Genomic DNA, 112,558 nt, shown 5'->3' with positions numbered 1-112,558 from the left:
CGCCGACCGCACCGGAGGTGGCTGCCGCCAGTTTGTGCCAGCGGGTCGACGCTCCCTTGCCGGGCGAGTTGTCCATGCTCCACAGGGCTGCCTGCGCCGACTTGGACAGTGCCGCCTGCACCGCACCGTGGATGCGGTTGGAGACCGAGCTGGGCAGCGCCTTCACCGCGAATTCCAGCGGCGTGCCGACCAGGTTGGCCATGCGCGCGGTCAGGGTCGGCGCTTCCAGCAGGGCCACCGCGCGCTGCAGGTCGGACCAGTCGCGGGCGTCATGGGCGATGTCGCGGGGGAGCAGGATGGGCTCGTTCATGGCGCCGATCTTAGCGCCCGGAAGTTGAACGGTTCGTCGCGGGTCACGACAGAGAGAGGGCGAATCCGGCGCCTTGCCGGCCAGCGGCCGGCACTACCGATCAAGGCGTCGAAAGCCCCGACAGCGCGCCCATGAACTGGCGGTAGTGGCGCAGCTCGGCGATCGAATCGTGCACGTCGCTCAGCGCGGTGTGGTTGCTGTTCTTGCCGACGCCGGCGGCCACGCTCGGCGCCCAGCGCTTGGCCAGTTCCTTCACCGTGGACACGTCCAGGTTGCGGTAGTGGAAGTACTTCTCCAGCCGCGGCATCTGGCGGTGCAGGAAGCGGCGATCCTGGCAGATCGAGTTGCCGCACATCGGCGAAAGGCCGGCCGGGATCCACTGCGCCAGGAAGTTCACCGTCTGCGCTTCGGCCTGGCCCAGGGTGGTGGTGCTGTCCACCACGCGCTGCCACAGGCCCGAACGACGGTGCTGGTTACGGTTCCACTCATCCATCGCTTCCAGCGTTTGCAGCGGATGGTGGATGGCAAACTCGGGGCCTTCAGCCAGCACATTGAGCTGGGCATCAGTGACCACGGTGGCGATCTCGATGATCGAATCGTTGTCGGTATCCAACCCGGTCATTTCCAGGTCGATCCAGATCAGCCGCTCGTTGGCCGCGCCGTTGTCCGCCATGTGTCGCCTCGTTGCTGGGCAGGCGCGCGGCCCACCGGTGAAGGAAAGGGGCGCCCATCATACCCTTTCGCCCCTCAGCCCTCGCCGGCGTGGTCTTCCAGCAGCAACGGCGGCTTGCCGCGCTTGGCGCGGAAATAATTGGTCAGGCGCATGCTGGCCTCCTTGGCCAGCACCCCACCGTGGATCTCGACCCGGTGGTTGTGGCGGGCATCGCCGAGCAGATCGAACACGCTGCCGCAGGCGCCGGTCTTGGGGTCGCTGGCGCCGTAGACCAAGCGGGCGACGCGTGCATGCACAATCGCCATCGCGCACATCGCGCACGGTTCCAGGGTCACGTACAGGGTGCTGCCGAGCAGCCGATGATTGGCCAGCCGCGTGCCGCCGGCGCGCATGGCCACGATCTCGGCATGCGCACTGGGATCGTGCGAGGCGATGTTGAGGTTCCAACCCTCACCCAGCAGCTGGCCATCGGCGCCCACCAGTACCGCACCGACCGGAATCTCGTCGAACTCGCGCTGCGCACGCTCGGCCAGCGCCAGTGCATGGCGCATCCAGTGTTCATCGGCGTCGTGCACCGGGATACCCAGGGCATGGGTCATGGCGGTTCTCGCGTGTCTGCAGGGCCAGGATGGCCGCCGGGGCCGCATTGTACGCCTGCAGCCGTACAGGCGGCGCGGGTATCGGCGGTGCCACTGCGCGCGACCGGCGGTTCAAGCAGCGAGTGCGCTGAAGCCAGGCTGCAGGCCTCATACTGGGCCTTTCCGCAAGCACCTTGGTGAACCCATGACCACCCTTCGCCCCTCGCGTGCCGACGACGGCGCCGCCCTCATCGATGTCTGGCGCCGCGCCGTCGACGCCACCCATGACTTTCTCAGCGCCGAAGACCGGCAGGCCATCGATGCCGAAGTCGCCAGCTTCCTGCCGCAGTCGCCGATGACCGTTGCTGTCGATGCACAGGATCGGCCAGTGGGCTTCATGCTGATCGACGGCACGCACATGGAAGCGCTGTTCATCGATCCGGACGTGCGCGGCACCGGTATCGGCCGGCAGCTGTTACAACACGCGTTGGCCCTGCATCCGCAGCTGAGTACCGATGTCAACGAACAGAACGCGCAGGCGGTTGGCTTCTACCTGCGCATGGGCTTCGTCGAAACCGGCCGCTCACCGCTCGATTCGCAAGGCCGTCCGTATCCCCTGATCCATCTCCGGTACAACGGCTGACATTCGACGGATGTTCGAGGCCCGCCCCGATCATCAGGCCGTGGCTTCGAATGCCGGTGAGTACTGCACCTCTCCCTGCGCCATCGACGGCCTCAGGTGCAGCGCCTGGAAGTACTCTGGTGGAACCCCCGGCAGCACCAGGCCCGGCTCGGCGCGGAATCCGAATCGACCGTAATACGCCGGTTCTCCCAGCAATACGCAGCCCTGTGCCCCCTGCTCACGCAATGCATCAAGCGCCGCGTGCATCAGTGCCGCGCCGATGCCCTGCCCCTGCCATTCGGGCAGCACCGAGATTGGCCCCAGGCCAAACCAGCCGGTGCTGCCATCGCTGATCGTCACCGGCGACAAGGCAACATGCCCGACGACCTGCCCGTCCTTCTCGGCGACCAGCGAAAGACTCAGCTCTCCACGCGAACGCAGTGCATCCACAATGAACTGCTCGGTGTGGCTGCTGTGCGGGGCTTCGCGGAAGGCTGCCTCGGTGAGTGCGTGGATGACAGCGCGGTCTTCGCGGCTTTCAGGGCGGATCATGCAGTTCAAGGAGAGCGCCTTCAATGAAGTGATGGACATGTGAATGATTGATTTCGGTCACGGATTCAGCTGCGAACCAGCGCCCGGCGGCAGAGCCAACGCGACGATCGAATGCCCTGTGCGGCAAGCGATCCGCCTCGGCAATGCGTCCCGGAGGCGTCAAAAATCCGTCTCCTAGGGTGGCACAGCGCTCCCGGCACGTTCCATAATCGAGAAACCTGCCACCCAGGAAGGATAGATGGACATGGACGCACGATGCAGGATCGCGACATGGGTGTAGCTCGCCCCGAACTCAGGGGACGGCCGCTGCTCGCATTGCTCGCCCTCGTCCCGCTGGCGGCATGCTCGCCCTACGCCGATGCCGAGCGTGACGTCGCCGCGGGTGGACGCGGCTTGGCCAAACTCAACCCGGCGCCGAAGCAGGCCTACGAACTGGTGCTGACACTGAAGGACGCGCCTGGGCCTTTCGCGGTCGCCGAAGGTGTGGCCCAGTATGACGTCAGCAACTACGAAGACTGCGGACGGGTACTGCCTGCCACAGGCACTGCAGGCCGCATCACCAGCCAGGAGCCCGTCACCCTGCACAAGGTCAGCGAGAACGAGTACCGCGGTACGTTCTACCCGGACCGCATGCAGGACCAGGACTATTACGATCGCGGTACCTGCCACTGGACGCTGACCGGTGTTGGCGCGATGTTGCGTGCGACCAACGGCGAAGGCGATACGCGATTCCTGACCTACGTCAATAAAGAGCGCATGGATGCAGGATCGCCGCTGACTCTCTACTACCCGAAGATTGCCTATCCCCGTGCCGAGCTTGCTGCCAACTTCCCTGCCAGCGGTAAAGAAGATCCGTCGGCCTACAAGGAGGAACTACGCAACGCGCTGTTCTCATCCACCACCACTGTGCAGAAGCTTGTGCCATGAGCCGCCAGTGCCACATTCACCCTTACACACCAGGAGGCCGACATTGCGCCACAAGATGATTCCGTGCCTTGCTCTGCTTCTGTTGACCGCCTGCCATCCGGAGACCGCCATGAACCAGGATCGTGCCGCTGCTGAAGCCGATGTCGCCCAGGGTGGGCGCGGCCTCGCCAAGCTCAACCCCAGCCCGCGCAAGGCCTATGAACTGGTGCTGCGCCTGAAGGACGCCCCCGGCGATTTCGCGCTGGTCAAGGGCGTGGCCCAGTACGACGTCACCAACGAAGATCAATGCGGCTATATCGAGCCGGCCACCGGCACGGCTGCACGGATTACCAGCCAGGAGCCGGTGGAACTGCGCAAGGTCGCTGATGGCGAGTACCGGGGCACGCTGTATGTGGACCGCATGCTGGATGAAGACTACTACGGTCGTGGCGTGTGCAGGTGGGAGTTTACCGGCGCCGGGGCAATGCTGAAGGCAACGGGTGCTGATGAAGAGACTCGCTTCCTCACCTTCGTCGACGCCAAGCCGCTGACCGAAGGTGGCGCACATACGCTCTACTATCCGGATCTGGTCTATCCGAAGGCAGATCGCGTTCCCAATTTTCCCGCCAGTGGCGAGCCCAATCGCAGCAATTACGCCCCTGATCTTCAGGACAAGCTGTTTACGATCACCCTCTCCGCAAGCGAGGTGGCGCCGTGACCATCACCTCCCAGGATTACGCCGCGTTATCTGATGACGCCTACAAGGATCGGGCCGTCGGCCGACGTGAACCCGGCCAAGAGGAAAAAGTCACGTTAAACGGCCATGAGTACAAGATACTTGAGCACGTCAATAATCGCCTCAACGGCTATCAAGGCACCGTCTATCAGCGAGTAGACACCAAAGAGATCGTCATTGCGCATCGCGGCACCGAGCAGATCGCTCGCGATGCGATTCTGACCGACGGCGGCATGGTGGTTGCACGCACGAACGTGCAGGCTCCTGACGCGATTGCCTTGACACAGAGGACGCTTGAAGGCGTCGCGCTTCAGTCTCGCTTGAACGGCGTACCTGCTCCCCAGGTCACCGTCACCGGCCACTCCCTCGGCGGCGCTCTGGCCCAGATCACCTCGCACCATTTCAATGTCAAGGGCGAGACCTTCAACGCCTATGGCGCGGTCAGCCTCAGCTACCGCATCCCGGAAGGCGGCAACACCATGATCAACCATGTCATGGCCTCCGATCCGGTCAGCGCGGCGTCGCCGCACTTCGGCCAGGTGCGCATCTACGCCAGGCCGAATGAAATCAGCACGCTCGCCGCGAACGGCTTCAGCAATCACTCGTTGCGCGCCCTTATCCCCGACCGGCCGATCATCGCCGCAGGCAGCTCGTTCGGCGCGCACAAGCTGGGCAACTTCCTCGGCGACGGCTCGGTGCTGCAGCACCCGGAAACGCAGCAGCTGGCAAAAGACAACGCCCGGATGATCGAGGAGTACCGCGATGACGTCGAGTCACTGCGTCGCGGCGTCACCCGCGCGGCACGCGGCATCCCGGGCGGCGCCATCGATCTGTACGACCACATCCGCGGCCCGCTGCAGCCCGGTGAGCCGGCACGCCGCGAAGCGGAGAAGAACGGCCATCACACCAGCATGTTGCGCATGGACGATGCCAACCATGTGGGTAACCCACTGTTCAACGACGCGATCCGTGGCGTGCACGCGCAGGATGTCCGCGTCGGCCGGGTACCGGACGTAATGAGCACGCAACTGGCAGGCAGCCTGGCCGCCGAAATGCACGCAGCAGGCGGCAAGCGCATCGACGAAGTGGTCATGAATGCTGATGCCTCGCGCAGCTTCGCCGTGCAGGGCCAGGGCGGCGACCCGGCCCACCTTCGCGTGTCGGTGGATACGGCAGTGGCGATGAACACCCCGCTGGAACAGAGCAGCCAGCGCATCGACCAGCAGGCCGCAGGCCAGCGCGTTGCGCTGGAGCGCGACCAGCGGCTGGAGCAGCAACAGAACCAGACCCGCAGCCTGCAGGCCTGATGCAGCGCGGGAGCCGGTCAGCCCGGCTCCCGCATCACTTCGAAACTCCGGCTCAGGGGCTGGACGCTGCCATTGGCACGGATGCTCCGGCCGTCACGAACAGATCCGGCCCGGAATCCGGGAATCCGCCACAGGCGCGATCGCCGGGTGCCACCGGGTCACAGGGCCACTGCGCGCGCGCGACCTTCTCGCGCAGCTCGAAGCGATCACCGGTCCAGACCACGAACGCGATGTGCTCACGGTTCCAGTCACTGTAGGCGCGCGGACCGCCCTTCTGCGCCGACTCCGGATACTGCACGAACCAGCGCATGGCCGGGCCGTACTGCAACTTGCTATGGTCCAGGCTGATCCGTCCCTCACGCGACAGCTGGCGCGCACGGTCGGCGTCCGTCACCGGGGGCATGGCCGGCATGGCATCGGCGGTCACATCCCTCGGCGCGGCGTCCCCGCGGACCTGGTACACACGCTGGCCCACGTAGGCCTCGCGGCAATCACCCGCTGGCACGCGGACCGGCTCCGCGCCGTACTCATCCCGGTTGGCGACCTGGTCGCTGCAGGTGAACGGCGCCGACACCAGATAGAACGTGCTGTCGGCGTCGCGCCCTTCCAGCGAGCGCACCCAGATGTCGCCCATCCGCACGATGAAGTCCGGGCGCTGGCCGTAGCCCGGCACCGCCTTGAACCAGGCCTTCTGCCGCACCTCACGCTCGCGCCAGCTGCGCGGCAGGTGGATGTCCTGCACGGGCAGCGCGACCAGCAACGCGGCCAGATGCGCCGGCATGGTGCCCTGGCAGGCGCCAATCAGCAGGTCGCCCTGGGTCGCCAGACGCCCGGCCAGATCCACCGGGCAGCGGGCACCGAGCGCCCGCTCGGTCGCCTGCTCGGGCGGCAACGACACGATGGCCAATGCGGGCGGAGCGGGTGCTACCGCGGGAACGGTTGGCTCGACGGCGGCAGGCGGTGCAGCCACAGGCGCCGCCGCTGCGGGCGCAACGGGCGCCGGCGCCGGGTCCGCAGCCGGCGCCGGCTGCGTGTCCACCACCGGTGTCGCAGGGGGTGTCACGGCAACCGGCACTTCGGGAGTCGGTGCCGCGACAACAGCCTCGGCCGCCATGGGTGCTGCAACGGGCTCAGACGTTGCAGGCGCGTCAACGGTTGCCTCCGCAGCGGGGCGCGTCTCCACGGCGGGTGCCGCTGTCTCCTGAGCCTGTGCCAACGCTGCGGCAAGTCCAAGTGACAGCAGCCAGAGCGGCGGCAGGCGGCGCACGGATGCATTGCAGCGGGCAGCGGCGTGCCGGGCATTCGGGGGAACGATTCGCATGTGGTGTCCTTACGGGTGGGTTTCCATGTCGGCGCCACAGGGCGCCACGCGTCGTACGTAAAACGCCCGCGGGCACCCTGCCCGCCGGCATCAGGTGCTACAGGGATCGAGAGCGCTGCTCCTGCTCACGGGCGAGCGCGGCCGCGGGGTCCTGCTGGGCGACGTTGGCGGCCAACTGCTGGCTGCTCTGTGCCAGCGGCTGCTGTGCCGCCTGTTCGCGCTCGACCGAAGCCCGCAGCATGGCCGGGTCACCCAGCGCGCCCTGCACGGCAAACAACGTGCGGCCGTCGTTGCCAGCCAGGAGATGATCGATGCGCGACATCCCCGCCCTCTGCGCGCTCAGCGCCAGTGCGCCGGCGGCATTGTCCAGTTCCTGCACGCTGCGCAGACCGCTTTGCGGTCCCATCTGCTGCAGATGGTGGCGGGCGCCCTGGAACAGGGCATGCCCCGGCGCGCCAGGCTGCGACATGTCGCGCACGGTGGCCTGCTGGGCCGGCGCCCCGACTTCGCCCCGCTCCAGCCGTGCCATCACATCAGGCGTCAGCTTCTGCTGCCACGCCTCGAATCGCTGCTGGCGGGCCTCGATGCCGTTCAGGCCACCATTGATCGCGCGCGTCGCTTCGCGCACGTCCTCGCGCGCCGCTTCCGGCACCCGCGTCTGCCACTGCCACACGGCAATGCGGCCTGCGTGCTCGGGCTGCGCCGCCAGTTCCGGGTGATTTACCAGGTCCAGATCCAGCGCCTTGCCGGCGCGCTCGTAATTTTCCTTGCCGACCAGAGGCAGATAGCCACGGCCGTGATACTTCAGCGCATCGCCAGGCGCGTCATTGCCCATGCGCCCGCCATACATCAGTTCGGCCAGGTTCTCCGGCCGCCCACGCAGCGCCTCCTGGCGCGCGCTCTCAAGCGCACCATTGCCATTGCGCCACGCCGCTTCCACCGGGATCTGCGAGATACCCCGGGTGAAGTTGAAACTCTCATTGAGCCGGCTCAGGCCACGGGACTCGTGCCCAGCCTGCGCCATGAAGTTGGCCAGTTCCCGGGACGAGGTCATGCCGGCCTCCGTGGCCTGCCGCAACAGCTGCGACTCCCTATCCTGCGACACGGTGAAACTCCTGCTCGATCATCGTTGGGTACTCCCGCCTCCTCACCGGCATGGCACTCAGGGCAAGCTGACGTCGGCGACGACGGACGGATCGAAATCCTCGAACCGCACCCGGCCAAGTTCGGCGGCCGAGAAGTCACGCGTATGGGTGGCTTCGGTCTCGGTGTCGACCACCCTGCGCTGCACGCCATGCACCCAGCACGCCTGCTCGGCAGGTGCATACCGGAACGTGTAGACGCTGCTCCAGCGTTCGCGACTGCCGCCGTTGGTGATCACACTGAACGCACCATCCTCGATGGTCACGTAGGCGAAGGGATCGCCGGCAATGCCTCCCCGGGTGGAACACGGCACCAGCTTGTCGTTGCGCGCCGCCAACTGCCATCGGCCCGTGGCGTCGCCCAGCAGCAACAACAGCACCCGGTTGGGCCCGTGCTCGCCGGGCAGCAAGCCCTCCGGAGGAGGTTGGTCGATCACCAGGAGCTGGTCCTGGAAACCATTGCCAGTCAGATCACCGCGCACGGCTTCCAGCAGGTTCGCGCCGGACGGAACGAACGCCAAGGCATTGTCCATATGTACGCCACTCCCCTTCTCCATCCCCTGCAACTCCTTCAATCCCGTCTTGCCAGTTCCCGAGCGGAGGCCGGAAACGGGGCGGTGCCCCGCACGTGCCCGGCGGCCGCCATGGCGGATGATAGCCCCGAGCCCACGGCAACCGCGATGGTGGCAAGCGTCACCCGCACCGCGGGGGGACACAGTCCTCATGGACGGAAAAGCTCCTGCGTTCGATGGCACCGGCGCGTCGGGATTTTGACGCGCACGCAGCTTACTTCGAGGAGGCAGCGCTCGTCGAAGGGGGCTTGGGATGAAAAGCGCACTTGATCACAGAAAAGGCGCGGCTAACGTGAATGAATGCCCACTCAGCAAAATGGGTCAACGTAGGTGTCCTGCAGAGATTGCAGATCGGAGAATGCTCTCGTGCCGTATAGCAGAAGTATGCTCTGAAATTCGGCTGCCGCGAGATATGTCCTGCGGTCTCTAGCGATAAAGGAACATCGGACTCAAGCGCGCCCTGCTAGACAAGACGAAATGACCTCTGACTGCTACGTAGCATCAATAGGCACGAAATTCCGGCAAGCTGCAGGCTGAGTACACAACTTCGCAAGCTTGATTGCGATCCCCGCGACATTCACGCAGCGCATTACGTTCGGCCAAATCTACTGTTTCTGCACGCCACGAAACAGTGATCGCTCCAGGATTCAGCGCCCCGACCGGATCAGCCATCGCGACGCATTGGTTGTAGTACGAGATAGTAATTCGACAACTGCCACCTCCAGCTTTCCTGCACGCGTCCAACGCGACAGACTGAGCCAGACTCTCGGTTCTCTGGGAAACCGCTGTGCCCGTTGGCTTGCTCCCTCCCTGTGAGGAAACCGCGCCCTCGGCTATAGCTCCCCACCGCTTCTCCCACTCACCTTTAGGCGCCTGCCTTGGGGCTTGTGAGGGAGGGACTGACGCCGCAGTCCCGGGAATCGGTGCACAACCTTGAACACCCTGTCCTCCAATTGGGTAGAAGCCAGGCGGGCAGTTCCCCTCAGCGAATGCTGCTGCGGGGAAGACAATTAGCCCCAGAAGGAGTGTCCAATTACGCATGCAGAGCCTCAAAATAAACAAGTGTGCCTAGCCTCATCGGAATCATTTCGAAGGCGCGTTCCCGTATCCGCGTCAATGCAATCATCCCGAGCACGGCCATTTCAGTACTTCCTGAACAAGGGCTCGGTACAATTTGCATACACGGGAGCACAGGCTCCCGGCTGGTCATTCTTGCAGACTCCCTGAGCAGCCCGCTCGGCATCACCCGGAGTCGGACCGGTGCCAATTCCTGACAGGCCATTTCCGGTCCTTCCGCTCGGGATGACCCAGGAAACGCACTGATTGAAACAGGTCATGCTGACCCTGCAATCGCTTGATCCGCTGGCAGCACATTCTGAGACGGCTTTGCGTTCCGCCTCCTTCTTTGACCGGTGCCCCGTAGAAACCGTCACGCGCGCCACCATTTCCGTGTCAATGCCGGTCATCGCAGCCAACACCGCCATTGAGAGCACGGTGCCGATGCCATAGAACAACCAGCGCTGGAAGATAGACGTTGTCTGCTCAAACAGCAGGCAGAGGATGAACAGCGGACCTAAACCAACGAGCAATGACATTGCGATCTGGTACAGCAACAGCATGCGCCTGCTGTATCGGCCGGTCCACCGTTACCAAGCCGATGATCTGTCCGCGACACGCGCTGACCTGGTCTGAGTACATCTACAATAACTTCCGCTGGCTCACCGAAGTGATTGCGAACTCAACATAGTAGAGGCTCAGCCATCAAATCATCCGCACACAAACCTGTCTCCTCCCCGAAGCGCGAGATCTGACGCTTCATATGTAGAGTCCCGAGGTCCTCAGAACAGATTCAATTCTACTGTTTCAGTAAGTCCTGAATATGGGCTTTGTGCAGTCAGTGTAAAAGACCTTGCAGGCCCCAGCTTCGTCATTTGTGCAGCCCTTCTGCGCCTCCTGCTCCGCCAGCTCAAGTGTTGGCCCTCTTCCTATGCCAGAACCTCCCCGCCCCGTCTGTCCACTTGGCACCACCCACGCGGCACATTGATTGAAGTAGGCAAGCACCACTTGACAATCCTTTGCACCCGCCGAGGAACATTTGCCAAGCGCCTCTTTTTCCGCGCCACTTTTCTTTCGCTGACCAGTGGATACACCAGCATCGGAAGTGCGCTTGGAGGTGGCAATCGCTCCCCAAGTGGTGATCCACTCACCGGAAGGTTGAGGCGGTGAAACAGGGGCGGTTGTACCACCGCCACTTGCCCCGGGAATCGGCGCACAACCCTGCACCCCTTGGCCACCTATAGGATAGAAGCCAGGCGGACAATTCCCCTCCGCCAAGGCGGAATCAATGCTCCAAGCAGTTCCAACCATCAGGACCATCAATGCAGGCAACACGGATTTCATGAGGACGGGATTCCATTGACGACAATTTTGATCAATCAAGTGTTGCCGGAGGGAGCATTGCCCCGCAAACCTGGGCCTGAAGTAGATTGCACTTCGCCCTGACCTTGGAGCCTAGGTGTCGCACTCTGGTTGGCTAACACACCGGTACTTGAGTTCGAAGCTGGCGCCGGAGGCGTAAACATACCACCCGACCCACTAGAACCCGGCGGCTGCCCATTCGGACCCGGCGAGGTCGGCACGGCGCTACCACCTATCTGCGAATATGCCATGAAGGTACCCAGGGTGCCCTGGAAGAACATCGCAGCCATTGGGGGCGCAGTCAGGATCAGCGTCGTCAGGATCAGTCCCATGCCGCCCTGCTGCAGCGCCATGCTGCTCATGCCCTCGGTCAGGTTCGACCCCAGCAGTGCACCCAGCGCAGACGCGCCCCAGAACGAAGCCGCCACGCGCGCCACCATTTCCATGGCAATGCCGGTCATCGCAGCCAATACCGCCATCGAGAACATGGTGCCGATGCCATAGAACAACCATCGTTGGAACAGGGACTTTGTCTGCTCAAACAGCAGGCAGAGGATGAACAGCGGACCAAAACCAATGAACAATGACATTGCGATCTGGTACAGCAATAGCATGGCGCCCGCCGTAACGGCCGGTCCGCCGGTGCCCAGCCCAATGAACCACATCGCACGGGTCTTTGCGCTATCCAGCGTTACGTCGCCGGCAACATCCAGCACACTCACCGACGTGAGCGCCAACTGCATATAACCCAGGTTCTTATCAATCAATTCCTCGGCGGTCGACTTCTTTCCGGTCACGATATAGGTGATCTGGTCCTGCACATCGCCAGTCAGGAAGTTCTGCAGCTTGGTCCCAAACATGGCCATCGACGTAGCGACCGTAACGATCAGTGCCGCCCGTGCCATGTTCGTCATCAACGCAGCCATCGAGTCACGGCTTCGCCCAGTCACGATGCGGAAGCCCTGGATGAGCACCCATAACGTCATCAGCACCAGCGCCATCGTGCCGACCCAGGTCATCATCCGGCTCAGGATACCGTTGCCGAAATTGGTGATCTCTTCGCGCAGATATTCCAGGATCAGCCGAAAGAAGACGAAGTCGCCCACCGAGGCGAACAACGTGCCGTGCAACAGATCATTGAACACCATACCGTGCATCATTCCCTGACTCATCACATCACCCGCCCCGCGTCGGGGCCCTGCTGGAGTGCGTTGCGCACGTGATTCACTTGGTGGAGAGCGCGGCCTTCAGCGCGCCGGCCTTGATGACACTTCCAATCGGGTTGCGCTCGCCACGCAACGCACGCTCGGCCAGATTCTTCTGCCGTCCCTGCAAGGCAGCGATCTGCTGGTCGTAGACCTTGATGGTGGTCTCCCACTTCTTGAAGGCCTTCTCAAGCTCGACCGAGGTTGCCGTATTGTTGGAGATATCCTCCTGCAGTGCGCCTTCATTCTTGAACGCGTTGCGGATCCGGCGCAGCTGCTGAAGCATCTGCTCCATCGCCGGCATGGACATCTGCACGACCTCGACAGTCTCGTTGTACTTCTTGTTCTCAAGCACCTGGATGTAAGAGCAGATCGCACGCTGCTGCGCGCCGATGTCTCCGCCCGGGCTCATGTTCAGCACTGCCATCAGACCATTCATGCTGATCATGGAATCGCCGCCGCACTTCTCGGCCACGTTCCAGTTCTCGGGAATCTTCGTCAGCGCGGGAGTCGGCGGCATCAGGGGGGAAGCAATGATCTGGGTCCAGTTCTGGAGCTTGGACATCCAGTTGTCGATGGTCTTGGAGTACTGCTGAGCCGTTTCACTCCAACGCTGCGCAGTCTGAAGATATTCCTGACCGGCCTTCATTTCCTGCATGAAATTCATGATCCAGTTGAACGGGTCATAGACCGTCATCGCCTGCGCGGGACTGGTGCCTGTACTGATGGTCATGCCCAGGGTCAACACTGCGGCCATCATCGGCGCGAAGCGCCTGCGTCGCACCGGAGTGCGGCGGAGTTCAGTTGTCATGGGGGTTTCCTTGTTCGTCTGAGCGAGCGTCTTCATGCCGTCTCCTCCTGCTCGGCCCGCTTCCCGGACCCTTTTCGATGTTTGTAGAAGTCTTCCAACCACTGCTCCGGCGTGAGCTCGTCCACGGTGATCCGGTTGCGGACTGCAGCGGTCTGCAACACGCGATGCATGATGTCGATGTTGTCGGTCGAGGCCGAGATCACCGACAGGATGTCGTCCATGCCACGCAGGTTGAGCTGGCAGACGCTGGACGCATGGCCCTGCTTGACCAGGAAGCAGCGCGAGCGCTCGTCGAGCGCGGTAACCACCTTGAACTCGGCCTCGGTCAGCTTCAGGCCATCCATGTAATCGCTCTTGCTGGCATTCGGGTTCGGCAGCAGGATCAGGGTGGCGGTCTGTTCGATCAGCGCGGCGGAGATATCGCTCTTCAGCGCGTCCTCCGGGCTCTGCGTCGCGAAGATGCCCAGACCGTTCTGCTTACGGATGGTCTTCTGCTTGTTCTTCGCGAATTCCTTCAGGCCACCCTCGCCGTCCAGGATCTTCCAGAACTCATCCATCACGTAGATCAGCGGACGGCCATCGATCAGCGACTCCAGGCGGTGCAGCAGGTAATTGATGACCGGCACGCGCACTTCGGGATTGTCGATGATGTCGGTGTAATCGAAGCCGATGATGTTGGCCCTGCTCAGGTCAACAGTGTCGACGGGATTGTCGAAGACCCAGCCCAGCGAATTGCCCGAGGTCCAGCGGCGCATGCGCGCGTAGAGCCCATCGTCGCCCATGTTGGGCAGGCTCTTCTGGAAGTTGGTCATGCTGCGCAGGTGCATCGGCGTATCGAGCATGCTCTCTACAGCGCGATAGATATCCTCTTCCTCGCGGGCGCTGTACTCACGCTTGCCGGCCAGCACCTTGATCAGGTCGGCCAGGAACTGCACGTTCGCTTCGTTGTTGTCGCACTGGAACGGGTTGAACCCGGTCGGCGCGCCGTTCTCCAGGGCCAGATAGTTGCCACCGCAGGCACGGACGAAGATCTCCGCACCACGATCCTTGTCGAAGAAGAAGATGGTCGGCGACGGCTCGTACTTCTGCACCTGGCTGAGCAGGAAGTTGATCAGCGCGGTCTTACCGGTACCCGACTTACCAATCACCATGGTGTTGGCAATCGCCTTCTCGCCTAGCGAATTCTCCGACGGATGGGTCGCATGGAAATTGAAGTAGTACGGCTGGCCGTTGGTGGTTTGCAGCGTGGTGACGCAGTCGCCCCACGGGTTGTTGTGCTGCTTACCGGTCGCGAAGTTGTGCAGCGGCGACAGGCCCAGGAAGTTCAGCGAGCTGACATTGGCCAGGCGGGTGCGATAGCGCCAGTTGGCCGGTAGCTGCGAATAGAAGGACGAGGTGACCGCCAGGTCTTCCTTGGTCGACACGAAACCCGCATTGGACAACTCGGCGCGCGTCGTGGCCACGTTCTGCGACAGCTTGGCCTGGCTGTCGCCGTAGACCGCCATGATGAAGTGGTACTCGCCCAGTACGAAATTTCCCGACGACAGCTGGTCCATCGCCTGGTCCAGCTCGACGATCTGGCTGACTGCCTTGTCGCCTGAGGAGATCATCATGCCCTTTGTGCGGTCGAGCACCTTGAGCGCATCCTGACGCCCCATCGGGCTGAACGAATGGGTGATGACGTACTCGTAGTCCAGGTACTTCAGGCCGTTGAGAATGCCCGGGTAAGTCCCCTCGGCATACTCCTTGATGTTCAGAATGGCGCCGAAGTGGTTGGCACCGTTGGGGGTATTGATGACGAAGTCACCGGTCTTGGCCGAGAACATATGCCGGCTGACCGGCAGGTAATCTTTGATTGGCGCCGACAGCACCGGCACCGGTTCGTCGATGCGATTGATCAGGTAACCGAACAGCTCCAGCGTTTCCGAGAACACCACGCCGTTCTTGGCCTCGTACATGCCCAGGCGGTACGGCGCATAGTCGCGGATCACGGCCTCGACGTTGCCGGCCAGTTCCATCAGCTTCTCGATGGCCTGCTCCTGCTCGGCCTGCAGGCGCTCGACATTCGCCGACTTTTCCACGAAGCGCTTCCCGGCTACGACCGGGCGGTAGATCATGGTGAGGTACAGCTCGTTCTGCATGATGCGCTGCGAGGACAGCATGCCCATGTACTGGTCGGACACGTCCTGGTTGAAGCGCTGCTTGTAGTGGCTCTTGCCTTTCAACGTACGGCGACGGCGAATGTCGTGCACCCAGAAGGCGACATTGACGAAATCCGGCGCCCTCAGCGTCTGCAGCAGGCGGTTGAACGTATTGTGCCGGTGCTCCAGCTCCCATTCCTCGCGACCAACGAACGGCAGCCCTTCCAGGTACCAGGTCAACAGGTAGTCGCCACCCGTGGTCTTTACCACGTTCGGGGCGACATGCGTCGACAGGGGAATGAACTCACTGATGGAGGTGTCAGGGCTGAACATACGACTGCTTCCAAAGAGGTACTGCCAAGAAGTTTCAACAGACCCGACGGACGCTTGCGCCCGCGGGCCGGATCCGGACCTCAGTCCATTCGGGCCGGTTTGTCGCGGTAATGGTTGGGGTTGAACACCCACATGCCATCGTGTTCCTGCACGTTGCGGACTTTCAGCTTGAACAGCAGGCGCAGGCCCAACAGGCGGAAGATCATTTCGTCACGCTTGGCCATCTGCCGCATGATGAAGACCGCCACCGGAATGGTGAGCAGGAACCAGAAGTTCGTATACATGCTGAGCAGCAGCAACCCACCTGCCACCATGAAGAATGGCAGGTAGGGAACGCCCAGGAACATTGCCGGACGTGTGCAGCCGCGGAAGACGACGTTCTTATGCACTGTAATACTGGACAGCCTGCTGGATCAGCATGGCGGTCTTGCCTTCGCAGGTGCCATAGTCGTCACCCAGCAGCATACGTGCGATCTGGCCAGCGGCACCGATCAGCACGCCACCGATCAGAATCGGGGCCACATCACCAATGCGCTTGTGCGCGAAGGCGATCTGGTAGCCGGCGAAGATGACGGCAATGGTCACCACGGCGATCGAGGCCATGTTCAGCAGACCATTGATGCTGTCGAAGAAGCCACATACCTTCTTCTCGGTGCCACCATAATTGACGCCGCCCTGATTGGCGAAGACCTCCGGAGCGAACAGCGCACCAACAAAGAGGGTGGCCATCAGCAGGGTCTTCAGCGTGCGCTGGGCCTGGACGAGGTCGAGATTGGATCGCTTCATGGATTGATTTCCTTGTTGATGGACTAACACAACTGAATCGGCCAGCCGGGGGACTGGCCGCACCACGACTTCGTCAGAACACGAAGGCCGCATCCCCTGCGGGAATCTGCTGCACCGGCGCAGCCTGCACCGGCGCGTTGTACGAATTGTCGGCACCCGCCACAGGCTGGTTGCGCTCGCTCCAGGGCCGCAGCATCACCGGCCCCTCATTGCTGGCACCGGCAGCACCCGGCAACTGCTGCGGCATGGCCATGGCCTGCGCAGCACCCTGCTGAGGCAGCTGCTGAGGCATGCCACCGGACTGTTGCTGGGGATAGGCGGCCCCTTGGATGGGCTGCGCCTGGGGCTGCATCATCCTGTCCACTGAACCCAGCACCACTTTGGACAGCGCCTGGTCGGCGAGATTCAGCAGACTGCCCCGCGCCATCGCACCGGTGGACGGGTACACGACATAGGCGCGTGCGGGATCTTCCGACGGCACGTACACCGGGCCATTGGACTGCGCAACGATGCGCGCCTGCGCCGGCGAAGCGAGCTGCGGGTGATGCTCGACCTTCACCGCGCGGCGCTCACCCCGACTGACCACGTCGATCGGTGCGACACCATTGCTGGCGACCTGTTGGCCGCGGCGCATCGAGTCGTAGATCTTCTGCACGTAGCCGTGACGGAAGCCGGTCTCGAAATTGCCCGAGTAGTAGCAGCTGAACGACTTGCCCCAGTCACCGCCGGAGCGCTTGTAGCACTCGGCGAGGATGCGCGAACCGGCCTGCAGGTTCGGGCACTGCTGGAAGGCCTTCTCGTAGGAATCCAGGCCGTACTTGCCCAGGTTGTAGCGATTGACCTGGGCCAGCCCGATGGAGAAGTTGTAGCCCTTCTCTTCCAGCATGCGCACCGTCGCCAGCGCTTCATCCAGCGCCTTGGGCTGGCGCACCAGTGCACCGCCCACCACGCCGATGGCGTAGGGGTTGCGCGATGACTCGACGTTGATGACGTGCTGCATCACATCCATCGAGACGGCCATCTCCGGGCACGCCATCATTTCCAGTCCTGGCAGCATCCCTCAGCCCTCCTGCCCCTGGGCACGCCCAGGATTGAAGTCGATGCCGGTGATGTAGCGCGAACCGGCATGCGCCTTGATATGCACAACGATGTCGATGGTCATCATCAACAGCCGCTTGATCACGTTGAACTCCAGGCCCGAACCTTCGGCTGAAGCCTTCACCATCAGCGCCAGCTGGTCCCAGGTCTGCTCCGGGCTGCCCGCGTGGCAGCTGGTGATCGACCCCGGGTGGCCGGACGCGCAGTTGCGGATGAAGTAGAACGCCTCGTCACCGCGCAGCTCGGCGAGGATGATGCGTTCGGGCTTCATGCGCAGGCAGGCCTCCATGCAGCTCTTGGCCGTCACATTGCTGGTGCTCTGCCCGCCTTTGGAATACAACAGGTGCACGACGTTGGGCTGGGTCAGGAACAACTCGCGCGCGTCCTCGATGGTGACCAGGCGCTCGTTGTCCGGGATATGGTTGACCAGCGCCTTCATGAAGGTGGTCTTGCCGCTGCCGGTCGCGCCGGATACCACGATGTTCTTGCGGTACATCACCGCGCGCCGGAAGAACTCGGCGTACTCACGCGAATGGCGCAGCTCCAGCAGCTCGCGATCCTGCTCGCTGATGCTGCCATCGGTTTCCAGGATCTGATTGAAGAAGCCGTCTTCGTGATACTGCGTGAGCGACTTGGTGTGCTTGGACGGCAGACGGATGGTGATCGACACCTTGCCAGCGTCACACGCGGGCGGAATCACGAACTGCGCACGCTGGCCGGTGGGGAACGTGAGCGAAACTACCGGATCGGCATCGGTGATGCGCTGGCCGGTGTTGCTCTCGTTCACCACCGCCGTGCAGAACTGCCGGGCCCGCTCGAACGTCAGGCTCGGCACCTCCACCCGCTGCCACCCCGCCCGGGTTTCCAGGTACAGCTCGCCGGGACGGTTGATGCAGATTTCCGTCACTTCCGGAGAGGTCATGTACTCGGCGATGCCCAGCACTTCGTACTGATAGCGCAGGAAATCGCTGGAGACGAGGGCGAGGGGTGACACTTCGGCGTCCATGATCGTTCGTTGGGTTACCGGCGGGGGTGCAGCACGTTGGTGAAGTCGACGTCCTTGGCGACGTAGACGTTCACGATCGTGCCCTGGTTGATGGTCACGGTCGGCGGGCGGCGCTCGCTGAGCGCCTCGTTGGCAAGTCGCTCCATGGTGCGAGCGGTTGCACTCTCGTAGGGAGAACGCACCGCAAAGCCGTTGCTGGCGACCGTTGTCGACTCTGGACCGTGTTCGGCTGCGGCGTACTTGAAGGCGTCTGCGATCAGGCTGATCATCAGCGCCGAGGCGATACGGCTACCCCAGTGCGCACTGTACTGTCCGGGATGTCCTGCCCCGCCTAGGCCATCGGTGCCAGGGCTGGACATGGCCACGTCGATGCCATTCGGCGTGGTGATGCGATCCCAGATCACTTCCACGCGCTTGCCGATCGGGCCACCGCCGTAGGAGCCATAGATCTTGGAGCCCTTCGGCAGCAGCAGGTTACGACCGTTGATCGAGTACACCGGCTCGGTCAGCAGGCACGAGGTGTAGCCAGCCACGTCGGTGATGATCCGCGTTTCCAGCACGCATCGCAGGTACGTGCCACGAACCAGCAGCGCGTCAGGGCTACGGATATAGGCGGCACTGGAGACATTTTCCACGTCGGGGCCACGGCGGACCTTCTGCGGCTGGGGCTGAGGATTTGCTGCTGCCTGCATGGCAGCGATCATCGCCTGGTTGTAGTCAGAGTTCTGGCTGCCGGACGACGCGCCCGCGTCACCACCCCCTACCCCGGAACCGCTGCCCATGCGACGGTCCATCAACGTCGGCCCGCGATCTTCGTCTGGCTTGCTCGCCGACGGAAAACCGGGCATGGGCACTTCCTGCTGGGGCGCAGGCGGCAGCATCGGAATCGGATCGGCAACAGCCACCGGCGGCGCCGGATCAGCTGCGGTACCCACGCTCGGCAGTTGTGGTGTCGTCGCACGTGCCTCTTCCCGCGGCTTGTTCTGCTCGGTCGCATCATCCTGCCCCTTGCGGAACAGCAGGAAGCCCATTGCCATCAGCAACAGCACGATGCCGCCGAGGAACAGCAGCGCCTTGCGGTTCAACCGCTGCTCTTCGGCCGAGCGCAGCTGCGGTGCGGCCGCATCCAGATCCGGCGCGGGCTCGGCCTGAGTCGTGCCGAAGTAGGGATTCGACTGCGCGTCTGCGGCCCCCTGTGCGCCGTACGGGCTCTGGCTCTCGTCGCGTCCGTTGTTCGGGTCGTTTCCGGGAGTGTTCTGCTGGCTCATTTCTTCACGTTCCTTCGCAGGCCGACGACGAAGTCGCCGTGGCGGATGACCAGGTACGGGTACGTCCCGTGCACGATCAGCGTATTGCCTTCAACCGTGGTGTTGACCACGAAGTCTTCACCGTATTCCGTTTCACGACCAAACACCGCCGGGAAGATGCCGGTCTTGTACTCCGGCGAATTCGGCAGTTTCAGATAGGTGAAACGACCATCGTCATAGGCGTTGACCGGGATCAGCCACCCCATCTTCTTCGCCTTGCTGGTCGAATAGGAGTAGTTGAAGTTGTACTGCCGGTCCTTGGCCAGTTCCGAGCTCAACAACGGCTTGGCCTCTTCCTCGACCGCTTCCTGAGCGACGCCGAAAACCGTGTCATTGGGATAGACGAAGGCGATCTTGTACTGCACGCCCGCGCGACGAGCCTGTTCCAGCTGGCGCCAGTCGGTAGCCACAACCTTCAATTCGAAGATGTACGAATGGGTCTCGGTGCGCACCATCATGTTGGTGTCGACGTCGACGTTCTTCGGCTTGAGGTAGAACACGTTCTCGCGACGGGTCAGTTCCCAGCCGCTACTGAAGCCGGTGCTGTAGTCGAGGATCTTCTCGTTCGGGCTCAACTCGATCTGGGTGGTCAGGCCCAGGCCGGTTCGAACCGGATAGATGCGGTCCTTCTCGTACTCGTAGTGGTCAACCGCCTGCGCCATCGCCGCTGCTGAGAACAGCAACGACAACATCGACAGCAGCGCCAGCGCGCTTCCCCTGATATTTCGACTACTCATCGGTTGCTTGCTCCATCAGCAGTTCCGGTGGAATTGTTCTGCGCCGGCCTCATGGCCGGCTGTCCGGGCAGGGCCTGCCCCGGCATTGCTTGCCCCGGCATTGCTTGCCCCGGCATTGCTTGCCCCTGCACCGGCTGACCCGGCATGGGTTGACCCTGTACGGGCTGACCCGGCAACTGGCCGTTGGCCGGAGCCGCGACCGGTTGGCCGGTGGCCGGATCGATCATCGTGGCCGCGGCAGGATTATTGGGATCGTAGACACCCTGCGCCTGCTGCGCGGCCTGTGCGGCCTGCTGCGCCTGCGCCTGCATGGCACCGTCATCCGGCACCGGCACGCCACGCGAGTAGTCGTTGTCGACGCGGTACTCGGTGACCTGGAACGCCAGCGGGTTGAGGATGCGATCCTGCTCGGACAACGCCAGGTTCTGGTTGTACTCGAAGCGCATCGTCACCAGCTGATTATCAAGGTAGCTGGATGCTCCGGTCCGCTTGTCCAACAGGCTGCGCTGGATGCGCACCGACGCACCGCGGAAGCTGCCGTTCGGCTCAGCCCCCAGCGGCGTGATGCTCAGGATCTTGACCCGAATGGCCTTTTCGCGGCCATACATCACAAACGGGTTCTGAGGGTTGCTTCCCGCGTATCGCATACGCATGCTCTGAGCAACCGGGCTGCTGGACATCACGAACACCAGCTCCCAGTCACGCAGACCCATCACTGCCGAGTCGTACGATTCGCGCGCGAGCACGTACTGGGCGACGTTGCTGCGATTGATCGCTTCGTTGGTGGTGATCGTCTCGCCCTGGAACGTGCCACTCAGGCGCGCGACCGTTGCCGTACCCGTGTAGGCATCGGCCATCACCAGGAACGGCACCTTCTCCTTCAGCGGCAGCATGTAGTAGTAGCCGCCTGCCAGTGCGAGCGACATCAGCAACGAGCCTGTGGCGACCCACCATGCGCGCCGCTCGCTGCGGCGTGCCATGTCGGCCACGGTGATCTCGTAGCTGACCGCCTTGGCGACCGACTGCTCGACCTTGGGACTATTGCCGGGATCCTTCTTGCGGAACATGGATTCTTCCGTACTGCTGAAACATCAATGGGCGTGGCACCCCTGCGACAGGCGCGGGGAGCGGCACGTTCGATGATTTCGAGGTGGACTCAGGTGCCGCTGTTGGAATCAGCGCCCTGTGCCGACGCGGTCGGCGTCGAGCCAGCGCTCTGCACAACGATCTGGTTGCCAACGATGGAGACGGAGATGCCCTGCGCCGCATAGGCCGCCGTCAGATCGATCACGGCCTGCTGTGCGTTGGTGGTGTCGATGTTCGAGACCGCGCCATACAGGGTGAAATCCGAGCTGAGGCGGTAGTCCAGCGTGCGCCCGGAATCCTTGGCCCAACGCTCGAGCATGGCTTTGAGCGTGCCATCCATCGGCGAGGCCTGGTAGACGTAGCTGGAGTACAGCGGAATTTCGGTCGTCGTCGCAGCAAAGCGGTTGACCGGCTTCCAGCGGCCTCCGAAATCCGGAGCGGACTTGGTGGCGCAACCGGCCACCATCAGCGCCGCCACTGCGGCGATGGACATTTTCGCGATAAACGCCTGATTCATACGGGCTTCACTTTGACGTACGAAAAAGCAGTCCCGAGCATTGGTCCCCTGGTCGTCCGGCGCTGCATCGCGCACGCCGGAATCGGAGGGACACGCTGTGTGCAGCGCACCCACTCCGGCTCCCCTGCAGCCCAAAGGCTGCCAACCAGGTCGCGGGGCCATCGGCGCAGCCGACAACACATCCGCATACCTCACCAACGTCGAAACCATCCTTGTTTCCATGGCACAAACTCCTGGCCACCCTGCTGCTACATCTCCGACATCCAGCACACACTTCTGGACGACAGGCACAGGGTCGCACAACCACGCGTCAATTCCATGTCAGACAAGTCTGAAAATCCATGAACAAATGCCAAATTCTTGACCGAAATCACGAATTCACATATTTAACTACGAATCAAGTTCACAAATTAAGCGTCGTGAATTAGACGTTCAGCATCGGAACGTCCACCTTCGGCAGCAGCCTCGAAGTGAAATAGCGGTCCTTGTAGTAGCGGATCTTGTCGCACTTCACCGGATGCGGTATGCCCTCGTACAGGAACACCTCCATGTCCGGTCCCATCGCCTTCAGCTCCTGCGGCAGCATCAGCGCGCGCCGTTCCTCGGTGAAGTTGTGGGTCTTCTCGCGGGCATGGGTGACGTTCTTCCTGCGCACCGTGGTGTAGCCCAGCATGTCCGAATAGTCATTGGCATCCTGCTGCTCACGCGGCGCGTACAGGATCTGCAGGGCATGGTTGGTGATGATGGTGCGTGACACTTCCCGGCCGTAGGTGGCGTCGAGCTGGGACATGCTCTGGATGATCGGCAGCAGCCGGATGTTGTAGCCGGCCATGTAGGACACCGCCGAGGCGATGATCTCGACTTTGCCGATCGAGGTGAATTCGTCCATCAGCAGCAGGCACTGGTACTTCAGGTCCGGGTTGGACTTGGGCAGTTCCTTGGTGTTGAGGTTGATCAGCTGGCTGAAGAACAGGTTGATGATCAACCGGCTCTCGGCCAGCTTGTTCGGCTGGATGCCGATATAGATGGTCATCTTCTTCTTGCGGACATCGGTCAGCAGGAAGTCGTTGCAGCTGGTGGCCTTGTCCAGCACCGGATTGATCCAGGGATTGAGCGGTTCCTTGAAGGTGCCCAGGATCGAGGCGAAGGTCTCGTCAGCCTGGGACAACATGTTGGCGAATGCCGAACGCGCATTGGCGCTGAGGAACGGCCGCTCCGACAGGGTCTTGAGGTACTTCTTCAGGTCGGTGCCGTCGCCGGAGGACAGCCGGTACACCGCACCGAGCGTGGGCGTGCCGGCGCCGCCCGGGAAACCGCTGCTGCGCTCGTCGTCCCAGTTCTCGAACAGGTACAGGGTGAAGGCCATGAACGCGTTGCGCGCCTGGCTGACCCAGAATTTCTGGTCCTCGGCCCCGTCCGGATACAGCATCGCGGCGATGCTCATCAGGTCCGAGACGCGGAAGGCCGGATCATCGGAGACGTAGCTGAGCGGGTTCCAGCGGTGCGTGCGCCGATCTTCGGCGAAGGGATTGAACAGGTAGATCTCCTGGCCCTGGCTGGCGCGCCAACCGCTGGTCAGGTCGAAGTTCTCCTGCTTGATGTCCAGCACGACCAGTGATTCGCCGTACTCCAGCAGGTTCGGGATGACCACGCCCACGCCCTTGCCCGAGCGGGTCGGCGCGGCCAAGATCACGAACTGCTGGCCGTCCAGGCGCACCAGCTTGCCGCCATGGCTGCCGACCACGATGCTCTGGCCAGTCTTCTTGAACATGCCGTGCTTGGCCAGGTCGGCGCCGGTGGCGAAGCGTGCATCGCCGTGCAGCGAGCGCTTGTCCTTCTTCAGCAGCAGCACCAGGCCGGCGACCAGCAGCACCAGCAGGGGCAGGCCGAAGCCCACGTAGCCAGCCCATTTGATCTTGCCCACGAAGGGCGCGACCTGCGGTTGGCCGATGGCGTGGACGTACTGGTAGTAGGTGTTCCAGGTGAACAGCTGGGTGTCCAGCCCCAGGAACAGCAGGGTCAGATAGCCGGAAAACACGAAACCGAGCAGCAGGGTCGCCAGCGTGATGATGGCGATGAGCAGATACTTCTTACTGGGCAACACCCGAATCCTCCATGATGCGCACGCGGCGCGACGGCCTAGCGGTGGCGCCAGCGCGACGCCTTCTTCCGCAGGTGGTTCTCGTTTTCCAGCCCGGGCTCCTCGCCCTCTTCACGCACCAGTTGCAGCAAGCGTTGGCGCGCTTCGGCCAGTGATATCAGGTCGGTCAGACGATCCCCATCGTCGGCGACGACCGCATGGCCGACCACATCGCCGGGAGCGTACACCGGCTCGTAGGACACCGCTACCAGCTGATAGCGGCCACGGGTTTCCAGCACATGCCTGAATTCCTGCATCGCATTCCTCCTTGTCGGGGCAACACTGCGCCCCCTGCTCCGCCATCATGCCCGTGGCAGCGTCATGGGCGCATCCACAACCGCTGCGGCTTTTGCGCGAAACTGTGCGCGGACATCCAAGGAGACTGCAATGGACTGGGTAGCACTTGCCCGTACGCTGGCCACCGAGGCCCACGCGGGGCAGATCGACAAGGCCGGCCAGCCTTATATCGGCCATGTGGCGCGGGTGGCAGCCGCGGTGCGCGGCGACGATGACGCCGAAGTGGTGGCCTGGCTGCATGACGTGGCCGAGGACTGCCCGGCGTTTGCCGCACGGATCGAGGTATTTCCGGCGCCGCTGCGCGAGGCAGTGCAACTGCTCAACCGCGATGCAGCTCCTGACGCGGACAGCTACTACGCGCGCATTGCCGCCCACCCGCTGGCACTGAAAGTGAAGCGCGCCGATCTGGATGACAACGCCGATCCACAGCGACTGGCGATGCTGGACGGGACCACGGCAGGGCGCCTTCGCGACAAGTACGCTCATGCCCGGGCGGCGCTGGGCATCTGAGCCGGCCGCGAGGCGACGCGGAGGTTTGGCGTGTCACCGATCAAACGCTGATTTGCCCTGAGTACTGCTGCTCCTGTTGCAGTGCAGCAGTACAATGGACGGCTCCCCCCGCCCCATCGCGCCCTCCGCATGAGCCCCAACTCTTCCCTGGCTGCGCGGCTGACGCCCCGCCAGCGCACCCTGATCATCCTCGCCCTGTCGCTGGGTGGATTCGCCATCGGCACCAGCGAATTTGCCAGCATGGGGCTGATGCTGGAGATCAGCCGCGGCCTGTCGGTTTCCGAAACCCAGGTCGGGCACCTGATCAGCGCTTACGCCATCGGCGTGGTGGTCGGCGCCCCGATCCTCGCCTTCGTGGGTGCCAGCTTCCCGCGCCGCAAGCTGCTGCTGGCGCTGATGGGCTTCTACGCGGTCGGCAACCTGGCCAGCGCGCTGGCACCGAATTACGGCACGATGCTGGTGGCACGCTTCGTCGCCGGCCTGCCGCATGGCGCCTACTTCGGCGTTGCGATGCTGGTGGCCGCTGCGATCAGTCCTGCCGGCCAGCGCGGCCAGGCGATGTCGCGGGTGCTGCTGGGCCTGTCGATCGCGATCCTGGTCGGCAACCCGTTGACCACCTGGCTGGGCCAGCAGCTGAGCTGGCGCACCGCCTTTGCCCTGGTCAGCGTGCTGGCCATTGCCACGGTGGCGATGATCGCGCGCTTCCTGCTGCCGGACCCGGACGAAGTGCGTACCTCGCCGATGCGCGAACTGCGCGCCTTCAACACCTCCCAGGTCTGGCTGGCGCTGGCGATCGGTGCGGTCGGCTTCGCCGGCATGTTCTGCGTGTTCACCTACCTCGCCCCCACCCTCGTGCAGGTCACCGGCGTGGCCGAATCGTGGATGCCGCTGGCAGTGGGCGTGTTTGGCATCGGCGCGATCATCGGCAACATCGCCGGTGGCTGGCTGGTGGACAAGTTCCATTTCAGGGCCGCCGCCGTGGTGCTGCTGTGGTCGATCGTGATGCTGCTGCTGTATCCGCTGGCCGCACAGTCGGTGTGGACCATCGGCCCGATGATCATCACGGTCGGCACCATGGGCGCGCTGGCGGCGGTACTGCAGACGCGCCTGATGGACGTGGCCGGCGAAGCGCAGACGCTGGCGGCCGCCTCCAACCACGCCGCCTTCAATACCGCCAACGCACTCGGCCCGTGGCTGGGCGGCATGGCGATCAGCGCCGGCTTCAGCCCGGCCAGTACCGGCTATGTCGGTGCAGCCACCGCAATCGGCGGCCTGCTGCTGTGGTGCGCGGCGGTGGTGCTGGACAGGAAGCGCGAGACCGCCGTCGCCGGCAGCCACTGAACATTGCGCCCGATCCTCAGTCGCTGCCTCTGCGGCGACGGCGATCCGGTCGCAGCAACGCTGTATCGCCGGCCGCCAGGGTCGGCCTCGCCAGCTCACCGCGCTTCACGCGGTCCAGCACCCGCCGTGAATTGGCTGCACAGTCGATGCCGTCCGGCCGCGCCTGGATGTCCTCGATCAGGGCCAGCAGGTGCGCCCGGCTCTCTGCCAACCGCAGCTGCAACGCTTCGATGTCAGCCACCTTCTGCTGCAGCATCGTGATCAACGCCTCATGCTGCCACTGACCCATGTCCGGTGGCAGCAGGGCGCGGATCTCTTCCAGGCTGAAGCCTGCACGCTGCGCGCCCGTGATCAACTCCAGCAACAGCACCGCCTGTTCCGGATAGTCGCGGTAGCCATTGGCCTGGCGCTGCAGCACCAGCAGCCCCGCGTCTTCATAGAAACGAATGCGCGACGCCGCGAGGCCCGTGAGGCGGGCCAGCTCACCGATCTTCATCTGCCTGAATCCTCGCCATGGGACCTGTTGACCTTCAATAAAACTTGAAGGTTAGCGTAGCGCCATTCCCCTGTCGTGGAGCTGTCCGATGTCGCTGTTCTCGCCCCTGGCACTACCCTCCGGTGCCATCATCCGCAACCGCATTGCCAAGGCCGCGACGGAGGAAAACATGGCCGACGCCGACCACGCGCCGTGCGCTGCGCTGCTGCAGCTCTACCAGCGTTGGGCCGATGGCGGCGCAGGACTGATCATCACCGGCAACGTGATGGTCGATGGCCGCGCGATGACCGGCCCCGGCGGCGTGGTACTGGAAGATGATCGCCACCTTGACCGCTTCATCGCCTGGGCCGAAACGGCACGCTCACGGGGCGCGCAGATGTGGATGCAGATCAACCATCCCGGGCGGCAGATGCCGGCCGCACTCGGCCAACCGGCACTCGCGCCGTCAGCCGTCGCCCTGGAAATGGGCGCGCTGTCCAGGCAGTTCGCACCGCCGCGGGCGATGACCGAGGCGGACATCGAAGAGGTGATCGCCCGCTTCATCCGCAGCGCCGAGCTGGCCGAGCGCGCCGGGTTCAGTGGCGTGCAGATCCATGCCGCGCACGGTTACCTGCTCAGCCAGTTCCTGTCGCCGCTGTCCAACCGCCGCGACGACCGCTGGGGCGGCAGCCTGCACCACCGTGCGCGCCTGCTGCTGGAGATCGTGCAGGGGGTGCGCGCCACCGTGTCGCCCACGTTCGCGGTGGCCGTGAAGCTCAATTCCGCCGATTTCCAGCGCGGTGGCTTCTCGCCCGAGGATGCGCGCGCAGTGGTGGAAATGCTGGCGCCGCTCGGCGTGGACCTGGTCGAACTGTCCGGTGGCAGCTACGAAGCACCGGCCATGACCGGTGCCGCGCGCGACCAGCGCAGCCTGGCCCGCGAGGCCTACTTCCTCGAGTTCGCGCGTGAGATCGCCACGGTGGCAACGATGCCGCTGATGGTCACCGGTGGCATCCGCCGTCGCGCCGTGGCCGATCAGGTACTTGACAGCGGTGTGGCCATGGTCGGCATCGCCACCGCGCTGGCGATCGAGCCGGATCTGCCACACCGCTGGCAGCAGGGCCACGACCCGGTACCGACACTGCGCACCATCGACTGGCGCAGCAAACCATTGGCCGCCAGCGCACACATGGCCGCAGTGAAGTACCAGTTGACGCGGCTGAGCAGGCTCCGGCCCACGGCGCCGGGTGTTTCGCCCGTCTGGGCACTGCTGCTGGCACAGGCGGCCGCAAAGTGCCGAACCCGCCGCTACCGGCGCTGGATCGGTGCACGCGCAGGAGGATACTGAGCGGGCAGGCTTCTCATCACCGAATCGATGCTCCACCATCTGCACAATCGGCGGCAGCCCGTCGCCGGTCGCAACACGCAGAAGGAACCCTCGTGGCAGCAGGACCAACCAGGAACTACGAGAAGCTGCTTGATGACCTGCTCTCACTGGGCCGCAACTGGGCGCTGGCCATTGCCATCGCAGGTGCCGGGGCTGCGGTCCATTACAGCGAGTCGGTCTACGAAGCAGGCATCTGGCGCGACCTGCTGCCCACGCTCTGCTTCCTGGTCGCCATCGTCTGGATCGTGCTCAGCATCATCCGCTTCGACCTGACCATCCAGCAGCACTTCGAGCGGAAATTGTCACGCTGGCTCAGCCGTCTGCTGTATGTCGTGCTGCTTGGCACCGGCATCACTGCCGTGTTCTTCGTCACCGAACTGGCGGAGAACAATCACATCGCGCGGATGTGCGACTCGGTGGCCAATGAACCCGGCAGCCGCATCCACAGGTCGGCCGAGTGCCAGCGCCTGTACCAGCACCGCGCGGCGTACCGGCAGCGCCTGGAATCGGCCGAGGGTGAGTTCGACTGAACGGGCTTCATCGCGGTCTTCGCGCGCGATGAACACATTTCGTGGATGTGCATTTGGGCACAGTGCAGCCGACGCCGTTTTCTCGGCCTGCACCGGACCCGCAATGCACCACCCTCGCGCACCTGCCCGCCACGATGCCATCGCCTTGCAGGCCGGCATGCTGGGCAGCGTGTTGGGGGTGGCGTTGTCCAAGGCCATTGCCTTGTCTGCGTTGGCAGCCGATTCGATGATGGGGATCGGGCTGTGGGTGGTGGCCTGCGCACTGCTGGCTGCCTGGGCGCTCGCAGCCTATCTGGCCTGCCTGGCGCTGAGCCGTCGTGTGTTCGTGCTGATGGTGGCGCTGTGCATGGTGCTGATGATCTGCATCGCCTGACCCAGCAGGGGCCGGACCATCGCGCATTTGTTACAGAATAACAAGTGCAATGGGTCCGATTGTGCATGCCCGGCGTCTCGGATTTGAATTCCATGGCCATCCTGGCATTACCCGAGGCCACCCATGACCCTGCAGCCTTCATTCCGTGCCACCCTCACTGCCATCGCCCTGGCGTCGCTCAGCGCCTGCGCCACCTATGACGACAGCGCCATGCATCCGGCCTGCCAGGAGTCACCCCATCTGAAGGATCTGCCGCGAGAGGTCGCTGCCCGCGAGAGCCGTTGCAACAGGGGTCTGGAAGTGTGGTCGAGCGAGCGCGGCGACAGTGACAAGCCGCTGGACCTGAGCGGAAAGAAAAAGGATCCCTGAAAGGGAGCGCTGCCGGTTCCCGTGGCTGTCTTGACCATGCCCATGCACCTGGCTGACTGGCCCATCACAGCCGGCGCGCGACGATGAGGTCTCCCCACCCTGTCGAGATCCAGATGCCGGACACTGCCCTCCCTGTCATTCGCGCGTTCGAGGCCGTGTTCGATCTGTCAGGGGGCGTGCAGCGCATCACCGCGCTCACGGTCACCTGCCGGCATTGCACATCGACCAGCTCGGCCAGTGAGGACAATCTGGTGCACTTGCCAGGTGGCGCATTGTTCCGCTGCGGCGGGTGCGGCTGTCATCAACCGGTCAGCCATGCCCGGCTGTCGGAATGGCAACCGGCGTCGTTGCTGGGTATCTGAGGGCCGCGACGTGGGAATGACTGCGGAACAGCGGAAAATACTCCAGGCAATCGCCGCTGCGGAACCGGTGCGCGGCGATGCCGCAACGTGGGCGGTGACCGCCGGATGGGCGGTACAGGCAGAGGACGGGGATATCGATCTCACCGAGGCTGGCCGGGATGCGCTCGCCGCGCAGTCAGGTCGTGAGGGCTAGACCCGCCGGTCGGGCCAGCTTCGCCTCCCTTCGCGCTGCGTCGCGATAGCGCGAATCTGCGGGACAAAGGGTGCATCCTTGCCACGTCGACGACGAAGTGGCGGGGCCTTTCATGTCGGCGGTGTGCAGAGCGTCATGACATGCGCTCGGCTATGCTGCGCCACCTCCCTGCGCCAATGGCGGCCATGCATCCTTTTCCCCTGCCAGTCTCTGCACCTGATCAGCTCGCCTACCGACTGCTGCAGGACAGTGACTGGGCCCGCTCGGCCACTGCCGCAAGCGCACCCGCCGAACTTCGCATGTTGCTGGCGATGATCCTGGATTCGCCAGAACCCCTGTGGCTTGCCTGGGGCAAGGAAGACAAGGCGTTCTTCTTCAATGATGCCTACCTGCCGATGCTGGGGGAAAAACTGCACGGCGCGATGGGCAATTGCCTGGAGGATGTCTGGGCGGACGTATGGCCGGACGTGGCGAAGGCCGTCAACGATGCCTTCGCCGGCACCAGCCGCAGCTTCAAGAACCTCCCGTTGATGATGGATCGCGACGGCACGCTGCGTGAAACATTCTGGACGTTCTCGTATTCGCCGCTGCGCGTCGGCTGCGGCAGTGTGGCCGGCATCCTGTGCGTGGTCAGCGAGCAGACCGAACGGGTGATCGAGCGCGACCTGCACAGCCGCCAGGTCGCGGCGATCACCGAGCAGGCGCGGGAGGCCCATCTGGAACTGGTTCGCGCCCGCGAGCAGCTGCGCCAGTCGCAGAAGCTGGAGGCGATCGGCCAGCTCACCGGCGGTGTGGCCCACGACTTCAACAACCTGCTGCAGGTCATCACCGGTTCGGTGGACATGCTCCTGCACACGTGGCCGTCAGACGACACCCGGCGCCGCTACATCCAGGCCATTGCCACAGCCTCGGACCGCGCCACCAGGCTGACCGCGCAACTGCTTGCGTTCTCGCGTCGCCAGAGCCTGTCGCCGGAGGTCTTCGATCTCTGCGAAAGCGTGCACGCGCTCGCGGACATCATCACCACCGTACTGGGCGCGCGCATCCAGGTGTCGTTGACGTTGCCCGACACACCGATGCCGGTGCTGCTGGACCGGACCCAGCTGGACACTGCATTGATCAACATCGCGGTCAATGCGCGCGATGCGATCGAGGGACACGGCAGGGTGACCATCGAGGTGGAGCAGGTAACCGCCGTGCCTTCGGTGCGCTTCGCCGCGCCGATGAAGGGCGACTTCGCCGCGATCAGTGTGACCGACACCGGAGCAGGCATCGACCCCGCCGTCGTCGACCGCATCTTCGAGCCCTTCTTCACCACCAAGAGCGTCGGCGCCGGAACCGGCCTCGGCCTCAGCCAGGTGTTCGGCTTCGTCAAGCAGTCAGAAGGCGAGGTGGACGTGCAGAGCCAGGCGGGCGCCGGTACCCGCTTCACCCTGTACCTGCCGCTGGCGCAGGCGAGAGAAATGACGGAACGGCCGGCGACGCTACCGGGGCTGCAGCATGGTCACGGTGTCTGCGTGCTGGTGGTGGAAGACAACGTCGATGTGGCCGAATTTGCCGTCGGCGCCCTGCGCGAGCTCGATTACAACGTGGTACTTGCGCACAATGCGGACGAGGCCCTGGCGGAGCTCGAACGGGATGCCTCCCGCTTCGATGTAGTGTTCAGCGACGTAGTGATGCCTGGCATGAACGGCCTGGATCTGGCCCGTACCATCCGCAGCCGCCTGCCTGGGCTTCCAGTGATCCTTACCAGCGGCTACAGCGAACTGCTGGCCCGGGACCCTGGCCATGGCTTCACCCTGCTGCGCAAGCCTTACTCATTGAAGCAGCTGGCCTCGGTGATGACCGAAGCCGGGCGCTGCGCGCAGGCCGTGATGGCGTCGCCCTAGCAGGCGGTCACCGCAGCGAACCGAACCAGCGTTCCAGCGAAGGCTCCAGCCCCGACGTGTCGCCGCCAGCATCGCAGGCCCAGGCGACGATACCGTCGGGGCGGACCAGCACGGCGCCCAGTCCCAGCGTGTCGCGCGCCGTGGACATCACGCAGGTGACCGACCGCTGCCAGCGCTCAATGATCGGACCGAGCGAATCGCCGGTATCGAGCCCCAGCAGCACGCCCTGCCCTGCACGCAGCAGCTCTCCCATGCGGCGGCCATCGGTCAGATAGACGTCAGGCACGCTTCGGCCAACCCGCGGGTGGCCGCCATCGAACACCGGTGGCTGCGCCACGCCCCACAACCGCTCGGCGAGATAGGTGGCGCCGTCGCGGGTCGCGGCCAGGTCGGCGATGACCGCCGCCAGCGCGCGCGACCCGGGGTCTGGCCGCATCAACGCCACCTGCGCACGTGACCAGTCGAGCACCCGGGCGCCGATCGGATGGCGCTCAGCCTGATAGCTGTCCAGCAGCGTCTCGGCGGCGTCGCCTCGCGCCACCGCGGCCAGCTTCCACCCCAGGTTCATCGCATCGCCGATGCCGAGGTTCAGCCCCTGCCCGCCCAACGGCGAATGCATGTGCGCGGCATCACCGGCCAACAGCACGCGGCCGCTGCGATAGGCCGTGGCCTGGCGCGCGGCATCGGTCCATGTGGTGGCCAGATGCAACGCCGTGATCGTTGCCTCTCGCCCGGACACACGCCGCAGCAGCGCCTGGGCGGTGTGCCGGTCCAGCGGCGTGCGATGGCCGGCGCCACCGTCGAAATCGGCCAGCGCCAGCATGCCCGGCGGATTGAAATTGCACATACCGTGTTCGGTGAACTGACGCCCGGGGACGAGCACCGACGGGTCCGCCAGTTCAACCTGCAGCGTGTACCCGGTGAACTCCGGCGCGGTCCCTGCGAACACGAAGCCCGATTGCTTGCGTACCGTGCTGCGGGCGCCATCGCATCCGACCAGCCAGCGGCCCCGCATCAGCCCGCGACCGGTCTGCACCTCCACCTGTGCTTCGTGAGCGCGCACCGCCTGCACTGTGCAGCCACGCTCGATCTGTACACCCAGTGACGCTGCATGCGCGGCCAGCACCGCCTCGAGCGATTGCAGCTCCACCGCCATCCGGGTGGGTACCGGGGTCGGCAGGCGATCACGCCAGCGCGCGCTGTCCACGTCATCCAGGGCGAAAGGAATGCCGGCGAAGTGGCCTCCCAGCGGCCGCGGTTGCGCCAGCCAATGGGCCGTGCCGGACGGCGGCGCGCCCTTGTCCGGCTTCAGCACCTGGCGGGCCGCTACCGCGTCCAGCAGGCCGCGCCGATCCAGCGCTTCCAGCGTGGGCGCGTTCAAGCCGCGCAGGCCAAAGGGCAGGCGCTTCAGGGGTGAATCGGGTGACTGAGCCTGCTCCAGCAGCATGACCGAACAGCCGGCCCGGGCCAGTTCGCCGGACAGGAACAGACCGACCGGACCGGCCCCGGCGATGACGACGTCGTACAACATGGCAGTTCCCTGTCAGCCCCGGGGCGGCGCTCTGGCGACGCCAATGTTACACTCGGTGTACTTTTCCACAAGTGAGCCGCCCATGACCCCGCCTCCGGGCCGCCGCGAGCAGCGCAAGACCGAGACCCGACAGACCATTTCGGACGTCGCCACCGAACTGATCATCCGCCGCGGCTTCGAAGCCGTGTCCATGTCCGAGATCGCCGAGGCCGCCGGGGTCTCGCGCAAGACAGTCTTCAACTATTTCGCCAGCAAGGAGGACCTGGTATTCGACCGCGACGAGGAAGCGCGGGCGTTGCTGCGCGAGGGCATGACTGCGCGCTGCGGCATGACTCCGCTGGCCGCCTTCCAGTCGCTGGTGAGGGAGCTGCTCGACAGCGGCCATCCCCTGTTGCGGATCAATGCCGGTGCAGCGACCTTCTGGGCCACGGTGGCCGGCAGCCCGGCCTTGGTGGCACATGCACGACGGCTGCAGGCACAGCTGGCCGACGACCTCGCGCAGTTGATGGCCAGCGCCGTCGGGCGGTCGGCGGATGATGCCGAGGCACGCCTGGGTGCGGCGATGCTGCTGGCGTCGATGGTGGCGGCCTATCAGAACGGACTGGCCAGCCAGCAGGAGGGCGAGGATCCGCGCCAGGCGATGCTGCAGCTGATCGTGCGCGGCGGCACCGGCGTGCTGGTGGCCTTGGCCGGCACCCCATATACCGACCCGGGCCTGCGTCCATAGCGCACTCGGGGGATAGGTCACGAAGCACTGCAAATGCTAATCTTTCTCATTTGCAGCCCACCCCGACCCCTCATGCCGCTTCCAACCCCGCTCAAGCACGCCCTCTGCCTGGCGCTGCCCCTTTCCCTGGCTACGCCTGCACTGGCCTCCGGGGCCTCCGCTGACACCCCGAAGGACCTGGACCAGGTCGAGGTCCGCGGCCGCGCGCAGACCCTGTACCGCGCCAATGATGCGGCCGTCGGCACCCGCACCGATACCCCGTTGGAACTGGTGCCGCAGTCGATCCAGGTCGTGCCGCGCGAGCTGATCGACGACCAGGCCGCGCGCCAGGTCACCGATCTGTACCGCAGCATCAGCGGCATCAGCTTCTTCAGCTATGCCGGCGTCACACTGCGCGGTTTCCACCAGGAGAACTTGCTCTACGACGGCCTGCGCGGTGATCCCTATGCCGGCTTCTCGGTGCCGCAGCTGTTCAACATCGAACGCGTGGAAGTGCTGAAGGGTCCGGCCGGTGCGCTGTACGGCGGTGGTGATGCGGGCGGCGTCATCAACTATGTAACGCGCAAGCCCAAGGCGCGCGCCGAACGCCGCATCGAGCTGCAGGCAGGCGACAAGGACTTCCGCGCCGGGTCGATCGAAGGCACCGGCCCCTTGAATGCCAGCGGCAGCATTCGCTATCGCGCCGGCCTCTATGCCGACAGCGAGCAGGGCGTACGCTGGAATGCCGACAGCGAAAGCGTGATCGGCGACGCCTCGCTGGCCTTCGACGTTGGCCAGACCGGCGAGCTGGTGCTGCAGTTCACCGACATCACCCAGAACCTGGGCGGCAACCGCCTGCGCGGCGTGCCGGTGAACGATGCCGGCAGCTTCCTGACCGACCGGCGCTGGAACCACAACGAGGCCAGCGACTTCCTCGACATGCGCGCCAGGGTCGCACTGGCGCAGTACCGCTTCGCACCGCTCGATACGCTGGACGTGGACATTGCTGCGCGCTGGTTCAGCAACAACGAGCACCAGATGTACCACGAGCCGATGGGGCTGATTGATCGTGACCGCGACGGCGTAGCCGAATGGATGACGCGCCAGCTGCGCAACCAGATCCGCGACAACGAGGCCTTCACCGCCAGCGGCAATGCCGTATGGAGGATCAACACCGGCCGTATCGAACACAAGGTGCTGTTCGGCGCCGACGTGTACCAGCTCGACGCCGACTTCACCGCGCAGACCGCCAACAGTGCCGACCTGGCACGCGGCGCCGGCCCGGTGCGCGGCATCGACCTGTTCAACCCGGTCTATGGCGCGAGCACCTGGCATGACTACAACCTGGCCGCCCTGCCGTGCCGCAGCACCGCCACCCGCAGCAAGCGCTACGGCGGCTATCTGCAGGATGAGCTGGCGCTGGGCACGCGCTGGCACGTGCTGGCCGGACTGCGCTGGGATGGCTTCAAGGATGAGGACCGCATGGGCGGCAACAGCGTGGATGGCAACGCGCTCAGCTGGCGTCTGGGCAGCACCTTTACCGTCCGGGACGGCGTTAACCTGTATGCCAACATCGCCAGCGGCTTCGTGCCGCAGAGCGCGGCCAACCAGAACCCGGCAGCGGGTGGCCCGTTCGACGCCGAGCGCAGCAGGCAGTGGGAAGTCGGCATGAAGTCCCTGCTGGCCGACCGCGTGACCCTGAACATGGCGGCCTACCGCATCGACCGCAGCAACATCGTGCAGGCCACCGGCGAAGTGCGGGACGGCGTGAACCAGCTGGCCGCGCTGGGCCTGGTACGCAGCACGGGCATGGAACTGGACCTGCTGGCCGACGTGACCGAGCGCTGGGTGGTGAACCTGACCTACGCCTACAACGACGCACGGGTAAAGGACGCCGGACCGAACGGCATCACCAATGCGTCCGGCGACCGCTTCGCGAATGCACCACGCAACAAGCTCGGCCTGTGGACACGTTACGACCTGCCGTCGATCAATTCGGCCATCGGCTTCGGCGCCGACCATGTGGGCGAGCGTGTCAGCCTGGATGGGCAGACGGTCAAGGCTTACACGGTATTCGACATGAGCTGGAAGACCACGTGGAAGCAGTGGCAGTTCCAGGCCAACGTCAAGAACCTGTTCGACAAGGTGTACGCGGCCAGCGGCTTCATCGAGCGCAACGGGCATTTCCCGGGCGAGCCGCGACGGGTGTACGTGCAGGCGGCTTACAGCTTCTGACGAACCTCTCCTGTGGCGCCGTGCCCACGCTCGGCTCGGCGCCTGGCCTGGTCACCCCATGCGTATCGCGTGACTCTCGCGCGCCTGCAGATCGATATCCTGCTGGCGCTGCATGGCCGCCTGCTGGCGCTCAAGGCTGGCAGCCTCGATCTGCTGCAGGGATTGTGCAACCGGCGTCTGCACCGCAACATCGGTAGGCATGGAGGCACGCAGATGCGCGGGATCGCTCATCTCGCCCTGCACCACGAACACGTTGCGGCCGGCCGGATGCTCGGCAGTCTGCGCGCTCAGCAGCACATGGTCGGCCCGTTCAAGCTGGTTGCGACGGGCCAATGCCATCACGCTCGCCACGAGGCGCTCGCTGTTCTCGTCGTGGGGACGCCCGGCGCGGGCATCGATCGCGGCCACGCCTTCGCGCACCTGCTGCAGCAGTGCGTACTCACGGTGGCCGGGACCAATGTCGGCCAGGCGGGTCGGCGCCTGCGCGGGATCCGGCACGTCGTCCACGGCTGCGGTCAGCGGGCTGCGGGTGATGGCCCGGTACGGGTCGTCCGGGTGGAACTGGGTGCGTTTTTCCTGGCGCTCCAGACGAACCTCGCGCGCGTCGTTGAGCTCGGCGATGCGTGCGGGGTCGGTAATCTCGCGCATCGACACGTGGCCGCCACCCGCGCTGACACTGGCCCACTTCCTATCCGCTTCGAAGTAAATCGCGTAGTAGCTGTTGCCACCGATGACGTTCGGATCGACTGCTGAGCGGCCGTCCAGCGCCTGGGTGGCTTCCAGCACGCTCAACCGGGTCAGGTACTGGCCGCCTTTCGTCCATCCCATCTGGCTGATGGCATCGACACTGGTGTTGCCTACGCGCGGGCCTCCGGCGTAGTCATTGTTGAGCATGTTGGTCCAGATCTGTTCCAGCTTCTCGGGGCCGCTCTTCTGCTCAGCCGCCTGCAGCAACACGCGCGGCGTCCAGCAGTTGGGATCGAGTTCATGCCGTTCAAATGCGCGGTCGTGAGCCAGCATCACGTCTTTGCCGGGAAGATTCAGTGCCAGGTCTGGACGGCGCTCGTTCATCCACTGCTGCCGCAACTCAAGATCTCTTTCGAGCAGGGTCTGCCCAAAGGACTCCCATTGCCGCTCCGTCAACTGTGCATTTGAAAACCGGGATCCGTCTTCCTGCTGGGTCTTTGCGTAGCTTTGTGCATACGCGTTCGCGACGCGTCCCGGCAGGCTGTCATTGCGTACAACACCCAGTGCCAGTGTCCCGTATCCATCGGCTCCCGGCAGTTGCGACAGGTAGTTCCAGTAAAGCTCGCGGTTGCCGTCTCTGGCATAGCTGCCAAGGATGCTTAGATCGCGTTCGGTCAATCCACTCATACCCTGCCCCTTCTCTTCCTTGAATCACCGATCACTTGGACCGGGTGCGCGCGATGATGTCCCTGACGGCCTCTTCCATGCGCTTCCAGTCCTTCAGAAACGCTCTCTTGTAGTCCAGGCTGACGGACAGCTTGTTGTCGATGTCCACGAAGTAATGAACGCAGCCCGCGGCCACTTCCCCTGGCTCACTGATCACCTCGCGCCCCTCCAGCCGCACGCCGTCGCGTCGGAATTCCTCGCCGTCACATTTGATGAATGAGCTGATCCGGCCGTCACCCTGCCGTGCGATGTACCAGTCTCTCTCGTAGGCGGGATTGCGCACAGGCGGCCTCCCGTACCGCGCCTCATACTGCTTCGCGTACACCACCATCTTCGCTTCATCGATTGCATAGGGCGTCAGGCCCAAGATCTGCGGCTTTGCAACGCGTTGATCGAGACGGTCCCTGGGATCCTCCCTTTCCACAGAGCCCTCCTCGGTGATGGCTTCATTTGACGACAGCCTTGAAAGCAGTGTTTCAACGGGAACGCGATCAACATAGTTGATCCGGATTGGAATCTCCTTCCGGAAATCATTCGTACGCGGATTGGCCCGCGCACCCGGCGCCGTCGGCTTCATGTCCGGCCACTCGATGACCAGCGTCACGCCCTCGCCCGGCCATGGTGCGATCTGGCTGTCCAGGTAGTTGGCCGGAATGCGGAAGGTGTTCGGCCCCAGCTTCACGTCCACGGGGGCATCGGTATAGGTGTGACCGTTGATCGTGCGGCCGGTCTGCGTTGCGCCGGACATGGCGGGATTCCTTTCGTGTTCGGTGGATGGCGGCCGCGCACACGCGCCAGCACTCGCCGCGACGGCAAGTGCAAGCGCCAGGCAACGGCTCGGGGACATCACGTGCATGGGCATTCCATTGCAGGGTTCCAGCGCCACTATAGGGAACCGGGCGTCAACGGAACAGGAACCGCATCGCAGCCCTTCATGGAACCAGGCAGCGCTCCACCTGCAGTGACAGCACCTGGCAGGCATTGAACAGGCCCTCGACCACGGCGGCGGAGGGACAGCAGGCGGGATCGTCGCTCTCCCGCGCCACATGCGCAGCGTGCAGCACCGCAGTCAACGCCGTGATGCCCGAAACGCTGCGGGTCGCCAGGGCCATGTCGAACGCGCGGCCAGGGCTCAAGTGCATTTCACTCCAGGCCTCGCCATCAGCGCGCAGGTTCCTGCCGTGGCCTGCCAGGTGTGCAAAGAACGCCGATGGCGTGACGAACTCGGCGGATTCGCGGAGCGCGTCCTCCGGCGTTTCGGCCAAGGCAGCTGGAAGATCGCGCACGGCGGCACCCAGCAGCGCGTGCAGGCGGGGATGGTCGGGAAGACGTTCGGGCATGACGGCAACCTCACGATGTGGCCACCTGCAGATGCAAGGTGGCGGACGGTGCGGGTTGGCGTGCCGGATACGTACCGCTAAAGCCGGCGGATCGGAAGATCCCCACGCACCGTCCACCATGAGCCGGTGGGCGGTGCATTGTCGCGGTTGCAGCTTCGGCTGCAATCGCGACCGGTAGCGGTACGTAAGTTCGGGACGCCAATCCCGGCCAGGGCGAGTGCCTTGGCGCGGCGATGATGGGCGCACTCCATCGCCGATGCAAAGTAGGAAAAGTCCGCGCTGACGCATTCCTACGCTGGTTGCGTCACGGGATGGCGAACCGTCCACCGACTGACGTGCTTCGTTGGTACGTCGCGCCTGCCTGCGCGCGCTGCCCAACGATCACATCGAGCCGAACACGACACACCGGCCATGGCGATCGCGCAGAAAGTCGCAATACGCACGGCCTCCGTCTTCAGCTCGAGCACAGGCGTTCCGCGCTGGATACACACCGGGAACGCTTGCGTAGAGGAGCCCACAGGCACATTCGAGCGCGATCTGATCACAACGGAATGTCTGCGCCACACCGTTTTCGTACGAGATCCGCGAGGTGACGACTATAGTCGCCGACCTCAATGGATCAGGAGCTCATCATGGAATTCACTTCCTGGCGCAACATCCTTGTTGCCGCTGGCGTGGCGGTCGCACTTTCCGTGGCCGCCTACAACGACCATCACCGTCATGCCCTCACTGACGGTGCCGAAGGGCGCGATGCGGTAGGTCTCGTCACCGAGGTGCATTGGGATGAGAAGAGGGGCAGAAGGAGCAACTTCGTCCTGAATGTCGAGTTCGAAACCGAAGACGGCCAATCGCGCGTCGAGAAGATCGCGGTCTCCAACGACCTTGGCAATCGGATGCGTGCCACCGACGAGGCGGAGGAGATTGATATCCGCTACAACGCCAAAGACCCGTCCGTGGCGATGGCCGTTGGCGAAACGGACAACTCCCTGCTGTTGTTGTGGCTGGCAATCGCCTCCGGGCTGCTCACCCTGGCGCTGCTGGTCACCCGGGTGGTGCAGGGCCGGAAAGCGCAGCCCGCCTGACCCACCCAGGCGCGGGCGCATCCAGAATGCGCTCGCGCAGAGCCAAAAGTGTCTTCAACTCTGGCAATCGCCTTCCGTGCTTCCATGGCCGCGATAGGTCTCGCCCCACTCGCGCATGGCCAGCAGCACCGGCACCAGCGTGCGGCCGAACTCGGACAGCTCGTATTCCACCTTCGGCGGCACTTCCGGGTACACGTGGCGGATCACCACGCCATCGGCTTCCAGTTCACGCAGCTGGCTGGTGAGCATGGACTGGGTAGCATTGGGCACCCGCCGCGTCAGTTCCATGAAACGCCGCTTGCCGGTCATCAGGTGAAACAGAATGATCGGCTTCCACACGCCACCGATCACGGACAGCGTGACTTCCACCGCACACCCGCTCTTGCCATCCCAACGCTTGCTACGCATGCATACTCCGGAAAACCATAGTACCTACGGAAAATCATCGTTCTTGTTGCAATAGAGGCACGAGCCTAGCATGGCCCCATCCCATGAATGTGAGGCCATCCATGACGTTCAAAGCCCTGCTGACCGGCAAGACGAACAACCAGCTTTCGACCGAGCTGGTCGATTTCGATGAGGCGAATCTGATGGACGGTGACGTCCTGGTGCAGGTCGAGTACTCCACGCTCAACTACAAGGATGCGCTCGCGCTCACCGGCAAGAGTCCGGTCATCCGGACGTTTCCGCTGATTCCCGGCATCGATCTGGCAGGCGTGGTGCTGGAATCCAGCAGGGCCGACTTCACGCCAGGCGACCGCGTCGTGCTCAATGGCTGGGACCTGAGCATGGGCCATCACGGCGGCCTGGCCCAGCGCGCCCGCGTACGCGGCGAATGGCTCAACCGGATTCCCGGCAACCTGAGCACCCGCGACGCCATGGCCATCGGCACCGCGGGCTACACCGCCATGCTGTGCGTGCTGGCCCTGGAACATGCCGGCGTGACGCCCGACAAGGGCGATGTGCTGGTGACCGGCGCCAATGGCGGCGTCGGCTCGATTGCGGTGGCGATCCTGTCGAAGCTGGGCTATCGCGTGGTGGCCGCCACCGGACGCCCGGAGCATGCTGATTATCTGCACAACCTGGGTGCTGCCGAGATCATCGATCGTGCGCAGCTTTCCGAACCGCGCGAGCGGCCGGTGAGTGCCGAGCGATGGGCCGGCGTGCTGGATGTGGCCGGCGGCCCAACGCTGGTCAATGCCATCGCCGAAACGAAGTACCGCGGTGCCGTGGCCGCCTGTGGCCTGGCCCAGAGCGATGCACTGCACGGCTCGGTGCTGCCCTTCATCCTGCGCAACGTGACCCTGGCCGGCGTGGATTCGGTGAATGCCCCACAAGAGGTTCGCCAGCGCGCCTGGGATCGGCTTGCAACTGACCTGGACCCGCAGAAGCTGGAAAGCACCGTGCAGCAGATCGGCCTCGCCGAGGTACTGGATGTCTATGAGCAGATCATTCCCGGCAAGGTGCGCGGCCGCATCGTTGTGGATGTGAACGCCTGACGCCTGCCGCGCCGGCGAGGGTGCAATGGCATCGCAGGCTCACGCGCGCGACTGACCGGAAAACGCAACGTGCCACGCCAAGCCGCCTTATCATGGGGCGGCAAGGGCGCTTTACGCCCGTTGACGTACGCAAGGCAGTATCTGGATGTCTATGGAATGGCGCCCCTCGGGCTGGGGCCAGCGTGTGACCCGCTCGCCTGACTGGCAGTTGCGGCTGGATGGCGAACAGCTCGCGCTTTTGATCGACGGCAGGCAATACCAGCAGCATGTGGCGAACGAACACAGCGTGCGGGTCGTTCGCGGCGTACTCTGGTCCCGGGTCGAACTGACGACCGAGCGCGGTGAGGCACTGTCCGTGGATGGGCTGCCCAACAGCCAGGGCTCCCGGCTTGCGGCTGCCGTGCAGCACGTGCTTTTCGCGCGCTCCAGGCGGGGGCGCAAGGCACTGTTTGAGCGCGTTCTGGCGCAGATCCAGGCGTGGCTGGCCGAGGCAGATGCGCTTACCGACAGAGGCACCACCGGCCGCCGCTGGATCACGCACGAACAGCAGCAGGCGCTGCTGGCCGACCGCCCCACCCTGCCCCTCCCGCCAGCCGAGCTCGAGCAGCTGTTCCTCGACGAGGAGGTGCATGACGACCTGCACGTGCACCGCCACCGCATGGCGCTGGACGCGCTGAACGACTGGCAGCTGGATTGGCCCGCCGTGTGGGCGAACGCCAATGAGGCAATGGCGACCCGTGAACTGGCTCTGGCCAAGCCTTTCCTGGACCGGGTCGAGAGCAGACCGTTGACCGAGGAACAAGCCCGCGCGGTCATCTGCTTCGACAACCGGGTGCAGGTCGTGGCCGCGGCCGGCTCGGGCAAGACCTCCACGATGGTCGCCAAGGCCGCTTATGCCATCGACCGCGGCTTTGTCGAACCCGAACGGATCGTGATGCTCGCCTTCAACAAGGATGCCGCCCAGGAGCTGGAGGAGCGCGCGCGACGATGCTTCGACCGGCTCGGCATGGGCGACACCGTGGTCGAGGCGCGGACCTTCCACGCCCTGGGCCTGGCCATCATCGCCAAGGCCACGGGACGCAAGCCTGATATCCCGGAATGGGCGATCGACGCGACGCTGGGCTTCAACAAGCTGGCCGAACTGGTGGACGACCTGAAGGACCGCTCGACCCACTTCCGCACCCAGTGGGACATGTTCCGCCTGGTGTTCGGACGCGATCTGCCGCCGTTGGGTGCCGACATGATGGCCGATGGCTACGACCGCGATGGTGCGCCCTACATGCGTACCCTGCAGGGCGAGCGGGTGAAGAGCCTGGAAGAGTGCGTGATCGCTGACTGGCTGTTCTACAACGGCGTGGCGTATGACTACGAGCGGCGCTACGAGTTCGATACCGCGACAGACACCCACCGCCAGTATCGTCCAGACTTTTACTACCCGGACGCCCGGCTGTATCACGAGCACTTCGCGCTGGATGCCGATGGCCAGCCGCCGCAGCACTTTGCCGATTACAGCGAAGGCATGCACTGGAAGCGCCAGCAGCATATGGCGCGCGGCACTGCCCTGGTCGAGACGACCTCGTTTGGCCTGCGCAGTGGACAGGCCCTGCAACACCTTGCCGAGCGGCTGGGTGCGTCTGGCGTCGAACTCGACCCGAACCCGGACCGCGAGCTGCCTGATCAGGGCGCCAAGCCGATGCCGGACGCAGACCTGATTGGCCTGATGCGCACCTTCATTGCGCATGCCAAGAGCAACTGCCTGACGCTGGACGATATGGCGGCGCGCCTGCGGCAGATGCCCGAGGATCAGTTCAAGGAACGCTACCGGCGCTTCCTGGAGATCGCCGGGCCGGTTTTCCATGCTTGGGACGATGCACTGACTGACGAGCGCAGCATCGATTTCGAAGACATGCTCAACATGGCCGCCGGGTTGCTGGAACAGGGCCACTATGAGTCACCCTACGATCTGGTGATGGCCGACGAATTCCAGGATGCCTCGCGCGCCCGTGCGCGCCTCTGCCGTGCGCTGGTCAGCCAACCGGGCCGCTATCTGTTTGCGGTGGGCGATGACTGGCAGTCGATCAATCGCTTCGCTGGCGCCGACGTTTCGGTGATGACCGGTTTCCGCGAATGGATGGGGCATGGCCAGGTGCTGAAACTGGAGCAGACGTTCCGCTGCCCGCAGGCACTGTGTGATGTTTCCAGCCGCTTCATCAGCCGCAACCCCGCGCAGATGGCCAAGAAGGTCCGCTCTGCTGCGCCGGCAGTCGGCCCGGTGCTGCAGGCGTTCCAGATGAACCGGCGTGAGGAGGTGCAGGATGGCGTTCGCCAGTACCTTTCGAAGCTGCACCAGCAACTGTTGTCAGGCGCGGTGGCGCAGGGCCGCAATGGACGCGTGACGGTCTTTGTTCTGGGGCGGTATCGCGCGGATCGCGGTGCAGTGCCTTCGGATTGGAAGAGGGCCTTTGGCAGCACGATGGACGTCGAGTTCCTGACCGCCCATCGATCGAAGGGGCGCGAGGCGGACTACGTGATCCTGCCGGGCATGAGCAACCGCAGCTTCCCGAGCCTGCGCGCGGATGACCCGGTGCTCTCGCTGGCAATGCCGGATGGCGATACCTATCCGCTAAGCGAAGAACGGCGGCTGTTCTATGTGGCCCTGACGCGTGCGCGACGCTCGGTTGCGATGTTCACCCTGCAGGGCAGGCACTCGCCGTTCCTGGATGAGCTGGTGAAGGACGGAGCAGTGGAAGTGACCGCGATTTCAGGCGCGGCCATCCGCGAAGAGCGCTGCCCGGTGTGCAAGGTGGGCGTGTTCGTGGACCGGAATGGGCCGCATGGGGCTTTCCGGTCGTGCTCGAGTTATCCGTTGTGCCATAACAAGCCGAAGGGTGGGCGTCGTGGGTGAGCGTATTCTCTGCGCTTTCCTGGCGATGTGCGCACTGCCCTCACCGTCACCGTGAGCTTCGCCCAGGCGGAGATCGACTACTCACTCCGGCTGCTAGACTTTGCCGACATTCAAATGGACGACCCCATGGAACGGTGGTATCTGGCAACACTGCTGGCGTTGGTCCTGCACCAGATTGATGCAGCGTTCTGGCACGAGTGGGCCCTGTTCGGCGTTCCCGGCGGCATCCAGGGGTTTCTGGCTTTCAACCTGATCGCTGTGGGCGCCCTGCTGCATGGCTATCGCCAGGTTGTGCTGGCCAAGCCCTCCGCGCGGGCGTATGCCAGCCTGTGCGGGACAGTTGGCGCCGGCACCGCCATGATTCATGTGGGCTTCGCCGCGGCCGGTCGTGACGAGTTCCTGCTTCCGCTCTCCATCGCAACGCTGGCGGCCTGCCTCGTGGCCGGCGTCGGGCTCCTCATGCAAGGCCGCCGTGCTACCCCGGCTCGCGTGCAGATCGATGGCGTGGACTGACGAGACGAAAAAGCCCCTGAATCCAGGGGCCCTTTGAATCAACTGGCGGAGAGAGTGGGATCGGATCACCTTCGATCCAACCCCTTCAAACCGTTGCAGAAAGCCTGCCGGGCAGGTTTCCTTTGAATGTTTCCCCAATGATAGCCGGAGAAAACCCTGCCGATCCACCTCTGGGCAACCCGTTAGAGGGGCTCGGAGTGGCATTGCACCACGACCTCCTGATCGAGCGGGAACGCAGTGAGGGGTGCCTGGGACACTCCTCGAGCGGGCAATCGCCTGTCTTCTGAATGCCTGCGACCGGTTCATTCGAATAGGGACGCAAGCGTTCTTCCCAAGCATACGAGGACCGGTCCGACATTGTGTGGACCGTGACAGGGCAATCAACGCGAGCACCCGTCGGACACCAAGCCGCTTCCCAAGCGCAGTCCCAAGTTGGTGGTGGAAACGGTCACGCTCCTGGCTGGAGACACCTCAGAGGGCGAGGTAGGACTGGGGCCGTTGGGCCAATGCCTCAATCGAACAGACCCCTCATTCTCTCCCAATGCCTATGGGCATTCGGGCCTACTCAGCATGCTGAAGACCTACGACCTGCTGACCCTACGCCAGCAAGAAGGAGGCCAGTGGACCGTCAGTGTGGCGCGGCATGAAACGAATGAGCACGCGTAGGGGTATCACCCGCGCTTCCAGAGCGCCCTGACCACCTCGATCTACTATCGACACCTGTGCGTCACGAACTTGATTGGTTCAGCCACGAACTCCAAGCGTAACGAGACCGTCAAACTGCCCGCCTACGGTCGCTGAATACATAGTCTTAGATGGGAAGCGCTGGCCGTGTCCTCGCACCACGCAGTGACCGATGCTATTCAGTCTTCTGATCGGCTCCTTCCGGTTGCCCAGTATGTGCGCATGTCGACCGAGCATCAGCGCTACTCCACGGAGAACCAGGCTGCGGCAATTGCCGAATATGCCAAGGCGCACGGCATGGAGATCGTCCAGACCTACGAAGACTCCGGCAAGAGTGGACTAAACCTCAAAGGTCGAAGCGCTCTTCAAGCCCTTCTCCGGGATGTGAAGCTCCCCTCCCCTGGCTTCAACGCTATTTTGGTCTACGACGTCAGCCGCTGGGGACGGTTCCCTGACCCGGACGAGGCCGCCGCCTACGTTCACGCCTGTAAGAGCCATGGCATCCCGGTCATCTATTGCGCGGAAGCGTTCAAGAACGATGGCTCGTTGCCATCCACCATCATGATTGGCCTCAAGCGCAGCATGGCCGCCGAATACAGCCGCGAGTTATCTGACAAGGTATTCAAAGGGGCATGCAACATTGTGCGGCACGGGTTCCGACAAGGAGGCACCCCGGGGTATGGCTTGCGCCGCCAACTCGTGGATGAGCACCTCCAGCCCAAGGCGCTGCTTGTTCGAGGAGAGCAAAAGAGTATCCAGACCGATCGTGTGATCCTGGTGCCCGGCCCTTCGCATGAAGTCGCCACCGTCTTGCGCATCTATCGGCTGTTTCTGCAGGACGGCATGCCCGAGCGGGTCATCGCCTCCCTTCTGAACCGAGAAAGCATCCCCAATGAAGTGGGTGGCCCTTGGAGCAGAGGGACGATCCATCAAATACTGACGAATGAGAAATACGTCGGCCACAACGTCTACAACCGGACCTCGTTCAAGCTGAAGCTGCAACACGTTCAGAACCCGCCGGAAGCGTGGGTGCGAAAGGAACATGCGTTTGAAGCCATTGTTCCGTTTGATCTGTTCGAGCGCGTTCAAGCAATCATAGCGGCACGTTCGATCCACTTGGACGACCGCCAGATGCTGGAAGCCCTGCGCTCGCTGCTTGATCGGCATGGCGCGCTGTCAGGGATGCTGATCGATGAAGAAGAAGGCGTTCCCTCCAGCAGCGCCTTCCGCCATCGGTTCGGTAGCCTGCTCCGGGCCTATAGCTTGGTTGGCTACTCCCCCAAGCGCGACTACGCCTACTTGGAGATCAACCGCGCCCTTCGGCAGCGGCATCCCGAGATGGTCCAGCTCGTGGTGGACGGTATCGCCCAACACGGCGGGTGGGTCGAGCCATGCCGGGATACCGGCCTGCTGCGGGTGAACGGTGAGCTCCTCACGTCCGTCGTGATCGCACGGTGCAAGCCCACACCCGCCGGCTCTAACCGCTGGCGCATCCGACTAGATGCCAGCCTGACGCCGCATCTGACCGTAGTGGTCCGAATGGATCCCGGTAACCGTCATGCCCATGACTACTACGTGCTTCCCTCCATCGACTTCACCCCCGATGGCATGCCCTCCATGGAGGACAACGGCTTTTCCTTGGATGCCTACCGGATGGACACGCTGGAGGATTTCTTCGCCTTGGCCGGTCGGGCCGCATTGCTGGAGGCCGCATGACGAACAAAAGCACAAGCGTTCAGATGATCCCCATTGCCGACATCCACGTCGCCAATCCGCGTGTCAGAAACCAACGCATCCACCGTGGCATCACTCGTAGCATCGAGACGGTGGGGCTCAAACGCCCCGTTAGCGTTCGTAAGGCATCTCCTGATGAAACGTCACTCCCCTATGCACTGATCTGCGGCCAAGGCCGCCTCGAGGCCTGCAAGCTATTGGGGCACCGCGAAATCCCCGCCCTGATCCTTGACGTGGACGAGCACACAGGCCACGTCATGAGCATCGTGGAGAATGTGGCTCGCCGCACGCCCAGGGCAGCCGAAACCATGGAGCAAGTCCAGGTGCTCAGGGAGCGTGGCTACTCAGACCCAGAGATAGCCACCAAACTTGGCTGCACTCCGTCTTGGGTGAACAGCGTGGCCAACCTCATGGAGCGCGGAGAGCGACGTCTGCTCGCTGCCGCGGAGGCCGGTCACATTTCCTTGGCCCTTGCCGTAAACATCTCCCGGGCAAATGATCGCGATGCGCAACAGTTGCTGATGGACGCCTACGAGGCCGGTGAGCTCAAGGGAAAGAAGGTAACCGTCGTCCGACAGATCCTTGCCCATCGAGCCAGAAGCGGCAAGAAGGGAACCAGCACTTACGCGCACGGCGCGCCACGGAAGAAGCTTACCCCCGAGGACCTTGCCAAGCTCTACAAGCGCGACGTGGAGATGCACCAACGCATCCAGAAGAAGGCCGAGTTCACGCAACAATCGCTTCTCCTGGCCCGGCAGATCTTCAAAGAGCTGTTTGCCTCTAAAGAGTTTTGCGGACTTCTCCAATCGGAGGGGCTGACCAGCGTCCCGCAACCACTGGCTGACCTGCTGCCGCGCAGAGGGTTGGCCCGATGAGCAAGAAGCAATCTTCGGGCGTGCGCCTGGGCTTTGAAAAGGACTGCGTGGACATCCAGTTGGCCCAGTTGCATTACAGCGTGGCCATGCCCACGGGGACCAAGGCCTCCGTCAAGTATCAGCAGATCGTGAGCTCGGTCAGGACGGTGGGATTGGTCGAGCCCATCGTGGTTACCCTAGACCGGAGCACCGCCGGGCGGTTCTTGGTCCTCGATGGGCGAATGCGCTTGGAGGCTCTGAAGGAACTGGGAGCATCCGTGGCCCCGTGCCTCATCTCAACAGACGACGAAGGCTACACTTACAACAAGCAGGTGAACCGCCTTTCGGTTGTCCAAGAGCACCGAATGATCCTCAGGGCAGCAGAGCGCGGGGTTTCCGTGGATCAGTTGTCGCAGGTGCTCAACATCTCGGCCAGCTCCATCCGGGACAAATTCCGGCTCCTTGATGGCGTTTGCGACGAAGCGACCGCCATCCTGGCCGACAAACCCGCCGCCGCAGGCGTCTTTCGGTTGCTGCGGAAAATGAAGCCCTTCCGGCAGATCGATGCTGCTCAAACCATGGTCAACCTGGGGGATTTCTCGATCAAGCTTGCAACGGCGCTTCTCCAAAACACGCCGGCGGAACAATTGATAGAGCCTTCGGCGGCAAAGCATGCAAATGGCGCCCCTATGGAGGCGCTCCAACGCCTGGAGCGGGAGCTGGCAGCGCTACAAGCCGATACAAAACTGCTCGAGGAGAACTACGGGCCCGCCAGTCTCCAGCTCGAGATCGTCAAAACCCACATCGGTTCAACCCTCCTAGACAATGCAGCAGTTGTGCGCTGGCTGGCCAAGAACAAGCCAGACCATCTTCAACAGCTTCAACGCATTGCGGACATCAAGCTTCTCAAAGCGGGGTGACCCCGTGAACTTTCACACCTACTGTCGAAGGCGTTGCCCAGTGTTGAAGCGAGCCATTCGTCGGCCAACCTGACCAAAGCACGCTTCGCATGCCTATGCGCGTTACCAGCTCCGTCGAAGCTGATGGTTCGACGGCAGGACCAACCTTGGCTTCTGTGAAAGAAGACGCAAAATCCTGGGTTGCCAAGCGAGGCGATGGTGCTTTGATGAGCACACCACCTCGGCTCAAAGGAGCTCAACCATGTTCTCTCACCCACAGTTCCAAATCGCCAGCCAACTGCTTATCGGGCTCATGTCCCAAGGATCCTCTCGCCAATTGAGCGATCGCGTCGAAGACGTGAGGCATGCCTTGGACGTATCCGCTGAACTGATCCGACAATGGGAGGAGGACCAGCCACGGGGCGCCAAGGTCACACCCCCAACGCCGGTCCCCCAGACGCGCACACGTGAAGCCGTGGTAGACCGCACGTTCATCCCCACAGAGGAGTGGCGGCGCAATCGCGCCAAGAAGAGCACCTCACCTTCGGTGTCGCGGCACTCGGGGCCTTCTGTTCACTGAAGGATGCCACCTGAAACGAGAGGAGCCCCGCTAAGCGGGGCTCATTGCGTTTAGTGCAACCGGGGGCGCCGCAGGGGCAGGCCCAGCTGGGGCGCGTGGACCGCGACCGTCGCCTCTTGGATAGTCTGCAACGCTTCTGTTGCTGGCTCGGCGGGACCAGAGCAACGCGCCAAGACCGCCCGGCTCGCAGCTTCCAGGCACTCAGCCCGTAACCGCAGCTCTTCGGCCACGATCGCCTCTTGCTCCGGGGTTGCGGCAGCTTGGGCTGCGGCCAACTCAGCAGACCGCTGCTCCAGAGCTGCCAACCGGCGGCCGCGGCGTCTGGCCCACTCACGAGCCGTCCAAGACACACCGGGCTCCGGGTGGTTCGCCACGAAGTCGTCCCACGCCTGCTCGGCCATGTGGCGCAACCGGATTGAACGACGCATAGCCTTAAGGCGCTTCGGGAAACGGACCAACGCTGCGGCGAACCGCTTCAAGCCGATTAGCAGCCCGTTGAGCGCAGAACGATGCTCCTTGCACTCTTCGGGAACCACTTCTCCGCTCGCCAGTGCATTGACCAACCTCAGCGTGGAATGGAGCGCATGGACGACCAATTGATCCCTGAGCAGTTCACCTTGGCGGACCAGCTCAATCCGAATTGCCTCAACAGACGGGCCTTCGCTTGTCACATCCTCGTCGCTGCCGTCTAAGAGCCTCTGGTCAATGGCTTTACCCAATCCCTTTGAGACGACGATCTGGCCATCGGAGAAGGCAAGCGTCTGATTGATGCTCGATCGCTTCGCCTCCTGTTGGGCCCGCGCTTCATCGTGCCCCTCTGGAACCTGCATGGCCCGGCCTTCCTGTTCAAACGTTGCTAGCAGTTCATCCAAGGCATCCCCGTTGGCTTTTTGAATGGACCTGTTCCTCTCCCCTAGCTCTGAGTGCTCCCCTCGGCGTTCGATGGCCGACGCGTCCTTCCCCAAGTGTCGCGTGGGAGCCCTCGATAGCACCGCAGCGGCCACGAGGTCGCCGCGTGCCAGCGCGTCGTCTGCCTGGGCCTTCAGACTGCGGTGATCCACGCGAACGTCCAGGTTCGCAGCTTCCAGATGCGCATTCGTCGTCGCGGCCACCAGTTCCCGGATCCACTCGACCTCGGCCCGGCCCGCAGGTCCCCCGTCGAGCTCTCGGGTTTTGTCCAGGAAGCCGTCAGGGCCAAGCCGGCGGGTTGTTGCGAGGATGTGGACATGCCAATTCATGCCTCCTCTGCTGCCGGGACTGTGGATGCTGGCTTGTGCGGCAAAACCGTAGCGGTCCACCAACGCCCGCGCCACTGCGATCGCAAGAGACGATCGCTGTTCATCGTCAAGCTCGTGCGGCAGGGCGAACTCGAATTCCCTCGCGATAGTAGAGTCCTTGCGACGCTCCGCCGCCTCTGCTTCCGTCCAGAGTGCGGCAGGCACCAAGGCCCAATCGGGCGCATGCTCAGGGATGATGCAGCGTGTTTCGACCACGCCGTCTCGCCGACGGTAGTCGTGGCGCTGCCCAGTGCGCGTGTCTTCGAGAAGAAGCCCAGCGCGGTAAGCGGCAGCGGCAATGGACGAGTGGCCTTTGGCTCGACTGAAAGTTTTGACGTTGGCGTGGTAGATGGCCATGCGGCTCCAAAGCAGTGGATGTGGCTTTGTTTATGCCGTGGTATTGGATTTTCGCAAGCGCTGAAAGCAATTGGGGTTCAAGGGGCGAAGCCCTTTGCGCACGCGTTCCGCAGGAACGCCTAGGTGCGCTCTTGCTCTTCTCTTTAATGTCGGGCGCTTCAACATTGCGACACTCCTACGCCCAGTAAATATCCGAGACCGCCCAGAGCTTGACGATGCCGGTTTGCATGTTTCACTCGATGACCATTCCTGGAGAAGCACATGGCCGCAACAAATCACTACAGAGACCAAATCCACCGAGCCACGGAACGATTGGCTCAGCTGCAGGCGAGAGAGCTCCTAGCCAACCAGCGGCGCGAAGCCAAAGCGCGGGAAACGGCAAAGCGTGAGGAGATGAAGCGACGGCGGCGCGTAGCCGACTTGGTTTTCTTAGCCGGGGCCCAGACTTTGGACGACGCAGAACTTGTTGGCGCACTGCTGGAGCACGCTGTTCGTAGAGCGGACCGAAACACGCGTGAACTCATTCATGCGAACGGCTCCGAACGACTGAAACATCATTGACCAAAGTCCGCCCTCGGCTTCTCTATCCGCTCAGGCGGCGGTGTAGACAAGGCTGCAGACCACAAAAAAATGTGATGCAATTAGCTCTGGAGGCAGGCCGACACCACTGTTTCGACGATAACTTTACTGGCACTGCCTTCAACACTATAGGCCATAGGTCGGCAGGAGGAAGGATAATGTCCAAGGATGCGGCGGTTTCGGCGATTGAGAGCGGGCTTTGCCTTGAGCTTCGCTACGATGGCTTCTCTCGCTTGGTAGAAGTCCATGCTGTGGGAACGAGCAGGACCGGTCAGCTTTGCATGCGCGTCTACCAAGTGGGCGGTGGTTCCGTGAGCGGAGAAAGATCCGGCTGGAAAATGATGCTCATTGATAAGAGCTTTTCCGCGCATCTTGCTACGACCCGGTCAGAGGCACCAAGACCTGGCTATAGGAAAGGCGACCGTGACATGGCGACAATCTATTGCCAGCTCTAGCCGACCACTCGTTAGCGCCTGAAATTAACAATCTCACACGGACTGGGGAGTATTGTTCTATGCAACTTCTAAGAGCACGCATAAAGAACTTTCGCTCTTTGCGAGACGTTTCCATCGAATTCGAGGCTCACACCGCATTGATTGGCGGCAATGGCGCAGGGAAGTCGAGCATCCTTAAGGCTCTTGAGAAGTTTTATTCGACCAGCAAAGCGCTCGACCAAGATGATTACTTCGGCCGCGACAGCACCCTACCAGTGGAGATTGAGCTGACCTTTGGCGCGTTAAGTGCCGTGGAGCAGGAGACCTTCGAAAGCAGGGTTCGTGATGGAACCTTGACGGTCTCGAGAGTTTTCGATGGGACGAGCTCCTCGGGTCGCTATTACGGATCGACACTCCAAAATCCAGAATTCTCCGCCATACGTGCCATTAGTGGCGCAAATGAAAAGCGAACTGCCTACAAAGCACTCAAAGAGGGAAACGCCGCTTACGCCGGGCTTCCCAGCGTCACGACTGCCGGGCAGATTGAAGTGTGTCTACAGGAATGGGAATTAAACAATCCGGATGCACTGGTGCTACTGAGGGATGACGGCCAGTTTTTTGGATTTCAGAATGCGGGACGTGGAGCTCTACAACGGCATACAAGTTTTGTCTTCGTTCCAGCGGTTAGAGAAGCTTCGCTTGATGCCGCCGATGGAAAATCCAGCGCCATTGGCCGACTACTTGAGATCGTTGTTCGCAGCGCAATTCTTCAGCGCAAGGATGTGCAGGCATTTCAGGAAGAGGTAACGGCACGGTATCGCGCCCTGGTTGCGCCTGCAAACATGCCTGAACTTGGAGAACTAGCAAACCGCTTAACCGGTGACCTCAAAAGCCTATACCGGGATGCTGCAGTAGGCCTCACATGGCGAGACGTTGCAGATATCGCAGTCCCCCTGCCTGCCGCAGACGTTTCATTGAGCGACGAAGGATTTGGTGGACCCGTTGACCGTCAAGGCCACGGACTACAGCGTGCATTTGTTTTTACGCTTTTGCAGCACTTGGCGAAGACCAGTCATCAGACTTCGGCTACCGAAGGAGAGGCTACGGAGGTAGCAGCCCAAACAACCCCGCCAGCGGCTCCAAGCCTCATATTGGCCATTGAGGAGCCTGAGCTGTATCAACATCCGACCAAGCAACGCCACTTAGCGAGCGTCTTAAGAGGCTTGAGCACAGGAAGTCTGCCGGGCGCAACTGGGCCAACCCAGATAATTTTCGGCTCGCACTCCCCCATGTTCGTAGCGATGGAACGAGCCAACGAGGTGAGGCTTGCTAGAAGGTCAAAATCGGCTGATAGCAAGTTCAAGCATGCGCGCTTGACCTCTTTGAGCCTCGCCAACGTCGCTGCGCGCCTAGAAAAAGCGAACAACAAGGCGCCAGGGACTTGGACGGCAGCCACCCTCACCCCGAGACTGCATATCCTCGGAACGGAGCTCTCAGAAGGGTTCTTCGCTAACGGCGTTGTCTTGGTCGAGGGCAGAAGCGACCGATCCGCACTTCAAGCATGTGCGCGAGTGCTCGGCCTCGACTTCCATGCCGCAGGCATCGCCATCCTTCCAGTCGAGGGCAAGCTCAACCTTGACCGACCCTACGCAGTGTTCACTGAGCTAGAGATACCGACATTTTTGGTTTGGGACTGTGATCTAAACACAAAAGATCCAGCGGCAAACCCCGCGCTCCTTCACTTGGTGGATGCCCATGCCCAATATGATGCCCCCCTATCGACCCGCATAGGAAAAAACTATGCCTACTTTGAAGACACGCTCGAATCAACGTTGATTTTAGAACTGGGAAAGGAACTTCACGCGCTATGCTTGGCAGAAGCATGCGAGCCATTTGGCTTAACACCGAGCAAAGACACCCATAAAATACCAGAGGTCATGCATCGCGTTCTTTCCTGTGCGAAAGATAAGGGAAAGAGCTCTTCCACGCTGGAAGCCCTTGTAAACGCGATATGGCTACACCTCGCACCTGATGAGGCTCAGTCCTGAAGAAGCTCATTTCTGAAGAAGTCCGACGGCTAGACTGACGGTCCTTCAGGTCATCCTAGCTGGTGAGGGGCCCTCTTCCCACGGTACGAAAAGGCGCAGGGTTCGCGCTAGGACCGTCCATTTCTAATGGTGGAAAGCAGGCAATAATCCAACATTAACTAACAACAAAGAAAGCTCATTTATCATCCATTAATTTTACGATCCGTTATTGCCCGACCTGCTTGTTAACTTATTTGATGCAAACAGTACGGAATTGACTGCGATAAATCGAAGATAATTTAGAGGGAAACCCTTATTTTAAAGGGTTTGGCACGGATAACGGATCCAATCATTTCCCTGAGCCAACCTCGTCAGCAACGCAACGCCTAGGGTGGTTACGCGGCGTGCAAATTTTTGTATCAACCCGGTTGACGAATTTGCGCCCTGTTTTATCCGTACTTCCATCCCAGATGGAAGTGAACCAATGACCGCTCTACCCTCCGCAGCACTCACCGATTACATCGCATCGCCATTCGGCACCCTGCATTTGGAAGGCATCCACATCGGTCGCTTCCGCATCGACCGAGCCACCATCCAGGGTCGCGAGGCGGCTATCAATCTCCAGGAATGCATCCTGGCCGCCTTGGACGAGACCGGCCGCAAGAACACCCTGAAGAGCGGCACCCGGTATCCCCAGCCACTGCCCATGGGGACGCCAGCGCGCCCCTTGGCCAAGGAGATCGATGATCACCTCGCGGACATGCGCCGCCGGCAGCTGGATCCCAAGACCGTGCTCGCCACCGAGCGCACCCTGAAGCTTCTCCTGCTGACCTGCGGCAACATTTCGGCCTGCCGCGTGGATTACAAGCACATCCAAGCGTTGTGGCAGCTGCTGCGTTGGACCCCGAAGAACCTGCTGTCTGATCCCCGATTGAAGCGCCTCAGCTACAAGGACGCGATCGCCTTGGGCCAAGAGCAGGATGTTGCGCCCTTGGCTCGGGCCACCGAAGAGCGCCACCGCCGCTTCTTGGTCGCCTTCTTCAACCACCTGGTCAACGGGCAGGCCATCGCGTCCTCGCCCATGAAGGCCTTCCGCAAGCCCAAGGAGGATCACACCATCGATCCCGACAAAGCCATCCGCCTGTTCGAAGACGGGGACCTGCAGGCCATCTTCGACCCGGCCACCTTCATCCCCTGGGCGAAGAAGCCGCAGTATTGGTGGGCCCCTATGATTGGCCTTTTCACGGGCGCTCGGGTCAACGAGGTCTGCCAGCTGAAGCTGACCGACATCCTCCAGGAGCGCGGCGTCTGGTGCATCGCCTTCCAAAAGACCATCGATGAAGACCTCGCCGCTGATCCGAAGCGCCAACGGCGGAGCCGGCAAAGCATGAAGGGAGCCGGGTGCATGCGCATCGTCCCCATCGCCAAGCCCCTTTTGGACGCCGGTTTCATCGAGTTCGTCGAAGACATGAAGGCCACTGGCCACCCGCGGCTGTTCCCCCTCCTGTCTGCCGGCGTGAACCGGAAGACCGGAGAGACCAACGCCCGTTACAGTCAACAATTCGTGGTGGATTTCGGCCGCTACCTGAAGAGCCTTGGGTTCGCCAAAGGGATCGGGTTCCATGCCTTCCGCCACACCCTAGCGACCGAACTTGATGTCAACGACGTTCCAGAGAGGGAGATTGCGCTGGTCACCGGCCACAGCACCGATCCACGGGATCGGGTCCAGGTGTTGCGCAAGCACTACCTCCACAAGAAACCGCAGGTGACCCGGAGCAAGCAGATCAGCGCCTTGGAGCTGTATCGGCCCAACGTGGAATTGCCGCGATACCAGAGGGGGCAGTTTGCCAATTGCTTGGCAGACTCCGACAGCTTCTACCCATGAAGACTCTTGCCACATCCGATTAGAGCCAGTGACAACCAAGGGCAATCCGGACTAGGCTGGCGCTTTGGATAGCAGGAAATACACAATGCCTATCGATTTGACGGGATTGTCGGTCAAAGAGCTGCGCTCTTTGATCAGCACCGCAGAGAAGCAGCAGACCAAGATCCTGACACGCCCTAAGGCTGCTGCGATGCGAGCCAAGATCAACAAATACGTCAAGGATCATGGCTACACAATCGAGGAGCTCTACGGAGTTCCTAATGCGGCAGCGCCCAGCAAGTCCAAGAAGACAAATGTGCGGAAAAGCCCTTCAGCGCGCAAACTGGGCAAGGTGGCTCCGAAGTATCGCAACCCGGCCAATCCGAACGAGACTTGGACTGGACGTGGCAGACAGCCCAAGTGGATGGCCCAGCTTGTTGCCATGGGCAGATCCCCTAGCGACTTCCTTATCGCCTGACTTACGTCAGGCTGGGCAGGTGGCTCATCGCGGCGCAATGCTTCCAATTCCAGCCTCTGCCTTGGGCGACCGATGGTGCGGGTGAACCCGCGTGAAGTTGTAAGCTAGCCGGGAACCATGCTAGGGTTATTCCATACCAGCGACCAGGAGTAGCTCCGGTCTAACGTCTGGTCCCTAGGGCGTTTTATCAACTTACGTATGCCCGGTCGCAGGCTCACGCCCGACCGGGCATTTCGTTTGTGCATTCCTGGCCGGTAATGGGCTACGCTTTCTTCCATTCCCGGGAGCTATAGGCCGCAATTCATGACCCCGCAGCCGTTGCATAAGCTGTTCGATGCCATGTATCACGGCAAATACCGCTTCGACGAATTCTTGGCCCTTTCCCCTGGAGAGAACTACAGCCCGGTTAGCTGGAAGAGCCGCACCATCTATAAGCCGTCCAAAATCCTGAAGGACTTCCATGCCTTCCTCAACGGCTTTGTTTTAGAGCACCTGCCTGTCGACACTTCGGTCTCTTTTGCATATCGCAAGGGAGCGACCCTCATTCAGGCGGTCGAACCGCATGCGAAGAGCCGAGCCTTCTTCCAGACTGACCTAGAACGGTTTTTCGATAGCATCACGACGCCGTTGGTTCGCAAAGTTCTGATAGAGAGCGCGACACCCGTTGCAGACCTTCATGATCACCTGGAGCATATCCTCGGGTTGCTGACCATCGATGGGAAGCTGCCCATCGGCTACTCCACCTCCCCTATCGTGAGTAACGCCTGCCTACTCTCTTTTGACCGTCGCATGGCCCAAATCAGCCAGGACCGGGGATGGATTTACACGCGCTACGCCGACGACATCATGCTATCCACTCAGGAGCGCGCCAATCTTTCGGACGCAGAGGCCGTCATTGAAGACTGCCTTGCTAGTGAGCTGGGCGATAAATTCAATCTCAATCCGGCAAAGAGCAAGCTGACAACGGTAGGCAGGAAGGTCAAGCTCTTGGGGCTGGTGATCCTGCCCACGGGTGCCATTGCCATTGATCGGGAAGTCAGGAACCGTATTGAGGCCTGGATCCACTTCTACCTCAGCGACCGGGCGCGGCTATTAAAGATATTTGAGGAAACGTATAGCCAAGGAATGGAAGAAGGGTTAGAGCGGCTCAGTGGCCTCATCAGCTATGCCCACGCCGCCGATCCAGCCTATCTTGAGAAACTTAGGAGCAAGTTCGGCACCACCGTCATTGACAGCCTCCTGCATAGGTCTGCCCAATGAGCCGCCTCCAAGTAACGCTTGACGCTATCCAGCACGTGGCGCATCTCCACCTGGACGTGGATCTTTCCAAGAGCGGACTGATGTGCCTTGTCGGCCGAAACGGGGCAGGCAAGACGACCCTGGTGCGAGCTCTTCGGAACCTGTCCAACTCGGACACGTTCATACGGACAGCGACACCCTATGCCTTCTCTCAGAAAAGCCGGATCGTCTACGACTTAAACGGCGACCAAGCAACGTTTACCTATAACAGCGCCCTCCGCTCTTTGGACTGTCGAGACAAGATATCCAGGGAACTGCGCGATCTTATCGCTGCCGAGCTTCCAATGCCTTATGGAGCTCGATTCAACTACTTCAGAAGCGCCAGCGAGGCGGACCAAGACATCCGAACTGCTATTACGCTTGGGACCTGTGATCGCCCAGATGAGCTCATCTCATTCTTGAACGCAGTCTATGAGACTGACCGCTACTCAGCGCTGGTCGAGGTTCGACTAAAAGGCAAGAGCTACTACGCCCTTGTCAGAGAAGATCAGACTTACATCCGAGAGGACTATCTGAGCTCCGGTGAGCATTTTCTCATCAACCTATTCCGCACCATCAAGGGCCCCTCAAGGTTACTGGTGATTGACGAGATTGACCTTTCGTTAGACGCAGCAGCCCAAGCGAATCTTCCAGGTTGGCTGCGTGGGTTTTGCGCAAAATACGATCGCAAGATCCTATTCACAACCCACTCTCTCGCGCTTATGCGGCAGTTAGAGGTTGATGAGCTCTTCTACATGGAGCGGGAGACTACCCAAGTCTCAATAAAGCCTATCTCCTACAGCTACGCGATGGCGAGGCTGTTTGGATTTGAAGGGTATGACAGATACATCTTGACAGAGGACAAGATGCTTACTGCCTTCATTGGTCACATCGTATCTAAGCATTGCGAAAAAACTCTTCTTCGCCACAAGATCATCTTCATCGGCGGCGGCTCTCAGATTGCCGAGCTCATCAGTAAGAATCGAACTGAAGAGTTCTTGGCCCCAAGTGATAAGGTCATCGCGATCCTGGATGCAGACCAGAAGAACGAAAAGTTTGCTGGGGACCCGAGCATTTACACCATCCCGCTGGATAGCGTAGAAAAAGCTCTGCTAAGCGCGAGCCGAGAGGATGCAGACTTCCCCTTCAGGACACACAAGAGCGATTACACCAACGGTCGGAGCTTGAACTACGACATCAGAGACCAGAGAATCGCCACTCAAGAGGATATCTTTGACTACCTTCTTGAAAGGCATAGGGATGATTTCCAGGACATAGTTGGAACCATTTGTGCCTTCTTGCCTCAACCACACACCTAGTGGCTCTAGCGTTTTTCCCACCTGAAGAGTTGCAAGCCCTATTAATTGAGCTAGAGGCCTAATTTAAACACCTTGTGGACTGCCTAGCCCTCGATCACCGACCCGCGCTTTTTGGCGAAGTCACGCATCTGACGCAGCAGCTCCTCCTGCGCCCCTTCTGGCAACTGTGACATCACCAAGATGGCCTCTGCCATGGGTTCACTGACAGCGTGGAAGTAGGCAACGGGCAGCTCCAAGGCCTCCGCCAGCTTTGCCATGCTCTCGTTGTCCGGCATCCGATCGCCTCTCTCATAGCGAGAAATCCTAGGGGCGGCAGTGTTTTCCTCCTCCAACCCCAGCACCGCTCCCAACGCAGCTTGGGTCAGTCCCTTGCTCAGCCTCGCCTCCCGTAAACGGCGACCAAAGGTAGAGGCGGGGGGAAGCGCTGCGGGCATGTAGAAGACCAACGAATGCTGAATTGACCCGTTAGTCTGCCGCTTCCAATCTTGCCCTGCATTTGCCATATTTGCAAATACCGCCAAGCAGGCGGTTTTGCAGGGGATTTGAATGAAGCATCGTGGACAAGGAGCGCTCCTCGCGCTCGTGGCTTTGGGCCTTTGCCCGCACTTCTCTGCCGACGCGCAGAGCCCTTCGAATTCGGATCAAACCGGTGAAAAGCCTAGCTTCTTCCGGCAGTTGGGGAAGAGCCTGAAAGACGCCGGCCAGCAAGCACTGGGGGCCAAGCCGGCAACCGGCTCCGCGTCGGGCACTGGTCCGCTCTACGCCCCGATCAGTGGTGCGGGCCGGATCAATGGGCTGTTCAAGAACGAGGACCACCAGAGCGCCCAGCAGGGCCGACTGGATTGGCCCCGGGTCGCGCTGACTTACAAGGAATGGGGCGCAAGCTTGCCCTGTTGGACTGTCGAAGCCCGGATCTGGACCAGCGCTACCGCCTCTACCACCGAGACCTTCCGGGCATGCGCGGACGCCCCGTTGACCATTACCGACGACCTGGGGAAAGAAGCGGAACTCAACAGCAACGCTCGAGCCAAGGCCACCACTGACCTGATGGTGGGCCTGAGGGGTCGGCCCGGGAAGCCGAACACCGGTGACGATCGAACCACTGGCCCTACCCCGCCCCGCGAACCGTTCAACGTGCGCACGACCCGCGACGGTGTGGCGTGGCAGGCCCGAAAAGTGGCTTTGAGCGCCGCCTGGGTCTCCGGTTTCCTGCGGGCGGACGACCTGTATCCCGGCCCCTCGGGAATGCTCACGCCTTTCCGCGACACACGCATGTGGATCGCCGGCTTCGATCAGGCCGGCAACCGAGACAAGTAAGTCCCCAACCCTCAACCAGGAAGAGACCTTCATGAATACGATCAGGACCATCGCTGTCAGTTTGACCACCGCCTTGGCGCTGACGGCCTGTAGCAGTAAACCCTCCGACGAGCAGGCCAAGAAGGCCATCACCGCTGAGTTTGAACGGGTGCTGGGAAGCCAAGTCTGGGTGAAAGAGTATCGGGACTTCAGCCTGAGCGGCTGCAAGAAATCGGAAACGGCCGACGGGGTGATCTGCGACGTGGGCGGCTCTGTCGTCCTCGACATCGGTGGCGTAGCCCAGGCCCGGCCATTCGTTCAGCCGGTGCGCTTCTCAAAGGCTTCTGGCGAGTGGGCCGCCCACAAGCTCTGAGGCCACCATGACCAACCGTTCTTACGCGCACGTCGGTTGCGCGACGGTCCTACTGGGAGGCGTCGGCCTACTATTCGTTGCTGGCGGCCTTGAGGCCCTGCAGCAGGCGGCCACTCTGGGCTGGCTCGCCATCGCGGGCGGCTTGGCAACGTGGGCCGTGTTGGGGTTTCTCTACTGGATCAACGCCCGGGCTTACAGGCGCCAGGAGGAGGCCCAAGGCCAATCGTACGCCCCCTCCGCACACCAGCGCGGCGGGTTCTGGAAAGGGTTCTTCGTGACCTGGGCCATCGTGGCGGCTGCCCATCTGGCCTCTTTTCTGGGCATGGGCTTCGCTGACCTGCTGCCACATCCTGAGCAAGCCCGGGCGATCTTCAGCCTGCTGGTCTTGGCATTGGTGCCGGCGCACCTGGTGGCGCCTGTCTTGGGCGGGGCCGTCTACGGCCTGGTCCGGTCAACGGCATTGAGGTAGACCCTCCTCAACCTGCTTCGGCCCTTCCCAGGACCTTTCGGATTCGTCGTCGGGCCGTTCATGGCCCGACGCGCAAGCCGGAAGGCGGCTGTGCTCTCCGGTTGCCAGCATGTGGAACGACTATATGACCGCGCCCACTCGAAGGTGGTGTTCCCATCCTGCTTTTGGACGGCGCTTCGAAGCTTCTCTTACAGCAGCCGAGCGGCCCCTTCCAAAGTCACATCAGCCACCCGGGGAGGCGCCGACTTGATTACGGCAGGCGAATTCCATCCAGCAAGTGTGAGTTCCTCACTTGTGGCTACTCATAGCCGGCGCAACCCGAGACACCGCGCCCTTCCAATGACTTGACAAAACACATCATGAAGATATAAGGATTAAAAAACCCCCCATTACGATGCAAATCACCTTAAAGAAATTGATTAAAATTCTCTCTGACTTAGCTGCATTAGGTGCGGCTTACGCCATCCTTGGGTTCTATTTGGCTATTTTGATCCACGTCATGCTTTATCTTTGAATTGAAAACCATCAGTGCCAGAAGGTAATTAAAAATAGAGCCCAGCACCGCAATTAAATCAAACTTCCAAACCATCAGCTGGCGAAAAAATATCACTAAGAATATTGCAGCAAATGTAATAAGGAGGGATATAGCGTCCTCTTTCAGGCAAGAAATCCCCCTTCTGAAAAATACTTTATTACTCCCTCCGAGAAAATCGCCAACAAAGCTGAAGACAAGCCCCGCAAGGCAGGCGCCGGAAATAACAAGGATCCAGAGCTTTTTATCGACGAACTCCCAAAATCTAATCGGCAGCTTGCTTCCATTTGAGTCTACGAGCCCAACCCCCATCACCGGCATCAACTCCGAGACTATGTATGAAACAACGAACCAGAGAATGGTTGAAAAAAATGCCCTAGCCAAGAATGGAAACAACACATATTTGCGAAATTCAAAGCTTTCCATAGCCACCCCCAAATATATTTTTCAACTAAATCATCTAACGAAGATTCCAAGCCACCGGGCACATCCGCGTTTGGCATGGAAATCGCCCCTGTACGCCAGTGGGTTGACGGCCATGTGCCTGCTTTAGGCCAGCGACGATAGAGACACCATCAGGCATTGTCGATGCTTCGCCATTGTGCAGGCAGTGTCATCACAAGTCCCATACAAGGGAAGTTAAGCCTGGCGAATGCGCACCAAGTCCGTTGAGTTTCTCCACCGCTGTGAAATCACGACTGTAGGTCGAATGGTGCTCGTCATCGAGTTCATGCCCAACAATCTGGGCCCTGAGTTCCGACACCACGCCAGCCCCCTGCAACTCTTGGATAAACGTCTTCCTGAGCGAGTGGAACCCACGCTTCGCCGGCTCCCAGCCCTCGCTCACCTCGGCCAGATGCCGACTAAACGCCTTGGTGATCCAGTTGCCCTGCCCGTTCACGGCGGTGGCTTTGGCCGCCGGGAACAGCCTGGTTTCACCGGCTTTACGCTTGCCATGGACCCAATCCATGAAGCCCATCCTGAGAAGCTCAGGATGGAGCGGGACCGTCCGAAGGCTGACCTCGGTTTTCACTTTCTGGTGCTCGCCTTCGTCGGAGATACGGAGGCACGGAATGCCGTCCTCCTCGAACACGTCTCGGACCAGTAACTGGCCAACCTCTGACGCCCTCGCCCCCGTATAGAGCCCAAGGAGGGAGGCCCAGCGGGCCGACTCGGACAGCTTGGCAAGCGCCTCGGGCGCAAACAGGGCCTGGATCTGGGCTCTGTCGTAGGCCTTAAACCCCAGCTTCTTCCGCGCCCGCTTCTCGCGCTGGGAGTAGCTGACGTGGCCGCTGGCCGGATTGTCGCCACGGGGATAGTGTCCCGAGGCCATGGCCCACTCGAAGAAGCCACCTTTGCCACCGATGTAGCTCTGCTTGTTCGTGAGCGTTGGCGTGGAAGCGCCTTTCTCACGCATGTCCTGATACCACCGCGCCAGATCGGACCTGGTGATGGCATGAACCTTTGCCTTCGGGCCCAGGAAGGCCACCAACGCTTCGATGGCCGTCTTCTTGATCGTATAGGTCTTCGGCAGAGTCGAACCCTTGAGCGTCGCCAAGAATGCATCCCGAGCCTTGCCCAGCGTCATCGTCTCAATGGCAGGCGTGGAGGCCAGGCCTTTGTGGCTGCCGGCGTCTGCAGAGACAAACAGGGACGGCACGGCTACTGCGAAGGATTGAGAGATCCCTCCCGCGGTTGCTTCAAGCTCCATCAACTGCCGATACAGCTTGAGGTCCTTGGGACTGTCGATTTGCCACCGCTCCGTCACCGTCCCATCCGGTTGACGCGTGCGGTCCAACGTCAGTTCACGGAGGTTCTCGGCGCTCGTCAGGCGAGCGATGAGCAGATCGGCTTCCTGCTTGCTTAGCTTGTCCACGCGTTGATCCTTCAACTGTGCGAAGAGCCGAGCATAGCCCGCCCCAAGCACGACTGCACGCACGTGTGCCTGGGCGAGGTCTTTGGTCTTGAGAGTCCGCTTGATGAGCCGGCAATCGAGCACGGCTTGAAGATCGATAGGGACACGCTGGACGAACGACCAGCGGCCGGTGGATGACCGGCTCAAATGATGGGGGATGCGCATGCGAGTGTTTCCTCTGCATGCTTCCTGCTTTCCAATCCGACCGCATCGATGATTTCAATTAAAAATCAACGAGTTAGGGTCTTTTGGCGGAGAGAGTGGGATTCGAACCCACGGAAGGTTTGACCCTTCGCCGGTTTTCAAGACCGGTGCCTTAAACCGCTCGGCCATCTCTCCAATCGGGTCCCGGTCGCCCGGGCAGCGCCGTATTCTCGCACGTGACGGGCATTTGCCCAAGACCACCATGCCCCTGCCCTCCGCATCCGGCACGGTGGGGCCTTCGCCGTAGAACAGCAACGCCGGACATCGCCCGGCGCTGCCTTCAAGACCTCTCAGCCGGCATCCACCGCCAGCGCACCCAGTGCACTGGCCTTGATCCGCTCCTTGGCCTTTTCACAGGCGCCACCGCAATCCAGGCGCGAGGCCTCCAGCTGCGGCGGCAGATGCTCGGCCAGGAAGTCGATGAACACGCGCACCGCCGGCAGCAGGCCGCGGCGCGAGGCGAACACGGCGTGGCACACGCCCTGCGGCAGCGACCAGTCCGGCAGCACCACTTCCAGCTCGCCGTTGCGCACGGCGTCAGCGCACACGGTTTCCGGCAGCATGGTGATGCCGAAACCGTCCTTCACCATGCTCTGCAGCAACGGGAAGTCGAAACCGGCCACGCGCGGCTGCAGGTCGACCCGGCGCACTTCGCCTTCCGGGCCATGCAGTTCCCAGCGCTGGCGGGCTTCGTCTTCGCTGATGCTGAGGGTCACGTGCTGGGTCAGCTCTTCCGGGTCCTTGGGGCGACCGGCGCGGTCCAGGTACTTGGGGCTGGCCACCAGCAGTTCCTGCACCTGGCCGAAGCTGCGCATCACCAGGCTGCCGTCGTCATCCAGGCGCGAACGCACGCGCAGGGCCACGTCGTAGCCTTCATTGATGATGTCCACGCGGCGGTTGCTGATGTTCAGCTGCAGCCGCACCTTCGGGTACTGCTCAAGGAACTTGGGCAGCAGCTTGGGCAGCTGCATCTGCGCCAGTGACACCGGCACGCTGGCGCGCACCACGCCGCGCGGCTCCGCGCTGAGGCGGTCCACCACTTCGCGCGCGGCCTGGGCCTCGGCCAACATCGTCTGCGCATGGCGATGCACGCTGGTGCCGACATCGGTGACCGCGAAACGGCGCGTGGAGCGCTGCAGCAGGCGCACGCCCAGGTCGGTTTCCAGCTGGCTGATGCGGCGGCTCAGGCGCGACTTGGGAATACCCAGTGCGCGCTCGGCGGCGGCGAATCCGCCGTGGTCGACCACCATCGCGAAGTAGTACAGGTCATTCAGGTCATGCATACCCGAGTTCCATATCTAGAACAATACGTGGCATTCAACCACCTTTATTCCGCCTTTGCAACAACCTATCGTTCTCTCCGTCGGCGGGGCCACCCCGCCCCTTCCTCCCAGAACATAGGTGACTGCCATGAAGCTTCTGCATCTCGACGCCAGCGTGCTTGGCGACAACTCCGTCTCGCGCCAGCTGTCGGCCGCCGTGGTCGCCCGCTTCGCCAGCCAGATCGATGGCCTGCAGGTCGATTATCGCGATCTTGACGCCAATCCGGTACCGCATCTGCGCAGCAGCTCGCTGGCCAGGACCGACGCCGCCGAGGCGACCGATGCTGAACAGGTGATGCAGCAGTTCCTGGAGGCCGACATCGTGGTGATCGGCGCGCCGATGTACAACTTCAGCATTCCGTCCACGCTGAAGGCCTGGATCGACCGCGTGGCCGTGGCCGGCCGCACCTTCAAGTACACCGAGAACGGCCCGGTGGGCCTGGCCGGTGGCAAGCGCGTGATCATCGCCAGCAGCCGTGGCGGCATCTACACCGACTCGCCGGCCGACTTCCAGGAGCCGTTCCTGCGCCAGGTGTTCGCCTTCATGGGCATCAACGAGGTCGAGTTCGTGCGCGCCGAAGGCATCGCCTACTCGCCGCAGCACCGTGAAGACGCCATCGCCGGTGCTCTGGCGGCACTGCCGTCGCACGAATTGGCCGAAGCCGTCGCGGCGTAAAGCGTTCCAACGTTCGGCGCCCCTCTCTCCTCGTCTGGGCGCTGAGCGCGGGCCGGGATCCCCTCCCCCATCCCGGCCCACCCTGGCGGCCCCGCTTTGCGGGGCCGTTTTTTGTGGGCGCGTTAGGCTGGGGCCATGGACTACATCGTGACGGCTGCGCACCGCAGCGAATTTCCGCACCCGATCACCCTGCGCCGTGGCCAGGCGCTGGTGGTGGGCGAACGTTATGAAGGCCCGGAGGGCTGGGAAGACTGGTTCCTGTGCCAAGCCGAAGGGCAGCAGCCCGGTTTCGTGCCGGCGCCGGTGATCGGTCGCAATGCGCAGGGTGACGCCTATGCCACGGAGGATTACTGCGCGCGGGAGCTGGATGTGGACCCCGGGCAGATCTTGCGCGGGCTGCGCACCCTCAATGGTTGGGCGTGGTGCGTGCCGGAGACCGGCGAACCGGGATGGGTACCGCTGGAGAAGCTGCGGGCAGCATAAACCCGGTAGCGCCCGAGCCTATGCTCGAGGCGGCGCGAAGCGCCGATAATCAATGCGGCCCGCGAGGGGCAGGAGCAGCCGAGCATAGGCTCGGCTCTACATGGATCTGTAGCGCCAGAGCCTATGCTCGGGCGGCAGCGCGAAGCGCCGGCTGTCAGCCAATGCTTTCCAGGCCACCCATGTACGGGCGCAGGGCCTCCGGCACGGTGATGCTGCCGTCGGCGTTCTGGTAGTTCTCCATCACCGCGATCATCGCGCGGCCGACCGCCACGCCCGAGCCATTCAGGGTGTGCACCAGTTCCGGCTTGCCGGTGGCCGGGTTGCGCCAGCGCGCCTGCATGCGGCGAGCCTGGAAATCACCACAATTCGAGCACGAGGAAATCTCGCGGTAGGTTTCCTGCGACGGCAGCCAGACTTCCAGGTCGTAGGTCTTCACCGCCGAGAAGCCCATGTCGCCGGTGCACAGCAGCACCTTGCGGTACGGCAGGCCCAGCTTTTCCAGCACCACTTCGGCGCAGCGGGTCATGCGCTGGTGCTCGGCCTCGCTGTCTTCCGGGCGGCTGATCGAGACCAGCTCGACCTTCTCGAACTGGTGCTGGCGGATCATGCCGCGCACGTCGCGGCCGCCGCTGCCAGCCTCGGCACGGAAGCACATCGAGTGGGCGGTCATGCGCAGCGGCAGGCGCTCGGCGTCGACGATCTCGTCGCGCACGATGTTGGTCAGCGGCACTTCCGAGGTCGGGATCAGGTAACGCGTGGAGTCGCCCACGGCGGTCTTGAACAGGTCGTCCTCGAACTTCGGCAGCTGGCTGGTGCCGCGCAGCGAATCGGCGTTGACCAGCAGCGGCACGTTGGTTTCCTCGTAGCCGTGCTCGCTGGTGTGCAGGTCGACCATGAACTGGGCCAGGGCGCGGTGCAGGCGCGCGATCGGGCCGCGCAGGACGGTGAAGCGCGAACCGGACAGCTTGGCCGCGGTCTCGCCGTCCAGCCAGCCATTGCGGGCGCCCAGTTCGACGTGGTCGAGCACCTTGAAGTCGAACTGGCGCGGGGTACCCCAGCGCGCCTGCTCCACGTTGTCGTTCTCGTCGGCCCCGGCCGGCACGTCATCGGCCGGCAGGTTCGGGATGCCCATCGAGATCGCTTCGATCTTCTCGCGCAGCTCGTCCAGCGCCACTTCCGAGGCCTTCAGCTCGTCGGCGAAGGCAGCGACCTCGGCCATGATGGCCGACACGTCCTCGCCCTTGGCCTTGGCCTGGCCGATGGCCTTGGAACGGCTGTTGCGCAGGCTCTGCAGCTCCTGGGTCCGCACCTGGATGCGCTTGCGATCCGCCTCCAGGGACTCCAGGGCAGACACGTCGAGCTCGAAGCCGCGGCTGGTGCGCAGGCGTTCGGCGAGGTCGGCGGGCTGGTGGCGGAGCAGGGCTGGATCAAGCATGGCAGGTGTCGTGGTGGGTATCAGGGATGGGATTATCGCTTGTTATACGGATTTCTGCCGCCCGGTTCATTCCCGCCGTGGCAGAATCGGGGCATTCCGTACTGGTCCGGTCCATGTCTGCACCCCGCTCGCCGTCCGCCAAGTCGTTTACCGTGCATATCCCGCGCAACGCCCTGAAGATCGCGGGCATCGCCTTCGGCGTGGGCGTGCTGTTGTTCGTGCTGGTCTGGTTCACCGGGCGCGACAAGGAATTCTTCCGCGCCGACCCGGCCGCACAGACCCCGCAGGAGACGGCGCAGGTGGAACCGCTGCCCGAACCGCTGGCGGCGGCCGCCGGTTCCAGCGACATGCCCGATGCCAAGCCGGCCCCGGCCGAGGAGGAAGCCCCGAAGCTGGTCGAAACCCCGCCGCCACCGCCGGCGCCCGTCGCCGAAGCGGCCCCGGCCGCACCGGCTCCCGCGCCGGCTGCCACGGGCAACAGCCAGCCGATGCCGATTGCCGGCCAATCGCCACCGCCGGCCTACCCGGCCGCCGCGCTGCGCGCCGGCGAGACCGGCAGCGTGGTGGTGCGCGTGGATGTGGATGCCACCGGCTATCCGAACAATGCCACGGTGATCCAGCGCAGCGGCTCACGCGAGCTCGACCGTGCCGCGACCGAAGCGGTGCGCCGCTGGCGTTTCACCCCGGCACAGAGCAACGGCCAGGCCGTACCGGGCAGCATTGAAGTGCCGTTCGACTTCAAGACCCAGTAACTGAACGTTTCCCGGCAGGCAAACTGAACCCTGCCGGTCGCGTTGACGCAACGCTGACACTTCACGCCGCTGGCTCGCGCAACACTCTCCCCGTCGTCCAATTGACGGAAGGAGTTCGCGATGACCGCCACCACCCACGAAGACCTTCATTCGCCGCAGCTGCAGCGCGATGCCAGCGAACAGCACAAGCCCACGTCACCCTGGATGTGGATCGCGCTGATCGTGGCGATGTTTGCTGCCGCGCTGCTCTGGCTGCGTCACTCGAACCAGGAAGACGTGGCGCCGGCACCGGTCGGCGAGCGCATGCTGCCCGCCCCCGAGCAGGCGCCGGTCGCCGACGTACAGCAGCCTGCGGCCCGCCAGGCCGCAGCGGCCGGCAACCAGCGCAAGGCCACCCCTGCCGTACGCAATCGCGAGGCGCGCCCGCTGGCAGGCAACAGCAAGCCGACCTACCCCGCTGCCGCGCTGCGCAATGGCGTGCAGGGCAGAGTGATCGCCAGCCTGAATGTCGATGCCCGCGGCCAGGTGACCAATGCTGCGATTGTTTCGCGCAGCGGCGAGCGCAGCCGTGACCTGGATCGCGCGGTGCTGAGCGCCGTGCAGAACTGGAAGTTCCAGCCGGCGATGCACGAAGGCCGTGCGGTGGCCAGTGTGGTGCGGGTCCCGGTGGATTTCCGTACCGGACAGCGTTGATCGCGGACGAGGGGTTCGTGATGTTTAGACGGAGGCTTCGGCCTCCGTCCTTTTATGCGTTATGCGGAGAAGCGTGCCAACCAAGGTTGGCACCTACCGGAAAACCTGATCGGCCGGTCAGGCCAGGTTGAAGCCAGCGCTGCGCGCCAGGCCGTCGAAGTCCGGGAAGGACGTCGCGACGTTGGCGATGTCATTGATACGCACTTCGCCATCGCTGATCTGGCCGGCAATGGCGAATGCCATGGCGATGCGATGGTCGCCGTGGCTTTCGATGGTGCCACTCCCCAGCCGAACCCCGCCGTGCAGGGTGGCGCCATCCTCGGTTTCGTCCACCTGCATGCCCAGCGCACGCAGGCCAGTGGCCATCGCCGCAAGGCGGTCCGATTCCTTCACTCTCAGTTCGGCCGCACCGCTCACCACGGTCTGGCCCTCGGCGGCCGCGGCCGCCACGAACAGCGCTGGGAACTCGTCGATCATGTCCGGCACCAGCGTTTCCGGTATGCGTGCACCCTTCAACGGGGCGTAGCGCACCACCAGGTCCGCCACCGGCTCACCGCCCTGCTCGGCCGGGTTCTCTTCGGTGATGTCCGCTCCCATCAGGCGCAGCGCGTGCAGCAGGCCGGTGCGGCGCGGATTCAGGCCGACCTGCTTCAGGCGCAGCTCGGAGCCGGGAATGATGCTGGCGGCGACCAGGTAGAACGCGGCCGAAGAGAAATCGGCGGGCACCACGATATCGGTGGCGCGCAGGCGCTGGCCACCGCGCAGGCGGGCCTTGCCCGGCGAAAACGCGATGTCCACGCCGAACGCGGACAACATGCGCTCGGTGTAGTCGCGGGTCGGGTGCGGTTCGGTCACGCAGGTTTCGCCCTGCGCATACAGCCCGGCCAGCAGCACCGCCGACTTGACCTGCGCGCTGGCCACCGGCGAGGCGAAATCGATGCCGTGCAGCGTCTGGCCACCATGCACGTGCAGCGGCGGTGTGCCGTCGTCCTGGGTATCGATCCTTGCGCCCATCAGCGACAGCGGGCCGGTGACGCGGCGCATCGGGCGGCCGGACAGCGATTCATCGCCGATCAGCGTGCAGTCGAACGACTGCCCCGCCAGCAGGCCAGCCAGCAGGCGCATGCCGGTACCGGCATTGCCGCAATCCAGCGGTGCATCCGGCGCCTTCAGGCCATCAATGCCGACGCCGTGCACGACGCGCTGCGACGGGCTGGGCGTTTCGATGCGCACACCCAGCTGACTGAAGATGCGCGCCGTGGCACGGGTATCCTCGCCTTCCAGGAAGCCTTCGATATGCGAAGTACCATCGGCCAGCGCGGCGAACATCACCGAGCGGTGCGAGACCGACTTGTCGCCGGGAATGGTCAGGCTGCCCTGCAGCGGCTGGCCCTTGCGGGCAATCCAGTGTTGCGCGTTGCTCATCGTTCGATCTTTCCGTAAACACCGGCAGCGCCGGCGATGCATCAGGGAGCGGCGGCTGTTGCCGCCGCAGCAGCACTCAGGGCACGGCCACCGGATAGGAGCCCAGCACCTTGATCTGCGCCGAGTGCGCTTCCAGTTCGGCCAGCGCCGCCTGCATCGGCGCGTCGTCGATGTGGCCGGCCAGGTCGATGAAGAAACCGTACTCCCACTTGCCGTGATGTGACGGCCGCGATTCGATGCGGTTCATGCTGATGCCGTGGCGGGCGAACGGGCTGAGCACGTCGAACAGCGCACCGGGCTTGTCATGGATGAACACCAGCACCGAGGTGCGGTCGTGGCCGGAGGTCGGGAAAATGTTGCGACCCACCACCAGGAAGCGGGTGGTGTTGTCGGCATCGTTCTGGATCGGCTTGGTGACCACCTTCTTCAGCCCGTACACGTGGCCGGCACTCTCGCCGCCGATGGCCGCCGCGTCGTCGGCGTTGCGCGCACGGCGCGCGCCTTCGGCGTTGCTCGACACCGGAATCTTCTCGGCCTTCGGCAGGTTGGCGCGCAGCCAGGCCGAGGTCTGCATGAACGACTGCGGATGCGCGTAGATGCGCTCGATGTCCTCGATGCGGCCGCTGCGCGACATCAGGAACTGCTGCACGCGCAGTTCCACTTCGCCACAGATCTTCAGGTTGGAGGTCAGGAACATGTCCAGGGTGATCTGGATGGTGCCCTGCCCGGAATTTTCCACCGGCACCACGCCGAAATCGGCGTTGCCCGCTTCGACTTCCTGGAACACTTCCTCGATGCTGGCCATCGGCAGGCCCAGCGCGGAGCGGCCGAAGTGCTTGAGCACGGCCTGCTGGCTGAAGGTGCCTTCCGGGCCGAGGTAGCCGATCTTCAGCGGCTCCTGCTGGGCCAGGCAGGCCGACATGATCTCGCGGTAGACATGCACCAGCAGCTCATCGCTGAGCGGGCCTTCGTTGCGGTCCACCACCATGCGCAGCACCTGCGCTTCGCGCTCGGGGCGGTAGTAGTCGACGGCAGCGGCCAGCTTGCCCTTGGCCTTGCCGACCTGGTGGGCGAAGCGCGCGCGTTCGGCGATCAGGCTCTGGATGTCGCGGTCGATCTGGTCGATCTTGGAGCGCACATCGGCCAGCGCCAGCGGCGCCAACGTGGGCGCCGGGTTGGAGGTGGCCTTGGCCTTGCCCTTCGCCTTGGTGGGCACGCGGTCCTTGGCCGGTTCGGCCTTCTTCGGCGCCTTCTTGCTGGATTTGCTGCTTGCCATCGGAATTCCCTGTTGCGGGGCACGCACCCGACGGTGCGCGCCGTTCATTGCTCAGCCGTGACGCTGCTGGAAATCGGCCATGAAGGCGACCAGCGCCTCGGCCCCGGCCAGCGGCATGGCGTTGTACAGCGAGGCACGGATACCACCGACGACTTTGTGGCCCTTCAGCGCCAGCAGGCCTGCGGCCTTGGCCTCGGCCACGAAACGGGCATCGAGATCGGCGTTGGGCAGGAAGAACGGGATGTTCATCCGCGAACGGGCCGCGTGTGCAACCTCATTGCGGTAGAAGCCGCCGGAGCCGTCGATGGCGCCGTACACCAGCGCGGCCTTGGCGGCATTGCGCCTGGCGAACTCGGTCACGCCACCCTCGGCCAGCATCCACTTGAACACCAGGCCGGCCAGGTACCAGTTCCAGGTCGGCGGAGTGTTGAGCATCGAATCGCGGGCGACATGCGAGCGGTAATCGAAGATGTCCGCGCGCGGCTGGCCACTGCGCTCCAGCAGGTCGCGGCGGATGATCATCACCGCGATGCCGACCGGACCCAGGTTTTTCTGCGCACCGGCATAGATCACGCCGTAGCGGCGCACGTCCAGCGGCTCGCTGGCAATGGACGAGCTGAAGTCGGCCACCAGCGGCACATTGCCGGTATCGGGCACATCACGGAACTCGACGCCGTGGATGGTCTCGTTGGCGGTGATGTGCACGTAGGCGGCATTGGGCGAGAGCTGCCAGTCGGCACGCGCCGGCAGCGTGCGATAGCCATCGGCCTCGCTGCTGGCGGCGATGTTGACGTCCACGTAGACACCGGCCTGCTTGACCGCGGTCTTGCCCCAGTGGCCACTGACCACGTAGTCGGCACGCTGGCCCGGGGCGGCGAAATTGAGCGGGATCAACGCCTGCTGGGTGGTGGCACCACCGGACAGGAACAGCACCGCATAGTCTTCCGGGATATCGAGCAGGCGACGCAGATCGGCCTCGGCCTCGGCGGCCACGGACATGAATTCCGCGCCGCGATGGCTCATTTCCACGATCGAAGCGCCGGACCCGTGCCAGTCCAGCATTTCCGCCTGCGCCTGGCGCAGGACCGATTCCGGCAAGGTCGCAGGGCCGGCACTGAAGTTGAACGCGCGCGTCATGTCACACCTGTGGGGCAAGACCCCTAGTATGCCGCAGTGCACCAGCCTTGCGGCCTTGTGCGGCAAGGGAAATTTGGTTTCATTGGAATCCATCGGCAACGCGACCAGGTAGTGCCGGCCGCTGGCCGGCAACCTAACGGATTCGGGGCGGCGGTTGCCGGCCAGCGGCCGGCACTACCGTCAGCGCGCGCCGAACCAGAGCAGCAGGCTGAGCAGCGCGGCCAGCAGCAGCGCACTGACCAGCAGCCACGGCCAGCGCCGCACCCTGCGCGGCGCAGCCGGCAGCACCGGCGCCTGTTCCACGTCCTCGCCCGACTCGTCCTCGACCGGCAACGACCGCCGGCGCGGATCATGCGGCACTTCCAGCACGAAACGGTGCTGGCCATCAAACACCACCTGGTCGCCGGCCTGCAGCCAGCAATGGCGCACGGCCACGCCATTGACGCGGGTGCCGTCGGCACTGCCGAGGTCGCGCAGCAGCACGCGTTCGCCGTGCACTTCCACGCGGGCATGCTGCTCGGCAAAAGCCGGGTCATCGATGGCGATGTCGGCCTCGTTGCCACGCCCGATCAGGCGGGCCCGCGACAGGGTGAAGCTGCGGCCATGATGGAGGCCGCCGACACCGCGCAGCAGCCGCTGCAGCTCGTCGCTGCCACCTTCGGTCTTCGGCGCAGGCGCCTGCAGCAGGCTTTCGACCTCGCCCTGCAGGAGCATCTCCACGCCATCCACATACACCGCATCGCCTGCACGCAGCAGGGCCATCCGGCGTACCGGGCGACCGTTGACGTGGACGCCGCGGATGCCGTTGCCGACCTGCAGCCAGAGGCCGCGATCATCCATGCAGAACTGGGCCAGCAGCAGTGCGCCGTGGCCGGGATCTCCGAGCCGCACGCTGCCGTTGGCCTGGCGCACGATGCGCTGCACCCCGGGCCGCAAGGGCTGGTCGGGCTGTTGTTGTTGACTGAAGTGAACAAGCAGGTTCTGCACGCGGCGCAGCCTAGCAGGTTGGTCGCCAACGAAGAAGAACCCACGATGAGTGCTTGGCGCGGCGGCCCTCGATGCGCACAATGCTTGCCCTCTTCGATCAACCCCGCCCTGCGCCAGGAGCCTGCATGTCCACCATCGATGTCCGCCACGCCCACGCCCTGCCCGATGCACAGGCGCGCGCCGCGATCGAACAGGTCGCTGCCAAGCTGTCCGAGCGCTTTGGCCTGAAGTCGTCCTGGACCGCCGACGTACTGAACTTCTCCGGCAGCGGCGTGGACGGTGCGATCGAACTGCAGCCGGGCGCCGTGCGCGTAACCGCCAAGCTGGGTTTCCTGCTGTCGGCGATGAAGGGCATGGTCGAGGGCGAGATCCAGCGTGTGCTGAAGGAAAAGCTGGGCTGAACCCCGGCGGCGGCCGTCACGGCCGTGCAACGCCGCTGCGCGCTACTCTCGGGGGCAGGCCCAACTCCCACGGGAAGTGCGATGAACCACTATGAGAACGACGACCGCCGCAACGACGATGCCTCTTTCAGTGACCAGGCCGAGCGCTTCTCGCGCAAGCTGAGCGATTCGGCCCAGCAGGTCTGGCTGGCCGGGTTGGGTGCGCTGGGTCGCGCCCAGGCCGAGGGCAGCCGCTTCTTCGATGGCCTGGTGAAGGAAGGCGAAGCCTGGGAAGCCCGCCGCCGTGAACGCAACGGCGACCAGGGCCCGGGCTGGCGTGACAATGTCGAGACCTCGCTGGACGAGGCCCGCGAGAAGGCCTCCGGCACCTGGAACAAGGTGGAGAAGGCCTTCGATGACCAGGTGCAGGGCGTACTCAAGCGCCTGCATGTACCCACCGCCGATGAAGTGACCGCGCTGGAGGCGCGCATCGATGCCCTGCACGCGCGCCTGGCCAAGCTGGAAAACCGCGCCGCGTCCGGCGCCGACGCCCCTGCTCCGGGCAGCCATCAGTCGCCGGACAGCGTGCCCTGACCACGATTGTTGCAATGCAATAAAATTTGATTGACAATCGCGAGCAACCCGCCAATCGCTTCGGCTGCCGTTTGTTCCCTCCCCTCACGGCTTCAGGATTGGCGGGTTTTTCGTGCCCGCTGTGCGCCGATCTGCGCGCTCCATCACGCTTTCTGTCAGGAACCTCCTGACCCGGCCAGGCACCGCGACCTTTACACTGTCGTTCTCCGCTTTCGCCCCTTCCGCCCTACTCCTGCATGCTCCCCTGGATCCTGGCCCTGCTGTCGGCCCTGCTTAGCTGTTCCCTGGCCGTTGTCTATCTGTGGTGGGTCAAGCGGCGACAGAAGGAGATGCAGCTCGGCCTGCAGGCCCTGGCGGGCATGCATTGGCGCGAATTCTCGGTTCTGGTCAAGCGCATGCTGCGCGAACAGCGCGGCCTGCGTGAGCTGATCGATCCGGCGGAAGAAGCCCGCGAGCCAAGCAGCGATTTCATGCTCAGCGATGGCCCCAACCACTGGCTGGTGTCGTGCAAGCATGGCCTGGCCTACCGCATCGGCACCGCCGCGGTGAACGAGCTGGGTGCGGCCGCGCGTCTGGCCGGGGCCAAGGGCGGCGTGCTGCTGACTGAAGGCCGCATCGAGCGCGACGGCCGCAGCGCCGCCGAGAAGCAGGCGGTTGAAGTGCTCGACGGCCCGCGCCTGTGGCCGTTGCTGCAGCCTTACCTGCCCGGCGACATCGAAGCGCGCGTGCGCGCCAGCGCCCGGCACGAAGCGCTGCGCCGCATCGCCATCGCCGCACTGGGTTCGGCAACGCTGGGGCTGCTGGTTGGCCTGGGCCTGCAGGGCCTGCGTGTGGACGAGGCCGCGCCGGTTGCTGCGGCACCGGTGGTGGCGACGCCTTCGCCCGCGCCCGCGGCGGAACCTGCTGGCATCGCGGCAGTGCTCCCGGCCGCCCCCGCTCCCGCGCCTGCCGTCGCCCCGGCGGCCGACGCGCGCAGCAATCCCAATCCGGATGCCGCCACGCTGGAGCGCTTCCAAGCCGATCTGGCGCGCGCCCTGGCCGGCAAGCCCGGCATCGCCAGCGGTGTCTGGCTGACCCGGCAGACGCTGGCGATCAACCGCACCGGTGAACTGGAAAGGGTCTGGCCGCTGGTCTGCGAGGAAGTGCTGCACTACCCCGCCCTTCGCAACGTGCGCATCCAGCTCAATGCCCGGCCCGGCGTGGATGAGCCGGTACGCTGGCGGCAGTGCGCCACGTATTGATGGGGCAGCATCCACGCATGGCGTGGATCTACTGAATCCCGACACACGAATCTCTGGTAGATCCACGCCATGCGTGGATGCCTTTGCAGAGTCGAGCCACGCTCGACTCATCGCGCAACGCGCGAACAGCAGCCGACCATGGGCTGGGCTCTACAAGGCGCCCGCTCAGCCCAATGCTGCGAGATGGGCGATGTAACTGGAGCGGGATTCGCCGGCCGCCCTGGCCTGCGCATCCAGCCTGGCCAGGATGCGACGCGGCAGGCTGATGTTGACCCGCTCGATGGTGTCGTCCAGCAGAGATGGATCAATGCAGATGTAGGCAAGAATCCAGGCCGTACCACTGGGAGCCTCGGCGACGATCTTCTGTGGCGCAGAAGGACTGGGAATCGAGCGCCCCTCATCCAGGGCCGCATCGATCCAGGCAAGCGCAGACTCCTCGGCCGCGCTGAGTGCATCGTCAAGCGTGTCGGCTGCCGAGAAGCACCCCGGCAGATCGGGAACGATGACACCCCACGCGGTGCGTTCATCGCCCGCCTCAATCAAGACTGGATAGCGCATGGGACCTCCTACGTCAGTCCTGCCAGCTTCCGCAGCGCCAGCACCAGCCCCTTGCCCAGATCCTTTCTGGGGTGAGGCACGGTGATGATGTGAGGCCGCTGCGGGTGCACGAATACATGATGGGATCCACGAATCCTGCAACAGGTCCAACCTGCCGCCTCCAGATCCCGGATGAGGCCCCTGCTCTTCATGCAGGGACGATACACATCGTACACACGCACCAACAGAGTTCAAGACGACAGCCGTTCCGGACCAGTAGATCCACGCCATGCGTGGATGGAACCCCTAGCGTGCCCCTGGCGCAAAGCGCGCGACCAGGTCCCACGCGTCGCCGAGGAATACCTGGCGCACGCGGGTGATCGGCTGATCGCCACGCCAGGTCAGGCGCTCGATCACCAGGCAGGCGGTGCCCGGCTTCACGTCCAGCAGCCTGGCCGTGGCGGTGTCCGCACCCCAGGCACTGATGCGATGCTGCGCGCGCGTCCAGGACACGTTCTGCAGCAGCCAGCTGCCCGGCGCGGTGGTACTGAAATCGACTTCCAGTACCTCGGGCACGCCCACCGGACTGATCAGGCGATGCTCCAGCGCCAGCGGACGGCCATCGGCCAGGTGCAGGCAGCGCATCGCCAGCAGCTTCTCGCTGCCGGCCAGCTCCACTTCACCGGCATTGCCGGCGTCGGCCAGACGCAGCTCGCGCTGCAGCAGGCGGTACGCGTACTGATGGCCGCGCGAGCCGACTTCCATCGCGATATCCGGAATCTCCAGCGCCACCTGCTCCAGGTGCGGCGGCTGACGCGCCACGAATGAACCGGCGCGACGGCGGCGCTCGATCATGCCGCTCTCGGCCAGTGCGGTCAGCACCTTGTTCACCGTCATCCGCGAGCATCCGTACTGCTCCATCAGCTCGTGCTCGTACGGAATACGGAAGCCCGGCGCCCACTCTCCGCTGAGGATGCGGCTTTCCAGATCGCTGCGGATACGCTGGTTGAGCGTGGCGGACTTGCTTGCCTTCACGTAATGAGGTCCCGGTGGCGGAGGCGATCAGCCCAGCACGCCGCGCAGGGCGGCGGCGAAGGCGGTGGTGATCGCCTCGCGCTGCAGGTGGCGGCCCTCGGCCACGCACTGGCGGCCATGGCGCCAGACCGATCGCAGCGCGCCATTACGTGCGGCGAACACCCAGCTGTCAAGCCATGCGTCGTCCTGTCGCGCCTGCAGCGCCGGGTGCGCGGCGTCCAGTTCGACCAGGTCGGCACTGGCACCGACCTGCAGGCCAGCGGCCACGCCCAGGGCTTGTGCGCCACCGTGCAGGGCGCCTTCAAACAGGAAGCGACCGGTGCTGCGGGTGGCATCCGGGGCCAGCACATTGCGCCCGCGCAGGGCCAGGCGTTGGCCGTACTCAAGCAGGCGCAGTTCTTCGGCCGCATCGATCAGCACATTGGAATCGGAACCGACGCCGAAGCGACCGCCCTCGCGCGCGAACGCCTGCATCGGGAACAGGCCGTCGCCCAGGTTGGCCTCGGTGATCGGGCACAGACCGGCCACGGCCTGGCTGGCGGCGATGGCCGCGCGCTCGTCATCGGTGATGTGGGTGGCATGCACCAGGCACCAGCGCGCATCCACCGGCGCGTGGTCGTACAGCCACTGCACCGGGCGCTGGCCGCTCCAGGCCAGGCAGGCCTCGACTTCGCGCACCTGCTCGGCGATATGGATGTGCACCGGGCCATCGGTGAGCGGCAGCAACGCACTCAGTTCTGCGCCGGTGACCGCGCGCAGGCTGTGCGGGGCGATGCCGAGCACCGCGTCAGGCAGCGTGGCCAATACCGGCTTTGCGGCATCCAGCAGCTGCGCGAAGCCGTCCACGTCGTGGATCAGGCGTCGCTGCGCGGGGTTCGGCGGCGCCCCGCCGAAATCGGCATGGGCATAGAACACCGGCAGCAGGGTCAGGCCGATACCGGTCTGGTCGGCGGCGGCGGCAATCCGTGCACTCATCTCGGCACGATTGGCATAGGCGCGGCCGTCGGCATCGTGGTGCAGGTAATGGAACTCGCCGACGCGAGTGAAGCCGCCTTCCAGCATTTCCATATAGGCCTGGGCGGCGATGGCCTGCACCGCGTCCGGGCGCAGATGGGCCAGGAAGCGGTACATCAGCTCGCGCCAGCTCCAGAAGCTGTCACCGTCACCGCCGCCGATCTCGGTCAGGCCGGCCATGCCACGCTGAAACGCGTGGCTGTGCAGGTTGGGCAGGCCCGGCACCAAGATGCCGACGCGGGTGTCGCCGTGCTGGGCGCCCTGCCCCGTACCGATCGCCGCAATACGACCGTCCTGCACCTGCAGGCGGACATCACGGGCCCAGCCGTCGGCCAGCAGGGCATGGGCGGCATGGAAGCAGTGCGGGGAACGCGAATCGGACATGGCTGGACAACCCGAAATGGACGCCTATATTGTATAGACATATAAGCACAGCCGCGTTGTGGATGCCATGCACGTCGATACCCTCTGGTCCAACGTCCACCTGATCACCCTCGACGGCGAGGGCCTGGGTGTCATCCGCGATGGCGTACTGGCCTGCGCCGACGGCCGCATCATCCACGTCGGCCGGGCCGGCAGCGATGCCCACCTGCAGCCGACCACCCGCATCGATGGCGAAGGCCGCTGGATCTCGCCCGGCCTGATCGACTGCCACACCCACCTGGTCTACGCCGGCAACCGCGCCAACGAATTCGAGCAGCGCCTGCAGGGCGTCAGCTATGCCGAGATCGCCCGAGCCGGCGGCGGCATCGTCTCCACCGTGCGCGCCACCCGCGCCGCCACGCCGGAACAGCTGGCCCGCGAAAGCCGGCCACGGTTGCTGGCGATGCGCGCCGAGGGCGTAACCACCCTCGAGATCAAGTCCGGCTACGGCCTGACCCTGGCCGACGAACGCAAGCAACTGCAGGTTGCGCGCGCGCTGGGCGAGCAATGCCGGGTCAACGTGGTCACCACCTTCCTTGGCGCGCACGCGACTCCGCCGGGCCGCGAGGCACAGGAATACATCGACGAGGTGTGCGAGGTGATGATTCCGGCCATCGCCGCCGAAGGCCTGGCCGAAGCGGTGGACGTGTTCTGCGAGAACATCGCGTTCTCGCCCGCGCAGGCGCGGCAGGTGTTCGAGACCGCCCGCGCGAACGGACTGGCGGTGAAGATCCACGCCGAACAGCTGAGCAACCAGCACGGTGCCGAACTGGCGGCCAGCTTCGGTGCACTGTCGGCCGACCATATCGAACATCTGGACGATACCGGGATCGCCGCGATGGCCGCTGCCGGAACCGTCGCCGTGCTGCTGCCCGGTGCTTTCTATTTCACCCGCGATACCACCCTGCCGCCGATCGCGGCGTTGCGTGCGGCCGGCGTGCCGCTGGCGCTGGCCACCGACAGCAACCCGGGCACTTCGCCGCTGACCAGCCCGCTGCTGGCGATGAACATGGGCGCCACCCTGTTCCGCCTGACCGTGGACGAGTGCATCGCCGGCTTCACCCGTGAAGCGGCGCGTGCGCTCGGACGCAGCGATCGCATCGGCCGCCTGGCCGTGGGCCTGGACTGCGACCTGGCGATCTGGGACATCGATGCGCCCGCCGACCTGGTCTATCGCATTGGATTCAACCCGCTGCACGCGCGCGTGGTGCGCGGGCAGCCCGACCTGCCTGCCTCCTGGAGCAACGCATGAGCAACACCCTGGTTCTTCGCCCCGGCCATGTCACTCTCGCCCAGTGGCGGCAGGTCTATCGCGGTGCGCCGCTTGCACTGGACCCGGCCGCGCTGCCGGTGGTGCGCGCCAGCGCTGCGGCGGTGGCCGCCATCGTGGCCAAGGGCGCACCGGTGTATGGCATCAACACCGGCTTCGGCAAGCTGGCCAGCGTGCGCATCGAGCGCGAAGACCTGGCCACCCTGCAGCGGAACATCGTGCTCTCCCATGCCGCCGGCGTGGGCGAGCCGATGCCGGCCAGCGTGGTGCGGTTGATGATGGCGCTGAAGCTGGTCAGCCTGGCGCAGGGCGCATCGGGCGTTCGCGAGGAAACCCTGCTGCTGCTCGAAGCGATGCTGGTCAAGGGCGTATTGCCCGTAGTGCCGGCACAAGGCTCGGTGGGTGCCTCGGGCGATCTGGCGCCGCTCTCGCACCTGGCCAGCGTGATGCTGGGCGTGGGCGAAGCCTTCATCGGTGACGAGCGCGTGCCGGCGGTCGATGCGCTGGCACGTGCCGGCCTGCAGCCGATCGAACTGGGCGCGAAGGAAGGCCTTGCGCTGCTCAATGGCACGCAGTTCTCCACCGCCTACGCGCTGGCCGGCCTGTTCGAGATCGAGACCGTGTTCCAGGCCGCACTGGTCACCGGCGCGCTGTCGGTGGAAGCGGCCAAGGGCTCGGACACGCCGTTCGACCCGCGCATCCACGCCATCCGCGGCCAGCGCGGGCAGATCGCCACCGCCGCGACGCTGCGCGCGCTGATGCAGGGCTCGGAGATCCGCGAATCGCACCGTGACAACGACGTGCGCGTGCAGGATCCGTACTGCCTGCGCTGCCAGCCGCAGGTCATGGGCGCGGCGCTGGACATCCTGCGCCAGGCCGCGACCACGCTGGAAATCGAAGCCAACGGCGTCTCTGACAATCCGCTGGTGTTCACCGATACCGGCGACGCGTTGTCCGGTGGCAACTTCCACGCAGAGCCGGTGGCCTTCGCGGCCGACATGCTGGCGATGGCGGTGTGCGAGATCGGTTCGATCAGCGAGCGCCGCCTGGCGATGCTGGTGGACCCGGCGCTGTCCGGCCTGCCGGCGTTCCTGACCCCGCGCCCCGGCCTGAATTCCGGCTTCATGATTCCGCAGGTGACTGCCGCGGCGCTGGTCTCGGAAAACAAGCAGCGGGCCTACCCGGCCAGCGTTGATTCAATCCCGACCTCGGCCAACCAGGAAGACCATGTGTCGATGGCCGCGCACGGCGCACGCCGCCTGATGCAGATGGCCGGGAACGCCGCCAACGTGATCGGCATCGAACTGCTGGCCGCCGCACAGGGCTGCGACTTCCACGCCCCGCTGCGCTCCAGTGCCGCGCTGGAAAGCGTGCGCGCCACCCTGCGTGCGCAGGTGCCGACACTGGAAGAAGACCGCTACTTCCATCCGGACATGGTGACCGCCACGAATCTGGTGCGCAGCGGCGCGCTGGCGCAGGGCCTTGCCGATCTGTTGCCGACTGTGGAACCACGGGCATGAGTGCCCATCCCGACTGGCTGACGGTGCACGAGGGCGATGCCCCCCTCATCGTCAGCTTCCCGCATACCGGCAGCGAGCTGCCGCACGACCTGATCGGCGACTACCACTCGCCGTGGCTGGCCCGTCGCGATGCCGACTGGTGGGTGCACGAGCTGTACGACTTCGTGCGCGGCATGGGCGCGACCACGGTGCGCTCGGCGATCTCGCGTTCGGTGATCGACCTCAACCGTGATCCCAGTGGCGTGTCGCTGTACCCGGGCCAGAACACCACCGGCCTGTGCCCGCTGACCACCTTCGACAACCAGCCGCTGTACCACGCCGGGCGCGAACCGGACGACGCGGAGATCGCGCGTCGCCGCGACACCTATTTCCTGCCCTACCACGATGCCTTGGCTGCGCAGATCGCGCGCCTGCGTGCGCGCCACGGCACCGTGGTGGTGTACGACGCGCACTCGATCCGCTCGCACATCCCGCACCTGTTCGACGGCGAGCTGCCGCAGTTCAATTTGGGCACCGCTGGCCCCTCCGGTGCACCGGACACGTCCTGCGACAACGCCTTGAGCGACGTGGTGGAGAACCTGCTGAAGATCAGTGGCATGAGCCAGGTGCGCAACGGCCGTTTCAAGGGCGGCTGGATCACCCGCCACTACAGCAACATCGCCGGCGGTGTGCACAGCCTGCAGATGGAGCTGGCCTGCCGTGGCTACATGCACGAGCCCCTGCCGGACCAGGTGGACGAACACAGCTGGCCCACCCCGCTCGACCCCGACCACGCCGCACCGCTGCGCCATACCCTGGCGCAGGTGCTCAACGCCTGCCTTGAATTCGCTACGAACCGGAGCGCCGCATGACCCGCAACGACCCGTCCCGCACCCTCGCCGCGCCGACCGGCACCACGCTCAACGCCAAGAGCTGGCTGACTGAAGCGCCGCTGCGCATGCTGATGAACAACCTGCACCCGGACGTGGCCGAACGACCGCAGGAACTGGTGGTGTACGGCGGCATCGGCCGCGCCGCACGCGACTGGGAAAGCTTCGATGCCATTGTCGAAACGCTCAAGCGCCTGGACGATGACCAGACCCTGCTGGTGCAGTCGGGCAAGCCGGTGGGCGTGTTCCGCACCCACGCCGATGCGCCGCGCGTGCTGATCGCCAATTCCAACCTGGTGCCGCGCTGGGCCAACTGGGACCACTTCAACGAGCTGGATAAGAAGGGCCTGGCCATGTACGGCCAGATGACCGCCGGCAGCTGGATCTACATCGGCGCCCAGGGCATCGTGCAGGGCACCTACGAGACTTTCGTGGAAATGGGCCGCCAGCACTTCGGTGGCGACCTGACCGGCAAGTGGCTGTTCACCGGCGGCCTCGGCGGCATGGGCGGCGCACAGCCGCTGGCTGCCGTGATGGCCGGCGCCTCCTGCCTGGCCGTCGAGTGCCGCAAGAGCAGCATCGACATGCGCCTGCGCACCGGCTACCTCGACACCTGGACCGACAATCTGGACGAAGCGCTGCGCCTGATCGACGAGTCGTGCAAGGCCGGCACGCCGAAATCGGTGGGCTTGCTGGGCAATGTGGCCGACGTGCTGGCCGAACTGCTCAAGCGCGGCGTGAAGCCGGACCTGCTGACCGACCAGACCTCCGCGCACGACCCGGTGAACGGCTACCTGCCGCAGGGCTGGACGGTCGAACAGTGGGACGAGAAGCGTGTGAGTGCTCCGAAGGAAGTGGAAAAGGCCGCGCGTGCCTCGATGGCCAACCACATCCGCGCCATGCTCGGCTTCCACGCGCTGGGCGTACCAACCGTGGACTACGGCAACAACCTGCGGCAGATGGCGCTGGAAGAAGGCGTGGCCAATGCCTTCGATTTCCCCGGCTTCGTGCCGGCCTACATCCGTCCGCTGTTCTGCCGCGGCATCGGTCCCTTCCGCTGGGCGGCACTGAGCGGCGACCCGGAAGACATCGCCAGGACCGATGCCAAGGTAAAGGAACTGATTCCGGACAACCCGCACCTGCACCGCTGGCTGGACATGGCGGCCGAGAAGATCAAGTTCCAGGGCCTGCCGGCGCGCATCTGCTGGGTCGGCCTGGGTGATCGTGATCGACTTGGCCTGGCGTTCAACGAGATGGTGGCCAACGGCGAACTGAAGGCGCCGGTGGTGATCGGGCGCGACCACCTGGACAGTGGCAGCGTCGCCTCGCCGAACCGCGAAACCGAAGCGATGGCCGACGGCTCCGACGCGGTCTCCGACTGGCCGCTGCTGAACGCCCTGCTCAACACCGCCAGCGGCGCGACCTGGGTATCGCTGCACCACGGTGGCGGCGTCGGCATGGGCTTCTCGCAGCACGCCGGCATGGTGATCGTCTGCGATGGCACCGAGGCGGCCGCCAAGCGGATTGGCCGCGTGCTGTGGAACGACCCGGCCACCGGCGTGATGCGCCATGCGGATGCGGGGTATGAAATCGCGATCGACTGCGCGAAGGAAAAGGGACTGGATCTGCCGGGGATCCTGGGCTGATCGCAGGGGTGCCGGCCAGCGGCCGGCACTACCGGAACGTGTGGTAGTGCCGGCCGCTGGCCGGCTCTCCCTGATGCGGGAATCGGTGCCCTTGACCCGCTCTTCCGTCGTCACCAACATGCGCCATCACCGCTGATGGATCACCGCGATGTACCGCACGCTCGCTGCCGCATTGCTCTGCACGCTATGGGTGATTCCGCCTGCTTCGGCGCGTGACGTGCCCACCGCTCTCTCTACCCGGCTCGACGCCCAGCTGCAGGCCAACCGCGAACGCTACGGCATCGCCGGCCAAGCCGTACTGGTCGCCCGCAACGGTCAGGTGCTGTACCAGGGCGCCAGCGGCGAACGTGACCCCGCCACCCATGCGCCTGCCACTGTCGATACGATCTTCGCCGCGCAGTCGATGGCCAAGCTGCTGACCAGCACGCTGGTGATGCAATTGGTCGATCAGGGCAAGGTGGATCCTGATGCGCCGGCCAGCCGCTATGTGCCGGACCTGCCGACCGCGTGGCAGGCGATCCACGTACGCGACTTTCTCAACCACAGCTCCGGAATCGCCGAGTACTACGACCGCGTGGACAACCGCTGGGTCAGCAAGGGCTATGCCGAAGTAGCCCCCGATCTTGCGGCTGCGTTGAAGGTGGCCGCCGCCGCACCGATGCAGTTCGCCACCGGCAGCCGCGTGCAGTACACGCAGGCCAACTACCTGGTGCTGACGGCGCTGCTTGAAGCGCATTACCGCAGGCCCTACCCTGCCATCGCACGCGAACGCATCCTGCAGCCGCTGAAGATGACCAGCACCTCGTGGGGCGTTGCCAGCGTGCCGGCCCGTCGCGCGGCGGTGCCGTACATCGGCAAGGATGGCGCGTTGCAACCGGCCAATGAAGATCCCTGGCCCAACTACGGCTGGGGCCATGCCGACCTGCAGACCACCGTGGGAGACATGAACCGTTTCCTGCAGGCGCTGGCGACCGGCAAGCTGGTCCGCACGGCGACCCTGGAAAAGCTCTGGCAGCCGCAGAAACTGAGCGGTGGCGGCAGCAATTTCTTCTCCACTGGCTGGGATACCACCCGCAGCGACGGCTACACCCAGGTCGGCCATGATGGCGGCACCCGTGTACGTGCGCGGCTGGCCTACAAGGGCACGCTGGCCGACGGCTACTGGGTGTTCGTGTACCTGACCAACGGCAGCGCCCGCAATGTCTGGTCCAGCACCTTGGTGGAGAGCACGATGGCGGTCGCGGCGCCGCAGGAGTTTCCGCACGCGGTGCTGTCCGAGCGGCTGGTCGCGTATGCGCTGGATGATGATGCAGGCGCTGCGCGGGCGATACGCAGCTGGTTGCGCGATAACAATCGGGTGACCGGCAGCGAGCTGGAACGTGCGATCAACGCCAGCGGCTATGCCATCCGCCAGAGCCTGGGTGCACGCAGGGCGTTGAAGGTATTCGCCCTCAACAGCGAGCTGTATCCGGATTCGGCCAATGTGTGGGACAGCCTGGCCGAGTGTCATGCGGCATTGGGCGAGAAGGAAGCAGCTGATCAGTTCTACGCAAAGTCGAAGACGCTGGCGAAACCCTCGCCATGAACCCTGCTGTAGAGGCGAGCCCATGCTCGGCTGCTCTTCGCCGCGATGGCAGACAACCCGCGCTGCGCAGGATGGCCGAGCGTGGGCTCGGCTCTACAGGACACGGCGGGCAGCCCATACGCCGCCGGCTGGTGACGCGGGGTCGCCGACCTGTTAACTTGCGCGCCACTTTCGTAGTTTACAGCATTCCCGCATGTCGCTTCCGTCGTACCGCCCTCACCCGTCGCTGCTGTTCCTGGCTGTTTCCCTCGCCCTAGCTTCCACCGCCGCCGCCGCCCCGCAGGCCACCACCCTCGATGCCGTGCAGGTCACCGCTGCCGCCGATGCCAGCGCGCAGGCGCGCGAGACGCTGAAGCGCGTAGCCGGCGCCAGCAACGTCATCGACGTGGCCAAGGCCGACAGCCGACTGTCCACCAGTGCGGATGTGCTGGCCTTCCAGCCGGGCATCAGCGCGCAGTCGCCGGGCAACGAAGGCACCAAGATCTCGGTCCGTGGCTCGGGCATCAACCGGGGCCCGGGCGCGCATGCCTCGGGCATTGCGGTGTCGATCGACGGTCTGCCACTGACCGGCCCGGGCGGCACGCCCTACGAGCTGCTGGAACCGCTGTGGTTGTCGCGCGTGGAAGTCCTGCGCGGCGCCAACGGCTTCGAGCGCGGCGCGCTCGCGCTGGGTGGTGCCATCGACTACGTCAGCCGCAGCGGTCGCGATTCGGCCGGCGTGCAGCTGCATTACGAAGCCGGCAGCCGTGGCTATCAGAAGCGTGGCCTCAGCTGGGGTGGCGTCAGCGGCGATGTCGACTACTTCCTGACCTACACCGATACCGAGTTCGACGGTTACCAGCGCCATGCGCGCGGCGACGGCAAGGGCGCGATGGCCAACATCGGCTGGCAGATCACGCCCGCCCTGCAGACGCGCTTCTTCGTGCGCTATCGCGAAACCAATCATGAAACGCCCGGTCGCTTGACCCGCGACCAGATCCGCAACGATCCACACGCCGCGAATGCGGCCAACCTGGCCATCAATGCGCGTCGCCCGCAGCCGGGCAGCACCTGGGTGGGAAACGTCACCACGCTGCAGCTCGATGAGGATTCCTCGCTGCAGGCCGGGCTGGTCTACCACACCTACCCGATGGACTTGAACGAGAGCCTGTACCGGCAGCAGCTGGACTACGCCAACCTCAACGCCACGCTGGACTACCGCCGCCGCCACAGGCTGTTCGGCCTGGACAGCGAGACAATGGTCGGCCTGCGCGTCACCCACGACCTGGATGCCGACGTGCGCGAGTCGCTGCGCTTTGCCAGCAACGGCTATGCCGCCGGCACGCGCACGCGTGACTTCCGCCACCACGGCACCGACAGCACACTGCACGTCAGCAACACCCTCGCCTTCAATAACCGCCTGCGCATGCAGGCTGGGCTGGCACTGATCAACACCCGCCGCGATGTTCAGGTGACCTGGCCGAGCAGCGGCGGCCGCCTGCGCGACCGCGACTGGGACTACGCGCCGCGGCTGGGCTTCACCTGGCAGCACAGCGCGCAGACGCAGTGGTTCGGCAACCTCAGCCGCTCGGTGGAGGCGCCACATCCGTGGTCGATGATCTGGGGTTCGAACCAGTACTTCGGGCCGGGCAATGGCCCGTCTACCGGCCGTCAGCGCGCGCCGGTGCCGATGCAGAACCAGACCGCCACCACGCTGGAACTGGGTGCGCGCGGTGATGCGGCGTTGGGTCGCTGGGAACTGACCGGCTACTACGCGCATGTGAATCACGAGCTGCTTAGCGTGGAACTGCAGCCGGTGCCGAACCTGTTCATCGCAGAAAACAACGCCAGCCCCACCGTTCACCGCGGCATCGAAGCCGGATTGGACAGCACGCTGTGGCAGGCTGCACCGGGCCGCCTGTCGCTTCGCCAGGCCTATACCTTCAGCGATTTCCGCTACCGCCACGACGCGCGTTTCGGCAGCAACCGCCTGCCCGGCCTGCCGCGCCACACCTACCAGGCCGAGCTGCGCTTCGATCATGCGTCCGGCCTGTACGCTGCGCTCAATACCGAATACGCCTCGCGCATTGCCGTGGACTATGCCAACAGCTACTGGGCCGACAGCCATGTGATCTTCGGCAGCCGCATCGGCTACGACGCACCCGGTGGCCGCTGGCAGGCCTGGGCCGAGATGCGCAACATCGGCAACCGCCACTACGCGGCCACAGTCACGCCGGGCTACGACGATGCTGGCAGGGATGTCGCCCGCTCGACCCCGGGTGAAGGCCGTGGCGTCTATGCGGGCGTGCGCTGGCGCTTTGACTGATCGCAGCAGGCGGCGCCGGGCGTGATCCGGCGCCATCGTTCCAGGGTCAGCCGATACGCCACGCCGGCAAGCGTTCGCTGCGCTTCCAGATGGAAGGCGCGAAACCAATCAACACCAGCGCCGCCAGCCACTTCGGTGAGGTGTTGAGCAGTGTCGAGGCAAGGGAACCATCGCCGGGGGCGGCCATTTCCTGCCACGGGTTGTAGCCCAGGTAGACGACGCTGCCAGCCCACCACAACAACGCCAGGCCGATGCCCACCAGCAACAAAGCCAGCGTGCGGCAGGTCCAGCGCTGCGACGTGGTGCCCCATTCCCGCGACGCTGCGATCAGCAGACCCACCACCAGCAGCGACACCAGTGCAACCAGCCCGATATCGACTTTGGGCCCGATGCGCTCATAAGTGCAGGCGCGACATTGCGCCTCATCCGCGGCAGTGGCGACGTCGGCGCCATCGGCCTGCCCGGCTGCGGGCTGTGCCAGCGCTGCAAACGGCATCAGTACCGCCAGCAGTGCCGCCATGATCCAACGAAACAACGTCCTGTTCCTGCGTGCAGCGACATCCATGCGCTTGTCCTTGTCAGGGTGGTTGATGCCGGGCCACGTTCCGAGGCCCCCGGCGGATCATAGCGCAGAGCCGGGCAGGATCGAAAACTGCGCGTGCCTCTACGGCTTGGGGAGTACCAGGGCCGGACGGGCGCTGGCCGATCGCCAGCCCGGTATGGGCCATGCCGCGCTACGGCATGCGATTGGCAGCTTCAGCGGGCTGGCGCCGGAATGCCCGGCTGCTTCACGCCGGCCGCGCCTTGGTCACCGCCTCGATGCGATGGCCCTCGGGGTCGACCACGAACGCGGCGTAGTAGAAGTCACCGTAATCGGGGCGCAGTCCGGGCGCACCATTGTCAGCGCCCCCGTTGGCCATGGCTGCTGCGTGGAAGGCATCCACCGCCGCTGCGGACGCTGCAGCGAACGCGAGGTGGAAGCCGGGGCCCGGCGCTGCGGCGTCATCACGCAGCTTCAGGCACAACGCGTCTTCATCATCGACCACCCCATAGCCGATCGCGGTCTCGTCCTCGAACACCCGGCGGTACCCGAGTGCGGCGAGCGCGGCGTCATAAAAGCGGCCTGCGATATCAAGGTCACGAACGCCGAGGGATAGGTGGTGCAACATGCGGACATCCTTGCCGGGCACGCAGTAGCGCGTTCGGTTGCATTCTAGCGCGCAGGTGGCGCGGCGGCCTTCAGCAACTGCGCTGCGACCTGGTCAAACGGGGCAATGTCCTGCAGTGCGCGGCACATTGCCACGGCGCCTTCCACGCTGGCGATCACCAGGCTGGCCAGCCCATCCGCCACAGCAGGTTGGTGGCCGTCGGCAATGAAGGCTGCGGCCAGATGCCCCTGCCAGCGCATGAACACCGCTGCGGCGGCCGCGCGCGGTTGGCTGGGAACCGCCTCGACCGGTTCCTCCACGGCAGCGGCCAGCACCGGGCAGCCGGCGCGGAATTCTGAGCGCAGCAGACGCTCGCGCCAGATCGCCAGGAACTGCTGCAGGCCCTGCACCGCCCCACCCTCCAGCAGCTCCATCAGCAGCACCTCCACCTTGTCGCCGGCCATGTGGGTGGCGCGCGCCAGCAGCTCCTGCTTGCCGCCGGGAAAGTGATGGTAGGTGGAACCCAACGGCGCCTCGGCCAGCTTGGTCACTTCACGGATACTGGTGGCATTGAGGCCCACCCGCGCCAGCATCTGTGCTGCGGCATCCATCACCCGTTGTGGCGCATCAGAGGGTCGCGGGCTCACGGCGGGCTCCTTGCTAAGACAATCGTCATAGATTAGCGTACCGGCGATTCTATAACAGTCGTCATAGCCATGAATCTCTGGTTCCGCCTGCTCCACCTGCTGCTGTGCAGCCTGTTCCGGCCGAAGCTGGAGGCGCCGTTCGGGGTCTCGCGGCTGCAGTTCCGGGTACTGCCCAACGACCTGGACAGCAACCTGCACATGACCAACGGCCGCTACTGGAACATCTTCGACCTGGGCCGGCTGGACCTGATCCTGCGCATGGGTCTGGGCCGGGTGGCACTGCGCGAGAAGTGGGCACCGATCGTCGGTGCCGGCACCATCCAGTTCCGTCGCGAGCTGAAGCCGTTCCAGCGCTTCACCCTGGAAACGCGCCTGGTGGGCTGGGTCGGCTCGCGCGGCATCATGGAGCAGCGCGTGCTGATCGGACCCGAGCAGAAGATCGCCACCCGTGCGCTGCTGGTCACCGGCATCTACGACCGTCGCGCGCGCCAGTTCCTGGGCATGCCGAAGATGATGGAGGCGATCGGCGTGGTTGCCCCGCCCTCGCCGCCGCTCAGTGCAGCCGCCGAGGCGCTGCTGGCGGCCGATGCGGCGTTGAAGCAGGACGATGCCTGAGCTTCAGGGGGCGGCCAGCGGCACCGCGTGCAGTTCGCGCGATACGACCTGGGTGCGCCCTCCCACGTGCAGCACGTACTCGAACGACTGCCGCATGCGGCTGTACGCGCCACCCTCCGGCACGCCGTAGTTGGCGCCCACGCTGAGGGTATGCCGGCCCGGCGGCAACGGCTTGAGCATCACCCAGTATCCGTCGGCGGCGGCCAGCCGTGAGTCTGCGTCATCGGCATCCATACGGAAGCAGCCTTCGCTGCGGACCCGATGCATGCGCATGTCGCCCAGGGGTTGGCCATCCAGCAGCACCACCGCACTGATCAGGTAATCGTTGTTGACCGCCGCTCCTGCCTGGAGCTCTTTGCAGGGCACCTGCTCGTCTGTCTGGAACTGCGCCATGTTGATGATCGGCAGCAACAGGTACTTGCCCGCTGGCACCACGCATTCGCGATGTGGCCGGAAACGGCCATTGGTGCCGGCCAGGTTCCAGACCGGGCCCTCCTGGCCCAGATCGCAGACTCGTCCATCCGGGTCGAGATAGGGCGCGCCGCCCAGGCTGTCGGTCCAGCGCCACCAGCGGGCGGTCCATTCGGCCAGTGAAACTCCGGCCACCGGCTCACGCGTCAGCGGCGAAGGCGCTGCCGTGTCTGCACTGAACGCCGGCACGGCCGCCAGCAGCAGTGCCATCGTTGCGCCGCTGCGGCGCAGCCATCCCTGGATTCCCTTCCGCATCACCCACCCCATCGTCCCTGGAGGCCACGCTGCGTGGCCGGCTTCGGGCCACTTTACCTCGACGGGCTGAATGCTGTGCATTGCGGCGCTGTGCCTACTCCGGCGCCATTGCGCGCCTGATTGCGTCCTCCGCCAACGGTGCCATCACCGAATAGCCCTTTGCGGTGGGATGCACGCCATCCTCGGCCAGCTGCGGATCCAATCCGCCAGCGGCATTGGCCATCGGCGTGTAGTAGTCCAGATAGACCAGCTGCTGCGCCTCGGCATAGCGCTTCAGTGCATGATTCAACGCGCGCACCTTCGGCGCAGGCGTGATGCCCCGCATCCACGGGTACTCGCTGACCGGCAGCACCGATGCCAGCACCACGGCGATGCCATGCGCGCGTGCCAGGTCCACCATCGCGTGCAGGTTGTCTTCAATCATCGCCTGCGTGGACGGGCCGGTGTTGCCGGCAATGTCGTTGGTGCCGGCCAGGATCACCACCACCTGCGGCTTCAGTGCCAGCACGTCCTGCGGGAACCGCACCAGCATCTGCGCCGTGGTCTGGCCACTGATGCCGCGGTTGAGCCAGCCCTTGCCGGGAAAGAACGCCGCGCTGCCTTCCCTGCCCCAGCCTTCGGTGATCGAGTCACCGAAGAACACCACGCGTGGTTGCCCCGGTACGGCGGCAGGCAGTCGTGCGTTGGCTTCACGATAGTGCTGCAGCTGCGGCCAATCGGCCAGGCGCTGCTGCATGAAACGAATCTCATCAGGGCGCAGCTGCTCTACAGGTTTGAGCAGCAACGGATTGACCGCGCCCGATTCGGCGGCCACGGCCGGAACGGTCACGCCGATGCCGAAGGCGATGGCCAACGTTCCGGCAAGCACAACAGGAATACGCATGGAGACTCTCCCGGTTCAGGGTGGCAGTCTAGCGCCCCGGCCTGCGTTCAACGTGCCGCCGACGGCGCGGCCACGCCGGTCACGTTGGCCGGCATCCACATGCCGGGCGTCCAGCCACTGGCAGCCAGGATTGCCTTCGGGTTGTCCTGCTGGATCAGCGCACGCACCGCATCGCGCTTGTCCTTGGCCTGCAGGTAATAGGCCTTGGCGATGCGGTAGCCCACCCAGTACCCAAGGTCATAGGGCTCCTGCGAACCGGGCTTGTAGTTGTACAGCCACGGCGACAGATCGGTACTGTCCACATCCAGCGCAAAGGCGCTTTCAATATGGACCTCGCGGCCGCGCGTCCACGCCGCATGGCGACTGTTGCCGACGTTGCCGGAAATCAACTCGGCGATGAATTCGGCGATGCCTTCGCCCAGCGAAACACGCAGCACCGTCGCATGCGGGTCGCCGGGCTCGAAATCGATCAGGCCGGTCTGCTGGATGTGCACGTACTCGTGCGCGATCACGTGCACGAAACGGTCCTGCACGTTGGGATTCATGAAATCGGCTGCACACAGCGCTTCCAGGCCGATGATCACCCCACTCTTCGAGGTCAACCCGACCGGCCGGCCACGGCCGACCGCGAGGGTCACCGGCGGGAACGCGGCCTGCGGATAGATCGCCTGCAGGTTGCCAAACACCTGCACCAGGCGCTGCTTGACCGCCGGCAGCTCCGCCAGGCAGCTGCGGCCCTGCGCATACACCCCGGGCTGGCTGGCAATGGCTTCGGCCATGCGTTCGGGCGTGACCCGGCGCGCCTTCGCCAGTTCACCCAGGCCCGGACTGCCTTCGGCCAGGTAAGCGGCCAGCTGGGCAACGCTGGGCTTGCCACCGGCGCTGTCGTAGAGCGCGTAGAAGCGGCTGGCATCTGTGGTGAGGATCTGCGGCCGCGGCGGGGTAGCCGCCGACGCCGCGCCGACCGCCCCGGCACAGGCCAGGGCAAGCAGGCAACGCGGGAAACTGGACATCGCTCCGTCCCTGGTGGAGTGCATGCGAAGCGCGCAATCTATCACTCCGGCCCGGCCACCGCAGCGGGCACATGCAGGCCCTTCGGGGCTGTGCCAGACTCACTCAGGCACCTGCCATGGATGATGGAGCACCGCACGATGATGATCGTTCCCGCGTACTGGGCCGAAGCCCGCCTGCAGGCCCGTTTTCGTGGCCGGCCGGTGGTCGTGCGCCGCTTCGGCTGGTCCGACGAGGGCCCTGCAGAGGCGCAGGCGCATGCCGACCGCCGCGCCAACGAGGCACTCAACGCGATCCTCGCCGGCCAGGCGCTGCCGCGTCGAGAAATCCGCAGCAACTATGGCGTGGAGGGTGTGCCAATCCGCGAGCAGATCGTGCAGCGCGATGGCGATGTCATCATCACCCGCAACAGCTACGGCGCGTTGTGCCTCAACAGCCCCGACGTGCTGTTTGCCGACATCGATCATGCGCAGCCACCAGCCGGTTGCGTGATACCGGCGATCGTCGCTGCGGTCGTGCTGCTTGCCGGTGCAGTCATCGGCACCCTGCTCTGGCACTGGCTGCTGGGCCTGGTCCTGGGCGTGGCGGCAGTGCTGCTGGTCAACGCGGCAGTGCTGATGCGGCGGAAGCAACGCCTGGCCGCCGCCGGCGGCGTTGAAGGACTTGCGTTGAAGCGCGTGGAGGCCTTCAGCGCACAGCACCCCGATTGGCACCTGCGTGCCTACCGTACGCCGGCCGGGCTGCGCGTGCTGGCGATGCATGCCACGTTCTCACCCGAAGACACGCTGCCGCAGGATTTCTTCAAGGCGCTGGGTACCGATCCGCTATACGCGCGCATGTGCCGGTTGCAGCATTGCTTCCGTGCACGGCTGACACCGAAGCCGTGGCGCGTCGGTCTGCGTTATCGCATCCGGCCGCCGGTGGCCGCGTGGTCAGCCGAACAAGCCAACAACCCGGACCGGTTGGCCTGGATTGCCGACTATGAAAAGAAGAGTGCCGGCTTTGCTGCGTGCACCTACCTGCGCAGCTTCGGCGACACCGCCCGGGTGCATGCCAAGGCCGAGCATGTGCGTGACCTGCATGACCGGCTGTCACGCGCGCAGGACCGGTTACCGCTTGCCTGAGCGCAACGGGCGCGCTCAGTCCGCGCCCTGCACGAACGGCTGCCCTGCCAGGGTGGTGCCCAGGCGCACCGCGATCTGTTGACCGTCCTTTCTGAAGGTGGTCGCACACTGCTTTCCGCCCTTCTGGCATCCGACTTCCGGAAAGCCCTCGAGTGACTCAAGCGCGCCCTGAACCGGACTCGCCTGCCACCCTGCCGCATCCATCAGGCGCTTGGCCTTGGCGTAGGGCATGCCGGCGACGATGCCCAGCTGCGTCAGCTCTGTGGGCAACGCTTGAGAATAGGCCGTTGGGATCGAGGCCAACGACAGCACTGCAGCGAGGAAGATGGCTTTCATTGCACCGATCTGGAACGAGCACACAGCCTGAGCCTAGCCTATTGGCATGACGCAGGAATGTGCCGGTAACACGTCGTTACCGAGTCTCCACAGTTGAATGCAGAGCACCTCAATCCGTTTACAGGCGAACGGCAGCCGAGCACGGGCTCGGCTCTACAGGATGCAGGAAGGCCGCCCTGAGGCGGCCTTCCTGTTCCCTTACTTGGCGTTCTTCACGTAGGTATCGAACCAGTTCAGCATTTCCGCCACCAGCTGCTCGTTCGATTCCAGCGCGGTGTACCAGTGCGGTTCGTTCGGCAGCATCACCAGCCGCGTGATGCCGCCGTTGCCTCGGATTGCCTGGTAGAGCTTGCGCGACTGGAACGGCTCGGTGCCCGGGTTGGCGTCGTCCTCGCCGTGGACCAGCAGCAGCGGCAGCTTGATCTTGTCGGCGTAGAAGAACGGCGACGCCTTCAGGTAGACATCCTGGGCCTGCCAGACCGATCGACGCTCGTTCTGGAAGCCGAACGGGGTGAAGGTCTTGTTGTACGAACCGCTGGTCGCCACGCCAGCCTTGAACAGGTTGGTATGGGCGATCAGGTTGGCGGTCATCAGGCCGCCATGGCTGTGGCCGGTGACGCCGATGCGGTTGCGATCGACCACGCCCATGTCCACGGCCTTGTCCACCGCCGCCTTGGCGTCGGCTTCCAGCTGCTCCAGATAGGTGTCGTAGGCGTTCTTCGGGTCACCCACGATCGGGAACGAGGCATTGTCGATGATCGCGTAGCCGGCCAGCAGCATCAGGCGGTACGGCTGCAGGCGGGTGAAGGTCTGCTGCGAACCGGATACCTGCCCCGCCTGCGCGGCGTTGGCGAAGTCGGCAGGATAGGCGTACAGGATCGCCGGCACGCGCTGGCCTTGCTTGTAGCCCGGCGGCGTGTACAGGGTGAACGACAGGTCCACGCCATCGGCACGCTTGTAGGTCACCAGCTGCTTCTTGATCTGGCGCACTTCCGGGGTCGGGTCGACCAGTTTGGTCAGCACCGTCGCGGTGGACGCGAACTGTGCCTCACCGGCCTTCGCATCGGCCACCGCCTCACCCTGCTGGCGGATGAAGGCGTTCGGCGGATCGATCACCGACTGGTGCCAGGTCAGATAACGGCCCGGCGTGCTGCTGAAACCGAGGAACTGTTCGTAGGCATCGGCACTGCTGCGGAACAGGCGCTCGCTCTTCAGCGTACCCAGGTCGAGGCGGTCCAGGAACGGACGGTCGCCCTGCGGCGACGCGCCACGGCCACTCAGGAACACGTGGTTGCCGTCCTGACGCACGACCTGCGCGCCATTCGGCAGGCGGGTGAATACCAGGTTGCCGGGGTTGCCGTACAGCTCATCGCTGGACATGTCCCACAGCAGGCGGCCTTCCGTCTTCGGCTGGTCCACATCGACGATGCGGGTCTGCATCCAGTGGCGGTTCTCGTCGTTCTCGAACTGGAACGCCACGGCCGGATCGGCGGTCCACGCGTAGCCTTCGAAGCGCTGTGCGGTGCGGGTGATCTCGACCGGCTTGCCGTTGAACGGCGCCTTCAGCATCAGCACCCGATCGCGATGCGGCACGTTGACCTTCCAGTCGCCCTTGTCCAGCGCTTCGGCATAGACCAGGGTGGCCGGATCGGTGGCACGCCAGTCGAAACCGCGCGGGCCTTCCGGTACACCGTGCACCGGCACGCGGTCGGCCAGCGGCAGGCTGGCGATCAGCGTGCTGCGGCCATTGCTGATGTCCAGCACGGCCACATCGTTGGCGAAGCGCTGGTAGGTCACCGCATGAGAGTACGGCGCCTTGATCGATTCGGTCAGCACGTGCACGCCATCGGGCGCGGCGCTGACTTCGTTGAACAGCGCCGGCTGCCCGACCGGGCGCACGTTGTTGGCGGCGGTATCGACCACGGCCAGCTGCGAAGCACCGTAATACGCGAACAGCTTCTCGTCATGCACGCTGGTCAGCGTGTCGCGGGCTTCATAGGTGCTGCTCTCGCCACTGCTGCCGAGCGACTCCTGAGCATCCGGGCCGGTCGGCACACCGCCATTGGACGGCGCCGGGCCCTGGTTGGCCGGCACCAGCTTCACCAGCAGGTTCTGACTGCCGCCCAGCCACTGCACGGTGTAGCCGAAGATCGGGTTCAGCTGCACGTTCGGCACCTGCTTCACCTGGCCGGTGGCGGCGTCGCCCACCCACAACTGCACGCTGCTATCGACCGCATTCTGGAAGGCGAAACGGCTGCCGTCGGCCGACCACAGCGCGCCGGTGGCGCAACCCTGCGGCAGGTTCACCTTGGTCTCCCTGCCACTGCCGATATCGACCAGGGTGAAGTCGGCTACGCAGGCCGGAATGCCGTAGCCACCGGGGGTGTCATGGCGGCTGCGGTTCTTCGGCTCCAGGCGCACGCCGGCCAGCTTCAGGTAGGGCTGGGCGACACGGCTGATCGACGGGTAGGTCTGCGCGGTGGTCAGCAACAGGCGCTGGCCGCCGGGGGCCACGTTCGGCGTCGGCGGCGGCGGCGCCTTCAGCACCTTGAGCAGGTGCTCCGGCGGTTTCGCGTAGTCGGCAAGCGCCGGGCCAGCGGCCAGCAGGCCGACGGTGGCAACGGCAACGGCCGCCGCCAGAGAGGTTCGACGGATGAGCATCCTTATCCCCTGGGTGTGAATGGGTACCCGGAATCGGGCATGGACCCGAATCTAGCACCGCAGGGGATGGGGTGAATGGGCCGGAAGGGCTAGAGGCCGGATGGGGCAAAGTGACAGTCCGGCAGCCGTTCCAGCATTGCCAGGCCCAGCCTGGCACTACTGTTGCGCGTGCAGGTCCCAGGTCGCCAGGTAGTCCGGGTCGACCACGATCATGCCGCTGCTGCGCATGCAGTACTCCCCCGGTTCGGCGGGGAGGTACTGGTCGAGCATCGGCGGCAGATAGCGCTCATGGCCGTCATTCTCGTCAGCCAGCACCACGCCTTCGTCGGCACTGATACGCAGCACAGTGCCGGCGTACTGCTCCAGCCCCTGCACCTGGCCGTCGCCGCCATAGCGGGTGACGCCGACCAGCACGACCTTGCCGATCATTTCTTCCACCTTGGCGTCGTCCAAGGGCGGCAGCATGGGAATGAATTCGTCGCTCATCGGTGCACCTCCGTAGCCTGCAGGACATCGTGGATGAGGTTTCCGCTTCGCAGTGCGCGCATCGCCAGCACCGGGGCACATGCCCGGCTGAAGCACCCGCATGGGAGCGCCAGCACGCCCGGAACCCGAGGGTTCGTGACACCGATGCTGCCACCGCAGACGGAACGGACAGGTGAAGGCCGAGTCCGCCCGATCGGGCCACCGGGTTCTGCCTGCACCCACGCTAGAATGCGTCCATGCGCACCGTACATGCCCTCCGCTACATCACCCCGCTACGCGAAGGCGGCTCACTGCCCGCCGTCGTCGAGACCGACGATGACGGCATGGTCGTACTGAAATTCCGTGGTGCCGGCCAGGGCCCGAAGGCGTTGATCGCCGAGCTGATCGCCGGTGAGATGGCACGCACGCTGGGCCTGCCGATTCCGGAAATCCTGTTCGTCGGGCTGGATCGCGAGTTCGCCCGCACCGAACCCGACCCGGAGATCCAGGAGCTGATCCGTGCCAGCGAGGGCCTGAACCTGGGCCTGGACTACCTGCCGGGTGCAATCAACTACGACCCTGCAGCGATGCCAGTGGACGCCGGCCTGGCCTCGCGCATCGTCTGGTTCGATGCGTTCACCAGCAATGTCGATCGCACCACCCGCAACCCCAACCTGATGGTATGGCACCGCAAGCTGTACCTGATCGACCACGGCGCGGCGATGTATTTCCACCACGACTGGGCCAGCGCCGGCGATGCCTGCGAGAAACCGTTCGTGCTGATCCGCGACCACGTGCTGCTGTCGTTCGCCAGCCGCATCGCCGATGTGGATGCAGAACTGGCTGCGCGCCTGACCGATGCCGAGATCGAGCGCATCGTCGGCCTGGTGCCGGACAGCTGGCTGGTGGATGAACCGGCGTTCGACAGCCCACAGGCCTATCGCCAGGGCTACATCAGCTATCTCAAGCACCGCCTGAAAGTGCGTGCGGTGTTCGTGCAGGAGGCCATCCGTGCCCACGCTGCACACGTATGACTATGCGGTCATCCGCGTGGTACCGCGGGTGGAACGCGAGGAATTCATCAACGTCGGGGTGATCGTCTCCTGCCCTGGCGCGCGCCATCTGGAAGCGGCCATCGAGATTGATCCTGCGCGCCTGCGGGCGTTCGCGCCGGCGCTTGATCAGGATGCACTGCAACCATGGCTGGACGCGATCGTGGCCATCTGCCGTGGCGACGCCAGCGCCGGGCCCATCGCGCAGTTGCCGGCGCGTGCCCGCTTTCATTTCCTCACCGCCAAGCGCAGTTCGGTTGTGCAGATGTCGAGCACGCATGTCGGCCGCACTGCCGATCCGGCGGGTGTGGTGGAACACTTGATGACGAAGATGGTACGGGTACCGGAATGAACGGCACCTGCCGCGTTCACAGTGGCAACCTTCGCGCGACGTAGTTGACCACATTACCGATCGCATCCGGATCGACATTGGCCAGGCCAACGATCACATAGCCCTGCGCCGGCAGCACTACGATGGCACTGTTCGATCCGGGCGCACCGCCTTCGTGGCCGTACTGATGCTCCCTGCCCTCGCCCTGCACCACGAAACCAAAGCCATACCAGCCCTTGTGGTTCTGCGCCGTTGTGGCCTGCTGCAGCAATGCAGGTGAAACCAGCTTCCCGCCTTGCAGTGCCTCGGCGAATTTCACCATATCGGCCACCGTGCTGTAGCCACCACCGGCCGACATGCCGCGCCAGGGCAGCGACTTCGTTTCACGGACCCATTGCCCATCGTGCTTCGTGTAAGCGACGGCACGCTGTGGAACGCTCACTGTTTCCGGCTCGAAGCCGGTGCCGGTCATGCCCACCGGGTGCAGGATGTGCTCCTCCACATATGCGTAGTACGACTGCCCCGATACCGCCTCGACGATGCGTCCCAATACGATGAAGCCATAGTTGGAGTAGCTGTCCTGGCTGCCTGGCGTGAACTGCGGCGCATCCCTGGCGAAGCGCTGCACGTAGTCATCCAGCGTCTTCAGGGACGCGGAATACTGTTCGAAATCATCGCCAAAGAAGTCCCCCAGGCCACTGGTGTGTGACAGCAACTCGCGCACGGTCACGCTGTTGGCGACAGCCTTGTTCGGATAGTCCGGCAAGTGCTTGCCGATCGTGTCATCGAGACTGAGCCTGCCATCCTGCACCAGCTGCAGGATGGCCACGGCGGTGAACATCTTGTTGGAGGACGCAAGGCGGAACTGCGTCTCCACGCCCACTGCAATTCCAGTGCTGCGATCGGCATCACCACCGCGCCAGTCCAGCAGCACCTTCCCATTCTGTGCCACCTGCAACGCGCCCGACAGCGCATCCTGTGCCCGCAGCGCCTCCAGCTTTGCTGTGACGTCGGCGATCAGGGCAGGCAATGCAACCCGTGCCGGCTTGTGCTTGTCCGGCGTTTCAGTGCCCTCGATCTGGAACTGCATCAGGTGCGACGGATTGGCCGGGTCCATGACGGCGGTCACCCACATCGCGCGTTCGTTCATCTGGCCCATCACCAGCAGCTTCGCTTGGCCGGGTGCACTCTCGGTTGATTCGAGTACGCGCAAGGGGCCTGTGCTTTCGCGGAATTCGAGATAGTCCTTGGGACCGCTGCCTTGCTTCTTCGCGTATCTATCGGCGAATGCCTGCAACCCCTCGAGGCTGCCCGCATTGAAGGCCGCAAGCCAGTCACCGATGGCGTCCTGCGCACGCGGATGTGCACGCACGCTGGAGGGGGCGCCCACTGCCGGAACAGCCCAAAGCGTCATCAGCACCGAACAGGCCAGTACTTTGCAGAGCAGCAGGCATCCAACGGCCTTCATGGCAGTTCCTTTGCGGGTATCCCTGGGCGCATCCTAGATCATGGAACCGCCCGCTGCATCCACGCCAGGGACTCTGCCGCAGCACCTCAACCGTGACGATGAACGCCTCGATGCGATGCCAATCGCCCCGCTCATGCGGCAGCGATTCCACGCCCATGCCGATCTGCCACCTCACCGCATCCGGGCCGTCGCGCCAGTAGTACGGCGCGCCATTGCTCCAGCCGCAACGTAGCGCAATACAGGCATGACAAAGGTCTCGCGCAGATAGGCTTCCACCTTCACTGCCTGGGCACCTGGAACGCGGTAGTGGGCCTGCATGGGTTTGATGCAGGACGCGTCGTCCTGGCTGCAGCCGCTGTATTCCAGGCCCGCAGGCTTCCGGCCCATCGCCTGCAGGAAATCCTGGCATTCGATATCCGGTCGCGCCAGGCCGTCCGCTCGCCCCTGCACTTCCCACGCGGCCAGCGCCTGCGCAGGCGTCTGCTGCGCAATCACGTTGGCGGCGAACAGCAATGCCGCCAGCCCCAGCAGCAAGCGCGCGCTACGCAGCGGCAACCGGCCAATCGTCTCAGGGCGATCCTTCGCAGGCAGTCGCAGGAATGCCAACCGATGCCGTGCTATCGCCGTGCCATCGTCTGCTCGCTGAAGCGTGCCACGCAGAAGTCCAGGAAACTGCGCAGCTTGGGCGTCAGCTGGCGGTCGCGCGGGTACACCAGGTTGATCCACGTCGACACCGGCACGTAGTCCGGGAGCACTTCCACCAGCTCACCACGCGCCAGCGCGGCGGCAAGCATTTCGTAGGGCTGCAGGATCAATCCCAGACCACCCACGGCCGCTGTCAGCAGCGGCTCGGCCTGATTGACCATGAAGCGGCTGGACACCGGCACGGTCAGCACGCTGCCACCGGCATCGCGGAAACTCCAGCGCGTGCGGATGATCGAATGCGCAAAGCCCAGGCACTCGTGCCGGCTCAGGTCATTGGGATGGGTGATGGCCGGGCGCGAAGCCAGATAGTCCGGCGAGGCGCACAGGACCAGTGGATACGGCCCCAACCGCCGCGCCACCAGCCCGCTGTCGGCCAGATCGCCAGTGCGGAATACCAGGTCGTAGCCGTCCTCGACGATGTCCACCAGGCTGTTGGACAGATTCAGATCGACCTGCACGTCCGGGTACTGCTGCATGTAGACCACCACCGCCGGGCCCAGTGCGTGCACGCCGAAGGTGACCGGTGCGCTGATGCGAAGGCGTCCCATCGGCCGCCCACGCGCCACTTCCGCCAATTGCTCGGCGCCCTCCACTTCCTCCAGGATCACCCGTGCCCGCGCCAGATAGGCCTGACCGAAGTCGGTCAGGCTCTGCTTGCGCGTGGTGCGGTTGAGCAGGCGCACGCCCAGGTGATGCTCCAGCGCCTGGATGTGCTTGCCGACCAGCTGCGGCGACAGGTCCAATGCCTCGGCAGCGGCGGCGAAGGAGCCGACCTCGGCCACCTTGGCGAAGGTCCGCAGCGGAACGATCAGGTCCATTGCAAACAATTGTTTTTCAATGAAACGCCAGATTACCCCTTATTGTGGTTGCAGACTACGCGCACAGTAGCGCTCACCCTTTCGCCGGCGCCCTCGTCGGCCCTTCCTCGGAGTCCCCCATGAGCCAGGTTGTCCGCATCCACGAATATGGCAGCGCCGATGTGCTGCGCATCGACGATATCGACGTTCCCGCCCCCGCTGCCGACGAGGTCCAGATCCGGGTCAAGGCCATCGGCCTGAACCGTGCCGAGGTGATGTTCCGCAACGGCGCCTACCTGCAGGAGGCGCCGTTCCCCAGCCGGCTGGGCTATGAAGCGGCCGGCATGATCGAGGCGGTCGGCAGTGCCGTGAGCGGATTCGCTGCTGGCGATGCGGTGAGCGTGGTGCCGCCGCTGGATATCGCCCGCTGGGGCACCTACGGCGAGCTGGCCAACGTGCCGGCACGACTGGCGGTCAAGCACCCGCAGGCGCTGGGCTTCGAAACGGCGGCTGCGGTGTGGATGCAGTACGTCACCGCGTGGGGCGCACTACTGGAGCAGGCGCAGCTGGCCGCCGGGGATTTCGTCATCATCACGGCTGCCAGCAGCAGCGTCGGCCTGGCCGCGATCCAGATCGCCAATGCAGTAGGTGCCACGCCGATTGCGGTGACCCGTGGCTCGCGCAAGCGCCAGGCGTTGCTCGATGCCGGTGCCGCCCATGTCATCGCCACCCAGGAGCAGGACCTGGCAGCCGAAGTGGCGCGCATCACCGGCGGTGCCGGCGCCCGCGTGGTGTTCGACCCGATCGGTGGCCCGCAGTTCGTGCCGCTGACCGAGGCAATGGCCCGTGGCGGCATCCTGCTGGAATACGGCGCGCTGAGCAGCGAACCCACCCCGTTCCCGTTGTTCAACGTGCTGGGCAAGTCGCTGACGCTGAAGGGCTACCTGTACTCTGAAATCGTCTCCGACGATGCCGCGCTGGCGCGTGCCAAGGCGTTCATCGTCGATGGCCTGGACAAGGGCACGCTGGCGCCGAAGATCGCGAAGGTGTTCCCCTTCGCACAGATCCAGGACGCCCACCGCTACCTGGAATCGAACGAACAGATCGGTAAAGTGGTGGTGACGCTGTAAACACCCTGCCGGTAGCGACGGGCCCACAGCGGGCACGTCGCTGCCGCAGGCTCAGGCCATTGAAGGCCCGCGGTTCTCATGCTGGCGGCTTTCGAGGGCGAGCTGGTGCTCGCGCTGCCGGTTGTCACCGGCCAGATCATTCACCGTTTCCTCCATGGAGCGCGCGGGTTGTGCCGTATCCACACTGGCGCGCTCACCGGGAATCAACCCGGCAACCCACAGGCGATCTCCAGCCATCATCACCCGGTCGACGCGCGCGGCATCATCGATGCCGTTGCGCTTGGACTCCAGCACTGCCTGCATGACGTGCTCGTCGCCGATGGTGCCAGGTACCCCCTGGCGGATGCGCTCGAACAGCGCTGCGTCCTTGGGCGAAATCGATCCCACGCCATTGGGCTGCGGTGCGGGCTCCGGCGCGGCCGGACCAGCGACCGGTGCATTCGCCGCTGCCTGCTGCCGCGCCTGCACCTGCTCCGGCTGGAACTCCGCCCGCGTATAGGGCGGACGCTGCGGCGGCCAGTTCTCCGCGCGGTCGAACTCGGTGGTCGGCGCATGCTCGCGAGCGACGGCGGCATCGTTCAACTGCCGGCGCGCATCCGCGTCGATGACGCCGCCGGGGCGCAGCGGCAGGCCATAGTCCTGCTGGAAGTTGCGCATGGCCGCCTGCATGCCGGCATCAAACGTGCGCGCATCGCGTTCGGCACGTGGGTTCGGTTCGGTCAGGTACCCCAACGCCTCCAGCTGCCGGCGCATTTCGAACACCGGCTCGCCCTTCTCACCGGGGCCCAGGTTGCCGTCGGCCAGCGGGCCGGTCAGGTCGGTCACCGTCCGGCGCTTGAAGTCCGGATCGACCGCCAGCGTGTCGCTGCGCATGCGTTCCAGCAGCGCATCGTCGATGCGGCCATTGGCCGGGCTGATACCCCGCTCGGTCTGGAAGCGGCGCACGGCCTGCTCGGTGGAGGCGCCGAAATCACCGTCGGGCTTGATCGCGGCATTGGCGTTGTTGCGGATGTCCATGCGCTGCAGGTACTGCTGCGCTTCCAGCACGTGCTGGTTGGCGTCACCCCGGTGCAGGTCCATCGCCCCGGTGGGCGCCTGGGGGGTCGGCACCGGCATCTGGAAGCCTGGTTGCTGCACACGCTGGACCAGGCCGGCAACCTGGGATTCCCATTCAGTGGCCCGTGCGGCGATGGCGTCTGGATAGGGACTGCCGTTGTTCAGCTCACCGCCATTGACCGAGGCCCGCGCCTGCCGGTAGTCGGCATGGTTGGCGTTGACGTTGTCGGACAGCCGCGCACCGAACAGGCCGTCGCGCATCCCCACCACCAGCACCTTGGTGGCGATGTCTGCCTGGGCAGCCCGTTCCGGATGCTCGACCAGCTCGCGGCCCATTCCCAGCGCCTCGCCCAGCCGCTCGTAGTTGTTGACGTGGGTGAGGTGGGCAAAGCCCCGGCCGAAGTACTCCTCGCCGCCGAAGTAGCGCAGATCCACCGCCTGCTTCCTGCCCCAGTCTTCCTCGGGCGCGGCGAAATCACGCGACTCGTGCTGCGCCGTGGCCAGCACATAGGCAATCTGCCGATGGTCGGTAATGCCGTTGTCGATGCAGGTACGCACGATCATCTCGACCGACTGGTCCCGGGTCAGGCCGAAGCCCACCCCGCCTTTTCCATAGCCTTCGCTCATCCTTCAGCTCTCCAGTTCCGGAACGCATCCGTTCGTCGGGGAAGACCTACTTCAGCAGGTCCGATTCGGTAGGGGCTTCGCCCCTGCAGGTGTCATAGCGGCGCTGCAGCAGCGTGCGCGGCTCGGTTCCGCGCAGCTCGATGACCTTGTCCTCGCGCTCGCACGGGCTGACCTTCGCGCGAAGCACGAACCGCCCATTGTCGATATGGTCGATGTCGCGCCCACCGATGGCCGCTTCCAACGCCTTGGCACGCACATAGCGGTTGCGCTTGGGATCGAACAGGTAGAACGCATGCACCGGAACGTTGTAGACACCGCTGTTGTCCTGCCACACCTGCAGGTCCGGCACGCCATCACCATTGAAATCCGAAACGGTCAGCAGCACGGCGGTCGCGCCCTGGGCACCGGTGCCGGCGCGGGTCAGGCGCGGCTGCACGTCCGTGACCACCACGTTGCGCCCACCACGGGTCACGCCCATGCTCCGCACCTGGCAGGTCGTCACGTTGTCGGTGCGGCTGCAATCGGTCACCTGGAAGACCACCTGCAGTGCCGGTGTGAGCCTGCCCTCGCCGGGCCGCAGGACGATCCTGCCCTGCTTGTCGGGCGCGGCATCGGCGGTATGCACAGCGGCCTGCGCCGGCGCCGGGGCCGCCTTGGCTTCCGCCACCAGCGCCGCCGCACCGCCGCCCTGCAACTGGCGGGCACGCAGCAGGGTCATGTGCGTGCGGCATTGCTGTGAATCCAGCTGGGCAACGGCCGTGCCGCCTTCCGGGCAACGGCTGTCGCGCTGGCGCAGCCATTGCCGCTGCAGATCGCGCAGCACCTGCTGATCACTGGCGGTCAGTGTGGCGCGCGCCGCGCTGTAGGCGGCATTGAGTGCATCGTCGTGCACCTTGAATTCAGCGTCGGCACAACGGCGACGGGCGTCCAGCGCGGTGCCTGCGGCCGCCATGCAGGGCGCATGGGCGGGGCTCAGATAGCGCGCATCGCCTGCGATCAGTTCGGCACCGCTGGGCACCTTGCGTGCGGCGGGCTGGGGCGACGCCTGCGCGCTTGCCCACAGGCAGGGGCCAAGCAGAAGCAGTCCTGCCAGCAACCGGGTGGCACGCCCCGGCAGGCGTTCAGAGTTCAGCATGCGTTTCCTTCCCTGGGGGCGTTGGCCGGCCCCGTCCTGTTCCGATGATGGATGCTGCCCGGTCGCCAGCGCAACTTCAGCGACAGCGGTCACAGCCCCGCGTGCGTGTTCAGGCTGGCGATCGCTAGTTCGGCAGGGCGAAGGCCATCACGTAATCGCCGTTCGGGGTTTCCATGAAATGATGGCCGCCGGCCATGATCACCACGAACTGGCGTCCGTCCTGTTCATACACCATCGGCGTGGCCTGCCCGCCTGCGGGCAGCTTGGCATGCCACAGCTCCTTGCCGGTCTTCAGGTCGATGGCGCGCAGCAGGTCATCGGTGGCCGCAGCGATGAAGATCAGTCCGCTCGCGGTCACCACCGAACCACCGTTGTTCGGCGTGCCGATCTCGATCGGCAGGCCGGAACGGATGCCGAACGGACCATTGCCGCGCGCACTGCCAAATGGCCGATCCCACAGCAGCTTGCCGGTGCGCAGGTCGATGGCACGGATGCCGCCATAGGGCGGCTGCTTGCACAGCAGGCCGGTGAACGGCAGGCGCCAGCCTGCGTTGACGTCGATAGCGTACGGCGTGCCGACCTGCGGGTCGCCGGCCCCCTCGCCCCTCCCCTTGTCGGCGCGCACCTGTTCACGGGGCACCCAGCCCTTGCGGTCCGCCTCCGCACGTGGCACCAGCCGGTTGTAGTTGGGCATATCGTTGTAGTTGGCCACGATCACGCCGCGTCGCGTGTCGATGGACACGCTGCCCCAGTCCGAGCCGCCGTTGTAGCCGGGATATTCGATGGAATGGCGCTCGCTGCTGGGCGGCGTATAGAAACCTTCGTAATACGCCTTGCGGAACTGGATGCGGCAGACCAGCTGGTCAATCGGGGTGATGCCCCACATGTCGAGCTCGGTCAGGTCATGCTCGCGACGCAGGGTGTGGTACAGCGAGAACAGCTGGGTGGGTGAACGCTGCTCGGGCTCGACCCCACCCACCGGTACCTTGCGCTCTTCGGCAGCGGTCAGCAGCTGGCCGGTGCGGCGGTCGAGGATATAGAGGTCCCCCTGCTTGGTCGGCAACAGGATCGCCGGCACCTTGCCCGCCGCCGTCGGGTAATCGATCAGGCTGGCCTGCGAACCCAGGTCGTAGTCCCACACGTCCTTGCGCACGGCCTGGAAATGCCAGGCCGGCTTGCCGGTGGCCACATCAAGGGCCACCAGCGAGGTCGAATAGCGGTTCTGGCTTTCGGTACGCGAGCCGCTCCAGTAGTCGCCTGCGGAATTGCCCAGCGGCAGATAGACCAACCCCAGCGCCTCATCACCGGTGGCCGTGGTCCACATGTTCGGCGTGCCGCGCGTGTAGGTCTGCCCATGCGGCGGCAGGCCGCTGCGTTCAGGCTGGTCCATGTCCCATGCCCAGCGCAGCTTGCCGGTGATCGCATCGTAGGCCTGGATCACGCCCGACGGTGCATCGCGGCGCTGCCCATCCAGCACCTGGTGACCAGTGACGATCACCCCACGCACGATCGCCGGTGGCGAGGTGATCGAAACATAGCCCGGCGGGACCTCGCCCATGCCCAGGGTGATGTCGACCTGGCCGTTGTTGCCGAAGTTGGCGCAGGGACGGCCGCTGTCTGCATCCACTGCAATGATGCGCCCGTCCAGCGTGCCTTCGATGATGCGTGCCCAGCAGGCCGGACGGCTGCCCGGCGCGGCGCGGCGGCTCACGCTGGGCGGCGGCTCGGGCAACGCGAGATCGGCCGCGGCATCGGCCAGCGTGGCATCGGCCAGGATCGGCGTCGCCGGTTGCTCGTAGTAGCTCACGCCGCGGCAGGCGGCGGTGTACGGGATCGAAGCGTCCTTCACCTTCGGATCGAAGCGCCATACTTCCTTGCCACTGGCGGCGTCGAGCGCGATCAGGCGGTTACGGGCAGTGCACAGGTACAGGCGGTCGCCGATCTTCAGCGGCGTGGTTTCCGCACCCCAGCGCTTCTTCGGCAGGTCACCGGTGCGGAACTGCCAGGCCAGCTGCAACGTGGCCACGTTGGCCGGGGTGATCTGCTGCAGCGGCGAATAACGGGTGGCGGCATTGCTGCGGCCCCACGCCGGCCAGTCTCCCTCGGCAGGCTGGTCGGCCGGTTGCAGGCCGGTGGTATCCCGCGTGGGTTCCAGTCCGGCACTGGCCGCGCCTTCCGGGAACGGCTGGTGACCGTCCACTTCACCATGCGGTGCGAACGCCAACCCGAAGGCAGCGACGAACACCAGCATCAGGACGCCCGCCACGCTGCGCGACAGGCGCTTTGAAACCGGTTCGCGAAGGGTCGGCGCGAGCAGCGCCAGCACGATGCCGAGCGCGGTCACCAGGCCCAGCCGCGGCACCCAGCGCCAGTAGTCGCTGCCCGATTCCCACCAGGTCCACAGCAGCGTGCCGACGAACACCAGCGCATACAGCAGCGCGCCGCTGCGGCGATTGCCGAACAACAACAGGCCACTGGCCAGAAGGCCGGCCCCGGCGATGGCGTAGTACCCCGACCCGCCCAGGCTGAGCAGCCACGCGCCGAGCCCGCCGATGACCAGGCCGAGCACGACCAGCAGCAGCGACAGCACGGTAACGAGAGGATGCCGGGAGGCGCGGACGGGAGCAGGAGCGGACTGCGGCGTGGCGGACATCGTCGATCTCCGGGGGCAGCATGCGCCGTTATCCCACCGCCTGCGTGAAGCGCGCGCGTATGCGTGGCATCCGGATACGACAACGCCGGCACAGGGCCGGCGTCGTCGGGTGCCTCAGGTTCGCGGCAGGATCACTCCTGTGCGGCGTCCTCGCTGCTGGCCGCAGCCGGGGCGCTGTCGGTCGTGGCCGGGGCGGCGACTGCCACCTCGTCCTCGTCCTCGTCGATCGAGGCATCCATGCGCTCCACCGCCTGCAGCTTCTCGTCCTTGGACAGGCGGATCAGGGTCACGCCCTGGGTGTTGCGGCCGACGCGGCTGATTTCCGAGCCACGCGTACGCACCAGCGTACCGCCGTCGGAGATCAGCAGGACTTCGTCGCGGGAGCCCATCAGTACTGCGGCGACCAGCTTGCCGTTGCGCTCGGTGGTCTGGATGCCGATCACACCTTGCGTGCCACGGCCCTTGCGCGGGTAGTCCGGCAGCGGAGTTCGCTTGCCGTAGCCGTTCTCGGTGGCGGTCAGGATGTACTGCACGCTGCTGTCATCGGCACCGTCAATCACCGCATCGCCCGTGGCGGCGGCTTCCTCGACACCGTTGTCGTCCTCGTTCTCGTCCTCGATGCCACCGGCACTTTCGGCCACGATCAGGCTGACCACTTCCTCGCCGGCCGGCATCTTGATGCCACGCACGCCAGTTGCGGTACGGCCCATCGAGCGGACTTTGTCCTCGCCGAAGCGCACGGTCTTGCCGTTGGAGGCGAACAGCAGGATGTCGCGCTGGCCATCGGTCAGGCCGACGCCGACCAGGGCATCGCCCTCATCGAGGTTGATCGCGATCTTGCCGCGGGCCAGACGGAAGGCGAACTCGCCCAGCGGGGTCTTCTTGACCGTACCGTTCTTCGTAGCGAAGAACACGAACTGGCCATCGGCGTACTCGCGCACCGGCAGCACGGCCTGCACGCGTTCGCCCGGTTCCAGCGGAATCCAGTTGATGATCGGACGGCCACGGGCGTTGGAACCCGCTTCCGGCAGCTGGTAGACCGGCAGCCAGAACACCTTGCCCGAACTGGTGAAGGTCAGCAGCGTATCGTGCGTGTTGACCAGCCACAGCTGTTCGATGAAATCCTCTTCCTTGGTCGCCGCCGCACTGCGGCCACGGCCGCCGCGGCGCTGCGCGCGGTACACGCTGACCGGCTGGCGCTTCACGTAGCCGGCGTGGGACACGGTGACCACCACGTCTTCCGGCGCGATCAGGTCCAGGATGTCCAGGTCTTCTTCGCTGTGGCGGATTTCGGTGCGACGTTCGTCGCCGAACTCGGCCTTGACGTTGACCAGCTCCTCGCGGATCACCTGCAGCAGGCGGTCGGGATCTTCCAGGATGTGGATCAGCCCGGCGATCACTTCCAGCAGCTGCTTGTACTCGTCGGTCAGGCGGTCCTGCTCCAGCCCGGTCAGGCGGTGCAGGCGCATTTCCAGGATCTGGGTGGCCTGGATCTCGGTCAGCTGGTAGCCGCCCTCGACCAGGCCGACGCCCTTGGGCAGGTCTTCCGGGCGCGAGGCTTCGGCACCGGCGGCACCCAGCATCGCACCGACCAGGCCCGGCTCCCACACGCGCGCCAGCATGCGCTCGCGGGCTTCGTTCGGGTTCGGCGAGGTCTTGATCAGTTCGATCATCTCGTCGATGTTGGCCAGCGCGACGGTCAGGCCTTCCAGCACGTGGGCACGGGCGCGCGCCTTGCGCAGCTCGAACACGGTGCGGCGGGTGACCACTTCGCGACGGTGGCGGACGAACGCCTCCAGCATCTGCTTCAGATTCATCAACTGCGGGCGGCCGTCGACCAGCGCCACCATGTTGATGCCGAACACCGATTCCATCTGGGTCTGCTGGTACAGGTTGTTCAGCACAACCTCGGCAGATTCGCCGCGCTTGATCTCGATGTAGATGCGCATGCCGTCCTTGTCGGACTCATCGCGCAGCTCGCTGATGCCTTCAATCTTCTTTTCCTTGACCAGCTCGGCGATCTTTTCGATCAGACGCGCCTTGTTCACCTGGTAAGGAATTTCAGTGACGATGATCGATTCGCGGCCGTTGTCGGCCACTTCGATATCGGCCTTGGCACGGATGCGCACGCGGCCACGGCCGGTGCGGTAGCCGGCGACGATGCCGGCGGTGCCGTTGATGATGCCGGCGGTCGGGAAATCCGGGCCCGGGATGTACTCCATCAGGCCGTCGACGTCGATCTCCGGGTTGTCGATCAGCGCAATGCAGGCGTTGATCGATTCGCTCAGGTTATGCGGCGGGATGTTGGTCGCCATGCCCACCGCGATACCGGCCGAGCCGTTGACCAGCAGGTTCGGGAACCGGGTCGGCATGACCGTCGGCTCCAGTTCCTTTTCGTCGTAGTTGGGCTGGAAGTCGACGGTTTCCTTGTCGATGTCCGCCATCAGCTCGTGCGCGAGGCGCGACATGCGCGCTTCGGTGTATCGCATGGCCGCGGCGGAGTCGCCGTCGATGGAGCCGAAGTTACCCTGGCCATCGACCAGCATGTAGCGCAGCGAGAACGGCTGTGCCAGGCGCACCAGCGTGTCATACACCGACTGATCGCCATGCGGGTGGTACTTACCGATGACGTCACCGACGATACGCGCCGACTTGAAGTAGGGCTTGTTGCTGTGCGCGTTGAGCTCGTTCATCGCGTACAGCACGCGGCGATGCACCGGCTTGAGGCCGTCGCGCGCATCCGGCAGCGCGCGGCCCACGATCACGCTCATGGCGTAATCGAGGTAGCTCTTGCGCATCTCGTCTTCCAGGTTGACCTGGATGATTTCCTTGGCGGTTTCTGCCATTCGGGTTCCGTTGTCTGGTAGCGGTCCAGTCCGGCGCATTCGCCCGTGGGCGGTCGCGCCGGAACCTCGATTCAACCTGTGGATACTACCACAACAGGCCGTTTTCCGCCTCCCTTTACGGGGATTTTAC

The 112,558-nt window shown here is 64.3% G+C and carries 107 protein-coding genes, 1 tRNA gene and 2 pseudogenes (1 of these 110 only partly in view); 49 read left to right on the top strand and 61 right to left on the bottom strand.

The features are described from left to right. The 3 genes from AC5P66_RS15510 to tadA all read right to left on the bottom strand — a co-directional run. Window positions 1-310 carry the start of an EcsC family protein gene (locus AC5P66_RS15510; protein ID WP_099495531.1) on the bottom strand. The gene continues 566 nt to the left of window position 1, outside the view, so only the first 310 of its 876 coding nucleotides appear in the window; it begins with the start codon at window positions 308-310; its stop codon lies beyond the left edge, outside the window. Between the two features lie 100 nt (window positions 311-410). Then, window positions 411-983 (bottom strand): oligoribonuclease, encoded by a 573-nt coding sequence (orn, locus tag AC5P66_RS15505; RefSeq protein WP_049415100.1) that lies wholly within the window; start codon window positions 981-983, stop codon window positions 411-413. A 74-nt stretch (window positions 984-1,057) separates the two neighbouring features. After that, on the bottom strand, window positions 1,058-1,582 hold the full coding sequence (gene tadA, locus AC5P66_RS15500; protein ID WP_099495532.1) for a tRNA adenosine(34) deaminase TadA: 525 nt from the start codon (window positions 1,580-1,582) through the stop codon (window positions 1,058-1,060). A 184-nt stretch (window positions 1,583-1,766) separates the two neighbouring features. On the opposite strand from tadA, the gene AC5P66_RS15495 reads away from it, so the two are divergent. Next, a complete protein-coding gene (locus tag AC5P66_RS15495; protein WP_099486509.1) occupies window positions 1,767-2,204 on the top strand; it encodes an acetyltransferase in 438 nt (145 codons plus the stop codon). A gap of 33 nt (window positions 2,205-2,237) precedes the next feature. On the opposite strand, the gene AC5P66_RS15490 is transcribed toward AC5P66_RS15495, so the two are convergent. After that, window positions 2,238-2,744, bottom strand: a complete 507-nt coding sequence (locus AC5P66_RS15490; RefSeq protein WP_049415092.1) for a GNAT family N-acetyltransferase — start codon at window positions 2,742-2,744, stop codon at window positions 2,238-2,240. A 246-nt stretch (window positions 2,745-2,990) separates the two neighbouring features. On the opposite strand from AC5P66_RS15490, the gene AC5P66_RS15485 reads away from it, so the two are divergent. From AC5P66_RS15485 to AC5P66_RS15475, 3 genes are read left to right on the top strand one after another with little or no spacing between them, the layout of a single operon-like run. Further along, window positions 2,991-3,662, top strand: coding sequence for a hypothetical protein (locus tag AC5P66_RS15485; protein ID WP_099495533.1), 672 nt, complete (start codon window positions 2,991-2,993; stop codon window positions 3,660-3,662). 43 nt (window positions 3,663-3,705) lie between these two features. Then, a complete protein-coding gene (locus AC5P66_RS15480) occupies window positions 3,706-4,359 on the top strand; it encodes a hypothetical protein (protein ID WP_099495534.1) in 654 nt (217 codons plus the stop codon). Further along, window positions 4,356-5,684, top strand: a complete 1,329-nt coding sequence (locus AC5P66_RS15475) for an XVIPCD domain-containing protein (RefSeq protein ID WP_099495535.1) — start codon at window positions 4,356-4,358, stop codon at window positions 5,682-5,684. Before AC5P66_RS15480 ends, AC5P66_RS15475 begins: the two co-directional genes overlap by 4 nt. Before the next feature lie 52 nt (window positions 5,685-5,736). Here the strand turns inward: AC5P66_RS15475 and AC5P66_RS15470 are convergent, their stop codons facing one another. The 20 genes and pseudogenes from AC5P66_RS15470 to AC5P66_RS15375 form a co-directional block, all read right to left on the bottom strand. Next, complete coding sequence (locus AC5P66_RS15470; RefSeq protein ID WP_428993121.1) at window positions 5,737-7,005, bottom strand: hypothetical protein; 1,269 nt, start codon at window positions 7,003-7,005, stop codon at window positions 5,737-5,739. 97 nt (window positions 7,006-7,102) lie between these two features. Next, the gene (locus AC5P66_RS15465) at window positions 7,103-8,110 is read right to left on the bottom strand and encodes an XVIPCD domain-containing protein (protein ID WP_049438157.1); all 1,008 of its coding nucleotides are present in this window, start codon (window positions 8,108-8,110) and stop codon (window positions 7,103-7,105) included. Between the two features lie 57 nt (window positions 8,111-8,167). Beyond that, complete coding sequence (locus tag AC5P66_RS15460) at window positions 8,168-8,704, bottom strand: hypothetical protein (protein ID WP_032954278.1); 537 nt, start codon at window positions 8,702-8,704, stop codon at window positions 8,168-8,170. 516 nt (window positions 8,705-9,220) lie between these two features. Beyond that, entirely contained in the window at window positions 9,221-9,760 is a 540-nt protein-coding gene (locus AC5P66_RS15455; protein ID WP_099495537.1) for a DUF4189 domain-containing protein, read from the bottom strand. Window positions 9,761-9,861: 101 nt separating this feature from the next. Then, window positions 9,862-10,098, bottom strand: a pseudogene (locus AC5P66_RS15450) (DUF4189 domain-containing protein); the annotation flags it as partial. Window positions 10,099-10,140: 42 nt separating this feature from the next. After that, window positions 10,141-10,373 (bottom strand): annotated as a pseudogene (locus tag AC5P66_RS15445) (type IV secretion system protein); the annotation flags it as partial. Window positions 10,374-10,582: 209 nt separating this feature from the next. Next, window positions 10,583-11,086, bottom strand: coding sequence for a DUF4189 domain-containing protein (locus tag AC5P66_RS15440; RefSeq protein WP_080281910.1), 504 nt, complete (start codon window positions 11,084-11,086; stop codon window positions 10,583-10,585). A gap of 68 nt (window positions 11,087-11,154) precedes the next feature. Continuing rightward, window positions 11,155-12,285, bottom strand: a complete 1,131-nt coding sequence (locus tag AC5P66_RS15435; RefSeq protein WP_241884533.1) for a TrbL/VirB6 family protein — start codon at window positions 12,283-12,285, stop codon at window positions 11,155-11,157. Window positions 12,286-12,361: 76 nt separating this feature from the next. Next, on the bottom strand, window positions 12,362-13,189 hold the full coding sequence (locus tag AC5P66_RS15430; RefSeq protein ID WP_236636397.1) for a hypothetical protein: 828 nt from the start codon (window positions 13,187-13,189) through the stop codon (window positions 12,362-12,364). After that, window positions 13,186-15,627 (bottom strand): VirB4 family type IV secretion/conjugal transfer ATPase, encoded by a 2,442-nt coding sequence (locus AC5P66_RS15425; protein WP_099495539.1) that lies wholly within the window; start codon window positions 15,625-15,627, stop codon window positions 13,186-13,188. Before AC5P66_RS15425 ends, AC5P66_RS15430 begins: the two co-directional genes overlap by 4 nt. 80 nt (window positions 15,628-15,707) lie before the next feature. Beyond that, window positions 15,708-16,016 (bottom strand): VirB3 family type IV secretion system protein, encoded by a 309-nt coding sequence (locus AC5P66_RS15420; RefSeq protein WP_005417227.1) that lies wholly within the window; start codon window positions 16,014-16,016, stop codon window positions 15,708-15,710. Further along, window positions 16,009-16,413 carry a TrbC/VirB2 family protein gene (locus tag AC5P66_RS15415; RefSeq protein WP_005417229.1) on the bottom strand — a complete coding sequence of 135 codons (405 nt, stop codon included), beginning with the start codon at window positions 16,411-16,413 and terminating at the stop codon, window positions 16,009-16,011. Before AC5P66_RS15415 ends, AC5P66_RS15420 begins: the two co-directional genes overlap by 8 nt. A 73-nt stretch (window positions 16,414-16,486) precedes the next feature. Then, window positions 16,487-17,470 (bottom strand): lytic transglycosylase domain-containing protein, encoded by a 984-nt coding sequence (locus AC5P66_RS15410; RefSeq protein ID WP_099495540.1) that lies wholly within the window; start codon window positions 17,468-17,470, stop codon window positions 16,487-16,489. 3 nt (window positions 17,471-17,473) lie between these two features. Further along, the gene (gene virB11 / locus AC5P66_RS15405) at window positions 17,474-18,517 is read right to left on the bottom strand and encodes a P-type DNA transfer ATPase VirB11 (RefSeq protein WP_099495541.1); all 1,044 of its coding nucleotides are present in this window, start codon (window positions 18,515-18,517) and stop codon (window positions 17,474-17,476) included. Between the two features lie 14 nt (window positions 18,518-18,531). Beyond that, a complete protein-coding gene (locus AC5P66_RS15400; protein WP_099495542.1) occupies window positions 18,532-19,785 on the bottom strand; it encodes a TrbI/VirB10 family protein in 1,254 nt (417 codons plus the stop codon). Further along, the gene (locus AC5P66_RS15395) at window positions 19,782-20,561 is read right to left on the bottom strand and encodes a TrbG/VirB9 family P-type conjugative transfer protein (protein WP_032954280.1); all 780 of its coding nucleotides are present in this window, start codon (window positions 20,559-20,561) and stop codon (window positions 19,782-19,784) included. The genes AC5P66_RS15400 and AC5P66_RS15395 overlap by 4 nt, the downstream gene beginning before the upstream one ends. Continuing rightward, window positions 20,558-21,628: a VirB8 family type IV secretion system protein gene (locus tag AC5P66_RS15390; RefSeq protein WP_099495543.1), complete on the bottom strand. Its 1,071-nt coding sequence runs from the start codon at window positions 21,626-21,628 to the stop codon at window positions 20,558-20,560. Before AC5P66_RS15390 ends, AC5P66_RS15395 begins: the two co-directional genes overlap by 4 nt. Window positions 21,629-21,717: 89 nt before the next feature. Next, on the bottom strand, window positions 21,718-22,164 hold the full coding sequence (locus tag AC5P66_RS15385) for a hypothetical protein (RefSeq protein ID WP_032954281.1): 447 nt from the start codon (window positions 22,162-22,164) through the stop codon (window positions 21,718-21,720). A gap of 424 nt (window positions 22,165-22,588) precedes the next feature. Continuing rightward, window positions 22,589-24,268, bottom strand: a complete 1,680-nt coding sequence (locus AC5P66_RS15380; protein ID WP_049415055.1) for a type IV secretory system conjugative DNA transfer family protein — start codon at window positions 24,266-24,268, stop codon at window positions 22,589-22,591. A 35-nt stretch (window positions 24,269-24,303) separates the two neighbouring features. Continuing rightward, window positions 24,304-24,561, bottom strand: coding sequence for a hypothetical protein (locus AC5P66_RS15375; RefSeq protein WP_005417248.1), 258 nt, complete (start codon window positions 24,559-24,561; stop codon window positions 24,304-24,306). Window positions 24,562-24,691: 130 nt separating this feature from the next. On the opposite strand from AC5P66_RS15375, the gene AC5P66_RS15370 reads away from it, so the two are divergent. Beyond that, window positions 24,692-25,111 carry an HD domain-containing protein gene (locus AC5P66_RS15370; RefSeq protein WP_049415052.1) on the top strand — a complete coding sequence of 140 codons (420 nt, stop codon included), beginning with the start codon at window positions 24,692-24,694 and terminating at the stop codon, window positions 25,109-25,111. A gap of 129 nt (window positions 25,112-25,240) precedes the next feature. Continuing rightward, window positions 25,241-26,452: an MFS transporter gene (locus AC5P66_RS15365; protein WP_099495544.1), complete on the top strand. Its 1,212-nt coding sequence runs from the start codon at window positions 25,241-25,243 to the stop codon at window positions 26,450-26,452. 16 nt (window positions 26,453-26,468) lie between these two features. Here AC5P66_RS15365 and AC5P66_RS15360 read toward each other — a convergent pair whose 3' ends face one another. After that, window positions 26,469-26,948 (bottom strand): MerR family transcriptional regulator, encoded by a 480-nt coding sequence (locus AC5P66_RS15360; RefSeq protein ID WP_495216490.1) that lies wholly within the window; start codon window positions 26,946-26,948, stop codon window positions 26,469-26,471. An 88-nt stretch (window positions 26,949-27,036) separates the two neighbouring features. Between AC5P66_RS15360 and AC5P66_RS15355 the strand changes: the two genes are divergently transcribed. The 6 genes from AC5P66_RS15355 (at window position 27,037) to AC5P66_RS15330 (ending at window position 32,030) form a co-directional block, all read left to right on the top strand. Further along, window positions 27,037-28,275 (top strand): NADH:flavin oxidoreductase/NADH oxidase family protein, encoded by a 1,239-nt coding sequence (locus AC5P66_RS15355; RefSeq protein ID WP_495216489.1) that lies wholly within the window; start codon window positions 27,037-27,039, stop codon window positions 28,273-28,275. A 92-nt stretch (window positions 28,276-28,367) separates the two neighbouring features. Continuing rightward, entirely contained in the window at window positions 28,368-28,844 is a 477-nt protein-coding gene (locus tag AC5P66_RS15350; RefSeq protein ID WP_100478348.1) for a hypothetical protein, read from the top strand. A gap of 103 nt (window positions 28,845-28,947) precedes the next feature. Further along, window positions 28,948-29,217: a hypothetical protein gene (locus AC5P66_RS15345; RefSeq protein ID WP_005417254.1), complete on the top strand. Its 270-nt coding sequence runs from the start codon at window positions 28,948-28,950 to the stop codon at window positions 29,215-29,217. 123 nt (window positions 29,218-29,340) lie between these two features. Then, the gene (locus tag AC5P66_RS15340) at window positions 29,341-29,586 is read left to right on the top strand and encodes a hypothetical protein (RefSeq protein ID WP_111096636.1); all 246 of its coding nucleotides are present in this window, start codon (window positions 29,341-29,343) and stop codon (window positions 29,584-29,586) included. A gap of 113 nt (window positions 29,587-29,699) precedes the next feature. Further along, entirely contained in the window at window positions 29,700-29,948 is a 249-nt protein-coding gene (locus AC5P66_RS15335; RefSeq protein WP_049415115.1) for a hypothetical protein, read from the top strand. Between the two features lie 378 nt (window positions 29,949-30,326). Further along, on the top strand, window positions 30,327-32,030 hold the full coding sequence (locus tag AC5P66_RS15330; protein WP_495216488.1) for an ATP-binding protein: 1,704 nt from the start codon (window positions 30,327-30,329) through the stop codon (window positions 32,028-32,030). Between the two features lie 7 nt (window positions 32,031-32,037). Here the strand turns inward: AC5P66_RS15330 and AC5P66_RS15325 are convergent, their stop codons facing one another. Further along, a complete protein-coding gene (locus AC5P66_RS15325) occupies window positions 32,038-33,561 on the bottom strand; it encodes an FAD-dependent monooxygenase (protein ID WP_495216487.1) in 1,524 nt (507 codons plus the stop codon). 82 nt (window positions 33,562-33,643) lie between these two features. Here AC5P66_RS15325 and AC5P66_RS15320 point away from each other — a divergent pair, with 82 nt between their 5' ends. Together AC5P66_RS15320 and AC5P66_RS15315 are read left to right on the top strand one after the other, a co-directional pair. Then, the gene (locus AC5P66_RS15320) at window positions 33,644-34,288 is read left to right on the top strand and encodes a TetR/AcrR family transcriptional regulator (RefSeq protein ID WP_099495548.1); all 645 of its coding nucleotides are present in this window, start codon (window positions 33,644-33,646) and stop codon (window positions 34,286-34,288) included. A 72-nt stretch (window positions 34,289-34,360) separates the two neighbouring features. Next, window positions 34,361-36,502 (top strand): TonB-dependent siderophore receptor, encoded by a 2,142-nt coding sequence (locus tag AC5P66_RS15315; RefSeq protein ID WP_495216486.1) that lies wholly within the window; start codon window positions 34,361-34,363, stop codon window positions 36,500-36,502. Between the two features lie 51 nt (window positions 36,503-36,553). Here the strand turns inward: AC5P66_RS15315 and AC5P66_RS15310 are convergent, their stop codons facing one another. The 3 genes from AC5P66_RS15310 to AC5P66_RS15300 form a co-directional block, all read right to left on the bottom strand. After that, complete coding sequence (locus AC5P66_RS15310) at window positions 36,554-37,876, bottom strand: Smlt3024 family type IV secretion system effector (protein ID WP_099495550.1); 1,323 nt, start codon at window positions 37,874-37,876, stop codon at window positions 36,554-36,556. A 31-nt stretch (window positions 37,877-37,907) separates the two neighbouring features. Continuing rightward, window positions 37,908-38,771, bottom strand: a complete 864-nt coding sequence (locus tag AC5P66_RS15305) for a Smlt3025 familytype IV secretion system inhibitor (RefSeq protein WP_099495551.1) — start codon at window positions 38,769-38,771, stop codon at window positions 37,908-37,910. A 76-nt stretch (window positions 38,772-38,847) separates the two neighbouring features. Further along, window positions 38,848-39,255 carry a hypothetical protein gene (locus AC5P66_RS15300; protein ID WP_099495552.1) on the bottom strand — a complete coding sequence of 136 codons (408 nt, stop codon included), beginning with the start codon at window positions 39,253-39,255 and terminating at the stop codon, window positions 38,848-38,850. A gap of 632 nt (window positions 39,256-39,887) precedes the next feature. Between AC5P66_RS15300 and AC5P66_RS15295 the strand changes: the two genes are divergently transcribed. Next, on the top strand, window positions 39,888-40,337 hold the full coding sequence (locus AC5P66_RS15295; RefSeq protein ID WP_495216485.1) for a DUF3592 domain-containing protein: 450 nt from the start codon (window positions 39,888-39,890) through the stop codon (window positions 40,335-40,337). A 54-nt stretch (window positions 40,338-40,391) separates the two neighbouring features. On the opposite strand, the gene AC5P66_RS15290 is transcribed toward AC5P66_RS15295, so the two are convergent. Further along, the gene (locus tag AC5P66_RS15290; RefSeq protein WP_049415019.1) at window positions 40,392-40,745 is read right to left on the bottom strand and encodes a winged helix-turn-helix transcriptional regulator; all 354 of its coding nucleotides are present in this window, start codon (window positions 40,743-40,745) and stop codon (window positions 40,392-40,394) included. Window positions 40,746-40,846: 101 nt separating this feature from the next. On the opposite strand from AC5P66_RS15290, the gene acuI reads away from it, so the two are divergent. The 7 genes from acuI (at window position 40,847) to AC5P66_RS15255 (ending at window position 49,446) form a co-directional block, all read left to right on the top strand. Next, on the top strand, window positions 40,847-41,836 hold the full coding sequence (gene acuI / locus AC5P66_RS15285; protein ID WP_099495554.1) for an acrylyl-CoA reductase (NADPH): 990 nt from the start codon (window positions 40,847-40,849) through the stop codon (window positions 41,834-41,836). A 151-nt stretch (window positions 41,837-41,987) separates the two neighbouring features. Continuing rightward, complete coding sequence (locus tag AC5P66_RS15280; RefSeq protein ID WP_111096632.1) at window positions 41,988-44,741, top strand: UvrD-helicase domain-containing protein; 2,754 nt, start codon at window positions 41,988-41,990, stop codon at window positions 44,739-44,741. Between the two features lie 51 nt (window positions 44,742-44,792). Then, window positions 44,793-45,254 (top strand): DUF6713 family protein, encoded by a 462-nt coding sequence (locus AC5P66_RS15275; RefSeq protein WP_231109099.1) that lies wholly within the window; start codon window positions 44,793-44,795, stop codon window positions 45,252-45,254. A 435-nt stretch (window positions 45,255-45,689) separates the two neighbouring features. Beyond that, a complete protein-coding gene (locus AC5P66_RS15270; RefSeq protein ID WP_336621632.1) occupies window positions 45,690-45,920 on the top strand; it encodes an OST-HTH/LOTUS domain-containing protein in 231 nt (76 codons plus the stop codon). A gap of 165 nt (window positions 45,921-46,085) precedes the next feature. After that, entirely contained in the window at window positions 46,086-47,654 is a 1,569-nt protein-coding gene (locus AC5P66_RS15265; protein ID WP_495216484.1) for a recombinase family protein, read from the top strand. Next, window positions 47,651-48,547: a plasmid partitioning protein RepB C-terminal domain-containing protein gene (locus AC5P66_RS15260; RefSeq protein ID WP_046982812.1), complete on the top strand. Its 897-nt coding sequence runs from the start codon at window positions 47,651-47,653 to the stop codon at window positions 48,545-48,547. The genes AC5P66_RS15265 and AC5P66_RS15260 overlap by 4 nt, the downstream gene beginning before the upstream one ends. Then, window positions 48,544-49,446, top strand: coding sequence for a plasmid partitioning protein RepB C-terminal domain-containing protein (locus tag AC5P66_RS15255; RefSeq protein ID WP_346577999.1), 903 nt, complete (start codon window positions 48,544-48,546; stop codon window positions 49,444-49,446). The genes AC5P66_RS15260 and AC5P66_RS15255 overlap by 4 nt, the downstream gene beginning before the upstream one ends. 609 nt (window positions 49,447-50,055) lie before the next feature. On the opposite strand, the gene mobQ is transcribed toward AC5P66_RS15255, so the two are convergent. Beyond that, on the bottom strand, window positions 50,056-51,639 hold the full coding sequence (gene mobQ, locus AC5P66_RS15250; RefSeq protein ID WP_495216483.1) for a MobQ family relaxase: 1,584 nt from the start codon (window positions 51,637-51,639) through the stop codon (window positions 50,056-50,058). A gap of 261 nt (window positions 51,640-51,900) precedes the next feature. Between mobQ and AC5P66_RS15245 the strand changes: the two genes are divergently transcribed. The 6 genes from AC5P66_RS15245 (at window position 51,901) to AC5P66_RS15220 (ending at window position 59,618) form a co-directional block, all read left to right on the top strand. Next, on the top strand, window positions 51,901-52,200 hold the full coding sequence (locus tag AC5P66_RS15245; RefSeq protein ID WP_346577995.1) for a conjugal transfer protein TraD: 300 nt from the start codon (window positions 51,901-51,903) through the stop codon (window positions 52,198-52,200). 532 nt (window positions 52,201-52,732) lie between these two features. After that, the gene (locus AC5P66_RS15240; RefSeq protein ID WP_346577993.1) at window positions 52,733-54,700 is read left to right on the top strand and encodes an ATP-dependent nuclease; all 1,968 of its coding nucleotides are present in this window, start codon (window positions 52,733-52,735) and stop codon (window positions 54,698-54,700) included. 463 nt (window positions 54,701-55,163) lie between these two features. Continuing rightward, the gene (locus AC5P66_RS15235; RefSeq protein WP_100443375.1) at window positions 55,164-56,564 is read left to right on the top strand and encodes a site-specific integrase; all 1,401 of its coding nucleotides are present in this window, start codon (window positions 55,164-55,166) and stop codon (window positions 56,562-56,564) included. An 85-nt stretch (window positions 56,565-56,649) separates the two neighbouring features. Continuing rightward, window positions 56,650-57,021, top strand: a complete 372-nt coding sequence (locus AC5P66_RS15230; protein ID WP_100443376.1) for an H-NS histone family protein — start codon at window positions 56,650-56,652, stop codon at window positions 57,019-57,021. Between the two features lie 303 nt (window positions 57,022-57,324). After that, on the top strand, window positions 57,325-58,281 hold the full coding sequence (locus tag AC5P66_RS15225) for a reverse transcriptase domain-containing protein (RefSeq protein WP_100443377.1): 957 nt from the start codon (window positions 57,325-57,327) through the stop codon (window positions 58,279-58,281). Further along, window positions 58,278-59,618 carry an AAA family ATPase gene (locus tag AC5P66_RS15220; RefSeq protein WP_100443378.1) on the top strand — a complete coding sequence of 447 codons (1,341 nt, stop codon included), beginning with the start codon at window positions 58,278-58,280 and terminating at the stop codon, window positions 59,616-59,618. The genes AC5P66_RS15225 and AC5P66_RS15220 overlap by 4 nt, the downstream gene beginning before the upstream one ends. An 83-nt stretch (window positions 59,619-59,701) precedes the next feature. Here the strand turns inward: AC5P66_RS15220 and AC5P66_RS15215 are convergent, their stop codons facing one another. Beyond that, window positions 59,702-60,052 carry a helix-turn-helix domain-containing protein gene (locus AC5P66_RS15215; RefSeq protein ID WP_100443450.1) on the bottom strand — a complete coding sequence of 117 codons (351 nt, stop codon included), beginning with the start codon at window positions 60,050-60,052 and terminating at the stop codon, window positions 59,702-59,704. 112 nt (window positions 60,053-60,164) lie between these two features. Between AC5P66_RS15215 and AC5P66_RS15210 the strand changes: the two genes are divergently transcribed. From AC5P66_RS15210 to AC5P66_RS15200, 3 genes are read left to right on the top strand one after another with little or no spacing between them, the layout of a single operon-like run. Beyond that, complete coding sequence (locus AC5P66_RS15210) at window positions 60,165-60,935, top strand: hypothetical protein (protein ID WP_495216482.1); 771 nt, start codon at window positions 60,165-60,167, stop codon at window positions 60,933-60,935. 31 nt (window positions 60,936-60,966) lie between these two features. Then, complete coding sequence (locus AC5P66_RS15205) at window positions 60,967-61,287, top strand: hypothetical protein (RefSeq protein ID WP_049455430.1); 321 nt, start codon at window positions 60,967-60,969, stop codon at window positions 61,285-61,287. Between the two features lie 7 nt (window positions 61,288-61,294). Then, complete coding sequence (locus AC5P66_RS15200) at window positions 61,295-61,756, top strand: hypothetical protein (protein ID WP_049455431.1); 462 nt, start codon at window positions 61,295-61,297, stop codon at window positions 61,754-61,756. A 445-nt stretch (window positions 61,757-62,201) separates the two neighbouring features. Here AC5P66_RS15200 and AC5P66_RS15195 read toward each other — a convergent pair whose 3' ends face one another. The 4 genes from AC5P66_RS15195 to AC5P66_RS15180 all read right to left on the bottom strand — a co-directional run bounded on the left by AC5P66_RS15195 (window position 62,202) and on the right by AC5P66_RS15180 (window position 65,690). Further along, window positions 62,202-62,714 carry a hypothetical protein gene (locus tag AC5P66_RS15195; RefSeq protein WP_152906433.1) on the bottom strand — a complete coding sequence of 171 codons (513 nt, stop codon included), beginning with the start codon at window positions 62,712-62,714 and terminating at the stop codon, window positions 62,202-62,204. A gap of 190 nt (window positions 62,715-62,904) precedes the next feature. After that, complete coding sequence (locus AC5P66_RS15190) at window positions 62,905-64,368, bottom strand: site-specific integrase (protein WP_262242823.1); 1,464 nt, start codon at window positions 64,366-64,368, stop codon at window positions 62,905-62,907. Between the two features lie 84 nt (window positions 64,369-64,452). After that, a tRNA-Ser gene (locus AC5P66_RS15185) sits at window positions 64,453-64,542 on the bottom strand. 155 nt (window positions 64,543-64,697) lie between these two features. After that, on the bottom strand, window positions 64,698-65,690 hold the full coding sequence (locus tag AC5P66_RS15180; RefSeq protein ID WP_005410175.1) for a LysR family transcriptional regulator: 993 nt from the start codon (window positions 65,688-65,690) through the stop codon (window positions 64,698-64,700). 127 nt (window positions 65,691-65,817) lie between these two features. Between AC5P66_RS15180 and AC5P66_RS15175 the strand changes: the two genes are divergently transcribed. Together AC5P66_RS15175 and AC5P66_RS15170 are read left to right on the top strand one after the other, a co-directional pair. Continuing rightward, window positions 65,818-66,405: an FMN-dependent NADH-azoreductase gene (locus AC5P66_RS15175; RefSeq protein WP_049415010.1), complete on the top strand. Its 588-nt coding sequence runs from the start codon at window positions 65,818-65,820 to the stop codon at window positions 66,403-66,405. 135 nt (window positions 66,406-66,540) lie between these two features. Beyond that, window positions 66,541-66,888 carry an SH3 domain-containing protein gene (locus tag AC5P66_RS15170; protein WP_099486598.1) on the top strand — a complete coding sequence of 116 codons (348 nt, stop codon included), beginning with the start codon at window positions 66,541-66,543 and terminating at the stop codon, window positions 66,886-66,888. A 154-nt stretch (window positions 66,889-67,042) separates the two neighbouring features. Here AC5P66_RS15170 and serS read toward each other — a convergent pair whose 3' ends face one another. Further along, window positions 67,043-68,323 (bottom strand): serine--tRNA ligase, encoded by a 1,281-nt coding sequence (gene serS, locus AC5P66_RS15165; RefSeq protein ID WP_495216481.1) that lies wholly within the window; start codon window positions 68,321-68,323, stop codon window positions 67,043-67,045. A 113-nt stretch (window positions 68,324-68,436) separates the two neighbouring features. Here serS and AC5P66_RS15160 point away from each other — a divergent pair, with 113 nt between their 5' ends. Then, window positions 68,437-69,075, top strand: coding sequence for an energy transducer TonB (locus AC5P66_RS15160; protein ID WP_495216480.1), 639 nt, complete (start codon window positions 68,437-68,439; stop codon window positions 69,073-69,075). Window positions 69,076-69,195: 120 nt separating this feature from the next. Continuing rightward, complete coding sequence (locus tag AC5P66_RS15155) at window positions 69,196-69,768, top strand: energy transducer TonB (protein WP_495216479.1); 573 nt, start codon at window positions 69,196-69,198, stop codon at window positions 69,766-69,768. Between the two features lie 117 nt (window positions 69,769-69,885). Here AC5P66_RS15155 and aroA read toward each other — a convergent pair whose 3' ends face one another. The 4 genes from aroA to AC5P66_RS15135 form a co-directional block, all read right to left on the bottom strand. Further along, window positions 69,886-71,193 carry a 3-phosphoshikimate 1-carboxyvinyltransferase gene (gene aroA, locus AC5P66_RS15150; RefSeq protein WP_049414998.1) on the bottom strand — a complete coding sequence of 436 codons (1,308 nt, stop codon included), beginning with the start codon at window positions 71,191-71,193 and terminating at the stop codon, window positions 69,886-69,888. A 76-nt stretch (window positions 71,194-71,269) separates the two neighbouring features. Continuing rightward, entirely contained in the window at window positions 71,270-72,469 is a 1,200-nt protein-coding gene (gene pheA / locus AC5P66_RS15145; RefSeq protein WP_099495558.1) for a prephenate dehydratase, read from the bottom strand. 51 nt (window positions 72,470-72,520) lie between these two features. Then, window positions 72,521-73,606, bottom strand: coding sequence for a 3-phosphoserine/phosphohydroxythreonine transaminase (gene serC / locus AC5P66_RS15140; protein WP_049414994.1), 1,086 nt, complete (start codon window positions 73,604-73,606; stop codon window positions 72,521-72,523). A 180-nt stretch (window positions 73,607-73,786) separates the two neighbouring features. After that, window positions 73,787-74,593 carry an FHA domain-containing protein gene (locus AC5P66_RS15135; protein ID WP_099495559.1) on the bottom strand — a complete coding sequence of 269 codons (807 nt, stop codon included), beginning with the start codon at window positions 74,591-74,593 and terminating at the stop codon, window positions 73,787-73,789. Between the two features lie 125 nt (window positions 74,594-74,718). On the opposite strand from AC5P66_RS15135, the gene AC5P66_RS15130 reads away from it, so the two are divergent. The 3 genes from AC5P66_RS15130 (at window position 74,719) to AC5P66_RS15120 (ending at window position 76,808) form a co-directional block, all read left to right on the top strand. After that, on the top strand, window positions 74,719-74,994 hold the full coding sequence (locus AC5P66_RS15130) for a polyhydroxyalkanoic acid system family protein (RefSeq protein WP_005417302.1): 276 nt from the start codon (window positions 74,719-74,721) through the stop codon (window positions 74,992-74,994). Between the two features lie 81 nt (window positions 74,995-75,075). Further along, on the top strand, window positions 75,076-75,567 hold the full coding sequence (locus tag AC5P66_RS15125) for a phasin family protein (RefSeq protein WP_049438035.1): 492 nt from the start codon (window positions 75,076-75,078) through the stop codon (window positions 75,565-75,567). A gap of 236 nt (window positions 75,568-75,803) precedes the next feature. Next, on the top strand, window positions 75,804-76,808 hold the full coding sequence (locus AC5P66_RS15120) for a restriction endonuclease (protein ID WP_099495560.1): 1,005 nt from the start codon (window positions 75,804-75,806) through the stop codon (window positions 76,806-76,808). A gap of 165 nt (window positions 76,809-76,973) precedes the next feature. Here the strand turns inward: AC5P66_RS15120 and AC5P66_RS15115 are convergent, their stop codons facing one another. The 4 genes from AC5P66_RS15115 to AC5P66_RS15100 form a co-directional block, all read right to left on the bottom strand. Then, complete coding sequence (locus AC5P66_RS15115; protein ID WP_005417308.1) at window positions 76,974-77,366, bottom strand: type II toxin-antitoxin system HicB family antitoxin; 393 nt, start codon at window positions 77,364-77,366, stop codon at window positions 76,974-76,976. 8 nt (window positions 77,367-77,374) lie between these two features. Beyond that, window positions 77,375-77,557 (bottom strand): type II toxin-antitoxin system HicA family toxin, encoded by a 183-nt coding sequence (locus AC5P66_RS15110; protein WP_099495596.1) that lies wholly within the window; start codon window positions 77,555-77,557, stop codon window positions 77,375-77,377. A gap of 94 nt (window positions 77,558-77,651) precedes the next feature. Next, window positions 77,652-78,380 (bottom strand): histidine utilization transcriptional repressor HutC, encoded by a 729-nt coding sequence (gene hutC / locus AC5P66_RS15105; RefSeq protein ID WP_049438039.1) that lies wholly within the window; start codon window positions 78,378-78,380, stop codon window positions 77,652-77,654. Between the two features lie 27 nt (window positions 78,381-78,407). Beyond that, window positions 78,408-79,778: a formimidoylglutamate deiminase gene (locus tag AC5P66_RS15100; RefSeq protein ID WP_099495561.1), complete on the bottom strand. Its 1,371-nt coding sequence runs from the start codon at window positions 79,776-79,778 to the stop codon at window positions 78,408-78,410. 67 nt (window positions 79,779-79,845) lie between these two features. Between AC5P66_RS15100 and hutI the strand changes: the two genes are divergently transcribed. From hutI to AC5P66_RS15070, 6 genes are all read left to right on the top strand, one after another. Further along, the gene (gene hutI / locus AC5P66_RS15095; protein ID WP_099495597.1) at window positions 79,846-81,069 is read left to right on the top strand and encodes an imidazolonepropionase; all 1,224 of its coding nucleotides are present in this window, start codon (window positions 79,846-79,848) and stop codon (window positions 81,067-81,069) included. Next, complete coding sequence (hutH, locus tag AC5P66_RS15090) at window positions 81,066-82,607, top strand: histidine ammonia-lyase (RefSeq protein WP_495216477.1); 1,542 nt, start codon at window positions 81,066-81,068, stop codon at window positions 82,605-82,607. Before hutI ends, hutH begins: the two co-directional genes overlap by 4 nt. Next, the gene (hutG, locus tag AC5P66_RS15085) at window positions 82,604-83,458 is read left to right on the top strand and encodes an N-formylglutamate deformylase (protein WP_099486608.1); all 855 of its coding nucleotides are present in this window, start codon (window positions 82,604-82,606) and stop codon (window positions 83,456-83,458) included. The genes hutH and hutG overlap by 4 nt, the downstream gene beginning before the upstream one ends. Next, window positions 83,455-85,122: a urocanate hydratase gene (hutU, locus tag AC5P66_RS15080; RefSeq protein ID WP_049438048.1), complete on the top strand. Its 1,668-nt coding sequence runs from the start codon at window positions 83,455-83,457 to the stop codon at window positions 85,120-85,122. The genes hutG and hutU overlap by 4 nt, the downstream gene beginning before the upstream one ends. 148 nt (window positions 85,123-85,270) lie before the next feature. Next, a complete protein-coding gene (locus tag AC5P66_RS15075; protein WP_099495563.1) occupies window positions 85,271-86,707 on the top strand; it encodes a serine hydrolase domain-containing protein in 1,437 nt (478 codons plus the stop codon). 193 nt (window positions 86,708-86,900) lie between these two features. Beyond that, complete coding sequence (locus AC5P66_RS15070; RefSeq protein ID WP_099495564.1) at window positions 86,901-89,012, top strand: TonB-dependent receptor family protein; 2,112 nt, start codon at window positions 86,901-86,903, stop codon at window positions 89,010-89,012. A gap of 46 nt (window positions 89,013-89,058) precedes the next feature. Here the strand turns inward: AC5P66_RS15070 and AC5P66_RS15065 are convergent, their stop codons facing one another. From AC5P66_RS15065 to AC5P66_RS15055, 3 genes are all read right to left on the bottom strand, one after another. After that, window positions 89,059-89,577: a hypothetical protein gene (locus AC5P66_RS15065; RefSeq protein WP_495216476.1), complete on the bottom strand. Its 519-nt coding sequence runs from the start codon at window positions 89,575-89,577 to the stop codon at window positions 89,059-89,061. A 223-nt stretch (window positions 89,578-89,800) separates the two neighbouring features. Continuing rightward, complete coding sequence (locus AC5P66_RS15060) at window positions 89,801-90,181, bottom strand: VOC family protein (protein ID WP_049435333.1); 381 nt, start codon at window positions 90,179-90,181, stop codon at window positions 89,801-89,803. Between the two features lie 44 nt (window positions 90,182-90,225). After that, the gene (locus AC5P66_RS15055; RefSeq protein WP_049414658.1) at window positions 90,226-90,807 is read right to left on the bottom strand and encodes a TetR/AcrR family transcriptional regulator; all 582 of its coding nucleotides are present in this window, start codon (window positions 90,805-90,807) and stop codon (window positions 90,226-90,228) included. 69 nt (window positions 90,808-90,876) lie between these two features. On the opposite strand from AC5P66_RS15055, the gene AC5P66_RS15050 reads away from it, so the two are divergent. Beyond that, window positions 90,877-91,422 (top strand): thioesterase family protein, encoded by a 546-nt coding sequence (locus tag AC5P66_RS15050; RefSeq protein ID WP_049397600.1) that lies wholly within the window; start codon window positions 90,877-90,879, stop codon window positions 91,420-91,422. A gap of 3 nt (window positions 91,423-91,425) precedes the next feature. Here the strand turns inward: AC5P66_RS15050 and AC5P66_RS15045 are convergent, their stop codons facing one another. The 3 genes from AC5P66_RS15045 to AC5P66_RS15035 form a co-directional block, all read right to left on the bottom strand. After that, window positions 91,426-92,103, bottom strand: coding sequence for a hypothetical protein (locus AC5P66_RS15045; protein WP_111096621.1), 678 nt, complete (start codon window positions 92,101-92,103; stop codon window positions 91,426-91,428). A 139-nt stretch (window positions 92,104-92,242) separates the two neighbouring features. Beyond that, window positions 92,243-93,031: an SGNH/GDSL hydrolase family protein gene (locus AC5P66_RS15040; RefSeq protein WP_049414662.1), complete on the bottom strand. Its 789-nt coding sequence runs from the start codon at window positions 93,029-93,031 to the stop codon at window positions 92,243-92,245. 47 nt (window positions 93,032-93,078) lie between these two features. Beyond that, window positions 93,079-94,044, bottom strand: a complete 966-nt coding sequence (locus AC5P66_RS15035; protein WP_495216475.1) for a DUF2268 domain-containing putative Zn-dependent protease — start codon at window positions 94,042-94,044, stop codon at window positions 93,079-93,081. A 138-nt stretch (window positions 94,045-94,182) separates the two neighbouring features. Between AC5P66_RS15035 and AC5P66_RS15030 the strand changes: the two genes are divergently transcribed. After that, a complete protein-coding gene (locus AC5P66_RS15030) occupies window positions 94,183-95,166 on the top strand; it encodes a membrane protein (protein WP_049414669.1) in 984 nt (327 codons plus the stop codon). A 15-nt stretch (window positions 95,167-95,181) separates the two neighbouring features. Here AC5P66_RS15030 and AC5P66_RS15025 read toward each other — a convergent pair whose 3' ends face one another. The 3 genes from AC5P66_RS15025 to AC5P66_RS15015 form a co-directional block, all read right to left on the bottom strand. Continuing rightward, the gene (locus AC5P66_RS15025) at window positions 95,182-95,502 is read right to left on the bottom strand and encodes a hypothetical protein (RefSeq protein WP_049414665.1); all 321 of its coding nucleotides are present in this window, start codon (window positions 95,500-95,502) and stop codon (window positions 95,182-95,184) included. Between the two features lie 198 nt (window positions 95,503-95,700). Beyond that, window positions 95,701-98,163: a S9 family peptidase gene (locus tag AC5P66_RS15020; RefSeq protein ID WP_100478374.1), complete on the bottom strand. Its 2,463-nt coding sequence runs from the start codon at window positions 98,161-98,163 to the stop codon at window positions 95,701-95,703. 156 nt (window positions 98,164-98,319) lie between these two features. Beyond that, window positions 98,320-98,649, bottom strand: a complete 330-nt coding sequence (locus AC5P66_RS15015) for a hypothetical protein (protein WP_049414859.1) — start codon at window positions 98,647-98,649, stop codon at window positions 98,320-98,322. A 236-nt stretch (window positions 98,650-98,885) separates the two neighbouring features. Here AC5P66_RS15015 and AC5P66_RS15010 point away from each other — a divergent pair, with 236 nt between their 5' ends. Together AC5P66_RS15010 and AC5P66_RS15005 are read left to right on the top strand one after the other, a co-directional pair. Next, window positions 98,886-99,662, top strand: a complete 777-nt coding sequence (locus AC5P66_RS15010) for a HipA family kinase (protein WP_495216474.1) — start codon at window positions 98,886-98,888, stop codon at window positions 99,660-99,662. Continuing rightward, complete coding sequence (locus AC5P66_RS15005; protein ID WP_049439568.1) at window positions 99,640-100,032, top strand: DUF3037 domain-containing protein; 393 nt, start codon at window positions 99,640-99,642, stop codon at window positions 100,030-100,032. Before AC5P66_RS15010 ends, AC5P66_RS15005 begins: the two co-directional genes overlap by 23 nt. A 16-nt stretch (window positions 100,033-100,048) precedes the next feature. Here AC5P66_RS15005 and AC5P66_RS15000 read toward each other — a convergent pair whose 3' ends face one another. From AC5P66_RS15000 to AC5P66_RS14990, 3 genes are all read right to left on the bottom strand, one after another. Next, window positions 100,049-101,479: a serine hydrolase domain-containing protein gene (locus AC5P66_RS15000; protein ID WP_134709516.1), complete on the bottom strand. Its 1,431-nt coding sequence runs from the start codon at window positions 101,477-101,479 to the stop codon at window positions 100,049-100,051. A gap of 171 nt (window positions 101,480-101,650) precedes the next feature. Next, a complete protein-coding gene (locus AC5P66_RS14995; protein WP_241900335.1) occupies window positions 101,651-102,034 on the bottom strand; it encodes a DUF4952 domain-containing protein in 384 nt (127 codons plus the stop codon). A 62-nt stretch (window positions 102,035-102,096) separates the two neighbouring features. After that, window positions 102,097-103,002, bottom strand: a complete 906-nt coding sequence (locus AC5P66_RS14990) for a LysR family transcriptional regulator (RefSeq protein WP_049439564.1) — start codon at window positions 103,000-103,002, stop codon at window positions 102,097-102,099. A gap of 119 nt (window positions 103,003-103,121) precedes the next feature. Here AC5P66_RS14990 and AC5P66_RS14985 point away from each other — a divergent pair, with 119 nt between their 5' ends. Continuing rightward, entirely contained in the window at window positions 103,122-104,111 is a 990-nt protein-coding gene (locus AC5P66_RS14985; protein ID WP_495216473.1) for a zinc-dependent alcohol dehydrogenase family protein, read from the top strand. Window positions 104,112-104,162: 51 nt separating this feature from the next. Here AC5P66_RS14985 and AC5P66_RS14980 read toward each other — a convergent pair whose 3' ends face one another. The 4 genes from AC5P66_RS14980 to gyrA all read right to left on the bottom strand — a co-directional run bounded on the left by AC5P66_RS14980 (window position 104,163) and on the right by gyrA (window position 112,428). Then, window positions 104,163-105,794, bottom strand: a complete 1,632-nt coding sequence (locus tag AC5P66_RS14980; protein WP_099486636.1) for a peptidoglycan-binding protein — start codon at window positions 105,792-105,794, stop codon at window positions 104,163-104,165. A 46-nt stretch (window positions 105,795-105,840) separates the two neighbouring features. Next, a complete protein-coding gene (locus AC5P66_RS14975; protein ID WP_049439558.1) occupies window positions 105,841-106,929 on the bottom strand; it encodes a lysozyme inhibitor LprI family protein in 1,089 nt (362 codons plus the stop codon). A gap of 124 nt (window positions 106,930-107,053) precedes the next feature. Then, entirely contained in the window at window positions 107,054-109,582 is a 2,529-nt protein-coding gene (locus tag AC5P66_RS14970) for a membrane-bound PQQ-dependent dehydrogenase, glucose/quinate/shikimate family (protein WP_495216472.1), read from the bottom strand. Between the two features lie 131 nt (window positions 109,583-109,713). Further along, entirely contained in the window at window positions 109,714-112,428 is a 2,715-nt protein-coding gene (gene gyrA, locus AC5P66_RS14965; RefSeq protein WP_049414865.1) for a DNA gyrase subunit A, read from the bottom strand. Window positions 112,429-112,558 lie beyond the last annotated feature (130 nt).

The organism is Stenotrophomonas sp. YJH_SMC_122 (assembly GCF_059369535.1).
This window is presented reverse-complemented; position numbering and strand designations above follow the sequence as displayed.

What these genes read in the sequence shown, in the direction of transcription:
- orn (WP_049415100.1), bottom strand. Translation starts at nt 983, where the DNA reads ATGGCGGACAACGGCGCGGCCAACGAGCGGCTGATCTGGATCGACCTG.
- tadA (WP_099495532.1), bottom strand. Translation starts at nt 1,582, where the DNA reads ATGACCCATGCCCTGGGTATCCCGGTGCACGACGCCGATGAACACTGG.
- AC5P66_RS15495 (WP_099486509.1), top strand. Translation starts at nt 1,767, where the DNA reads ATGACCACCCTTCGCCCCTCGCGTGCCGACGACGGCGCCGCCCTCATC.
- AC5P66_RS15485 (WP_099495533.1), top strand. Translation starts at nt 2,991, where the DNA reads ATGCAGGATCGCGACATGGGTGTAGCTCGCCCCGAACTCAGGGGACGG.
- AC5P66_RS15470 (WP_428993121.1), bottom strand. Translation starts at nt 7,005, where the DNA reads ATGCGAATCGTTCCCCCGAATGCCCGGCACGCCGCTGCCCGCTGCAAT.
- AC5P66_RS15460 (WP_032954278.1), bottom strand. Translation starts at nt 8,704, where the DNA reads ATGGAGAAGGGGAGTGGCGTACATATGGACAATGCCTTGGCGTTCGTT.
- AC5P66_RS15455 (WP_099495537.1), bottom strand. Translation starts at nt 9,760, where the DNA reads ATGCGTAATTGGACACTCCTTCTGGGGCTAATTGTCTTCCCCGCAGCA.
- AC5P66_RS15440 (WP_080281910.1), bottom strand. Translation starts at nt 11,086, where the DNA reads ATGGTTGGAACTGCTTGGAGCATTGATTCCGCCTTGGCGGAGGGGAAT.
- AC5P66_RS15435 (WP_241884533.1), bottom strand. Translation starts at nt 12,285, where the DNA reads ATGGTGTTCAATGATCTGTTGCACGGCACGTTGTTCGCCTCGGTGGGC.
- AC5P66_RS15430 (WP_236636397.1), bottom strand. Translation starts at nt 13,189, where the DNA reads ATGAAGACGCTCGCTCAGACGAACAAGGAAACCCCCATGACAACTGAA.
- AC5P66_RS15425 (WP_099495539.1), bottom strand. Translation starts at nt 15,627, where the DNA reads ATGTTCAGCCCTGACACCTCCATCAGTGAGTTCATTCCCCTGTCGACG.
- AC5P66_RS15415 (WP_005417229.1), bottom strand. Translation starts at nt 16,413, where the DNA reads ATGAAGCGATCCAATCTCGACCTCGTCCAGGCCCAGCGCACGCTGAAG.
- AC5P66_RS15410 (WP_099495540.1), bottom strand. Translation starts at nt 17,470, where the DNA reads ATGCTGCCAGGACTGGAAATGATGGCGTGCCCGGAGATGGCCGTCTCG.
- virB11 (WP_099495541.1), bottom strand. Translation starts at nt 18,517, where the DNA reads ATGGACGCCGAAGTGTCACCCCTCGCCCTCGTCTCCAGCGATTTCCTG.
- AC5P66_RS15400 (WP_099495542.1), bottom strand. Translation starts at nt 19,785, where the DNA reads ATGAGCCAGCAGAACACTCCCGGAAACGACCCGAACAACGGACGCGAC.
- AC5P66_RS15395 (WP_032954280.1), bottom strand. Translation starts at nt 20,561, where the DNA reads ATGAGTAGTCGAAATATCAGGGGAAGCGCGCTGGCGCTGCTGTCGATG.
- AC5P66_RS15390 (WP_099495543.1), bottom strand. Translation starts at nt 21,628, where the DNA reads ATGTTCCGCAAGAAGGATCCCGGCAATAGTCCCAAGGTCGAGCAGTCG.
- AC5P66_RS15385 (WP_032954281.1), bottom strand. Translation starts at nt 22,164, where the DNA reads ATGAATCAGGCGTTTATCGCGAAAATGTCCATCGCCGCAGTGGCGGCG.
- AC5P66_RS15375 (WP_005417248.1), bottom strand. Translation starts at nt 24,561, where the DNA reads ATGCAGGAATTCAGGCATGTGCTGGAAACCCGTGGCCGCTATCAGCTG.
- AC5P66_RS15370 (WP_049415052.1), top strand. Translation starts at nt 24,692, where the DNA reads ATGGACTGGGTAGCACTTGCCCGTACGCTGGCCACCGAGGCCCACGCG.
- AC5P66_RS15365 (WP_099495544.1), top strand. Translation starts at nt 25,241, where the DNA reads ATGAGCCCCAACTCTTCCCTGGCTGCGCGGCTGACGCCCCGCCAGCGC.
- AC5P66_RS15360 (WP_495216490.1), bottom strand. Translation starts at nt 26,948, where the DNA reads ATGAAGATCGGTGAGCTGGCCCGCCTCACGGGCCTCGCGGCGTCGCGC.
- AC5P66_RS15355 (WP_495216489.1), top strand. Translation starts at nt 27,037, where the DNA reads ATGTCGCTGTTCTCGCCCCTGGCACTACCCTCCGGTGCCATCATCCGC.
- AC5P66_RS15345 (WP_005417254.1), top strand. Translation starts at nt 28,948, where the DNA reads ATGCACCACCCTCGCGCACCTGCCCGCCACGATGCCATCGCCTTGCAG.
- AC5P66_RS15340 (WP_111096636.1), top strand. Translation starts at nt 29,341, where the DNA reads ATGACCCTGCAGCCTTCATTCCGTGCCACCCTCACTGCCATCGCCCTG.
- AC5P66_RS15335 (WP_049415115.1), top strand. Translation starts at nt 29,700, where the DNA reads ATGCCGGACACTGCCCTCCCTGTCATTCGCGCGTTCGAGGCCGTGTTC.
- AC5P66_RS15330 (WP_495216488.1), top strand. Translation starts at nt 30,327, where the DNA reads ATGCATCCTTTTCCCCTGCCAGTCTCTGCACCTGATCAGCTCGCCTAC.
- AC5P66_RS15325 (WP_495216487.1), bottom strand. Translation starts at nt 33,561, where the DNA reads ATGTTGTACGACGTCGTCATCGCCGGGGCCGGTCCGGTCGGTCTGTTC.
- AC5P66_RS15320 (WP_099495548.1), top strand. Translation starts at nt 33,644, where the DNA reads ATGACCCCGCCTCCGGGCCGCCGCGAGCAGCGCAAGACCGAGACCCGA.
- AC5P66_RS15315 (WP_495216486.1), top strand. Translation starts at nt 34,361, where the DNA reads ATGCCGCTTCCAACCCCGCTCAAGCACGCCCTCTGCCTGGCGCTGCCC.
- AC5P66_RS15310 (WP_099495550.1), bottom strand. Translation starts at nt 37,876, where the DNA reads ATGAGTGGATTGACCGAACGCGATCTAAGCATCCTTGGCAGCTATGCC.
- AC5P66_RS15305 (WP_099495551.1), bottom strand. Translation starts at nt 38,771, where the DNA reads ATGCACGTGATGTCCCCGAGCCGTTGCCTGGCGCTTGCACTTGCCGTC.
- AC5P66_RS15300 (WP_099495552.1), bottom strand. Translation starts at nt 39,255, where the DNA reads ATGCCCGAACGTCTTCCCGACCATCCCCGCCTGCACGCGCTGCTGGGT.
- AC5P66_RS15295 (WP_495216485.1), top strand. Translation starts at nt 39,888, where the DNA reads ATGGAATTCACTTCCTGGCGCAACATCCTTGTTGCCGCTGGCGTGGCG.
- AC5P66_RS15290 (WP_049415019.1), bottom strand. Translation starts at nt 40,745, where the DNA reads ATGCGTAGCAAGCGTTGGGATGGCAAGAGCGGGTGTGCGGTGGAAGTC.
- acuI (WP_099495554.1), top strand. Translation starts at nt 40,847, where the DNA reads ATGACGTTCAAAGCCCTGCTGACCGGCAAGACGAACAACCAGCTTTCG.
- AC5P66_RS15280 (WP_111096632.1), top strand. Translation starts at nt 41,988, where the DNA reads ATGGAATGGCGCCCCTCGGGCTGGGGCCAGCGTGTGACCCGCTCGCCT.
- AC5P66_RS15260 (WP_046982812.1), top strand. Translation starts at nt 47,651, where the DNA reads ATGACGAACAAAAGCACAAGCGTTCAGATGATCCCCATTGCCGACATC.
- AC5P66_RS15255 (WP_346577999.1), top strand. Translation starts at nt 48,544, where the DNA reads ATGAGCAAGAAGCAATCTTCGGGCGTGCGCCTGGGCTTTGAAAAGGAC.
- mobQ (WP_495216483.1), bottom strand. Translation starts at nt 51,639, where the DNA reads ATGGCCATCTACCACGCCAACGTCAAAACTTTCAGTCGAGCCAAAGGC.
- AC5P66_RS15245 (WP_346577995.1), top strand. Translation starts at nt 51,901, where the DNA reads ATGGCCGCAACAAATCACTACAGAGACCAAATCCACCGAGCCACGGAA.
- AC5P66_RS15240 (WP_346577993.1), top strand. Translation starts at nt 52,733, where the DNA reads ATGCAACTTCTAAGAGCACGCATAAAGAACTTTCGCTCTTTGCGAGAC.
- AC5P66_RS15235 (WP_100443375.1), top strand. Translation starts at nt 55,164, where the DNA reads ATGACCGCTCTACCCTCCGCAGCACTCACCGATTACATCGCATCGCCA.
- AC5P66_RS15230 (WP_100443376.1), top strand. Translation starts at nt 56,650, where the DNA reads ATGCCTATCGATTTGACGGGATTGTCGGTCAAAGAGCTGCGCTCTTTG.
- AC5P66_RS15225 (WP_100443377.1), top strand. Translation starts at nt 57,325, where the DNA reads ATGACCCCGCAGCCGTTGCATAAGCTGTTCGATGCCATGTATCACGGC.
- AC5P66_RS15220 (WP_100443378.1), top strand. Translation starts at nt 58,278, where the DNA reads ATGAGCCGCCTCCAAGTAACGCTTGACGCTATCCAGCACGTGGCGCAT.
- AC5P66_RS15215 (WP_100443450.1), bottom strand. Translation starts at nt 60,052, where the DNA reads ATGCCCGCAGCGCTTCCCCCCGCCTCTACCTTTGGTCGCCGTTTACGG.
- AC5P66_RS15210 (WP_495216482.1), top strand. Translation starts at nt 60,165, where the DNA reads ATGAAGCATCGTGGACAAGGAGCGCTCCTCGCGCTCGTGGCTTTGGGC.
- AC5P66_RS15205 (WP_049455430.1), top strand. Translation starts at nt 60,967, where the DNA reads ATGAATACGATCAGGACCATCGCTGTCAGTTTGACCACCGCCTTGGCG.
- AC5P66_RS15200 (WP_049455431.1), top strand. Translation starts at nt 61,295, where the DNA reads ATGACCAACCGTTCTTACGCGCACGTCGGTTGCGCGACGGTCCTACTG.
- AC5P66_RS15195 (WP_152906433.1), bottom strand. Translation starts at nt 62,714, where the DNA reads ATGGAAAGCTTTGAATTTCGCAAATATGTGTTGTTTCCATTCTTGGCT.
- AC5P66_RS15190 (WP_262242823.1), bottom strand. Translation starts at nt 64,368, where the DNA reads ATGCGCATCCCCCATCATTTGAGCCGGTCATCCACCGGCCGCTGGTCG.
- AC5P66_RS15180 (WP_005410175.1), bottom strand. Translation starts at nt 65,690, where the DNA reads ATGCATGACCTGAATGACCTGTACTACTTCGCGATGGTGGTCGACCAC.
- AC5P66_RS15175 (WP_049415010.1), top strand. Translation starts at nt 65,818, where the DNA reads ATGAAGCTTCTGCATCTCGACGCCAGCGTGCTTGGCGACAACTCCGTC.
- AC5P66_RS15170 (WP_099486598.1), top strand. Translation starts at nt 66,541, where the DNA reads ATGGACTACATCGTGACGGCTGCGCACCGCAGCGAATTTCCGCACCCG.
- serS (WP_495216481.1), bottom strand. Translation starts at nt 68,323, where the DNA reads ATGCTTGATCCAGCCCTGCTCCGCCACCAGCCCGCCGACCTCGCCGAA.
- AC5P66_RS15160 (WP_495216480.1), top strand. Translation starts at nt 68,437, where the DNA reads ATGTCTGCACCCCGCTCGCCGTCCGCCAAGTCGTTTACCGTGCATATC.
- AC5P66_RS15155 (WP_495216479.1), top strand. Translation starts at nt 69,196, where the DNA reads ATGACCGCCACCACCCACGAAGACCTTCATTCGCCGCAGCTGCAGCGC.
- aroA (WP_049414998.1), bottom strand. Translation starts at nt 71,193, where the DNA reads ATGAGCAACGCGCAACACTGGATTGCCCGCAAGGGCCAGCCGCTGCAG.
- pheA (WP_099495558.1), bottom strand. Translation starts at nt 72,469, where the DNA reads ATGGCAAGCAGCAAATCCAGCAAGAAGGCGCCGAAGAAGGCCGAACCG.
- serC (WP_049414994.1), bottom strand. Translation starts at nt 73,606, where the DNA reads ATGACGCGCGCGTTCAACTTCAGTGCCGGCCCTGCGACCTTGCCGGAA.
- AC5P66_RS15130 (WP_005417302.1), top strand. Translation starts at nt 74,719, where the DNA reads ATGTCCACCATCGATGTCCGCCACGCCCACGCCCTGCCCGATGCACAG.
- AC5P66_RS15125 (WP_049438035.1), top strand. Translation starts at nt 75,076, where the DNA reads ATGAACCACTATGAGAACGACGACCGCCGCAACGACGATGCCTCTTTC.
- AC5P66_RS15120 (WP_099495560.1), top strand. Translation starts at nt 75,804, where the DNA reads ATGCTCCCCTGGATCCTGGCCCTGCTGTCGGCCCTGCTTAGCTGTTCC.
- AC5P66_RS15115 (WP_005417308.1), bottom strand. Translation starts at nt 77,366, where the DNA reads ATGCGCTATCCAGTCTTGATTGAGGCGGGCGATGAACGCACCGCGTGG.
- AC5P66_RS15110 (WP_099495596.1), bottom strand. Translation starts at nt 77,557, where the DNA reads ATGAAGAGCAGGGGCCTCATCCGGGATCTGGAGGCGGCAGGTTGGACC.
- AC5P66_RS15100 (WP_099495561.1), bottom strand. Translation starts at nt 79,778, where the DNA reads ATGTCCGATTCGCGTTCCCCGCACTGCTTCCATGCCGCCCATGCCCTG.
- hutI (WP_099495597.1), top strand. Translation starts at nt 79,846, where the DNA reads ATGCACGTCGATACCCTCTGGTCCAACGTCCACCTGATCACCCTCGAC.
- hutH (WP_495216477.1), top strand. Translation starts at nt 81,066, where the DNA reads ATGAGCAACACCCTGGTTCTTCGCCCCGGCCATGTCACTCTCGCCCAG.
- hutG (WP_099486608.1), top strand. Translation starts at nt 82,604, where the DNA reads ATGAGTGCCCATCCCGACTGGCTGACGGTGCACGAGGGCGATGCCCCC.
- hutU (WP_049438048.1), top strand. Translation starts at nt 83,455, where the DNA reads ATGACCCGCAACGACCCGTCCCGCACCCTCGCCGCGCCGACCGGCACC.
- AC5P66_RS15075 (WP_099495563.1), top strand. Translation starts at nt 85,271, where the DNA reads ATGTACCGCACGCTCGCTGCCGCATTGCTCTGCACGCTATGGGTGATT.
- AC5P66_RS15070 (WP_099495564.1), top strand. Translation starts at nt 86,901, where the DNA reads ATGTCGCTTCCGTCGTACCGCCCTCACCCGTCGCTGCTGTTCCTGGCT.
- AC5P66_RS15065 (WP_495216476.1), bottom strand. Translation starts at nt 89,577, where the DNA reads ATGGATGTCGCTGCACGCAGGAACAGGACGTTGTTTCGTTGGATCATG.
- AC5P66_RS15060 (WP_049435333.1), bottom strand. Translation starts at nt 90,181, where the DNA reads ATGTTGCACCACCTATCCCTCGGCGTTCGTGACCTTGATATCGCAGGC.
- AC5P66_RS15050 (WP_049397600.1), top strand. Translation starts at nt 90,877, where the DNA reads ATGAATCTCTGGTTCCGCCTGCTCCACCTGCTGCTGTGCAGCCTGTTC.
- AC5P66_RS15045 (WP_111096621.1), bottom strand. Translation starts at nt 92,103, where the DNA reads ATGGCACTGCTGCTGGCGGCCGTGCCGGCGTTCAGTGCAGACACGGCA.
- AC5P66_RS15040 (WP_049414662.1), bottom strand. Translation starts at nt 93,031, where the DNA reads ATGCGTATTCCTGTTGTGCTTGCCGGAACGTTGGCCATCGCCTTCGGC.
- AC5P66_RS15035 (WP_495216475.1), bottom strand. Translation starts at nt 94,044, where the DNA reads ATGTCCAGTTTCCCGCGTTGCCTGCTTGCCCTGGCCTGTGCCGGGGCG.
- AC5P66_RS15030 (WP_049414669.1), top strand. Translation starts at nt 94,183, where the DNA reads ATGATGATCGTTCCCGCGTACTGGGCCGAAGCCCGCCTGCAGGCCCGT.
- AC5P66_RS15025 (WP_049414665.1), bottom strand. Translation starts at nt 95,502, where the DNA reads ATGAAAGCCATCTTCCTCGCTGCAGTGCTGTCGTTGGCCTCGATCCCA.
- AC5P66_RS15020 (WP_100478374.1), bottom strand. Translation starts at nt 98,163, where the DNA reads ATGCTCATCCGTCGAACCTCTCTGGCGGCGGCCGTTGCCGTTGCCACC.
- AC5P66_RS15015 (WP_049414859.1), bottom strand. Translation starts at nt 98,649, where the DNA reads ATGAGCGACGAATTCATTCCCATGCTGCCGCCCTTGGACGACGCCAAG.
- AC5P66_RS15010 (WP_495216474.1), top strand. Translation starts at nt 98,886, where the DNA reads ATGCGCACCGTACATGCCCTCCGCTACATCACCCCGCTACGCGAAGGC.
- AC5P66_RS15000 (WP_134709516.1), bottom strand. Translation starts at nt 101,479, where the DNA reads ATGAAGGCCGTTGGATGCCTGCTGCTCTGCAAAGTACTGGCCTGTTCG.
- AC5P66_RS14990 (WP_049439564.1), bottom strand. Translation starts at nt 103,002, where the DNA reads ATGGACCTGATCGTTCCGCTGCGGACCTTCGCCAAGGTGGCCGAGGTC.
- AC5P66_RS14985 (WP_495216473.1), top strand. Translation starts at nt 103,122, where the DNA reads ATGAGCCAGGTTGTCCGCATCCACGAATATGGCAGCGCCGATGTGCTG.
- AC5P66_RS14980 (WP_099486636.1), bottom strand. Translation starts at nt 105,794, where the DNA reads ATGAGCGAAGGCTATGGAAAAGGCGGGGTGGGCTTCGGCCTGACCCGG.
- AC5P66_RS14975 (WP_049439558.1), bottom strand. Translation starts at nt 106,929, where the DNA reads ATGCTGAACTCTGAACGCCTGCCGGGGCGTGCCACCCGGTTGCTGGCA.
- AC5P66_RS14970 (WP_495216472.1), bottom strand. Translation starts at nt 109,582, where the DNA reads ATGTCCGCCACGCCGCAGTCCGCTCCTGCTCCCGTCCGCGCCTCCCGG.
- gyrA (WP_049414865.1), bottom strand. Translation starts at nt 112,428, where the DNA reads ATGGCAGAAACCGCCAAGGAAATCATCCAGGTCAACCTGGAAGACGAG.